121 protein-coding genes and 1 tRNA gene (2 of these 122 running past the window's edge) are annotated in these 114811 nt (G+C 36.3%); 70 read left to right on the top strand and 52 right to left on the bottom strand.

From position 1 onward, the window contains the following. The 6 genes from HBN50_RS13325 to HBN50_RS13300 form a co-directional block, all read left to right on the top strand. Positions 1-488 carry the end of a 30S ribosomal protein S1 gene (locus HBN50_RS13325; protein ID WP_273870766.1) on the top strand. Its footprint begins 1237 nt before the window's first position, so the window shows 488 of its 1725 coding nt (coding positions 1238-1725); its start codon lies beyond the left edge, outside the window; the stop codon is at positions 486-488. A 128-nt stretch (positions 489-616) separates the two neighbouring features. Continuing rightward, positions 617-1015: a response regulator gene (locus HBN50_RS13320; RefSeq protein ID WP_273870765.1), complete on the top strand. Its 399-nt coding sequence runs from the start codon at positions 617-619 to the stop codon at positions 1013-1015. A gap of 14 nt (positions 1016-1029) precedes the next feature. Further along, entirely contained in the window at positions 1030-1428 is a 399-nt protein-coding gene (locus HBN50_RS13315) for a response regulator (protein WP_273870764.1), read from the top strand. Positions 1429-1572: 144 nt separating this feature from the next. Beyond that, complete coding sequence (locus tag HBN50_RS13310; RefSeq protein WP_273870763.1) at positions 1573-4176, top strand: ATP-binding protein; 2604 nt, start codon at positions 1573-1575, stop codon at positions 4174-4176. Positions 4177-4304: 128 nt separating this feature from the next. After that, on the top strand, positions 4305-5177 hold the full coding sequence (locus tag HBN50_RS13305; RefSeq protein ID WP_273870761.1) for a trypsin-like serine peptidase: 873 nt from the start codon (positions 4305-4307) through the stop codon (positions 5175-5177). A 133-nt stretch (positions 5178-5310) separates the two neighbouring features. Beyond that, positions 5311-6030 (top strand): type II secretion system protein, encoded by a 720-nt coding sequence (locus HBN50_RS13300; RefSeq protein ID WP_273870759.1) that lies wholly within the window; start codon positions 5311-5313, stop codon positions 6028-6030. On the opposite strand, the gene HBN50_RS13295 is transcribed toward HBN50_RS13300, so the two are convergent. Then, the gene (locus HBN50_RS13295) at positions 6024-6338 is read right to left on the bottom strand and encodes a hypothetical protein (RefSeq protein ID WP_273870757.1); all 315 of its coding nucleotides are present in this window, start codon (positions 6336-6338) and stop codon (positions 6024-6026) included. The genes HBN50_RS13300 and HBN50_RS13295 overlap by 7 nt on opposite strands. Then, on the bottom strand, positions 6335-6625 hold the full coding sequence (locus tag HBN50_RS13290) for a hypothetical protein (RefSeq protein ID WP_273870754.1): 291 nt from the start codon (positions 6623-6625) through the stop codon (positions 6335-6337). Before HBN50_RS13290 ends, HBN50_RS13295 begins: the two co-directional genes overlap by 4 nt. A gap of 113 nt (positions 6626-6738) precedes the next feature. Here HBN50_RS13290 and HBN50_RS13285 point away from each other — a divergent pair, with 113 nt between their 5' ends. Next, positions 6739-7086 carry a hypothetical protein gene (locus HBN50_RS13285; RefSeq protein ID WP_273870753.1) on the top strand — a complete coding sequence of 116 codons (348 nt, stop codon included), beginning with the start codon at positions 6739-6741 and terminating at the stop codon, positions 7084-7086. A gap of 96 nt (positions 7087-7182) precedes the next feature. Here the strand turns inward: HBN50_RS13285 and HBN50_RS13280 are convergent, their stop codons facing one another. The 5 genes from HBN50_RS13280 to coaBC all read right to left on the bottom strand — a co-directional run bounded on the left by HBN50_RS13280 (position 7183) and on the right by coaBC (position 12484). Continuing rightward, on the bottom strand, positions 7183-7596 hold the full coding sequence (locus HBN50_RS13280) for a hypothetical protein (protein WP_273870752.1): 414 nt from the start codon (positions 7594-7596) through the stop codon (positions 7183-7185). Then, the gene (locus HBN50_RS13275) at positions 7593-8996 is read right to left on the bottom strand and encodes a hypothetical protein (protein WP_273870749.1); all 1404 of its coding nucleotides are present in this window, start codon (positions 8994-8996) and stop codon (positions 7593-7595) included. Before HBN50_RS13275 ends, HBN50_RS13280 begins: the two co-directional genes overlap by 4 nt. Positions 8997-9073: 77 nt before the next feature. Further along, positions 9074-10393: a GTPase HflX gene (hflX, locus tag HBN50_RS13270; protein WP_273870748.1), complete on the bottom strand. Its 1320-nt coding sequence runs from the start codon at positions 10391-10393 to the stop codon at positions 9074-9076. Further along, positions 10386-11252, bottom strand: coding sequence for a pantoate--beta-alanine ligase (panC, locus tag HBN50_RS13265; protein ID WP_273870745.1), 867 nt, complete (start codon positions 11250-11252; stop codon positions 10386-10388). Before panC ends, hflX begins: the two co-directional genes overlap by 8 nt. After that, positions 11249-12484 (bottom strand): bifunctional phosphopantothenoylcysteine decarboxylase/phosphopantothenate--cysteine ligase CoaBC, encoded by a 1236-nt coding sequence (gene coaBC / locus HBN50_RS13260; RefSeq protein ID WP_273870742.1) that lies wholly within the window; start codon positions 12482-12484, stop codon positions 11249-11251. The genes panC and coaBC overlap by 4 nt, the downstream gene beginning before the upstream one ends. A gap of 152 nt (positions 12485-12636) precedes the next feature. Between coaBC and HBN50_RS13255 the strand changes: the two genes are divergently transcribed. Beyond that, positions 12637-12858, top strand: coding sequence for a hypothetical protein (locus HBN50_RS13255; protein ID WP_273870741.1), 222 nt, complete (start codon positions 12637-12639; stop codon positions 12856-12858). Here HBN50_RS13255 and HBN50_RS13250 read toward each other — a convergent pair. The 3 genes from HBN50_RS13250 to HBN50_RS13240 are packed head-to-tail and all read right to left on the bottom strand — an operon-like array spanning position 12853 to position 15280. After that, complete coding sequence (locus HBN50_RS13250; protein ID WP_273870738.1) at positions 12853-13527, bottom strand: type III pantothenate kinase; 675 nt, start codon at positions 13525-13527, stop codon at positions 12853-12855. The two genes, HBN50_RS13255 and HBN50_RS13250, sit on opposite strands and share 6 nt — an antisense overlap. After that, positions 13527-14351 (bottom strand): 3-methyl-2-oxobutanoate hydroxymethyltransferase, encoded by an 825-nt coding sequence (gene panB, locus HBN50_RS13245; RefSeq protein WP_273870735.1) that lies wholly within the window; start codon positions 14349-14351, stop codon positions 13527-13529. The genes HBN50_RS13250 and panB overlap by 1 nt, the downstream gene beginning before the upstream one ends. Beyond that, the gene (locus HBN50_RS13240; RefSeq protein ID WP_273870733.1) at positions 14348-15280 is read right to left on the bottom strand and encodes an NAD(P)-binding domain-containing protein; all 933 of its coding nucleotides are present in this window, start codon (positions 15278-15280) and stop codon (positions 14348-14350) included. Before HBN50_RS13240 ends, panB begins: the two co-directional genes overlap by 4 nt. A gap of 97 nt (positions 15281-15377) precedes the next feature. On the opposite strand from HBN50_RS13240, the gene HBN50_RS13235 reads away from it, so the two are divergent. The 5 genes from HBN50_RS13235 to HBN50_RS13215 all read left to right on the top strand — a co-directional run bounded on the left by HBN50_RS13235 (position 15378) and on the right by HBN50_RS13215 (position 19164). Continuing rightward, positions 15378-16175: an aminotransferase class IV gene (locus HBN50_RS13235; protein WP_273870731.1), complete on the top strand. Its 798-nt coding sequence runs from the start codon at positions 15378-15380 to the stop codon at positions 16173-16175. A 3-nt stretch (positions 16176-16178) separates the two neighbouring features. Further along, positions 16179-16412 (top strand): DNA gyrase inhibitor YacG, encoded by a 234-nt coding sequence (locus HBN50_RS13230; protein WP_273870730.1) that lies wholly within the window; start codon positions 16179-16181, stop codon positions 16410-16412. After that, positions 16396-17241, top strand: coding sequence for an inositol monophosphatase family protein (locus HBN50_RS13225; protein ID WP_273870728.1), 846 nt, complete (start codon positions 16396-16398; stop codon positions 17239-17241). The genes HBN50_RS13230 and HBN50_RS13225 overlap by 17 nt, the downstream gene beginning before the upstream one ends. Before the next feature lie 110 nt (positions 17242-17351). Beyond that, a complete protein-coding gene (locus tag HBN50_RS13220; protein ID WP_273870726.1) occupies positions 17352-18386 on the top strand; it encodes a hypothetical protein in 1035 nt (344 codons plus the stop codon). Between the two features lie 16 nt (positions 18387-18402). Beyond that, the gene (locus HBN50_RS13215; RefSeq protein WP_273870724.1) at positions 18403-19164 is read left to right on the top strand and encodes a HEAT repeat domain-containing protein; all 762 of its coding nucleotides are present in this window, start codon (positions 18403-18405) and stop codon (positions 19162-19164) included. On the opposite strand, the gene HBN50_RS13210 is transcribed toward HBN50_RS13215, so the two are convergent. Then, on the bottom strand, positions 19161-19676 hold the full coding sequence (locus HBN50_RS13210) for a hypothetical protein (protein WP_273870722.1): 516 nt from the start codon (positions 19674-19676) through the stop codon (positions 19161-19163). The two genes, HBN50_RS13215 and HBN50_RS13210, sit on opposite strands and share 4 nt — an antisense overlap. 118 nt (positions 19677-19794) lie before the next feature. Between HBN50_RS13210 and HBN50_RS13205 the strand changes: the two genes are divergently transcribed. Beyond that, complete coding sequence (locus HBN50_RS13205; RefSeq protein ID WP_273870720.1) at positions 19795-20790, top strand: KpsF/GutQ family sugar-phosphate isomerase; 996 nt, start codon at positions 19795-19797, stop codon at positions 20788-20790. On the opposite strand, the gene lnt is transcribed toward HBN50_RS13205, so the two are convergent. Next, positions 20780-22405: an apolipoprotein N-acyltransferase gene (gene lnt, locus HBN50_RS13200; protein ID WP_273870719.1), complete on the bottom strand. Its 1626-nt coding sequence runs from the start codon at positions 22403-22405 to the stop codon at positions 20780-20782. The two genes, HBN50_RS13205 and lnt, sit on opposite strands and share 11 nt — an antisense overlap. A gap of 64 nt (positions 22406-22469) precedes the next feature. Here lnt and HBN50_RS13195 point away from each other — a divergent pair, with 64 nt between their 5' ends. Further along, a complete protein-coding gene (locus HBN50_RS13195) occupies positions 22470-23144 on the top strand; it encodes a hypothetical protein (RefSeq protein WP_273870717.1) in 675 nt (224 codons plus the stop codon). A gap of 3 nt (positions 23145-23147) precedes the next feature. Here the strand turns inward: HBN50_RS13195 and HBN50_RS13190 are convergent, their stop codons facing one another. Further along, positions 23148-24317 (bottom strand): S8 family peptidase, encoded by a 1170-nt coding sequence (locus HBN50_RS13190; protein WP_273870715.1) that lies wholly within the window; start codon positions 24315-24317, stop codon positions 23148-23150. A 329-nt stretch (positions 24318-24646) separates the two neighbouring features. Between HBN50_RS13190 and HBN50_RS13185 the strand changes: the two genes are divergently transcribed. The 8 genes from HBN50_RS13185 to HBN50_RS13150 all read left to right on the top strand — a co-directional run bounded on the left by HBN50_RS13185 (position 24647) and on the right by HBN50_RS13150 (position 29960). Next, positions 24647-25222, top strand: a complete 576-nt coding sequence (locus HBN50_RS13185) for a hypothetical protein (RefSeq protein ID WP_273870713.1) — start codon at positions 24647-24649, stop codon at positions 25220-25222. Beyond that, positions 25222-25863, top strand: coding sequence for a hypothetical protein (locus HBN50_RS13180; RefSeq protein WP_273870711.1), 642 nt, complete (start codon positions 25222-25224; stop codon positions 25861-25863). Before HBN50_RS13185 ends, HBN50_RS13180 begins: the two co-directional genes overlap by 1 nt. Continuing rightward, complete coding sequence (locus HBN50_RS13175; protein WP_273870710.1) at positions 25856-26911, top strand: hypothetical protein; 1056 nt, start codon at positions 25856-25858, stop codon at positions 26909-26911. Before HBN50_RS13180 ends, HBN50_RS13175 begins: the two co-directional genes overlap by 8 nt. A 9-nt stretch (positions 26912-26920) precedes the next feature. Further along, a complete protein-coding gene (locus HBN50_RS13170) occupies positions 26921-27796 on the top strand; it encodes a metal ABC transporter substrate-binding protein (protein WP_273870708.1) in 876 nt (291 codons plus the stop codon). Further along, the gene (locus HBN50_RS13165) at positions 27796-28374 is read left to right on the top strand and encodes an ATP-binding cassette domain-containing protein (RefSeq protein ID WP_273870706.1); all 579 of its coding nucleotides are present in this window, start codon (positions 27796-27798) and stop codon (positions 28372-28374) included. The genes HBN50_RS13170 and HBN50_RS13165 overlap by 1 nt, the downstream gene beginning before the upstream one ends. Continuing rightward, complete coding sequence (locus HBN50_RS13160) at positions 28371-29180, top strand: metal ABC transporter permease (RefSeq protein WP_273870705.1); 810 nt, start codon at positions 28371-28373, stop codon at positions 29178-29180. Before HBN50_RS13165 ends, HBN50_RS13160 begins: the two co-directional genes overlap by 4 nt. Then, positions 29173-29595 (top strand): Fur family transcriptional regulator, encoded by a 423-nt coding sequence (locus tag HBN50_RS13155; RefSeq protein WP_273870704.1) that lies wholly within the window; start codon positions 29173-29175, stop codon positions 29593-29595. Before HBN50_RS13160 ends, HBN50_RS13155 begins: the two co-directional genes overlap by 8 nt. A 155-nt stretch (positions 29596-29750) precedes the next feature. Then, on the top strand, positions 29751-29960 hold the full coding sequence (locus tag HBN50_RS13150; protein WP_273870703.1) for a hypothetical protein: 210 nt from the start codon (positions 29751-29753) through the stop codon (positions 29958-29960). A gap of 61 nt (positions 29961-30021) precedes the next feature. On the opposite strand, the gene HBN50_RS13145 is transcribed toward HBN50_RS13150, so the two are convergent. The 4 genes from HBN50_RS13145 to ruvX all read right to left on the bottom strand — a co-directional run bounded on the left by HBN50_RS13145 (position 30022) and on the right by ruvX (position 32996). Further along, the gene (locus tag HBN50_RS13145) at positions 30022-30393 is read right to left on the bottom strand and encodes a TraR/DksA family transcriptional regulator (RefSeq protein ID WP_273870701.1); all 372 of its coding nucleotides are present in this window, start codon (positions 30391-30393) and stop codon (positions 30022-30024) included. A 285-nt stretch (positions 30394-30678) separates the two neighbouring features. Next, positions 30679-31365 (bottom strand): ankyrin repeat domain-containing protein, encoded by a 687-nt coding sequence (locus HBN50_RS13140; RefSeq protein ID WP_273870700.1) that lies wholly within the window; start codon positions 31363-31365, stop codon positions 30679-30681. Positions 31366-31443: 78 nt separating this feature from the next. Continuing rightward, positions 31444-32487: an endolytic transglycosylase MltG gene (gene mltG / locus HBN50_RS13135; RefSeq protein ID WP_273870698.1), complete on the bottom strand. Its 1044-nt coding sequence runs from the start codon at positions 32485-32487 to the stop codon at positions 31444-31446. A 50-nt stretch (positions 32488-32537) separates the two neighbouring features. Next, positions 32538-32996 (bottom strand): Holliday junction resolvase RuvX, encoded by a 459-nt coding sequence (gene ruvX, locus HBN50_RS13130; protein ID WP_273870697.1) that lies wholly within the window; start codon positions 32994-32996, stop codon positions 32538-32540. Positions 32997-33291: 295 nt separating this feature from the next. On the opposite strand from ruvX, the gene rho reads away from it, so the two are divergent. The 7 genes from rho to HBN50_RS13095 all read left to right on the top strand — a co-directional run bounded on the left by rho (position 33292) and on the right by HBN50_RS13095 (position 40685). After that, positions 33292-34539, top strand: coding sequence for a transcription termination factor Rho (gene rho / locus HBN50_RS13125; protein WP_273870861.1), 1248 nt, complete (start codon positions 33292-33294; stop codon positions 34537-34539). 69 nt (positions 34540-34608) lie between these two features. Then, on the top strand, positions 34609-35676 hold the full coding sequence (gene prfA, locus HBN50_RS13120) for a peptide chain release factor 1 (RefSeq protein WP_273870695.1): 1068 nt from the start codon (positions 34609-34611) through the stop codon (positions 35674-35676). Beyond that, positions 35677-36585 carry a N5-glutamine methyltransferase family protein gene (locus tag HBN50_RS13115; RefSeq protein WP_273870694.1) on the top strand — a complete coding sequence of 303 codons (909 nt, stop codon included), beginning with the start codon at positions 35677-35679 and terminating at the stop codon, positions 36583-36585. Continuing rightward, positions 36573-37826 carry a UDP-N-acetylglucosamine 1-carboxyvinyltransferase gene (gene murA, locus HBN50_RS13110; RefSeq protein ID WP_273870693.1) on the top strand — a complete coding sequence of 418 codons (1254 nt, stop codon included), beginning with the start codon at positions 36573-36575 and terminating at the stop codon, positions 37824-37826. The genes HBN50_RS13115 and murA overlap by 13 nt, the downstream gene beginning before the upstream one ends. Positions 37827-37843: 17 nt before the next feature. Then, a complete protein-coding gene (locus tag HBN50_RS13105) occupies positions 37844-38191 on the top strand; it encodes a histidine triad nucleotide-binding protein (RefSeq protein WP_273870691.1) in 348 nt (115 codons plus the stop codon). 96 nt (positions 38192-38287) lie between these two features. Further along, complete coding sequence (locus HBN50_RS13100) at positions 38288-39499, top strand: hypothetical protein (RefSeq protein ID WP_273870689.1); 1212 nt, start codon at positions 38288-38290, stop codon at positions 39497-39499. A 106-nt stretch (positions 39500-39605) separates the two neighbouring features. Continuing rightward, positions 39606-40685, top strand: coding sequence for a hypothetical protein (locus tag HBN50_RS13095; RefSeq protein WP_273870687.1), 1080 nt, complete (start codon positions 39606-39608; stop codon positions 40683-40685). 28 nt (positions 40686-40713) lie between these two features. On the opposite strand, the gene HBN50_RS13090 is transcribed toward HBN50_RS13095, so the two are convergent. Continuing rightward, positions 40714-41466: a hypothetical protein gene (locus HBN50_RS13090; RefSeq protein WP_273870686.1), complete on the bottom strand. Its 753-nt coding sequence runs from the start codon at positions 41464-41466 to the stop codon at positions 40714-40716. 119 nt (positions 41467-41585) lie between these two features. On the opposite strand from HBN50_RS13090, the gene HBN50_RS13085 reads away from it, so the two are divergent. Further along, on the top strand, positions 41586-42233 hold the full coding sequence (locus HBN50_RS13085; protein WP_273870685.1) for a hypothetical protein: 648 nt from the start codon (positions 41586-41588) through the stop codon (positions 42231-42233). Here HBN50_RS13085 and HBN50_RS13080 read toward each other — a convergent pair. From HBN50_RS13080 to HBN50_RS13055, 6 genes are all read right to left on the bottom strand, one after another. After that, positions 42228-42650, bottom strand: a complete 423-nt coding sequence (locus tag HBN50_RS13080) for a hypothetical protein (protein ID WP_273870684.1) — start codon at positions 42648-42650, stop codon at positions 42228-42230. The genes HBN50_RS13085 and HBN50_RS13080 overlap by 6 nt on opposite strands. Before the next feature lie 74 nt (positions 42651-42724). Then, positions 42725-43564 carry a class II glutamine amidotransferase gene (locus tag HBN50_RS13075; protein ID WP_273870682.1) on the bottom strand — a complete coding sequence of 280 codons (840 nt, stop codon included), beginning with the start codon at positions 43562-43564 and terminating at the stop codon, positions 42725-42727. Positions 43565-43633: 69 nt separating this feature from the next. Further along, positions 43634-44260, bottom strand: coding sequence for a TetR family transcriptional regulator (locus HBN50_RS13070; RefSeq protein WP_273870681.1), 627 nt, complete (start codon positions 44258-44260; stop codon positions 43634-43636). Positions 44261-44281: 21 nt separating this feature from the next. Further along, a complete protein-coding gene (locus HBN50_RS13065; protein WP_273870680.1) occupies positions 44282-47485 on the bottom strand; it encodes an efflux RND transporter permease subunit in 3204 nt (1067 codons plus the stop codon). Positions 47486-47498: 13 nt separating this feature from the next. Beyond that, positions 47499-48935 (bottom strand): TolC family protein, encoded by a 1437-nt coding sequence (locus HBN50_RS13060; protein ID WP_273870679.1) that lies wholly within the window; start codon positions 48933-48935, stop codon positions 47499-47501. Between the two features lie 156 nt (positions 48936-49091). Beyond that, the gene (locus HBN50_RS13055) at positions 49092-51077 is read right to left on the bottom strand and encodes an ABC-F family ATP-binding cassette domain-containing protein (protein WP_273870678.1); all 1986 of its coding nucleotides are present in this window, start codon (positions 51075-51077) and stop codon (positions 49092-49094) included. A gap of 147 nt (positions 51078-51224) precedes the next feature. Between HBN50_RS13055 and HBN50_RS13050 the strand changes: the two genes are divergently transcribed. The 5 genes from HBN50_RS13050 to HBN50_RS13030 all read left to right on the top strand — a co-directional run bounded on the left by HBN50_RS13050 (position 51225) and on the right by HBN50_RS13030 (position 56081). Then, complete coding sequence (locus HBN50_RS13050; protein WP_273870677.1) at positions 51225-51902, top strand: YkgJ family cysteine cluster protein; 678 nt, start codon at positions 51225-51227, stop codon at positions 51900-51902. A gap of 12 nt (positions 51903-51914) precedes the next feature. Further along, positions 51915-52577 carry a class I SAM-dependent methyltransferase gene (locus HBN50_RS13045; protein ID WP_273870675.1) on the top strand — a complete coding sequence of 221 codons (663 nt, stop codon included), beginning with the start codon at positions 51915-51917 and terminating at the stop codon, positions 52575-52577. Next, positions 52577-52912: an arsenate reductase family protein gene (locus tag HBN50_RS13040; RefSeq protein WP_273870673.1), complete on the top strand. Its 336-nt coding sequence runs from the start codon at positions 52577-52579 to the stop codon at positions 52910-52912. Before HBN50_RS13045 ends, HBN50_RS13040 begins: the two co-directional genes overlap by 1 nt. Continuing rightward, positions 52860-53684 (top strand): tRNA-uridine aminocarboxypropyltransferase, encoded by an 825-nt coding sequence (locus HBN50_RS13035; protein ID WP_273870672.1) that lies wholly within the window; start codon positions 52860-52862, stop codon positions 53682-53684. The genes HBN50_RS13040 and HBN50_RS13035 overlap by 53 nt, the downstream gene beginning before the upstream one ends. 147 nt (positions 53685-53831) lie before the next feature. Then, positions 53832-56081: a hypothetical protein gene (locus HBN50_RS13030; RefSeq protein ID WP_273870670.1), complete on the top strand. Its 2250-nt coding sequence runs from the start codon at positions 53832-53834 to the stop codon at positions 56079-56081. 3 nt (positions 56082-56084) lie between these two features. On the opposite strand, the gene HBN50_RS13025 is transcribed toward HBN50_RS13030, so the two are convergent. After that, complete coding sequence (locus tag HBN50_RS13025; RefSeq protein WP_273870669.1) at positions 56085-56432, bottom strand: hypothetical protein; 348 nt, start codon at positions 56430-56432, stop codon at positions 56085-56087. A gap of 125 nt (positions 56433-56557) precedes the next feature. Between HBN50_RS13025 and HBN50_RS13020 the strand changes: the two genes are divergently transcribed. Then, positions 56558-57265, top strand: coding sequence for a DUF1223 domain-containing protein (locus HBN50_RS13020; RefSeq protein ID WP_273870668.1), 708 nt, complete (start codon positions 56558-56560; stop codon positions 57263-57265). A 29-nt stretch (positions 57266-57294) separates the two neighbouring features. On the opposite strand, the gene HBN50_RS13015 is transcribed toward HBN50_RS13020, so the two are convergent. Then, on the bottom strand, positions 57295-58647 hold the full coding sequence (locus HBN50_RS13015) for a hypothetical protein (RefSeq protein WP_273870666.1): 1353 nt from the start codon (positions 58645-58647) through the stop codon (positions 57295-57297). A 116-nt stretch (positions 58648-58763) separates the two neighbouring features. Between HBN50_RS13015 and HBN50_RS13010 the strand changes: the two genes are divergently transcribed. From HBN50_RS13010 to HBN50_RS12950, 13 genes are all read left to right on the top strand, one after another. Then, the gene (locus tag HBN50_RS13010; RefSeq protein WP_273870665.1) at positions 58764-59540 is read left to right on the top strand and encodes a hypothetical protein; all 777 of its coding nucleotides are present in this window, start codon (positions 58764-58766) and stop codon (positions 59538-59540) included. Then, positions 59537-60544, top strand: coding sequence for a hypothetical protein (locus HBN50_RS13005; RefSeq protein ID WP_273870663.1), 1008 nt, complete (start codon positions 59537-59539; stop codon positions 60542-60544). The genes HBN50_RS13010 and HBN50_RS13005 overlap by 4 nt, the downstream gene beginning before the upstream one ends. Before the next feature lie 147 nt (positions 60545-60691). Continuing rightward, the gene (locus HBN50_RS13000) at positions 60692-62377 is read left to right on the top strand and encodes a trypsin-like serine protease (protein ID WP_273870661.1); all 1686 of its coding nucleotides are present in this window, start codon (positions 60692-60694) and stop codon (positions 62375-62377) included. A 173-nt stretch (positions 62378-62550) separates the two neighbouring features. Beyond that, a complete protein-coding gene (locus HBN50_RS12995; protein ID WP_273870660.1) occupies positions 62551-63039 on the top strand; it encodes a hypothetical protein in 489 nt (162 codons plus the stop codon). Positions 63040-63202: 163 nt separating this feature from the next. Further along, entirely contained in the window at positions 63203-64033 is an 831-nt protein-coding gene (locus tag HBN50_RS12990; protein ID WP_273870658.1) for a TIGR02147 family protein, read from the top strand. Further along, the gene (locus tag HBN50_RS12985) at positions 64030-64380 is read left to right on the top strand and encodes a hypothetical protein (RefSeq protein ID WP_273870656.1); all 351 of its coding nucleotides are present in this window, start codon (positions 64030-64032) and stop codon (positions 64378-64380) included. Before HBN50_RS12990 ends, HBN50_RS12985 begins: the two co-directional genes overlap by 4 nt. A gap of 4 nt (positions 64381-64384) precedes the next feature. Next, complete coding sequence (locus tag HBN50_RS12980) at positions 64385-64735, top strand: hypothetical protein (protein ID WP_273870654.1); 351 nt, start codon at positions 64385-64387, stop codon at positions 64733-64735. 92 nt (positions 64736-64827) lie between these two features. Beyond that, positions 64828-66639, top strand: a complete 1812-nt coding sequence (locus tag HBN50_RS12975; RefSeq protein ID WP_273870652.1) for a PAS domain S-box protein — start codon at positions 64828-64830, stop codon at positions 66637-66639. Position 66640: 1 nt separating this feature from the next. Then, positions 66641-67051: a response regulator gene (locus tag HBN50_RS12970; RefSeq protein ID WP_273870651.1), complete on the top strand. Its 411-nt coding sequence runs from the start codon at positions 66641-66643 to the stop codon at positions 67049-67051. A 53-nt stretch (positions 67052-67104) separates the two neighbouring features. After that, entirely contained in the window at positions 67105-67818 is a 714-nt protein-coding gene (locus HBN50_RS12965; RefSeq protein WP_273870649.1) for a transporter substrate-binding domain-containing protein, read from the top strand. 59 nt (positions 67819-67877) lie between these two features. Continuing rightward, entirely contained in the window at positions 67878-68852 is a 975-nt protein-coding gene (locus tag HBN50_RS12960; protein WP_273870648.1) for an alpha/beta fold hydrolase, read from the top strand. A 139-nt stretch (positions 68853-68991) separates the two neighbouring features. Beyond that, positions 68992-71145, top strand: coding sequence for a catalase/peroxidase HPI (gene katG / locus HBN50_RS12955; RefSeq protein WP_273870646.1), 2154 nt, complete (start codon positions 68992-68994; stop codon positions 71143-71145). Positions 71146-71429: 284 nt separating this feature from the next. Further along, complete coding sequence (locus HBN50_RS12950) at positions 71430-73295, top strand: ATP-binding protein (protein WP_273870645.1); 1866 nt, start codon at positions 71430-71432, stop codon at positions 73293-73295. Here the strand turns inward: HBN50_RS12950 and HBN50_RS12945 are convergent. The 5 genes from HBN50_RS12945 to HBN50_RS12925 form a co-directional block, all read right to left on the bottom strand. Further along, complete coding sequence (locus HBN50_RS12945; RefSeq protein ID WP_273870644.1) at positions 73292-73606, bottom strand: hypothetical protein; 315 nt, start codon at positions 73604-73606, stop codon at positions 73292-73294. The genes HBN50_RS12950 and HBN50_RS12945 overlap by 4 nt on opposite strands. A 57-nt stretch (positions 73607-73663) precedes the next feature. Further along, a complete protein-coding gene (locus HBN50_RS12940; protein WP_273870643.1) occupies positions 73664-74092 on the bottom strand; it encodes a hypothetical protein in 429 nt (142 codons plus the stop codon). Between the two features lie 76 nt (positions 74093-74168). Then, complete coding sequence (locus HBN50_RS12935) at positions 74169-75218, bottom strand: hypothetical protein (protein ID WP_273870642.1); 1050 nt, start codon at positions 75216-75218, stop codon at positions 74169-74171. A gap of 102 nt (positions 75219-75320) precedes the next feature. After that, positions 75321-75524 carry a hypothetical protein gene (locus HBN50_RS12930; protein ID WP_273870641.1) on the bottom strand — a complete coding sequence of 68 codons (204 nt, stop codon included), beginning with the start codon at positions 75522-75524 and terminating at the stop codon, positions 75321-75323. Positions 75525-75610: 86 nt separating this feature from the next. After that, positions 75611-76525: an AraC family transcriptional regulator gene (locus tag HBN50_RS12925; protein WP_273870640.1), complete on the bottom strand. Its 915-nt coding sequence runs from the start codon at positions 76523-76525 to the stop codon at positions 75611-75613. A gap of 95 nt (positions 76526-76620) precedes the next feature. Between HBN50_RS12925 and dbpA the strand changes: the two genes are divergently transcribed. After that, positions 76621-77997, top strand: a complete 1377-nt coding sequence (gene dbpA / locus HBN50_RS12920; RefSeq protein ID WP_273870638.1) for an ATP-dependent RNA helicase DbpA — start codon at positions 76621-76623, stop codon at positions 77995-77997. Next, positions 77997-78449 carry a YaiI/YqxD family protein gene (locus tag HBN50_RS12915; RefSeq protein ID WP_273870635.1) on the top strand — a complete coding sequence of 151 codons (453 nt, stop codon included), beginning with the start codon at positions 77997-77999 and terminating at the stop codon, positions 78447-78449. Before dbpA ends, HBN50_RS12915 begins: the two co-directional genes overlap by 1 nt. A gap of 22 nt (positions 78450-78471) precedes the next feature. Here HBN50_RS12915 and HBN50_RS12910 read toward each other — a convergent pair whose 3' ends face one another. The 5 genes from HBN50_RS12910 to HBN50_RS12890 all read right to left on the bottom strand — a co-directional run bounded on the left by HBN50_RS12910 (position 78472) and on the right by HBN50_RS12890 (position 83022). Further along, entirely contained in the window at positions 78472-79017 is a 546-nt protein-coding gene (locus HBN50_RS12910) for a hypothetical protein (protein ID WP_273870634.1), read from the bottom strand. Between the two features lie 177 nt (positions 79018-79194). After that, on the bottom strand, positions 79195-81105 hold the full coding sequence (locus HBN50_RS12905; protein ID WP_273870633.1) for a methionine--tRNA ligase: 1911 nt from the start codon (positions 81103-81105) through the stop codon (positions 79195-79197). A 154-nt stretch (positions 81106-81259) separates the two neighbouring features. Continuing rightward, the gene (locus HBN50_RS12900; RefSeq protein ID WP_273870632.1) at positions 81260-82279 is read right to left on the bottom strand and encodes a hypothetical protein; all 1020 of its coding nucleotides are present in this window, start codon (positions 82277-82279) and stop codon (positions 81260-81262) included. Positions 82280-82290: 11 nt separating this feature from the next. Then, the gene (locus HBN50_RS12895) at positions 82291-82440 is read right to left on the bottom strand and encodes a hypothetical protein (protein WP_273870630.1); all 150 of its coding nucleotides are present in this window, start codon (positions 82438-82440) and stop codon (positions 82291-82293) included. 9 nt (positions 82441-82449) lie between these two features. Then, complete coding sequence (locus HBN50_RS12890; protein ID WP_273870628.1) at positions 82450-83022, bottom strand: hypothetical protein; 573 nt, start codon at positions 83020-83022, stop codon at positions 82450-82452. A gap of 235 nt (positions 83023-83257) precedes the next feature. Here HBN50_RS12890 and HBN50_RS12885 point away from each other — a divergent pair, with 235 nt between their 5' ends. Next, positions 83258-84505, top strand: coding sequence for an Hsp70 family protein (locus tag HBN50_RS12885; RefSeq protein WP_273870626.1), 1248 nt, complete (start codon positions 83258-83260; stop codon positions 84503-84505). Positions 84506-84507: 2 nt separating this feature from the next. On the opposite strand, the gene HBN50_RS12880 is transcribed toward HBN50_RS12885, so the two are convergent. Next, positions 84508-85617, bottom strand: coding sequence for a GNAT family N-acetyltransferase/peptidase C39 family protein (locus HBN50_RS12880; RefSeq protein WP_273870624.1), 1110 nt, complete (start codon positions 85615-85617; stop codon positions 84508-84510). 28 nt (positions 85618-85645) lie between these two features. On the opposite strand from HBN50_RS12880, the gene HBN50_RS12875 reads away from it, so the two are divergent. Continuing rightward, the gene (locus HBN50_RS12875; RefSeq protein WP_273870623.1) at positions 85646-87172 is read left to right on the top strand and encodes a RimK family protein; all 1527 of its coding nucleotides are present in this window, start codon (positions 85646-85648) and stop codon (positions 87170-87172) included. Between the two features lie 16 nt (positions 87173-87188). Here the strand turns inward: HBN50_RS12875 and HBN50_RS12870 are convergent, their stop codons facing one another. The 4 genes from HBN50_RS12870 to HBN50_RS12855 form a co-directional block, all read right to left on the bottom strand. Next, positions 87189-87773, bottom strand: coding sequence for a hypothetical protein (locus HBN50_RS12870; protein ID WP_273870621.1), 585 nt, complete (start codon positions 87771-87773; stop codon positions 87189-87191). A gap of 151 nt (positions 87774-87924) precedes the next feature. Continuing rightward, positions 87925-88434, bottom strand: coding sequence for a hypothetical protein (locus tag HBN50_RS12865; protein WP_273870619.1), 510 nt, complete (start codon positions 88432-88434; stop codon positions 87925-87927). Between the two features lie 109 nt (positions 88435-88543). Further along, entirely contained in the window at positions 88544-89911 is a 1368-nt protein-coding gene (locus HBN50_RS12860) for a hypothetical protein (protein ID WP_273870618.1), read from the bottom strand. After that, positions 89908-90732: a TIGR02147 family protein gene (locus HBN50_RS12855; protein WP_273870616.1), complete on the bottom strand. Its 825-nt coding sequence runs from the start codon at positions 90730-90732 to the stop codon at positions 89908-89910. The genes HBN50_RS12860 and HBN50_RS12855 overlap by 4 nt, the downstream gene beginning before the upstream one ends. 134 nt (positions 90733-90866) lie before the next feature. Between HBN50_RS12855 and HBN50_RS12850 the strand changes: the two genes are divergently transcribed. From HBN50_RS12850 to HBN50_RS12835, 4 genes are all read left to right on the top strand, one after another. Next, entirely contained in the window at positions 90867-92093 is a 1227-nt protein-coding gene (locus tag HBN50_RS12850) for an NADH:flavin oxidoreductase/NADH oxidase family protein (RefSeq protein ID WP_273870614.1), read from the top strand. A gap of 66 nt (positions 92094-92159) precedes the next feature. After that, positions 92160-93155 carry a hypothetical protein gene (locus HBN50_RS12845; protein WP_273870612.1) on the top strand — a complete coding sequence of 332 codons (996 nt, stop codon included), beginning with the start codon at positions 92160-92162 and terminating at the stop codon, positions 93153-93155. After that, the gene (locus HBN50_RS12840) at positions 93155-93733 is read left to right on the top strand and encodes a DNA-3-methyladenine glycosylase I (RefSeq protein ID WP_273870611.1); all 579 of its coding nucleotides are present in this window, start codon (positions 93155-93157) and stop codon (positions 93731-93733) included. The genes HBN50_RS12845 and HBN50_RS12840 overlap by 1 nt, the downstream gene beginning before the upstream one ends. 4 nt (positions 93734-93737) lie before the next feature. After that, positions 93738-94172 (top strand): MepB family protein, encoded by a 435-nt coding sequence (locus tag HBN50_RS12835; RefSeq protein WP_273870610.1) that lies wholly within the window; start codon positions 93738-93740, stop codon positions 94170-94172. 22 nt (positions 94173-94194) lie between these two features. Here HBN50_RS12835 and HBN50_RS12830 read toward each other — a convergent pair whose 3' ends face one another. Genes HBN50_RS12830 through HBN50_RS12820 form a run of 3 tightly spaced genes read right to left on the bottom strand, consistent with a single transcriptional unit; the run spans position 94195 to position 96262 of the window. Continuing rightward, positions 94195-94812 carry a hypothetical protein gene (locus HBN50_RS12830; RefSeq protein ID WP_273870609.1) on the bottom strand — a complete coding sequence of 206 codons (618 nt, stop codon included), beginning with the start codon at positions 94810-94812 and terminating at the stop codon, positions 94195-94197. A 2-nt stretch (positions 94813-94814) separates the two neighbouring features. Then, complete coding sequence (locus tag HBN50_RS12825; RefSeq protein WP_273870608.1) at positions 94815-95495, bottom strand: hypothetical protein; 681 nt, start codon at positions 95493-95495, stop codon at positions 94815-94817. Continuing rightward, positions 95492-96262 (bottom strand): TIGR02147 family protein, encoded by a 771-nt coding sequence (locus tag HBN50_RS12820; RefSeq protein WP_273870606.1) that lies wholly within the window; start codon positions 96260-96262, stop codon positions 95492-95494. The genes HBN50_RS12825 and HBN50_RS12820 overlap by 4 nt, the downstream gene beginning before the upstream one ends. Before the next feature lie 205 nt (positions 96263-96467). On the opposite strand from HBN50_RS12820, the gene HBN50_RS12815 reads away from it, so the two are divergent. The 5 genes from HBN50_RS12815 to HBN50_RS12795 all read left to right on the top strand — a co-directional run bounded on the left by HBN50_RS12815 (position 96468) and on the right by HBN50_RS12795 (position 101284). After that, positions 96468-97562, top strand: a complete 1095-nt coding sequence (locus tag HBN50_RS12815) for a S41 family peptidase (RefSeq protein ID WP_273870603.1) — start codon at positions 96468-96470, stop codon at positions 97560-97562. Between the two features lie 396 nt (positions 97563-97958). After that, a complete protein-coding gene (locus HBN50_RS12810) occupies positions 97959-98921 on the top strand; it encodes a hypothetical protein (protein WP_273870602.1) in 963 nt (320 codons plus the stop codon). A gap of 12 nt (positions 98922-98933) precedes the next feature. Further along, positions 98934-99548: a hypothetical protein gene (locus tag HBN50_RS12805; RefSeq protein ID WP_273870600.1), complete on the top strand. Its 615-nt coding sequence runs from the start codon at positions 98934-98936 to the stop codon at positions 99546-99548. Between the two features lie 24 nt (positions 99549-99572). Beyond that, positions 99573-100730 carry a hypothetical protein gene (locus HBN50_RS12800; RefSeq protein WP_273870597.1) on the top strand — a complete coding sequence of 386 codons (1158 nt, stop codon included), beginning with the start codon at positions 99573-99575 and terminating at the stop codon, positions 100728-100730. A 230-nt stretch (positions 100731-100960) separates the two neighbouring features. Further along, complete coding sequence (locus HBN50_RS12795) at positions 100961-101284, top strand: hypothetical protein (RefSeq protein ID WP_273870596.1); 324 nt, start codon at positions 100961-100963, stop codon at positions 101282-101284. Between the two features lie 23 nt (positions 101285-101307). On the opposite strand, the gene HBN50_RS12790 is transcribed toward HBN50_RS12795, so the two are convergent. Continuing rightward, positions 101308-102306 (bottom strand): DUF2726 domain-containing protein, encoded by a 999-nt coding sequence (locus HBN50_RS12790; protein ID WP_273870595.1) that lies wholly within the window; start codon positions 102304-102306, stop codon positions 101308-101310. Between the two features lie 394 nt (positions 102307-102700). Further along, a tRNA-Asp gene (locus HBN50_RS12785) sits at positions 102701-102777 on the bottom strand. Positions 102778-102992: 215 nt separating this feature from the next. Between HBN50_RS12785 and HBN50_RS12780 the strand changes: the two genes are divergently transcribed. From HBN50_RS12780 to HBN50_RS12770, 3 genes are all read left to right on the top strand, one after another. Then, positions 102993-104672 carry a hypothetical protein gene (locus tag HBN50_RS12780; RefSeq protein ID WP_273870593.1) on the top strand — a complete coding sequence of 560 codons (1680 nt, stop codon included), beginning with the start codon at positions 102993-102995 and terminating at the stop codon, positions 104670-104672. A 95-nt stretch (positions 104673-104767) separates the two neighbouring features. Then, positions 104768-105832, top strand: coding sequence for an SO_0444 family Cu/Zn efflux transporter (locus HBN50_RS12775; protein ID WP_273870592.1), 1065 nt, complete (start codon positions 104768-104770; stop codon positions 105830-105832). Next, positions 105833-106582 (top strand): SDR family NAD(P)-dependent oxidoreductase, encoded by a 750-nt coding sequence (locus tag HBN50_RS12770; RefSeq protein WP_273870591.1) that lies wholly within the window; start codon positions 105833-105835, stop codon positions 106580-106582. A gap of 7 nt (positions 106583-106589) precedes the next feature. Here the strand turns inward: HBN50_RS12770 and HBN50_RS12765 are convergent, their stop codons facing one another. The 3 genes from HBN50_RS12765 to def all read right to left on the bottom strand — a co-directional run bounded on the left by HBN50_RS12765 (position 106590) and on the right by def (position 110655). Continuing rightward, positions 106590-108734, bottom strand: coding sequence for a phospholipase D-like domain-containing protein (locus HBN50_RS12765; protein WP_273870590.1), 2145 nt, complete (start codon positions 108732-108734; stop codon positions 106590-106592). A gap of 12 nt (positions 108735-108746) precedes the next feature. After that, positions 108747-109997, bottom strand: coding sequence for a hypothetical protein (locus HBN50_RS12760; protein ID WP_273870589.1), 1251 nt, complete (start codon positions 109995-109997; stop codon positions 108747-108749). Between the two features lie 91 nt (positions 109998-110088). Further along, on the bottom strand, positions 110089-110655 hold the full coding sequence (def, locus tag HBN50_RS12755) for a peptide deformylase (RefSeq protein ID WP_273870588.1): 567 nt from the start codon (positions 110653-110655) through the stop codon (positions 110089-110091). 66 nt (positions 110656-110721) lie between these two features. Between def and HBN50_RS12750 the strand changes: the two genes are divergently transcribed. Genes HBN50_RS12750 through HBN50_RS12735 form a run of 4 tightly spaced genes read left to right on the top strand, consistent with a single transcriptional unit; the run spans position 110722 to position 112871 of the window. After that, on the top strand, positions 110722-111204 hold the full coding sequence (locus tag HBN50_RS12750) for a low molecular weight protein-tyrosine-phosphatase (RefSeq protein ID WP_273870587.1): 483 nt from the start codon (positions 110722-110724) through the stop codon (positions 111202-111204). Then, positions 111185-111688: a transcription elongation factor GreB gene (greB, locus tag HBN50_RS12745; protein WP_273870586.1), complete on the top strand. Its 504-nt coding sequence runs from the start codon at positions 111185-111187 to the stop codon at positions 111686-111688. The genes HBN50_RS12750 and greB overlap by 20 nt, the downstream gene beginning before the upstream one ends. Further along, the gene (locus HBN50_RS12740) at positions 111685-112065 is read left to right on the top strand and encodes a hypothetical protein (RefSeq protein ID WP_273870584.1); all 381 of its coding nucleotides are present in this window, start codon (positions 111685-111687) and stop codon (positions 112063-112065) included. Before greB ends, HBN50_RS12740 begins: the two co-directional genes overlap by 4 nt. Positions 112066-112076: 11 nt before the next feature. After that, complete coding sequence (locus tag HBN50_RS12735; protein ID WP_273870583.1) at positions 112077-112871, top strand: class I SAM-dependent methyltransferase; 795 nt, start codon at positions 112077-112079, stop codon at positions 112869-112871. On the opposite strand, the gene HBN50_RS12730 is transcribed toward HBN50_RS12735, so the two are convergent. The 3 genes in view from HBN50_RS12730 to nusB are tightly spaced (at most 59 nt apart) and all read right to left on the bottom strand, a layout consistent with a single transcriptional unit that may run on beyond the window. Further along, positions 112864-114309: a metallophosphoesterase gene (locus tag HBN50_RS12730; protein WP_273870582.1), complete on the bottom strand. Its 1446-nt coding sequence runs from the start codon at positions 114307-114309 to the stop codon at positions 112864-112866. The two genes, HBN50_RS12735 and HBN50_RS12730, sit on opposite strands and share 8 nt — an antisense overlap. 59 nt (positions 114310-114368) lie before the next feature. Then, complete coding sequence (locus tag HBN50_RS12725) at positions 114369-114740, bottom strand: hypothetical protein (protein WP_273870581.1); 372 nt, start codon at positions 114738-114740, stop codon at positions 114369-114371. After that, positions 114737-114811, bottom strand: the end of a protein-coding gene (gene nusB / locus HBN50_RS12720; RefSeq protein ID WP_273870580.1) for a transcription antitermination factor NusB. It continues 399 nt past the right edge of the window; the window shows 75 of its 474 coding nt (coding positions 400-474); the start codon falls outside the window, past its right edge; its stop codon occupies positions 114737-114739. Before nusB ends, HBN50_RS12725 begins: the two co-directional genes overlap by 4 nt.

Genomic DNA, 114811 nt, shown 5'->3' with positions numbered 1-114811 from the left:
TAATTCACGTTTCTGATATTTCTTGGACAAAGAAAAACGTTAATCTTAACGAAGAGTTCAAAGAAGGTCAGGACGTTGAAGCAATGGTTCTTTCTGTTGATAAAGATAACGCTAAATTCTGTCTTGGAATTAAGCAACTTCAAGAAGATCCATGGAAAAAGATCGAAACTAGACTTCCAGTTGGAACAGTTGTTGAAGCAGAAGTTGTTCGTGTAACTGACTTTGGTGCTTTCGTAGAACTAGAAACAGGAATCGAAGGTCTAATCCACATTTCTGAGCTTTCTGAAGAAAGAGTTGAAAAGCCAGAAGACGTTGTTAAGAGAGGAGACGCGGTTAAAGCTATGGTTATCTCTATTGATAAAGATGCCAAGAAAATCGCTCTTTCTATCAAGTCTGCTGCTACAGCTGCTGCTAACGGTTCATACTCACATGAGCCAGTTAAAACAGCAACTCTTGCTGACAAGCTTAAAGGTTTCTCTGTAGAATAAGAAATACCTTAAATTTTCTTAAATATGGGCCTCCCTTTCGGGAGGCCTTTTTTGTTTTTCTTAAGTCGTTGTCTTTCGGTGATGTGCTAAACTAAATAAAAAGCATTAGATAAGGACAGCGTGTTTTTATGGTTAAGTTTATAGGGATCGTCGATGACGATGCTGAAATATTGGAAGTCTATTCAGTAATGCTTCAGGGGCTATCATTGAAGTATGGCTATGAAGTTAAGACGTTTTTACGCTCTATGGACTTCATTAAGTTTGTTGAATCTCTAAGAGAAGAAGTTTCTGATGCTGTCTTGTTGGCCGATATCAATATGCCAGGAATGGATGGGTTATCTCTCTTAGATTACTGTCATAGTAATCACCCAAATATAAAAGTCATCATGCAAACGGGAATGAACGAGCCTAATTATGTACGTAAGGCCTTTCAATCTGGAGCCAGTGATTACTTTATTAAGCCAATTGATTTTCGAGCTCTCATATCAAGAATAGAAAATAAAATAGAAAAAGAATGTTTTCACTAGAGTGAGGCGTGATTATGGAAAATGTAGTTGCAATCATCGATGATGAAGAAGATATTTTAACCATCTACCAAGTAATGCTCGGTACGACAGCAACGAAACTCGGTATTAGGATTGAAACATTTTTATCCGCAAAAGAATTTATTAATTATCTATCATCAAATTATGATAAATTTGTCACCCTCATCATTCTCTCTGATATAAATATGCCTGAGATGGATGGCTTTTCACTTCTTCAGTATATGAATGAAAATTATCCTCAGTTTAAAATCATTATGCAATCAGCTTATACAGATGAATCTTATATTTCAAAAGCACTAGAAAAGGGAGCGAGTGACTACTTAACTAAGCCCATTGATTTTAATGCTCTTAAAGTTCGTTTAGAAGAAGAGTTTCGGCATGAGAATCATTCGTGATGCACTAATCATCATTGGACTTATCGCTTCGTTTTTTCCCTTCTTTGCGAAAGGGCTTTTTAGTAACATCAATGTTCTTTATACCTATTTTTCATTTTCCTTCTTTTTCATTGTCATTAGTAATTTTTTAGACCGAGGTGATCGATGATTTTTGCGCTGATCATCTCTCTTGCCCTTTACACTCTTATTCTTTGGGCGGTTGGAAAAACTCTTCCACGCTATATTGAGAAAGGAGTGAAGGGATTAAGTAGTGCCATTTATGTCTTGGGCTATGGAGCATATTGTACGACTTGGACATACTATGGTTCACTCGAAGGAGTGCAAAATAATGGACTTTTTTATTTTGCAGTGTATGTCGGCCCGATTTTATCTTCCTTTCTCTGGAAGACGATTCTCTATAGAATTGTAGAGTTAAAGAGAAGTTATGAGATCACGAATATAACGGATTTAATTAACGTCATTTATAGAAGAAGCGAAAAGACAGTTGTCTTTGTTACATGCTTTCTTTTTATCGGTATGCTGCCTTATATAAGTGTTCAAATGAAAGCAGTGAACTCTTCAATACGTTTTTTCTCAAATACTGAAGGGCCTCTTCTTTTTGGAATTGATTTATTTGTATTGTGTTCTTTCATTTTCTTTACCCTGTTTTTTGGAAATAAGAAATTAGCAGATAAGTCCGATCAATATGGACTTTCAACAATTATTGCAGTGGAAAGTCTAGTTAAGCTTATTGGAATGTGTTTAGTTGGTGTCGTTGTTCTTTATTTTCTCCTTTTTGATCAAGAAAAATCAGTCGTCATGGATCGTCTTTTTCATGATGACCCTGTTTTTGGTTCAGAGGTCTTTTTTAGTAAAACAAATAAATGGATCTATACTATCTTTGTTTCTGCCTTTGCTTTTCTCTTTCTTCCAAGGCAATTTCACGTCAGTATTCTCGAGTTAAAAAAGAAATCTGACATCGTTAAAGCTACTCAGTATGTCCCTTTATATTTGATTATTATGACTGTTTTTATTATTCCGATTAGTCTTTATGGTGCGAGCTTTTTGCAAAATGTCCAAGCGAGTAATTTTTCATTAGGGATACCTGAGTCTTTGGGACTTCATTGGCTTTCAATTATTATTTTCTTAGGAGGCTACTCTGCAGCTTCAGGAATGGTTGTTTTAGAGGTAACTTCACTTACATCCATGATTACAAATAATCTCATTATTCCTTTTGCTCAAAGAAAGAGAATGGAAGATATTTTTAAAAAGCTTTACTTTATAAAGCAAGTTACGGCCGTCGTCCTCATGATTTTGGCCTTTCTTTATTTTGAATTTGTCGCTAAAAATTTTCCAATTATTGCTACTGGTATGGTCTCATTCTGTTGTATCTTTCAACTTGCACCATCCTTTTTGGGCGGACTTTTTTGGAAGGGAGCCCATCGTTTAGGGATGAAAATTTCAATTTATTCTGGTGCGATACTATGGTTCTATACTCTTTTTCTTCCTGGGATTATCGAGTCATTTTCTCCTTCTTCACCTTTCATTCATCATGGTCCATTTGGAATTGAATTGTTAAAACCTTATGCTTTATTTGGGGTTGAAGAGTTCGATAAAATTGGTCACAACTTCTTTTGGACAATGGCAATCAATCTACCTTGCTTTTTTTATTTTTCTAAGCTTGGAAGAAGATTAGAGGAATCTAATTTCGTTGAACAAGAGATCATCTCTGAATCTCTTTCAACAGTTCGTTTTTTAGAACAGTATTCAAAATCTTTAAAAAGATTCTTAGATAAAGAGCAAGCGGGCATTAAAACAGAAGAGATTAAAAGAAAATTTGCAATTGAGGATAAAGTTGGAGTGGAGGACTTTTGCGACCTTGTTAGTTATTGTGAATCCTATTTAAGTCAATTAGTCGGTTCAATTTCGGCCGAAAGAGAAGTTCAAACAATCCTTTCTGAAAGACAGAAAACAGCGATGGAAAAGGCCAAAAGATATATGAATGATCGTAATGTCATGGCCAGAGAAAAGTTGTCTGGTCTAAGAGTTCTTGCATCAGGAATGGCCCATGAATTAAATAATCCAATCAATATACTCGATACTTCTACACAAGCGCTTCTTATGAAATTAGAAGAGTTAAAAAAGATGAAGGCTGAAGGCGTAGGAAAAAGTGAAATTTTTGACCTTATGGATGAATTGGAAGCTCTTTCAAGTGTTGTTCGAAATGGGAGTCGGCGAACGGCAGATGTCCTATCGACAATCCTCTCAAAAACAGAATGTTCAAATCTCATCGTCGAACAAGAGAATATTGAAAAGCTCATTAAATCAAGTTTTGAAGAGGCCAAAGAAAGAGAAAGGCTTACTATCAATGTGAATTTCACAATTCATTGTGCATTGTCTTCATTTATACCTTGCTCAAAGAGAGATTTAACCAAGGCCTTTGAAGAGATCTTTTCAAACTCCTTTTATGGAATTCTAGAAAAAGCAAAAGAAGATCCTATCTTCAAAGCAACAATTCATGTCTCCATCGATCAAGTCCGTTCTTTAGCTCGAATTGAGATTTCTGATAACGGGGTAGGGGTTAAGGAAGGGGAGCTTCCTATGATGGATTTACCATTCTTTACAAAGCGTCCTACAGGCAAGGGGAATGTCGGACTTGGTCTAACAATGGTTCATGATATTATTCATGCCCATTCAGGTGATATGAAAATAAAATCTAAAAGAGACGGAGGTCTTTCCGTCGTTTTAACCCTTCCATTAGTAAGATAAATCTCTTTCTTACATCTACTTACAAACCAATGTAACTTTTACATTCTCTCCTGACGGTTGAATGAAGATCTTACATATTACTCCTGTTCGCAAAAACTGTGAATTGTGAACAAGTAGAGGGAGGAAGAATGTTGAAAAAAGTTATTTTAGGAGCAGTGGCATTAACGACGGCCTTAAGTTCTTACGGAACAGGAAAAGTTATTTATGGCGAAGATGATCGTTATGACCTTTCTGAAATCCTAGATCAAAGAGTTGTAGATTTCGCTAAAGCAAGTGCAACTCAAATTGATAAAAGATATATGCTAAATGTTGGTGAGCAAACTAGGCTCATCTATGCCTCTCTTGAAAGAGTTATGGGCGTTTGTCCTGATGAGAGATTTGCTAAGCAAAACTCGATCGGTCGCTGTTCAGGTTTCCTTGTTGGTGATGATGTTCTTGTCACAGCAGGTCACTGTGTTCAGGGACTAGACTGTTCAACATACTCTTGGGTATTTGACTACGATAATGAAGAGGCCGCAGATAATACTGTTCCATCTTCAAGTGTATACAATTGTAAAGAAGTTCTCACATCTGTTCTTGAGCCACTTACTAAGAAAGACTATGCAGTTGTAAAATTGGATAGAAAAGTAACAGGAAGAACTCCGTTAAAGTTTAGAAAGACAGGAAAGCCAAGCAAGTTTGAGCCACTAACAATTATTGGTAGCCCAAGCGGTCTTTTAACGAAAGTTACAACTAATGCTTACGTTGTTGATAACTCTCACCCTGAGTTTTTTAGAACAAATGCTGATACTTTCGGTGGAAACTCTGGTTCGGCCGTTTTAAATACTCAAACAGGTCTTGTAGAGGGAATTCTGGTAAGAGGAGCTAAAGACTATGTTTGGGATCCAATCGCTCAGTGTCGCCGCGTGAACGTGTGTGACCAATTTAATCCGATGAACGGATGTTATGGAGAGAGCGTGTCTAGAATTCCTAACGTACGACTAAATCAATACCTTAAGTAATTTGGGGAAATTACTTGGGTACTATTTGAGCAACACCATACAACTTAAACCCTCCGGATGGAGGGTTTTCTTTTTTCTGCCTCTTTTAAAAAATCTCTGACTCCACTAAAATATTTCACCATGTGGAGGAATAATGAATAAGAAAGGATTTTCACTTATTGAAATGATGATGGTCTTAGGGATCATGGGCGTCGTTGCGACTGGCTTTATTACTTTCATGAAAACGCAAAATAAAGGTCAGCAAACTCTCGCGGCACAGGGTGAAAGTCATATTCTTGTTAGTGAAATGAGAACCTATTTAGGAAAGTACAATGTGTGCGCTAATACTTTGGTTGGAAAAACATTACGTAGTGAAGGACTTAAGATTCAGGAGATCCTTCGACCAAGTGGAAAAGTGAAATATAAAGTAGGTGATGTTCTTGCTCAGGGAAAATTAAAGATTAATGGGCTGTCATTAGAAAAATATGTAGAAGACACGGTGGACGGTCTTCAAGGTAGAGCGGCACTAATTGTTTCTATTGAGAGATTGGGTGATGTGTATGGAAATAAAGTCGTTCAAAAAGAGATTAATCTCGATATTGTTATTGATGCTAGTAGAAGAATAACTTCTTGTTACCCCGCCGCCCTCATTGCACAACCTGGAGCTATTAATAATATTGAATTAGGAAGTGATCAGAAAAAATTGATGGAGCAAGTTCTTGGGAACTCCCTTCCTACAGCAAATACTAAAGACGAGTCCCAGATCAATGATGGCGATGTAGAAAAAGAATTACAGCGTTTTAAAGGTCTCATGAATGGTCTTCAGGAGATGATTAAAAAACAGAATAAGCAACTCGAATCTGGGGATTACTGATCTTTATTTTCTTCTCTTAGGTAAGAAGGGATCAAGTCGATATCAAATTCCTTAGCGAGTTTTACCATTGCAGGAATGGTTACTGGGGCAAAAGGAAGGACTGCTAAGACTCCTAGGCCAATTGTTTTAAGAAAGCTTTTAAATTGAACATTGGCCTTGCTCATTTCTTCTTTACTTGCCTCTCCTTGTGAATAGCGCAAGTAGGTACGAATCATTTGAGAGTTTTCTTTTGTCTCATGCTGAAGAGCTCTTTTGATTAAACGCAAATAGCTTTTAATTTTTAATTCGAGCCTTTGTGGAATTTTCATTGCTCTAGATCTGTATCAGGTAGACAGACGGCACAACCCAAACCTTCTGTAATATCATGGCTTTTGATTTCGTCATCGATAGCCTTTTTAAGAGAGTCGATAGACTCTTTTGAAGCACTCAAAGCTGTCGCTAATGTTTCTGGGCAAGAGGGTGATTCAATTTTCACATCGATTCCCATGGCCTCCATTTGTTCAGCGTAGTCATAGGCCTTGTCTCTTTGCTCCATTGTGCATGAGAAAAGAACCTCTCCTGAAGTAATTTCAATAACTTTTACTGTTTGAGCCATTTTTCCACCTATTTTTTAATGATATACTGAATCCCACTAGCTTTTCCTAGTGAATTTGTGGGAAAAAGTATATTACTTAAATTGAAGGTTAACATTTTTGCTAGAGTGATAAAATGAAAAAAATCTATTTCATCGATCAAGAGAAATTTGTTCAAGATACAATTTCAAGCCTGTGTAAGAGGGCCGAAATTGAATGCTACAGCACAGATAATGGAGAAAATAGTCTCTATATTATTAGTGACTTTGCTCCTTCGGTTCTCGTTGTTTCACAATCGGCCGTCGAATCTCATAAAGATGAGTTTTTAAAAACGATGTTGGATGATTCTGTTTCGCAGATTCCTGTCGTAGTCATTCTTAATGAAGGAGAGCAGCTTGATAAGGATTTAGAAAAGCGATCTAGCAAAGTTCTGACGAGACCAATTGTCATTTCGACATTCTTAAAAGATATAGGGATTGAATAATGGATAAGGAATTACTCTTTATTCTTGGTGGCCTAGGTCTAACATTTATTGTTTTTGCTCTAGGTACTTATTTATCTTTAGCTGATATTCTTTAAGTTAGGGGAGCTTTATCGTCCAGATTTCATCGTAATTAGAATCTGAGACGTAGAGAATGTTCTCTTTTATTTGCCATTGTGGTTGCTCAAAACTCATTTTCATTACTGATCTATAGGCAAGGGGATAATCTCCCAAAAATTTCTTTGTTTTTGTATTGTAAACGATGGCCCTGATCATTGATATTGGTGCTGATGTCCCAGCTGTTCCTGCATTATAAATAAGTTTAACAATATCACCACGTAAGATTTCGACTTGTTGAAATTCTGGTCCTCCTCCTACATCTCTTAACTGATAATAATGTTCTTTATCTTCTTTGCTTGTAAGAAGAAAAAATCCATCTTTGTCTTGGATGTACCAATCGTTAGCGAGTGTCTGGAAACTAATAAGAAAACATAGAGTGAATAGTAATTTCATCTTGAAGCTCCTGACTTAATTTTATCAGCTCTTTCCTTATAAGGAGAGTAGGCAAAACCCCAACGAATATTTGCATAGAGGTTGTGGCGCTTACGCTTTCTCCCAACTGGATAATTGTCAACGCGAGCGAGGAAAGGTTTTTTTCCACGAGACCACTTGGCCCATGTTACATACTCTCTATGATAATGATAAACGTTATCAATTTGCGGGTCTGGAGAGTAGCGAGCATCTTGAAACTTAACGTAAGAGCGAATAGCTGCCTGTGTGTAAGGGTTTTTCGCAGATGCCGCAACAGCATCTCTCCACTGAGGTGCTCCCGGGTCATACATTGAAAATTGTGCTTTTTGTAAGGCCACATCTAAATCTGTTGCTTCTTCATGTCCCTTTTTTCTCGCATCATTTCTTCTATTTCTTATGACTTTCATAACGATCATCATTTCTTCATCGGGAGGAGTTAAAATTCCGGCCTCCCCAAAAGCCGTTAATGTCATGGCCGCAAATTCCTGTTCTTTTGGATTAAGTTTTAAAAACATATTTGTAAGAACCGAAACGCGTTTTGATTTTTTTAATTTTCTTCTATCATCGAGACCTGTGATGGCCTTTTTAATAGACTCTGAACATGTTGTTAATTCTTTCATGTCATCCAAAGAGAGGTCTTCTTTAGCTAAGCTCAAACATCCTGGCAGCCATTTCATTCCAAGATCGTCTTCGTCTTGTTTCTCTTCTTCAACAGGAACTTCTTCTTTGGCCTCAACAATATCTTGCTGCTCACATGACTTTAAAAAACTGGTTAGACTATCACTTGTAATAATCTCTTGAAGCTTATCTAGTCTTCGCGCTGTTTGTTTTACGATGTAATAATGTGAACCATCTGTATTTCTTTTAATAGGAACTCGGTAAGAGATATTTGGACCACCGGTATCGTTAGAAGTATCGAGAAGATATTCTCCGCTTTTGATCTTGTCCCAAATTTTGTCTTCACTTTCTTTATTACTTGATTGTTGTCCAATTTTTCTTAGATTATTCGTTTGTTTAAAAAAGTCGTGGAAGCCACGAGAAGATGGGTTAACATTATTTCCGTCTCTATCAAAGAGACTAAAGACTCTTCTTCTTTCACTTTTGTGATAATAGATCCAACCTGTTCTTCCCTTATTTGGGCCTGAAGTAATTTTGATTTTCATCCCAACACCACTTCGTTTATTGGTGTCAACTTCAAGAATATCGGCCCTAACTCCAGGAGTGAGATAACCAATGATATAGCTTTGCCCACCGAAGTAGCTCTTAGATCTCAATGTGACATTGCGATCGATTTTAAGTGAACGAGGAATTTGAAGAGTGCTCGCAAAGATACCCATGCTCAGTAGAGTCATACAAATCAATGGAAATAACCGTCTAAGCACTTTCGTAACCTTCGTTAAGAAAAGATTAATATTCTCCTTTTCTTATCGGTTATTTACGAAAGAACTTTACTGACTGCTTAAAGCTCTGAAGGCCTTTCATCTTCAGGCGCTAAAATGAAATCCTGAAGCCCTAAAGGGTTGAAAATAAAAGAAGGAACTCGGATTCTATAAAAGATTCCTCGCTCGTGGTTTACGCTGTTGATCAAGTTTGTCTTGCTGGCAACGATCGCGTGCGCTTCTCCTTTATCATAGGGAACGAAGAGATCGTAGTGATCTTGCTTTTCTAAAAAGAAGTTAACAATGTAGTTTCTTAGATTATCCATATCTGCTTTTTCAAAGCTTGAAACAAGAAAACTGTGTGGGTAATCTCGAAGAATCATTTTTTGTTTTAGGAAGTCATCGAGTTGGTCTTTTTTATTAAAGACAATAAACTTTTCTTTATCGCGAAGTCCAAGTTCTTCAAGAACTTCAAAAGTGACCTCTAATTGTTTTTTATAATGAGGATCAGATATATCACAAACAATAATCAAAAGATCTGCTTCAAGAGCTGATTCAAGTGTCGTCTTAAATCCATCAATTAATGTATTGGGAAGATTGGAAATAAATCCAACGGTATCGATGAGAATCATCGGTGGTTTTGTATCAGGGTTAAGCATTCTGTAGGTCGAATCAAGTGTTGCAAAGAGCTTATCTTCCTCTAGAACATCAACGCGACAGAGTCTGTTCATAAGAGAAGATTTCCCTGCGTTAGTATAACCAACGAGGGCAGCTGTTATGGCCTTATTCTGTCTTTTCTTTCTTTGTTGTTCACGAGATTTTGCAATTTCTTTAAGTTGTTTTTTAAAGAATTCGATTCTCTCACGAATGATCCTTCTATCGAGTTCGATTTGTTGTTCACCTTCCCCTCCTTTTACTCCAATACCACCTCGCTGACGGCCAAGGTGAGACCAGAAACCAGATAGCCTTGGTAAAATGTATTGCAGGCGAGAGATTTCAATCTGAATTTTTGCTTCATTCGTGCGGGCGTGCTCAGAGAAGATCTCAAGAATAACGTGACAACGATCGACAACAGAAAGTCCTGTTAACTTCTTAATGTTACGAATTTGACTAGAGGTTAACTCACAGTCAAAGACAAGAATTGAAGAACCTTCTTGTTTTGCTTGATCGGCAATCTCAGTAATCTTTCCCGATCCAAGAATTGTTGCTGGATCGACAGATTTTTTATTTTGAATATATTGTTCACCTGTTTCGATTCCTAGAGTTCTAAGAAGTTCTCTAAGTTCTGTGAGTGAGCGAAGAGTTTCTTGTTCTGTAGAGTGAGCAGGAAACTTTGGACAAATGAGAGAAACCATTGAGGCTTTACTCTCTCTAGAAATATGAAATTCGTTATCAAGCATAATTTATTTTTACTAACCTATTATCGATTAATCGAGTTTTGTTAACATAGTAAGCGCCAGCAAGAACAACTTCTTCTGTGTAGGGGCCAACTTCTGTTAAAGAGTTTGCATCGAGAACTTCTAAATAATCCCAGTTATCGCTATTTAGTTGCTCTTCTAAAAGAGCGTTAATCTTAACGAAACTCTCTGTCCATGTCATTTCTTTTAGAAGATTTTCAAGCTTGTCTAAAGTTTTTGGAAGATTGAGGGCCAAGGGATATTGCTGTTGAGTTAAGTATTGGTTTCTAGAGGAGAGGGCGAGTCCGTCTTCATTTCTAGAGATTGGGCAAACAATAATATCAATAGGTAAATCGAGATCTTGAACCATCTTTTTTATAACTAGAGTTTGTTGATAGTCTTTTTGACCAAAGTAGGCTTTATGAGCTTTTGAAAGTGAAAAGAGTTTATAAACAACTGTTGCGACACCTTCAAAATGTCCCGGACGTTTTTTGCCACACAATGAGTCAGTGATACCGCTAATCTGAATTGTTGTGGAAAAACCTTGTGGATAAATTTCTTTAGGATCTTTGGGAGCGAAAATTAAAAATGTCTTATTGTGAAACTTCTTACTGAGTGAAGTCACTTGTTCAATATCTTTTTCCAATGTCCTTGGATAACTATCGAAGTCTTCATTTGGACCAAATTGTGTTGGGTTCACAAAAATCGTTAGTATAACATGATCATTTTCTTTTGCTGCAGCTTCAAGAAGTGAGATGTGTCCACTGTGCAAATTACCCATGGTAGGGACAAGTCCTACACAACCTGAGAGCATTGATCTCTCTTTTTTAAAGTCATCAGTATTTTTGTGAATGATAATCATGATAAGACTCTTTCAATTAAATAGTGAGCGAGTTGTTCTTTTGTTAATTCGCCCTGAAAACTGATTTGGTTATTCTCATAAAAGGAGTAAGTGGCTTTTGTTGTTTGAAAGCCTTTTTGGGTCGAACCTTTAAGTCCACTGTGAACATGAGTTCCAACGAGAAGGTCGACTGGTTTTCTTTGCCACTTCTCCTCAAGCAATTGGAGAGTGACATCTGTTTCAGCAGCAAAGCCAATCGTTATAAAATTTTCATTTTGGACTTTACTTAAAACTTCTCTGAGAACATCTGGAGCTTTGTTATAGACCAAGGCATTCGTACTTTGCTGTTTTTTTATTTTTGAATCTTGATATTCAAATTCAAAATCACAAAGAGCTGCAGAAGAAATATAGGCATCAGCTTCTTTTATTTCTTGAAGAGCAAGATCACGCATTTGTGTTGTTGTCGTCACTCTTTTTATTTCAAAATTAGGGTGTGCACTTAAATAGTCCAACTTCTTTGTCGCATGTACTCCTGCCAAAACGACAACTTCTAGCCCCTTCTTAAGGGCCTCTTTTGCAAGATAGAACCCAGTGAGACCTGAAGAGGGATTTGTTAAGTATCGAACAGGGTCTAGTGGAGCAATAGTGGCTCCTGTTGTGATAACGACTTTTCTATTTGTTAACTCATTCTGATTAAAGAGATCGTAGGTTTCTAAAATCTTTTCCACATCGGGAAGCTTTCCTGCTCCCATATCTCCGCAAGCAAGGAGTCCATGTTCGGGAGGATAGATAGATGTATTAGGAGTGTCTTCTAGACGTTGCACTAGATTCAAATTTGCTTGAGTTAGTGGGTGCTCATACATCAAAGTATTCATCGCCGGAAAAAGTGTAACATTCTTTTCTTGAGAGTAAGCGAGATAGATCGAACTTAAGAGATCACTGGCCTTACCCATCGCAAGATTTGCAAGAGTATTAGCGGTGAGGGGAACGATCAGAAATTGATCGGCCCACTTGGCAAGTTCAATATGAAGAACAGTTCCCTTATCTTCTAAGGTCTTTGGATAATTAAAGTCTTCATCAAATGTGTAAACTTTTTCAACGCCGAGATAAGAATAAACGTTAGCAACGACAAATTGTGTTGCACCCTTTGTCAGGACAACACGAACAGAATGTCCTTTTTTGACTAAGCCTCTGGCTAGATCAATCGTTTTGTAAGCACTTATTGATCCGCAAACACCTAATAGAATATTCATTTATCCCTCTTTCAACTAGCTGAATTTTGGTTTGCGAAACTTTATCCTAGCTGTCGCTTTCTGGCAAAATAATGTCATTTTTACAACAGGTCTACCTACAAATTTCAGGAGCTTATAGACTGGCGACTCATCATTAATTTTAAGGAGCAAAGATGAAATTACAGAAATTCGTAATTATTAGTAATCGTGATGTTCAGGCCCTTGAAGATACTCACGAGACAATTCTTATGAATCTTGATCATATCGTGACACTTAAGCCGATTAATATCGTGGTTAATGGTGATGTTAAAGAAGGATTTTGGATTAGAATGTCTAATGGTAAAAAGTATCGCGCCCTTGATGTTCCCGATTGTTTAAAAGAAATTCTATCATAACGATTTAAAAATCTCATAAAGAGCATGGTGGATAAGTTCTTTGTCCGCCAATGTTTTTGCCCTCGTAAACTTTTCTAAAAAATGACTTTGACCGCCCGTTATAAGAATCAAATCTGGATTGACTCTTGTTTCTAGTTCTTTAACGATCGCCTCAAACTGTAAATGAAGTGCATTTTTGATTGCATCGGAGGTCGTGTGAGCAAGAGAGCTTGAAGTAATCTCATTTAAGTTATCAACAGAAGAAAGTTGAGCACCATTTTTGTAGAGATCATTACTAAGACGAAGTCCCGGAAAGATGTAGCCTCCTTCAAGGCCATTTTCTGTTACAAGATCAGCAGTAAAGAATGTTCCAATATCTAAGATGAGAACTCTTTGATTTGAATATTTTTTGAAAGCGTAATAAGAACAGGCCAACCGGTCTTGACCGAGAGTTTCACTGTAGTGAACTGGCATGGAGAGAAAGTGTTTTTCTTTAAAAAACTGGTTGATGTAGATACCATCGATTCTCTGGATTAATTCGCGTTTTCCAACAGACGAGATAACTTTTTTAAAATGATGATGATCGAGTTCTAAAAACTCATTAAGAGAAATTACTTTAGTTAACTGGTCGTTTGAAAAGAGACCAACGTGGGGATTTGTATTACCATGGTCAACTGTTGCAACGTTCATTATTGAAGAGGAAGTGGCGGCTGCTCTTCGATAAAAGGTGCAATTCTCGATTTCAAGTAATCTTGAATCAGTGATTTCTTAAGTTCAAAGAGATTGGCAACTGGTTGGCAAAACTTTGGCGGTCTTTCTGGACCTAAATGAAGAAGGTCGTTTATTACAAGAACTTGTCCATCTGTTAATTCGCCCGCTCCAATTCCGATTGTCGGGATATCTAGCATTTCAGTGATTTTAGTAGCTAAATCAGATGAAACGCACTCAAGAACAATAGAGAAACAACCTGCTTCTTGAAGAGCAATGGCCTCTTGAACAAGTTTCTTGGCAGACTTATCAGTCTTACCATGCATATAGTAACCACCAAGTTCGTAGACCGATTGTGGTGTTAGACCTAGATGACCCATAACAGGAATACCTGTTTGAGTAAGTCTTTGAATCAGTTCTAAGTGATGGGGATAAGCACCTTCCAGCTTAATTGCTTCTGCTTTAGAGTATTGAAAAAGCTCGATAGCATTCTTAATTCCATCATCAACTGTTGCATAAGTTCCAAAGGGAAGGTCTGCAACGATAAATTTATTTGGAGCACCTCTTTTGACGGCTGCACTAAAAATTTTCATTTCATCAATTGTAACTTGAACAGTTGTTTCATATCCAAGAACAACATTTCCAACAGAATCACCGACAAGAAGAAGATCGACGTCTGTTTCATTGAGCATGCGAGCTGTTTGGTAATCGTAGCACGTTAGCATTTGTAAAGGTGTCGCACCTTTTTTGATCTTATTCTTTCTAATCTTTAATGTATTGAGTGCTGATTGCTTCTTTGTCGTCATGGTATTAATTCGTCTTTTAGTTCTTCAAAAACAGAGCACAGTTCTTGGGAGCGCCATTGCTCTAAAACTTCCTCTCTAAGCTTTTGATGATTCGTGTTTTCACATTCTCTATAAAAGTCACCCGATTCAATATCGTGGAGAAGTGAATCTAATTTGTGACGGTACTCTTTGTCAAAGAGAACTTGGCGTGCTTTGTTGGCCCCGGCCAAGGCATTAGGGCTAATTAGTTGAAAAAACTCGATAGGTCCCATCTTGACCAAGGCGTCAGCAATGAGTTTCACCTCAAGCCAGCATTCCATAAAGGCAACTTCCTTACTTACTCCACTCTTTCTTAATGCATTGTAAGAGAGCAGTGCGCCATAAGGGAGAAGACTACAGAGTAGAGTTTGTTCAGAGAAAAGATCTGCCTTTGTTTCTTCTTCAAAAGTACTTTCGTAAGGACCAGCCGTGATTCCTAGATCTTTAGCAAGTTTAATAATAATTTCTTTTGCTTCATTTGGATTATGAGCATGCTTTGTACAAAAAGCTGCTCCTAATTTCCCCTTCGTTTCATATTGAAATCGAACTTCACTAGCAATGGCCTTGGGGGCGAGTAGTGTATGAGAAAAATTTGGAAAATCTTTCAAAACTCCACGAATAGGTGACCAGCCGTGGGCATAAACGAAAGTAGCCTGATTTTTAAATTTATGGCTATAGCTCTTAAGAAGATCGTATTGAATATGGTCTGGTGTGAGCATGACAATCAGATCAAATGAATTGAGCTCATCTTCAAATGATAAAGTCTTTAAACCCATGCTCCTCGCAAGCTCGTGAGATGGGCTTTTGTCCCTGAGGATAATGAAGACATCGCGTCCAGAATCTTTTAAGTTTAGGGCCCAAGCTTTTGCTTGTGAGCCAAGACCAATAATGGCAACTTGATCAGTGTTCATTGTCCTTTCCTTTGTCTTCATTCATCGTTAAGATGAGTTGACCGAGATATATTACCGATTGAATCTAACATTTCAAGTAACTTTGATGGATATAAGAATGATTAGGACTGATTTCATTCTCCTGGATGGAGAGGAAGCACAAAGTGGTGAACTCCTATTAAATAGGGCCTTTCTATTTGGAGAATCTCCCTTTACTACAACTCGTATTATTAAAGGAAAAGTTCTTTTCCAACAAGAGCACTTAGAAAGATTAATGCGCTCTTGGAATTATCTTTACGGTGATGATTTTAACTTCGAAGAATTGAGTTCTATTTTAGAAAAGCTACTTTTAGAACTTGAAACTGAAAAGCAGTACTATCTTCGTATCACTTTATTCAAAACATTGACGGGAAAGAATCATTCACTTGTGAGTGTAAAAGAGTTTTTAGAGCAACAAAAAGACCTTTCTCTTTGTTTGAGTGAGTCCCGTCGAGGGCACAGTATTTTGCCAAGTTTTTTGAAGTCAGGAAATTATCTGGAAACACTTAGAGAAATTGAGAGGGCCAATACTTTAGACTTTGATGATATTCTCTTTTTAAATACAGATGACTATATTTTAGAAGCGAGTTTTAGTAATGTCTTTATCGTAAAAGAGGGGCGAATTATTACTCCTCCTGAACAAAGTGGACTTCTCCTTGGAATTGTTCGAAATAAACTTATTCATTTTTTGAAGAAGAATTCATATGACTTTTCTCAAGAACAAATTCACGAAGAGGATCTCTATAATTGTGATGAAATTTGGTTAACGAATTCTCTTCGCTTTTTAAGATGTGCCAATCGATTCGAGGAGCATGAACTTTCAAATCGTTTATTTAAAGAAATTCAAAGACGTTTTTATCTAACATTAGGAATATAGAGAATGAGTAAGGTTCTTTCTGTTAAATGCCCACATTGTAAAAAAGAATTTGATTATTATTCGAGTGAGTTTAGACCATTTTGTTGTGAAAGATGTAAAATGGTCGATCTTGGATTATGGATGAGTGAAAGTTATACTGTACCAATAAAGAAAACTCCTGAAGAACTAGAGTTTGATGAATTTGAAATCCCGCAAGAGGATTTAAACTTTTTTAGAGAAGATGATGAAGAACACTGAGTTAAAAAAGACCTTAGATATTGTTGCTAAAATTAGTATTGAAACTGGTGCAAAACTTATGAAGTACCAGAAAAAACTTAATCGATTAAATATCACTTCTAAAGAGGCTCAAGGAGTCTTCTCTGAGGCAGATGTTGAAGCTGAAAAACATATCATAAAAAGTTTAAAGCGTGATTTTCCTACGATTCCTATTCTCGGGGAGGAATCAGCTTTTCAAGACTATCAAGGGAAAAAAGAAGCCTACCAAAAGTATGCACAAATGGATTATGCATGGGTTGTCGATCCTCTTGATGGAACGAATAACTTTTTAAATGGAATGGACTACTTTGCCGTATGTATCTCTCTTGTTAAAAAAGGTCAGCCAATTCTTGGCGTCGTTCATAGACCTACGAGTGCCCATACATTTATGGCCTACCAAAATGGTGGATCATTTTTTAAAGTTGGAGCCAAGAGAGCGAAGAAAATATTCAATAATAGGTTGAGTAAAAAACTCAATGAATCAATGCTTGTTACAGGCTTTATAACTGAAAAAGGTAAGCCTAATCAAAAAGAATTTGATCTCTTTTGGCATATGATGGGAACTTGTCGAGGAATCCGTCGCATGGGTTCTGCTGCTCTTGATTTATGCTACGTGGCCGAAGGGACCTTCGATGGGTTTTGGGAGAGGGGATTGGCTCCTTGGGACATGGCCGCAGCTGCGATTATTTGCCAGGAAGCTGGTGTTAAAGTAACTGACTATAATGCTAAGAAGTTTTCTCCCTTTGGAGAAACGATTTTAGCGGCGAGATCTCCAGTTCATGCACAAATGAAAAAGCTCATTAATTCCTGAGTAAAACAGTTTTATTAGTAGGGAATTATTGACAAAAATTTTGCCCTATCCCTATAATTTTATTGGCCTTATAATAAGAATGAAATTGAATTTTTCCAAGGATGGATAAAGTGTCAGAGATCTTAAAAAGATTTACTAGAGATATGATGGAAATACAAAATGAGACACTCATTATCTCTATTGTTTTTCTCGTTTTTATAGCAGTTCTGCTTATCGTGTATTGGTTTTATAATAGAAGAAAATTTCAAGAACTTCGTCATGAAATTCCAGCACATGTTGTAAAGAATTACCTTGATTCAATTATTCAAAATTCTAATTCTTTAAAGTCTTCTCTTTTTAGAGGAGGGGGATTAGATGTTTCTGAAGGTATTCCATCAGTTGTTCCCGTTTCAGATCTGCCACAGAGTGGTGTTCAAGTTGGTGGTGCAAGTACTGAAGAGCTAAATCAAAAGAACGCGCAAATCGCTAAGCTCAATGAAGATCTCGCGGCTAAGCAACATTTAATCAATGATCTTGAAAAAAGGTTAGCTGATCTTGCTAATGCTAGTGGTGCAGGTGAAGAAGTTGCCATTCTACAAAGTGAGATTTCAAATCTTCAAGCTAGACTTGCAGATAAAGATAAGCAACTTGCTGAGGCTTCTGCCAATGCTGGTGGTGGAGAAGATGCAGCATTAAAACAACAATTAGCAGAAGTTACAGAAGAAAGAGATCGTTTAAAAGAACAACTTCAAGAGTACTCAATTATTGAAGATGATCTCGCCAATGTAAAAAAACTACAGCAAGAAAATGAACAACTTAAAAAAGAATTAGAAGCTCTTAAGGCCGGTGGAGCAGCTCCTGCGCCTGTTGCTGAACCAGTACCTGAACCAGCACCGGAACCAGAGCCAACTCCTGAACCAGAACCTGAGCCACAAGCTGTTGCTGAGCCAACACCTGCTCCTGCTGAAGAAGCTATTCCTGATGAAGTTGCTGATAGTGAAATTGATCTTGAAGCTGAAATGGCCAAAGCTATTGAAGATTCTCAAGGTGGAGGGGAAGCTGAGGAAGCTGCTGGCGATGATGAGCCAGATGTTCCTGCCATGGACGATTCAGACAAGAAGTCTGCAGAAGAATTACTTTCAGAATTTGAAAAGATGCTTGGATAAAAGCAAAGGATTTGCAATGAAGAAGACTTTTATAGGAATGCTTGTTCTTACAAGTTTGTGTAGTTATGCAAAGATTGAATCAGTTCAAGGTTCTAGCAATTCACCTCTTCTTGCAAAATATCGAATTCAATACAAGTCGAATAAAGAAATCGAAAAACTTAAAAAGGAAACGTTGGCCTTAAATTCTAAGGCCGTTCCTAGTCTTATTAAAATCATGAAAGATGGGTCTTTCCCTGATAAGAATAGATGGGTCGCTACTTTCTTACTTGGCCGTATTATGGGGAAAAAGTCAGCACCTTTTATCTCTAAATTTACTGAGCATCCAAGCTGGGTCATGAGAATGGCAAGTCTCAAAACACTCTTGGCCTTAAAAGATCAACGCTACTCTGAAACTTATATTAAACTTTTAAAAGATAAGTCGATGTTAGTAAGAACTCAGGCCCTAAGTAATATCAACGAACTGGCAATTACAAAAGCTGCTCCTCATGTTTGGTCAATGTTGTATGATAAAAGAAATTATCATGAAAATATGAAGGGGAAGAAGTCTCTTAAGAGAATGCACATCGTAAAGAAAGTGATTCGTACAGTTGGAGATCTGAAGTTTAAAAAGGCAACAAAGCCGTTACTTACAATGATTCAAAAGAAGAAATATGAAGATATCTTTGAAGAAGTCAATTATGCTCTTTCTAAGATTGAAGGTTTAAAAGCTCCAACAGGAAATAAGAAATCTATTCGACGTTTTTGGAAAAAGAAATCAATTTCTCTTGTTTCGATTTAGAAGCTTGCTTCTTCTTCTCTCGCTTTCTTCTCTTCGATCTCTTTTAATTTCTTCTCAAGAGAGATCACTCGTCCAATACGATAGAGGATTGTCTTTTCTTGGATGCCGTCACTTCTTATTACTTTCCAGCCTTGAAGAAAGTCTTTCTCAATCATTTGTCTCTTGTAAATAGTTACTTTAGAAACTTCTCTGGTTCCTTTGTATCCTTTTACGACATTGATAATGAGTTTAAACTTCGCTGCTTTTACAGCATCTCCTACGCTAAATGAATCACTAAAATTCATTTGCATTGTATTATCTTCCCATCTCGTTTTTAAAACGCCCGTTTCCTGACTCTTCGTTGCGAGGTCGTAACTTGACATAATTTTTATTACGGCTTGCCAAGTCAAATTGTAATCGGAGTCAAAAACCTGGGTAGGCATCTCGTATTCTTCAACAATATATTGAAATTGCTCATAAGATGAACATGAGTGAAAGAGAATTAGAAAGCTTAGTAAAAAAAGTTTTTTCATAATCTTAACGTGGTCAATTCTGCTAATTTTTAATAAAATAATAATACTGTTAAAGTATATCATGAGCTTTGATTGGTTTATACTGATTATTCAGAATGTAAAATAGTCCCGGTTGAGTATGAAAAATAATGTAGAAGTATTAAAAAATGTCTTAGAACTTGAAGCGCAAGCACTGACTCTTGCAGCGAGTAGAATTAAAGAATCTGAAGTTTCCAAAGTTGAGGAATTATTTCTTTCTTTGAGAAACACTGGTGCTTCACTTATTTTCTGCGGAGTAGGAAAGTCTGGGTTAATTGGGCAGAAACTGGCCTCAACATTCTCTTCTCTTGGACTTTCATCATTCTTTCTTCATCCAACTGAAGCCTTACACGGAGACCTTGGTCGCGTTAGAGCACAAGATGCAATTGTTTTCTTATCTAAATCGGGAACAACTGAAGAAATCACAAAACTTTTACCTTACTTACAAAATCGTGAAGATCAATTTATTGGTCTACTAGGAAATATCAATTCACCAATTGCTAAAAAATGTGGAATCGTTTTTGATTGCTCTGTTGAAAAAGAGGCTTGTCTCAATAATCAAGCACCGACGACAAGTTCAACATTGGCCCTGGCAATGGGTGATGCCCTTGCTGTTTTCTTTGAAAAAATTGTTGGTCTAACTAAAGAAGGCTTTGCTGAAAATCATCCTGGTGGTCTTCTTGGAAAGTCTCTTAGAATGAAGGTAACAGATTTAATGTGGCCTGCGAGTAAATGTCCAGTCATTAAAGAAAATGAAACATTGAAAGACGTCATTATTCAAATGACAAATAATCCAATCGGAGGATGTGCCGTTTGTGATGATGAGGAACGTTTCTGTGGAATTGTTGTCGAAGGTGATATTAGAAGAACTCTAGCTAAAAATGACAAAGGATTAACTGTCAAAGTCAAAGATATCGTCAATAAAAACCCTGTCTCGATAAGTTCTCATGAGCTAGCCTTTTCTGCGCTAAAACTTATGGAAGAGAGACAAAGAGAAATTAGTATCCTTCCTGTTTTAGATAAGGGTAAATTTCAAGGTTTTATTCGCTTACACGATCTTTTAAAAGAAGGATTCACTCTCAGTTCTAAGAACTAGTTTTTCTTTTTCTGATTAGTACCAAAAAAGCAAAGAGACCGATCCAAATCATAAACATTCCATAAAAGCCTACTATTTGGAAAAAGGTCTTTTCCTTAGTCTCTCTTATAGGAAGAGTTATATCGAGTGTTCCCTTCGTGTGATACTCAAGTCTCTCACTTTCACTTCCATCTTCATGAAGAACTGAAGTAATTCCAGTATTTGTTACACGAACAACAGGAGTATCAAATTCTAAGGCCCTCCAGTGAGAGAGAAAGAGATGTTGAAGAGGTTCAGATGTATTTCCATACCAAGAATCATTTGTAATATTGATGATGAAATCAGGAAGTTCTTCATTGGCATTGAAATAACTTCTAATAAAATTTGAAAAAAGAATCTCATAGCAGATTGCTGTATTGAAGTTGTGACCGTTCTTTGTCGAAAATAGAGGAAAGCGCTCGCCTCTAGCAAAGAAAGAAATATTTTGTATCATTTTTGCTAGCGTTTGATTTAGGGGTCCAAAAGGGAGAGATTCACCAAAAGGAATGAGAATTCTCTTTCTGTAAACATCAGCTAGTTCCATCTTTGAGTTAAAGAAAAAGGCTGCATTGTACTGGGTCTCAAAGTAGAAGTCATTTCTTCTATCAGAGAGATCATATCCTCCAACATATAATTCACTATTTGTTTGATGAATGATGCTTTTAAATTCATAAGGAGTAGAGCTTGGCATTTCTTTTAGACTCTTACTTCTAAGAAGTCTTGGATAAGATGTTTCAGGCCAAATTGTTAGATCTGCTTCGAAGCCATTTTCTTTTTTACTAAGACCTGAATATATTTGTACAACTTCACTCAGTGCCAGTTGTAATCCTTGCTCTGAATGAATTTTAAGATCATTTCCAATATTTCCTTGAACAAGACGTAATTTGATTGATTCACCACTATCAGAAGATGTTTTAGAAAGTGGAAAGAAAAATCCTAAAACAAGAGTAACGGAGAAAACAATAAGTGGAAGTTTTGTAACTCTCTTTGTCTGCATGAAAAAAGCAATGAATAATGCCAGAGCAAAAGAGACAAATGAATATAGAGGTGCTCCAAAGAACTTTACTGGACCAAGATAGGGCGCAAGCCAAAGCCAAGGGTGGGCCATGTGGGCCGGAAATTGTTGGGGGATAATATATTCTAAAATAGTAAGAAGAATCGCAAAACTTAATAGCCGTTTTTCATCGTTAGCTAAAATAGTGGCTCGTTTAAGAGAGAGTTTTGTAATTAATCTCTTTAGTAAAACGAAGAAAATTAAATGTGGTGTAATAATAAGAGTAAACATCCATCCGACCATATAATTAAAAGGTGCATGGAGACCTCCAAAAACTTTTAGAAGCTCTGGAATCCAATAGTAGCCCAAGAGATTATAGCCAAGAGAGAAGGCAAGAACAGAGAGGATTTCCCCTTTAAGAGTTCTTTTATCATGTTCAGAAGAATGAAAAGTAAGAGTAGAAAGAAGAAGACCCATTCCTATGATGGCCCCTAAAGCGAAGGAAGGCATACCTTTTATAGGAAAGGCACTGGCATAGAGTAGGCCACCTAAAAAAGGGAAGAGGTAAAGGGGGATCCAATTGTGCTTAAATATACTTTTCATAACTTAAATCTTAGTCCTCATAATCTCATTTGCCAATTACATAGGTCGTGGTTATCATTGAATTATGGAATTAGAAAATCGTTTAAATTCACCAGAGTCAAACCCATTTAAAGTTTCTAAAGAGGCATATAAATCATGTCCTAAGTGCGATTCTTACTTCTTAACGGAAACAGCATGTGAAGCTTGTGGCTACCAATTAGATTTTGAAAAATTAGGTGAGCCGCTAGGTGATAAGAGTTTTTATTCCATGCGAGAGTTTTATTGGTCTCAGCTTTCTTCTATTGAAAAGGCGAATCACTTCCAGCTAGAGAATAAATCAAGTGAGAAGGCCAAGCGCTATATTGGTCGTATTCTCATGCGATATAATGACCTTCTCGAGTTCTTTTATTCTGAAAATGCTCGTTCTAACCCGCATTTCAATATATTCTTTTTAGAGCTTAAAGACCTTGTTCTTGAGCTTATGAAATACGATATTCCTGAAAAAGAGATTTGGAAAAGAGTTACTGACACTGAATCTGATGGTGAAGATTTTGAAATAAGTCTTTATCAAAGAATTGCATATGCAATTGAGACAGGAAAGCAGGATAGGGCCAAGGCAAAACCTTCACTCCAATCACTGCTTTCATATCGCTTGGGGGGAGTTGTAAATATTGTTAATCTGTTTTTTATCTTTTTAACTTTTATTGCTCTCGTCTATGGAGCGATTTCTGCTTATCACTATTATAATTATTTTAAGTAACCATTACTTAATTCTGTAGATGATTTTACCTTGGTCATTGTTGCTCTTACTAGCAAGCTTTCTCTTTTGATTCATCATCGTGAATTGTGCTGCTACTTGCTGAGCTTTCGTTGCATCTAGCCTTCCACCTGAAGCACATTTTACTGCAAGAGTGATTTCTTTTTTCGCTGATTGATTAATCGCTGAAATTATCTTTTGCGTTGATAGTTCTGGAAATTGAGCTTTAATCATTGCTGCAACACCTGTTACAAATGCTGTTGCCTGACTCGTTCCCGTAAGTTGTCCAACTCTTCCTCTTGGAGAAGAAGAACCGATTTTATATCCAGGTGCTGCGATATCTACATTCGATTTTCCATAATTAGAAGAAGAAAGTACGCGTAGGTTTTGATCGTGAGCAGTAACTGTAATAATGTTGTTTAAAGGGTAGCTTGCTGGGTAGTAAGCATTGTCCTTTTGATCAATATTTGATTTCTCGTTTCCTGCTGCTGCAACAACGAGGATTCCTCTTGCTTCAGCTTTCTTTAGAATTTCTAATTCCTGTGAATCAGGCTGTGGTCCACCACCAGAATAGTTGATGATATCTACATTTTGCTCAACAGCGTAACGAAGAGCATCGATAGTAGACTTAAGGTTTGCCTTACCATCTGCTTTTCTGTCGTAATACTTAAGAGCTAAGATTTTAACTTTTGGAAATACACTTTTGATAATTCCTGAAACGTGAGTACCGTGTCCATGATCATCAAAAGGTCTCGTTGCACTTTTTCTATTTTTAGAAAAATCAACACCGTAATTTGTTAATGGGCTCACTGTTCCTTTTGGAACATAGAGATTATCCTTAAGGAATGGGTGATATGGATCAATTCCTGTATCAATAACAGCAACGACAATTTCTTTTTTCTGCTTAAAGTTCATCCAAGCTTTTGGAAGATTAATTGATGACTTCGTATTAGAAGGATCAACCCCCCAACTTGCAAAGCTAGACTTTAAAAGAGCGATGTCTAGAGCACTTGATTGCTTTCTTTCTTTTCCTACACTTTTTACTGAAACGGGCTTTATTCTTTCAGTTCCTACACTTTTTACTGAAACAGGATTCTTTGCAAAAGAGCTTGGCCCTATAAGAAGTGATCCAGCAAGAACAAATGATTTTAAAGGTGTCAGAATTTTAAAAGACATTCATGGCTCCAAATGTATTAAACTCGTTGAACTTGTCTAAACTGAGAGTTGCCTCTCGTGCTTTATATAAAGCAAAGACCTTGCCAAAAATCTAATTGTAATTACAGCAGATTAGCGATGATGTTTAAACCTTTATCGAAAAAATGATAGAGGGCCGTCTAAACTTGTGACAGTTCTGAAATAAAGTAAATGAAGTGAGTTTTCAAAGTACGCAGTATGTTTTTATGCTAAGTTCTCGAAATATTGATTTAATTGCTATTTTTTGCAAGTGACTTGCAAAAATAGGTTGTGTAAACTATGATCACCGAAAATCTAATAGGAGGAAATAGATGAAAAGTCTTATTGCAGCAATCGCTATATCAGTAATTTCAATCCCTTGTAGTGCAAATATCTTTGACAGTCTTATGTTTCAATCAAGAGAAGCCGCTTATTCTCAAGCTCTTTTTGAAGTTGATTCTATTTCGGCCTTCCAAGTTATTAATGGAAAGCACGAAGTTGAGGTTTCTATTCTTTCAGAAGATGGTGTTCAAATTGATTATGGCTGTCATGTCCATGGTAATCATACTGATTGTCACGAAGAAGGGCATAAGAGTAATGAGCTTGAATCAGACCTTCTTCTAGGAGAAAGAGCTGCACTTGCAAAAATTGAAACGACACTATCGCGTCGTGGGTTTTCTTCTGATGCTATTGAGTCTTATAAAGTATGGTCTGAAAAAGAGGACCATGATCATGACCATGAAGCTGATCATCATCATGGAGAAAATATTTGGTCTAAATTTTCATTGAACCTAAAAGGAAAAAAGATGGTTCGTTATGTTCTTTGCCATGAGCATGGAGTTGGAGAAGGTTTTGTTTGTCACTTCTCATTAACAGGAAAGGATGAGCCTAGCTTTGGAGAAGAATAATGAAAGTTCTTTCATTAGTATTCTCTCTTTTTCTATTAGTTAGTTGCGGCGAACTTACAGGAAAGTCTACAGGTGCAAACATTGTAGAAACTGAAACCCTTAAAGTTGGCGGACTTGAAGCACTAGAAATTAGTTCAAATACGTATCGTCTCAGTGGAAGTGCCTCAAATGGTGGAAACATTGGACATCGATTTGATTTCTCTTTGAATTTAGAAGTTGGTCAAAGTATAGAACTTGTTTTCTTTGCTAATACAAAGCTTCAAGGTGGCGCTAGTTTAAAATTTAAAAGAGAAGCCGATTCTTATAAAGTAATGCTCTCTTTAAATGGCGTATCCCTTACTCATACTCTTGAAAATCTTAATGATTTAGAGAGTCCTTCTTTTGTTATGGACTTTCATAATGATCATGAAGATGCACATATCCTTTTATGGGAAGAAAGTGCTGGAAGGGGAACATCTATGGACTGCTCTTATTCTGTAGCTAATGGTGGTGATGGAAGCTGCCTTTTAAACTCAGAAGACTTTGCTTTTGATCAATGGCTTTCTCCAGGAAAAGCAAAAGGAACTTTTTGGGGAATCATAGGAATTAAGGAAAGAGTAAAAGCCGTCGAAGGACCTATGGAGGCTGTTACAGATGTTTAAATATCTTATCGTACTCGTTGCATTCGTTTCTCAATCTCAAGCCTTTGATGCAACAGGTTTGAAAATATCTGTTGCTGGAGATCTTGTATATGATCAAGGCTTAAATAGTCAGAGTGAAGCAGATGAAAATTTTAAAGTAAGAGGAGCTGAGATAAGTCTTTATGCTCCTGTTGATCATCTTTTTGAAGCTCGTTTAAGTGCCGCTGCCCACGATGAGGAGGGCGAGACTGTATTTGAAGTTCATGAATTATATCTGCAAACGTCAAAACTTATTCCTAGGTCTCGATTAAAGGTAGGACAATTTTTTTTAGGGATTGGACGACTTAATCGTTTTCACCAACATGATTGGCCATTTACAATGGCTCCTCTCATTCATGAGTCGATTCTTGGCGATGAAGGTGTATTTGATACGGGTGCTGAATTTTCAACACTTCTCCCTCTTCCATTTTATTTGGATCTAACAGTCGGAATAACATCTGGTCATAAGTTTGGTCATGCTCATAGTGAAGGGGAGAAACCAAAGGCTCCTACTCATTACACGAGAGCTTCTAGCTTTGTTGATTTTGGATCTCAAAGAGGCCTTGAATATGGGTTAAGTTATCTTGGAAGAACTTCAGGTGATGGTGATGAACTGTCGTTACTAGGATTTGATTTAACATTCAAAAAGAGAGTTCTTAAAAAAATTGATTGGCTTGTTCAAACAGAGACATGGTATCGAAAAAATAAAACAGAGAGTGAAACTGAAAGCCGACTTATTGGTAGCTACCTCTTTGTTGATAAAAACGTAAGTCATTTTAGTTCTCTAGGATTACGAGTTGATATGACGAAAGATCTAACAAAGAAGAATTCTCTTACAGGTAAGAAAGTTAACAATATCAGTTATGGAATTACTCCACAGTTAACTTATAAAAGCAGTGAGTTCTTTACCTTTCGTCTAAGTGCTTCTCATGAGTTTGAAAGAGAAGAGGGAGATACGTTGAGTAAAGATACTAAAATTCTGTCTCAATTTGTTTTTATTCTGGGTGCCCATCCTGCCCATGAATTTTAGGAGTAAGTCGTGAAATATCTTTTATTTTTTCTAGTAGCATTTTCAAGCCATGCCAAAGTGAATGTCTTAACGACGACTCCAGAGCTTGCGTACGCTGCTAAAGTGATTGGAGGAGACAAAGCTTCTGTTGAATCTCTTTTAACTGGAAATGAAGATCCACATTACGTAGATGCTATGCCACGCTATGTTTTTAAAGCGGCAAATGCCGATATCATTTGTTCTGTTGGTCTTGGCCTTGAACTTGGTTGGCTACCAAAAGTGTTACAAAAATCTGGAAACGTCAAAGTTCAAAAAGGCGGAAAAGGTTTTTGTGAAACTGGATCAAAAGTAAGTGCCCTAGATAAGAAAGAAGGTAATATTGATCGCTCTCTAGGAGATGTTCACCCAGAGGGGAATCCTCATTTTCACTTTTCTCCTAAGGCCTATCTCGAAGCTAGTGAAGCTATTTTGGATTCCTATCTGGCAACAGATAGTGAAAATGCCCAGACTTATTTGAAAAACTTTGAATTATTAAAAAAAGAAGTTATTGAGTTAGAAAAAGAAGCTGTGCCTTTTATTGAAAAGATTAAGGGGCAGCCTTTCATGGAATATCACAAAAGTTTTTCATATTTCTTTAATCACTTTAAATTAAATAATATTGGATCTGTTGAAACGGTATCAGGGGTACCTCCTTCTGCTGGTCAACTTGTTCGATCTGCGATGCGAGCAAAAGATAAGAAGGTTACGGCCGTAATTGCTTCTCATGTTGCGCCCTCAGATGTCTTGAAAAAGTTTAGAGAATTTTCTAAAGTTAAAGTTATCAAAGTTCCCCTAGGAATGAAAAAATCATCAGGTAAAACCTATAAAGAGTTTTATCTGAGTTTTTTAAAAGAGATAACAAAGTAGTGAATCTATTAAGTGTAAATGATCTTTCAATAGGCTATAAAAGAAAAAAAATTCAAAGTTCCCTTTCATTCGATTTAAATGAAGGGGAGCTTTTGTGGATTAAAGGGGACAATGGTTCCGGTAAATCAACTCTAGTCAAAACTCTCTTAGGTCAAATAAAACCCATTTCAGGACGCTTTAAGTGGAATCTTCCACACAAAGAAATTGGCTTTCTTCCTCAGACACTTGAGCAACAACTATCGATTCCTCTAACAATTGGAGAAGTTTTAAGTTCATACGAGAACGAGACTTTTAGTGATATTCAATTAATAGATGAGTCAAAGATGAATATACCTTTCAATAAGGCGAGTGGGGGAGAGAAGCAAAGAACACTTATTAGTTTAGAGGTTTTAAAAGGCAAGAGAGTATTAGTTCTCGATGAGCCTTTGAACCACTTAGATCAAACTTCAAGAAGAGCTGTTTGGGAACTTGTAATGAAGTTGATGAAAGATAAGCTTGTTAGTGGCTTTGTTATTATCTCTCATATAAAACCTGAAACGGATCATGTCTTTAATTTGAAAGAGGTTACATTATCATGATGGAACTCTACTCTTTTTATTCGGGATCGTTCATTGTTGGCGCTTTAGTCGCTATTTGCCTGACTCTTGCTGGAAGCCAGATTGCACCGAGAAAGATGTCTCTTGAAACTCTCTATCTCGCTCAGGCCATCATTTTTAGCTCATTACTTGGGAAGTTATTTTTTCATGACTCTCACTTTGGCGCACTACTTTTTAGCATCGCTTTTATCAGTGTATTGCGATTTTGGGTATTGAGTATTAAAGGGAATTTTAAAAGAAACTTGAGCGATTTCTTTATTGCTCTTTTTCTCGTTTTTTTAAGTTTAAGCTATGGGATCATTTCTTACTTTCCAAATCTTGAGGCCCATATGGGACAGAGTTTCTTTGGTGATCTCGTCACTGTATCTACACATGAGCAGTACTATCTAGGTATAATTTCAATTTTTTATATTCTCTATTTTTTCATCCAATATAAAACAATTAAAAGAGAAACATTTGAGCATTCCCTAGGAATTACAAAGAAGAATATCTCTCCCTTCATTATTTTTACTTTTGTTTTATTAGTAAGTTCTCTCTTTTCAATGGGACTTATTTATTCCCTATGCTTTTTGCTCATACCTGTTACGATACTCAGTAGTAGTGCAAACTCTCTAAAGTCACTATTATTACAGACTTCTCTCATTGCCCTCGTTTCTCCATTGGCTGGATTGGGCCTGAGTATAAAATATGAAAGGCTTTCAACTGTTCCATTAATTGTTATCTTTGTGCTATTGTTATCACTATTAGCGAGATTGATTGAACGATTAAAGGAGAGAAAGGTTGGCTAAAAAAAGTAGTCATGACATTCTTAAAGATTTAAAGCTCTCTGTGACAGATGTTCGCATTGCTTTAATTGAAACATTTTTAAAATCTAAAAAGCCTTTAACGATTGTAGATATTAAAGAGCGATTAGATGTAGATGTTAATGAATCGACTCTTTATCGCAATCTTCAAAAACTTGTTGAAAAACAATTTCTACAAATGCCTCCATCACTTGATGGGTTCACTCGTTACGAAAAACTTCAAGGTCATTCGCATCACCATCACCATATTATTTGTCTTAAATGTAATACAACGAGCTGTCTCGATAGTTGTGTTGTTAACAGTATGTTTAAAGATGAAGTCGAAAAAAAAGGCTTCAGGCTAGTTTCTCATTCTCTTGAGCTTTTTGGTCTATGTGAGAAGTGCCAAAAGGCCTCCTAGTAAAAAACTCTGTCAAAATAGTGTCATTAAGGAACAGACAATTTGACTCCGAGGTGTGTTAAGTCATTAAATTTCTATTATCAAATCTTGGCATTGCCTTTGCTTTAATAAAAGTAACTCACTTTTGAACACATAGTGGGTGTAGGGAGGACACGATGTCACAAATTACATTTGGAAGTTTCTTTATCTTAGCCGTTTTATTTCTTGTTGTTTCTTGTTCATCAGTTCAAAGACAACCGGCAACAGTTAAAATTAGAGGACTCAATGGAAAATGGACGGCCCATCACTTAAGAGTAAAGGCGTTATTAGCTAAAACGGATAATTTAGGTAAGAGTGTTCAAGTAAAGAAATACGATATTTACTAAAAAAGAAGAAAGGCCCATAGAGATGGGCCTTTTATATAATACAGAGCGATTAATCGATTTCTTATCCGATTCTTTTAAATCTTTGCTCTTCTCTTTCACGCTCTTCTGCGTGAGTGATGCAAAGATCTGCCCATGGCTGGTGCTCAAGTCTTTTCTTTCCAATGGCCTCGTCACACTCTTCACAGTGACCGTAAGTACCATCTTCAATTCTTTCAAGAGCAACTTCGATTGCACGAAGTTTCGCAAATTCACGATTTCTCATGTTGAAAGTAACTTGTTGGTTAATAACGTTGTTGGCCAGATCTGCTTCATCAGCTAAGTCATCTGTTGAAACTTGAAGATCTTCTCTTGAATTAAGAACACCACTATTGATAATGTCTGATTTCATCTTTAGTAGGAGTTCCTTAAACTTCTTTAGCTCTGCCTTTTCCATAATTCCTCCTTGAAGTGCACGGTCATCGTTATGCCCTTGTGCATGGGTCAGGCTTTCTTAAATTTTACCCTTGCCCAGTGAGTCGGGACAAGCAAAATCGTAACCTTACCCTGAAGCATACAGCGTTCACTTCATTCGCATTGTTGACCACTTTTGTTTTTTACAAATGTGGTGTCCCAACTTAACGGTCTATTTTAGCAGTAACTTTAATTCTTTTTGACGATTTTTCAGGGTTTTAGATAGTTATAACTGTAAGAATAAGAGAAACTTATTGAGTGAGATTGTCTATCTGGCAATTAAATCTTGTACTTTATCATCGCCAATCTCTTGGGCATAGTCGAGTACCGTTTTTCCGCTCGAATCTGATAGGGATTTATCTGCCCCTTTTTTCAAAAGAAAGCGGATATTATCGTATCTCTTATTTTGAACGGCATGTATGAGAGCCGTTTTTCCTGCACTATCTGTCGCATTTATATCCATTCCCATACGAATCATATGTCTTAGAGTTTCAGGTGTGGCCTTAGATGCAGACCTCATAAATGAACTTGTTGTTGGACGAAGGTCTACATCCAGATATCTTTTAATCGTTAATATGGATGATGATTTCTTAGGGACATTGATCGAAGCAGGTGATCGCATTTTATCACCTTCGATACTTGTTGCTCCAAGTTGAGTATTCTCTAAGATAAATTCTTGCAAGTCTTTGTCTGAAATCTCTGAGACCATAACTTTCTTAGGTTGCTCTTCTTTTTTTGGTTCAGACTTAGCGATCGCCTTATTTGTTTCACTTTGTTTATTTGAACTCTTTTCTTTCACTACGACTTTATCTAATGAGTCTTCATTTTTCATGAGTAGTGCGATGAAGTTCTCATCTTCTGCACGAGTGCTCGTACTGACCTGTATTCTCTTTGTTGAAGAAGAGCAAGAAGCAAAGAAAAATAAAATTGATAGTAAACATAAAACCTTTTTCACGATTCACCTCGATACTATTATCGGATGAATCATGAAAAAGTTGAGTGAAAAGCTTTGGTATTTCGTGATTTTTAGATCTTACTGATCTTTATTGAGGTCTCTCCAAGAGCGACCTTTACGATTTGATTGAGTTTTTTGCCATTTATTTACAGCATTTACATGGTCTTTATAAGATTTTGAAAAAATATGTGTTCCGTCATTTTTACTAACGAAATAGAGGTACTCATGTTTTTGAGGATTGAGAACGGCCTTGATGGATTCAAGTCCAGGGTTACTGATCGGTCCAATAGGGAGGCCAGGAATCTTGTAAGTGTTGTAAGGAGTTTTTTCAAGTAGATGTTTCTTTCTTAAATTTCCGTTGAAGTTTTCATAGATTCCATAGATCGTTGTTGGATCTGATTGAAGTCTCATTCTTTTTTTCAAACGGTTGTGAAAAACTCCGGCAATAACAGGTCTTTCAAAACTTGCACCTGTTTCTTTTTCAACCATTGAGGCGAGAATAATCACCTTATGCTTACTAAAAGGAGCATTAGAAAAATCTAAGTCAGATGTTCTCTTTTTGAAGAGATCAACCATCGTTTTAATAACTTGTTTTTCAGGCATGGCCTCATTGAAATGATATGTATCTGGATAGAGGTATCCTTCAATTCTATTTGCAGGAATTCCAAGAGATTGAACAAATTCTTGATCCTTAGAAAGGCGAATGAATTCTTTTGCATTTTTAATGACTTTATTTTGTTCTAATATCTCAGCGATCTCAAAAAGGTTTTTACCTTCGGGGACTGTGACTTCAGCGGCAATCGCCTTACCGTTAATGAGTGTTTCAAAAACGTCGAGCATATTGGAGTCTTTAGCAATTTCAAATTTACCGGCCTTAATCTTTGTCATGAGATCATTTATTTTAGCGTAGCGATAAAAGATCTTAGAACTAGAGATGAGCTCTTGCTTCTTTAGACGGTAGTTAACACTGGAAAAGCTTTCACCTGGTTTAACTTCGAAAACAGTACTCGGACCGTCATAGCGCCACCAATTGATTTGATCATAAATTCGAACTCCAACTGCAAGAAATGCAAGACCTGGAGCGAGGACTAAAAAAATAAAGATAAGATGTTTTTTGTTCATAAGCCTAGAATAATGTTAAATGTAAAGTTCATCAAGAATTTAGAGATTCCTCAATCTTTTTTTATAAAATCTTCTAAAATGATCGATGCAGCAAGTTCATCAATCTTTTTAACGTCTACTTTGAAATTGTATCGAGGAGAATTTTTCATGCGCTCTTGCGCTTCGTAGGTCGTGAGAGTCTCATCTTGATAATAGACCTCAAGATTAGAGTAGCTCTTCTTTAACTGTTCACCAAAGGCCTCGACTTTTTCTGTCATTTCAGAGCGATTACCATCTAGATGAAGTGGGATACCTAAAACTAAAACTTCAACGCACTCATCATCAATGAATTCTTTGAGATCTTCTAAAATTTGCTGATCGCTCTTGTAGACAATTCTATTGAATGGAAGTGGATAGGGATCGCGACCTGGAGTATAGATGCCTAGACCTGTAACTTTAGTGCCGTAGTCTATTGCGAGAATCGTTTTACCTAAGAACCTTTCATAGTTTTTATAATTCGAAAATTCCATGGGCATCAATATATATCAAATGGACGGCCAAGACCAATTGTTGTTATGGAGCATGTTTTTTTGAAAGAAATAGTGGTAACTTACTGTAATTATATATTCTGTGACCAATATCTCCTTGGCTGTCGCTTGACAATCACCTTTAAGTGGGGATACTTAAAGTATTCACTATCCGTGAAAACCAGCCCTTATTATAAATCCCGTCAGAAATGGTAGAGGAACTAAAGGTTAACAATTGCGTTTAACCTTCAAAAATCAAAAATTATAAAATCAACTATATTGTCAGGAGACTATGCTAATGCATCTTAATGATCTTAGAACAGAGGACATTAAAGAACTAAACAAGAAAGCTGAAGAGCTTAAGATTGAAAACTATAGTGGTATGAAAAGACATGAGCTTATTTTTGCTCTTCTTAAAACATCTGCTAAAAATAAAGAAGACATCTTCGGTGGTGGAGTTCTTGAAATTCTTCCGGACGGATTTGGATTTTTAAGATCTCCTGGTTACAACTACCTTCCAGGTGCCGATGATATTTATGTTTCACCTTCTCAGATTAGACGTTTTGGTCTTAGAAAAGGTGATACAGTAGAAGGTCAAATTAGACCTCCTAAAGATAGCGAAAGATACTTCGCACTTTTAAAGGTTAATACGATCAACGGACAAGATCCTGTTGCTCACAAAAAGACTGTTCTTTTTGATAACCTCACTCCTCTTTATCCAGAAAAGAAAATCAATCTTGAATCAAAGCCAACAAATTATTCGACTCGTATGATTGATATGTTTGTTCCTCAAGGTTTTGGTCAGAGATGTCTCATCGTTGCTCCACCAAAAGCAGGTAAGACAGTTCTACTTCAAGAAGTAGCAAACTCAATTTCTGATAACCACCCAGATGCAAAACTTATCGTTCTTCTTATTGATGAAAGACCAGAAGAAGTAACTGATATGAAACGTAACGTTGAAGCTGAAGTTGTTTCATCTACATTTGATGAGCCAGCGAATCGTCACGTACAGGTTGCTGAGATGGTTCTTGAAAAGGCGAAGCGTTTAACTGAAGCAGGTGAAGATGTTGTTATTCTTCTCGATTCAATTACTCGTCTTGCACGTGCTTATAACACAGTTGTTCCTCCGTCAGGTAAGATCCTATCAGGTGGGGTTGACTCAAATGCTCTTCACAGACCAAAGAGATTTTTTGGTGCTGCAAGAAATATTGAAAACGGTGGTTCTCTTACGATCATCGCAACTGCTCTTATTGATACTGGTTCAAGAATGGACGAAGTTATTTTCGAAGAATTCAAAGGAACTGGTAACTCAGAGATTCAACTTGATAGAAAACTTCTAGAGAAGAGAATTTTCCCTGCTCTAGATATTAATAAGTCTTCAACTCGTAAAGAAGACCTTCTTATGAATCCAGCAGATCTTCAAAGAACTTATGTTCTTAGAAAAGTTCTTCACCCAATGAATACAATCGACGCTATGGAATTTATGCTCGGTCGTATGACGAAGACGAAAACAAATGCTGAATTTATGGAAAGCATGAATAAGTAGACCATTAAATTGATTTAAAAATAGGGCCGACCTTTGGGTTGGCCCTTTTGGTTTTATAAAGGAATATATATGTTTGATAAGTTAGATGCTGTTGTTGATCGTTATGAAGAATTGACAGAAAAACTAGCTGACCCAACAATTTATGATCGTCAGGATGAGTTCAAAAAGATTTCTTCTGAAAGAGCAAATCTTGAAGAGATTGTTCAAGTCTTTAGAGAATATAAGCAAATCAAAGAAGACATTGAGGAAGCGAAAGAAATTCTAAAAAATGAAAAAGACGAAGATATGCGTGAAATGGCAAAAGAAGTTCTTTCTGAAAATGAAGGACAGATTGCACCATATGAAGAGCGCTTAACGATTCTTCTTCTTCCAAAAGATCCGCTCGATGATAAAAACGTTATCGTTGAAATCAGAGCTGGAGCTGGTGGTGATGAAGCTTCGATCTTTGTTGGAGATGTTTTTAGAATGTATCAAAACTATATTCGCGATAACGGATGGAAGCACGAACTCATTTCAATCTCTGAAGGTGATGAAGGGATTAAAGAAGTTATTTTCTCTGTAACTGGGGATAAAGTTTATTCTAAACTAAAATATGAATCTGGTGTTCATAGAGTTCAGCGAGTTCCTAAAACGGAATCTCAGGGGCGTGTTCACACATCTACAATTACTGTAGCTATTCTTCCTGAAGCTGATGAAGTAGATTTCAAACTTGATCTTAACGAAGTTCGTATTGATGTTTACCGCTCAAGTGGTGCTGGTGGACAGTCGGTTAACACAACTGACTCTGCTGTTCGTGTAACACACGAGCCTACAAACACAGTTGTCGCTTGTCAGGATGAAAGATCACAGCTTAAAAACAAAGAGAAGGCCCTAAAGATTCTTGCTGCTCGTATCTATGATGAAATCATGAGAAAGAAGCACGAAGTGGAAGCGGCCGAAAGAAAAGGTCTTGTTGGAACAGGAGATCGTTCTGAGCGTATTAGAACATACAACTTTCCACAGGGAAGGCTTTCTGATCACAGAATAGGCTTAACTCTATATTCTCTTGATAAAATTATTGAAGGTGATCTTGCTCCTGTTGTGGATGCTCTTATCGCGCACAATCAAGCTGAGCTACTAAAGGGTCAGGAAGAGTAAATGAAGGGAAAATCTTTTGGAGAGTATACGGAGGACTTTTATAGAGAGCATAAAGATATGCTTTTAAGAAGTTATCCTGGTTTAGCTCCAAGAAGATTAAAGCAAGAGCTTGAAAGTTTCTGCCTTCATTATCAAATCAATGTAGACGACTTATTTGAAAGTCGATTTATTCCTACATTGAATTCTCCCATTTCTAGGTTTTTTGAATATCTAAAGCGCGGGTATCCTCTTGAGTATATCCGCTTGCGTTCTTATTTTTATAAGTCTGAATTTTTCGTTACACCTGATGTCTTAATTCCAAGGGATGAGACTGAGATTCTTGTCGAGTGCACAGTTAGTGAGATGAAAGAATGGATAAAAAAGACGGATGAGAATTTAAGGATTTGCGATATTGGAACGGGAAGTGGAGCGATTGTTTTATCGGCGGTACAAGAAATTCAACGCCCAGTAAATGCAATTGCTACTGATATCTCAAAGAAGGCCCTTATTGTGGCCAAAAGAAATTACTACAATTTAAGATTTAAAATATTAAAAGAGTCTTCGGTTCATTTTATTCAGACTGATCGTTTGAAAGATATTGACGAAAAATTTCATGTGATTGTTAGCAATCCTCCTTATATTATGGAGTCAATTGATCGCAATCAAGTTCACGATCAAGTTGATCAATATGAACCTCATTTAGCGCTCTATTTAAATGATGAAACATACTTTGAATGGTTTGAAAAACTCTTTGCCCAAGCCTATGACTCTCTTCTTGAAGAGGGTGTCTTTTTAATGGAAGGTCATGAAGATCATCTGCAAAAACTTGCTGACATTGCAAAGAAAATTGGCTTCACTAATGTTGAAGTTAAAGAGGATTACACTTCAAGGGATCGTTTTTTAATTGCGAGGAAAAAATGGATAAATTAATTATAGAAGGGCCAGTAAAGTTAAATGGTGAAGTTGAAATATCTAGAGCTAAGAATGCTTATCTTCCGATTTTAGCGGCCGTACTTTTAAATGATAAACCAATTCACTTGAAGAACTTACCAGAGCTTAGAGATATTAAGACAATGATCAAGTTACTCTCTAATCTTGGTGTTGAAGTAACGACAAATGGAAATGTGACAACTTTCAATGCGAAAAACTTAAATTCTCATGAAGCGACATATGACCTCGTTAAAACAATGAGGGCCTCTATTTTTACACTAGGACCTCTTTTAACAAGGCTCAAAAAAGCTAAGGTTTCGCTTCCTGGTGGTTGTGCTATTGGAACAAGACCAATTGATCTTCACCTTTCTAACCTAGAAAAACTAGGTGCAAAGATTAATCTCGAAGCTGGTTATGTTGAAGCAACTTGTGAAGGTGGGTTAGAAGGAAATATTCTCGCACTTGCTTTCCCATCTGTTGGTGCTACTGAGAACCTTATGATGGCCGCCGTTTTTGCTAATGGTAAAACAATTATTGAAAATGCTGCAAAAGAGCCTGAGATTGATGATCTTGCAAACTTTCTAAATGCTATGGGTGCTAAAATTACAGGAATTGGTACTTCTAGTATTATCGTAGAAGGTGTTGATGAACTTCATGAAGTCGAATACGAAGCCATTGGTGATCGTATTGAAGCGGCCACATATATTATGGCCGGGCTTATGACTCAATCAGAGTTGAAAGTAAGTAAGTTTAATCCACATCATCTAGACTTTGTTATCGAAATCCTAAAAGACATGGGGGCGAAGTTTGAAGTAGGAGAAGACTATGTGAAGACTCTTCCTTGCGAGTTAACTGCTGCAAAAATTGATACGGCACCATTTCCAGGTTTCCCAACTGATGCTCAAGCTCAAATGATCGCACTTATGACACAGGCAAAAGGTGTGTCGATTGTTGCTGAACATATTTTTGAAAACCGCTTTATGCACGTACCTGAACTCAACCGTTTAGGTGCTAAGATTAGTCTACAAGGTAATACTGCTGTTATTGAGGGGGGAACACCTCTTAAAGCTGCACCTGTTATGTGTACTGATTTAAGAGCTTCTGCTGCGCTTGTTCTCGCAGCTCTTTGCGCCGAAGGAAAAACGACTATTGATCGTGTTTACCACTTAGAGAGAGGCTATGAGAAATTAGCAGAAAAGCTTTCTAAGTTAGATGTGAAAATCGAGAAAGTTAATTCTTAATTTTTTGGAGGTTTAATATGGATGATTGCCTTTTTTGTAAAATATTTAAAGGGGAAATCCCAAGTACAAAAGTTTACGAAGATGAAAATGTTATCGGGTTTCAGGACTTGTATCCTCAAGCAAAGATTCATTTACTTTTTATTCATAAAGAACACTCTAAAAATGTTAATGAAATGATGGGGAATGATCCCAAGCAAGTTGCTGATGTATTCTCTGCTATTAAAAATTACTCTGAAAAAGAGGGGTTGGAAAAAGATGGTGGCTTTAGGGTTGTAACGAACTTAGGAAGCCTTGCGGGTCAAACTGTTTTTCATACTCACTTTCACGTTCTCTCTGGAGAACAGTTAGGTAGATTCGGCTCTTAATAATCTATTTCAAAAACGAAAAAATCGAATACTCATTTTAAATTTATATGACCATCTCCAGTTCTCGTTTTAAGTAAGAAGAACTGGAGGTATCTTATGTTCAAATATTCACTACACGCTTTTTTTTTGTTAACTTTATTTTCTTGTGGCAAGGAAAATCAGCTAAAAGAAATGCCACAACTTGCTTCAATTAATAATGAACAAGCAGAAAAGATCGATTTAAAAGTTATTTCTCTTTCTCATCGAAAAAATAAAGTAGATCGTCATATTGTTGAGACGCTCGTTAAAAGTGCTACTTTCGAGAATAATGGTCAGTTGGGAGAGAGAGATGAGTTTTTGGAAAGAAGGGGACAATTTAAGCTTTTATTCGATTATCTCGATGAAATGCCAAATTACTTAGACTTTAAAATAGAATTCAATCGAAAATTATCAGATGAATCATTTTCACTATTCGTTGTTGATACAAAGCATGAGAGTTTTTTAATAGATAAGAATATAGTTTTCTTTCCTCTTGGTGGAAAAAAATATCGTTTCGTTTACAAATTACCTGAGCAATACAGTGGCATGAGGATTCTACTAAAGTCAGAGTCCCTCTCATTTAATAAAAATTCAATGGGAAAGATTCAAAAAAAAGCGAATGAAAAAATACACCGTTTAGGCCATAAATCAGGTCTTCGAGGAGACTCTCTCATCCAATTTGAGTCGTCTTCAAAGGACCTATCATTTATTTTGCCATTCTACATGTTGAATCAATCTCTCAAAAAGAATACCTATTTTAGTGAGGCAAGTGAGGTTGAACTTGGAAGAGTCTGTCAGCAAAATCATATGAAACTCCACCTTGGCGCGCTATTTGAAAAACTACCCATCTTTGAAACGTCTAGAAGCGAAGTTATTCTCAAAAATGGAGTGGCCGATACAACTGAAAGAGTAGAAAGTAGAAATCGAAGATTTCTGGGATATAAGAAACAGAGGATAGAGGACTCTCTTAAGGAGTTTGTCATTGTTGATGAGAAAGGAAAATCTCTTGCCATCACTCGTTTGCATCATAAATCTAAACTCTACTCTTTTGATCACCCATTCTTCTCTAGCTGTCCATCAGTTAGGATTAAACTCAAAAAGTCCTCTTGGATTGAAAATGTCGAGGTTGGAACGATTTGGACAAAAGACAATAGGGTGGATCTAAATACGGGACTTATCAGTGAAGTCTCTCATAGGAATTTCATTGAGGTTGCTAGCGGACTTATAAAAAAAGAACTTATGTCTGTAGAGCATGAAAAATCACTCTTTGGATATGTGGAACTATATTAAGATAGGAATGTTAGGAAAGGCCATTATTGCCCAGGATTTAGAATTATAAAGAAGATATAAATTATTTAAGACAGTTCTCGATAGGTTTTATCGAATGAGGAGCTTTATGAAATTTTTTATCATTCTATGTACGATTCTTTCTTTAAATAGTTTTTCGCAAACTCAAAAGTCGAGAACACGTATTCATTCTATGTCCAATAAAGCCTTAGTTAATTCTTTTGATAGCTATTTTTATGAAAAATTTGTTTTGAAAGTCGCGGCTTATAATAAATCGAATAAGAATCCTTCAAAGCTTCTCGATGGAATAAAGTCAAAAGATCTAAGAAAGAAAATGAGTGATTATCTTAAGAATAAAAAAATAGATTCACTCCCAAAGATTGAGCTTAAAGAGCAGACTGCCTATGTGAATCTTGGTCGAACAAAGATTCAATTTAATACGGATACTCTTTTTAATAAGTTTATACTCATTAATGGTGTGAAGTTTTATTTAAATAAAACGAGTATTAAAGATTATGAAATGGCAATGAAGGCCCTATTAAATTACAGAGCTAAGACGACTTTGATTGATTTCTTTATATCTCCCGTTTACGCCGATGATGAAAACTTTGAAGATCTAACTCTTGCAACAGTTATTCTCCTAGGGGAGAATTTCAAAGAGCACTCTTGGTGTGTCTTTTGTGATGATGAGATGAATGAAGCGACAAAGAGTAACTTTAGTAAGGTTATGGATGAAATCGCTCAAAAGGCCAGAGAGTGTGAAACAGGTGAGGATGAACAAGAGTATTTTTCTTTTAAAATGGAAGACCTTCTCAATTATGCTTCATCGAGAACAGATTTAGCAGAGAAGGTTAAGACTTACTTTCCTTCCTATGCGAGTAGTGACTTTAATTGTGAATCGATGCTGAGTTCTATTTATAAGGAAGAGATTAAGGCAATGAAAAGGAAAACAGGTTTTTATGTCGATTCTCTTCGCATAAAAGAAGTTAATGAGTACAACGAAAAAATTTATAGAGCATATGTTAAAAAGCAGTGTCAGCCTTATACCGATCTTCGTAATTGTATGATTGATAAGAATTATGATGCAAAGATGATTTATAATATGGAACGAAAGAAGCGCGGAAAGAAAAAAGTTAAAAGTTCAAGTGATCTTCCAGATACATATCAACCAGACTCATCTGGAAGGTAATATAAAAGGGCCAATTGATGGCCCTTTTTTATTCTCTAGAAAGCCCTGTAAATAAGGTCTTTAAAACTGATTGTTGTATTCTCGAAACATCGTAAACTTTTGCCATGATAAGAACTGGACTCTTCTTAATTGTTGCAGCAATAACTAGCTCGCCCTTGTGGGCATCATATTCAACGACATTAAAACTCTGATTGAACTCTTCTTCATAGTGACCCATTACCTTGTCTTCAAATTCTCCACCAGAGAATGGGTGAGGGAGTTTCTTTCCTTCAATACGGGCCTTAATGAGTTTATTCTTCTCATTTTCTTTTTTGCCCATTTCAATATCGTTAAAAATAATCTTAAGCTCTTTAGCTCCTAAGTTATTTTTTAGAATGAACCATAACTCTTCAAAGAATGTTGTTCTGTCGTTTGGCCAAATAGCATTGAGATGGTCGATAACAGGGAAGAGTTCCTCTAAAAGAGTTATATTATTTTGGAGAACCCAACTCGAACTGATTTTTTCAAAGATAGATCTCATTTTTCCCATTTCTACATTGGAAAACTCATCGCTATTCATTCCCGTTTCTGAACTAGAGCGAATTGGGAGGAATTTTGATTGCTCCTGAAGAAAAAGCTTAACTTGCTCACTCTCATAGAGTTCATCATCATAAAAAAGGCCTTGAACTTCTAAATCATCTAGCTCCTCTAGGTCCATGACTTTAAAATCTTCGTTCTTTTGACTAAAAACTCTGTAGATGAGTTGATTTTCCGACTTGATATGGGCCAGTGAAAAGTCCATTTTTTCCTCTTTTATGCATAGTTTAGCGAAATTGTTGGTCTTTAACTTTATCTCACTTTCTATGGTCTGTGAACTCCTGCCCCCTTACTAAAAGAGGGGATTGTCCCTAGAATATAGATATGGCAAAGCGCGCAATTATCCTTTTTTTAACACTTTTCCTATGGACTCATTCTTGGGCACAAGATGAGCTGGTTTTTCGTTCTCTTTTCACGGGTGAAGTTCTTAAAGAAAATGAAGGGGTAAAAGTTGAGTTAAAGCATCAGTACCTCGCAAGATCGCCTCTCTATCTTGTTGATCTCAATGGTAATGATCGTCGAGAAGGTCTCAACTTTATTTATAAGGATGGTACCTATTGGTTTGAACTCTACGACTTCAAAAGGGAAAAATTATTTGAATACAAGTTTCAATCTCTTGGTGCCAAAGCTCAAGTTCATCGCATTCGATTAGTTGAGATATCAAAAAATATCAAAGCATTAGTTTTCTACTTCTTTGAGGGAGTTACTTCTTATGTGGAATCAACAGCGACAGGTCGACTCTATATTCTTTCATTTGAAAATGGTGAACTTAAAGATTTAAAGATGAATAGAGGAGCCCCATATTGGTATGAGAAAAAAGATCACCTAGGAAGGTATCAGAGAAGACGTTACGAGATGAATGTCGTTGATATTGACGAAGATAATGTGAAAGAAGTGATTACGAGTTCTGGAAAGATAAATCACATCATGCGGTATGTAGGGAAAGGTGTTTGGAAGTATTCTAACCTATGATGCTTTTGGAAAATTCATATCATCATGATCATTGTGATCTTCGACTTCTGGATCAACTTCAGCTTTCGCATTTTTAGAAACTTCTGAATTATTTGTTTTAACACCCATCATGATTCCAAACCAAAATGCAAAAGGGACAGCTGCGATAATAACTAGAAAAAGAAGTCCACCGGCCGTTGAGCCTGTTTCTGTCTTTTCTGAACTAATTGTGCGGATTTTTGAATTTGTTGTTTTAGATTTGACTGCTTCGGCTTTGCTTTCTTTATTGAAATCGAAGCCTTTAACATTTTCTTTTGGGGCATTGTATTCTTCAACTACAATTGTTCCAACAGGCTCTACGGCCGGTTTTCTGGCCCATGAACTGGACATTGCTGTAATTAAAATAAGGCAAACTAGTAGGACGATGTTCTTTTGCATAAAACCCCCATCAATATTTATCTTATCGTAGATTAGGGAGTTAATTTTAGAGGGAAATAAACGCCATTAAAGCTTTAGTAGCGACGAAGTTTCATGTCGTTATCGACACCAATGATTTCTCCTGGAGAGAGCGGATGCCAAATGTTATCGCCTGAAAGAGGCTCACTAGAAAAGATGAGGTGATTTACGTATCCGGTCTCTGTCGGTGCTTCACACTCTGGTGCAAAACTTGGGCATGTGTCACGGTCTCCACAGCGATTTTTGTAAGTAGAGTAGAATAAGTTCTTACCACCATGATGGGCGAGCATCGTTTGGCCATTGGTGAGTATAAAAGTCAGGTATGTTTCAGTATTTCCGGCATCATCGATTTCAGAGTAAGGACCAATGATTTTAATGAGGGCCTGCACTGATTCTTTGACTGATTCTGCAAGGACATCAATATTACAGTCTTTGTCATAAAGGTTAACCTTTCCAGAAAGGTGGGAAAGAATAAAGTAGAAGACAACTTCTGAATCTGTATTACCGAGAATAAAGCGACGAAGATGAGGGAGTATTCGACTCATAATCTCTTCTTTCTTGTCGGCAAACCCTTTGATATTTCCGTTGTGAGCAAAGACCCAATTACCAAATTGAAATGGGTGGGTATTGAGTATATTGACCTGCCCTAGAGTCGCATTTCTAATGTGAGCAAGGACTGTTTGAGATGAAACAATACCAGAGATTTTTTTGAATATAGCATCATCAACCGCAGTTTTTTCTGACTTAATAATATGAGGAGCTCCACCTACAAAATAGGCGACACCCCATCCATCAGGATGTTTATTACTTTGGAGTTCAAGGGCATTATCAGCTCTTACGAGCGATTCGTGGACTTGACTCTGAATAACTGATCTAAAACCAAAAAGACGGCACATAAAATAAAAAACCCCTATTGCTAGGGGTTATCTTATCATTGTTTTAGTTTTTTTTTAGGCCGGACCTTCTTACTCTTTCCAATTTTCAGGGTGGCGCTCTTGAAATTCAAGAACTGAGTCTATAAGAAGGGCCAGACTTCGCTTGAAGTACTCCGGGCTCAGGTCAGAACTTTCTAAACACTTTTTCTTAATATACTCAGTATTTGTAATCATTGTAACGTGAACAATTTGATTGAAGATAACTCTTGTGATCCAGAGCTTTGTGGCCTCTGGAGTTGAAGCTGGAAGTTGTTTATCTAGGACATTTAGAAGTCCAGAAAAGCCTGGAGGGCCAAATTTTCTCGAATCTTTAGCATCGTAGTAATCTTCTGGAATTGCACAATCTGAGTTGAGAATAATCTTAAATGTGTTGATTAGGGCCTTAGATCTTGGTTGAAACATATCGAAGACGCCAAGGGCGAATTCTTTACAAGAAGTACAATCTTTAAACTTTTCTTCAATGAGATTATTGAATTCTTCTTTATGGAATTCAATAACTTCAAAGTAGAGATTTTGTTTATTTTGAAAGTAGTAGTTGATTGAGGCAACATTGACATCGGCCTGGTTGGCGATATCGCGAATAGAGGTTCCGGAGAACCCCTTAAGCGCGAATAGCTCATTTGCTACATCAATTATTTTTCTTTTTGTCTCATTCATTTCTTTACACCTTGATCCTGACTAAGCTGGATTTTCCTCAAGTGAGTCATCTCCAGATGGTCTCGACGGAGTCTCTGGCAATTCTTCTGTATTATCTCTTTTCAGGAGTCGATTAACAAGACTCAAGAAGTCTTCGAGAATCGCATATGAACAAGGGATAAAAATCAGTGTAAGAATTGTCCCAGCTGTTAGCCCCCATGCCATTGCAAGAGTCATTGGCACGAGCATCGCATCTGTCCCACCAATACCATATGCAGTAGGAATCAGACCACTAATAGTCGTAAGAGACGTAACAAGAACTGCTCTAAGTCTCATTCCTGAGGCCTTAACAAGAATCTCGTGGAGTGAAAGTTTCCCTTCTTCTCTCATCTGGTCAATGAAGCTAATTAAGACAATACCACTGTTAACAATAATACCTGCCAGACCAATAATACCGATCAGGGCGAGGAATGAAATTGGTCTCGAGCGGTCTGCATAACCAGAAAGAACTGGTAGGTAGAAAGCAATTGAGAAACCAAGAAGTCCTAGAGGGATTGTCATCATAATGATGAGTGGTCTTAGGTAACTTCTAAAGAGAAAAACGAGGATGGCAAAAATACCAATCGCTGCAAGAAGACCTGCACTTGCAAGTGACTCCATTGACTCTTTTGTACTCTCTGCTGCTCCACCAAATTCAAGAGATACACCTGGGTAATCTGCTTTATATTTGTTGAAAATCTTTGTTAAGTGCTGGTTTGCGATAACAGAAGTGATAATCTCTTCGTCTACAGAACCCAAAAGAGTTTTCGATCTTTTGAAATCATAACGTTTAATTTGAGGCGCACCATTTTTAACATCAAATTCTGCGATACTTCCTAGAGGAACAAGGTTTCCTCTGTTGTCCATAATTTTAATAAGCTTAAGATCGTCAACATTAGTTCTTTGTTGTTCATTAAGTCTTACATAGAGGTCTACGTCTTTGTTATTAAGGGTAACTGTCGAGGCAATTTTACCTGAAACAGCAACTCTAACAGCATCTCCAATTGCATTTACATTAAGTCCAAGTTGATCGGCCTTCTTGTAATCGATATGGATGTAAACTTCATCATCTCCAATAACATCATCAACTTTAAGGTCGAGAATACCGTTTACCTTAGAGAGGTCTGTTTTAATTTTAGCGATAAGTTCGTCAATTTTTTCAACATGATTTGATCTAAATGTCGCTTCAATTGGTTCACCAACTGGAGGTCCATTGATTTGTGCCTCAAATGAAACTTCTTTTACATAATCAGCTTTCACATTATTTCTAAGTCGTCCAAGAATCTCAGTATGACTCATGTTAAACTTAGCATCGTCATCAACATAGATGAAAACAATACCAACGTTATTACCATCTTCTGCTTTCGGGTCAGTTAGTTGAACTTTCGATTCACCTGCTCTTGTAATTAGGTGTTCAGCGTGAGAACCAAGTTCTTTTTTGATATCTTGGCTTAGTCTTTCTGCTGCTAGGAGTGTTTTTTCAACTCTTGTCCCATTGTCCATTTTAAAACGAGCAATATAGATTTCCGTTTGATCAGCTGGAAAGAGGATGAATTTGTTAGCGACACCGATCATGAAAAGAGATAGGATAATCAGTCCTGTAAAACCAGCTGCAACAATGTAGCGGTAGCGAACAACTTTATCCATAAGCTTTTCAAAGAGATTTTCAAATTTTGTAAACCAGTCAGAGTTTTTCTCTTCTTTGTTTTTCTTTTTATTACTTTTAGTAATTGAATCACCGGCCCAAGTTAATCTCATTGGTAGAAAGAAAAATGATTCTACAAGTGAGAGAAGAAGTGAGATCGATACGATAATTGGAATATATTTAATAAACTGTCCCATGACTCCTTTAGTAACAAGCATCGGCATAAAAGCTGCGATTGTCGTGAAAGCCGTTGCTGTAATAGGTAGCCATAGTTGTCCAACTGAATTTACGGCAGCTTCTTTAGAGCTGTATCCCTCTTGTTTTAGTCTTGTGAAGTTCTCTGAGATAACAACCGAATTATCTACAAGCATCCCAAGGGCAATAACTAGGGCCAGGATCGTAATGGAGTTGAGGTTCATATCCATATTTGGCATCATCCCTAGGGTTGCCATAACCGCAAGAGGAAGAGAGATTGAAGCCGCAATACCGATCTTTCCTGGAAGGAAGAGGAAAAGAAAGATAACAACTAGAAGAAGACCCGAAATAGCGTTATTCGCTAAAACCTCAAGCTTGTTCTTAACTTTGAGGGCCTCGTTTTGAAAAACGAAGAAGTCAGCTTTTCCTTTATAGATCGTTCTAAATTCTTCAAGCTTGTGATTAACGTCTTCTACGAGTTCAAGAGTATCTGAACCAGCTTTCTTTGAAACTGTAATAAGAGTTGCTGGCACACCATTGTAGCTAGCTCTAACTTTGATTTCTTCTTCACCATCGACGATTTTAGCGATGTCCTTTAAGAAGATTGATTTTCCTGAAAAGTTCGAGCGAATGAGAACATTTTCTAAGTCTTTGGCCGATTGAACTTTTGCTTCTAGGCGAAGTAGTTTTTGATTCTCTTGCGCTTTTAGTGATCCACCTGGGATGTTAACATTTCTCGTTCCAACTTTTGCCATAACTTCTTCAATTCCAATATGTTCTTGGAGAAGCTTTTGGTTATCGAGAATGATTTGGAAGCGTCTTTGTGCATATCCAGCGAGGATAACACTTTTAACCTTTTTATTATCTTCTAATACTTCTTTAAGTTCATCAGCAATTTTATCTCTCTGTCTATTTTCATTTGTACCAGTAACGGCGATTTGAAATACAGGAAACTCTTCTGATTTAATTTCTGTAAACTTTGGAGGATCGTTAAGGTCTTGCGGAAGTCCAGTTGCTCTATCGATTGCCTTTTGAACGTCACTCATAACGTCATCGACACTATCGACATTGTCCATATCAACTTGAACAAAGATTGAACTAAGACCAGCTTGTGAAATAGAGCGAACATCTTTTAGTCCTGATACCGTTCTAATTTCGTCTTCAAGTGGTTTTGTAATTTTTGTTTCGATGTCATCGGCTGAAGCTCCTTGATAAACTGTAATGACTGTCGCCATTGCCAGGTTTACGTTTGGATAACTTTCAGCATTCATTTTCCCGAGACCCATCAGTCCGTAGATTCCAAGGAATACAGAGAGGACGATTGTCAGTTTCGAGTTGTCTATGAAAAATTTAGCCATTCTTTTCATTATCTATCCCATTTTAATTATTAAGTGCACAAGGTGTTTCTGTGTAAACCGCGAGGTAATCAAGGAGTGTTGCGATTACATTATATTTTGTATCAATTTCACTAAGGTTACTTTGTAAAAGAGAGTCTTGATCTGTAATGAGCTCTCTTACTGAAATACGTGCTTGATTATATTTCTTTTCAGCAACTTTAAGACTGTGAGCAAGTTTAATCGAGTTGATCTGTTGCTCTTTTACGATCTCTTGAAGGTAAGTGATGTTTTTAACAACTTGAGTGTGGTAGGCTTCAAGTTTTGCATTAATTTCATCTTGTTTTGCAATAAATCTCTTCTTATCTACGAGTCTTTGAACTTCTTCAGTTGTTGTCTTCTTTCCATCAATTGGAATATTGATTGAAAGACCTACTGCAACGCTATTTCCTGGATCATCTGAAATTTGATCGACAGAGTTTGAGAGGCTGAAGTCTTTACCAACTCTTTTGATTTCAGAGTTAAGCTTCACATCGATTGAGTTATAAGAATCAGTTACTTTCTTCTGTGACTCATATTGAAGTTTAACATTTTGAAGAACTTCATCATATTTTGTATTTTCAACAGGAATTGCATTATAAGATGCAATCTTTGATGTACAGGCGAGAACAGTGGCAACTGTTTGCTCTAGATTATAAGGCTTAAGTTGAATTTCATCTTGAGCAACTGAAGGAATCAATTCTTTTAAAGATTGAACGAGAGCTTCTTTTTGGTATTGAAGAGCAATGATGTTTGCTTTTCTCGCAGCAACTTGAGATTCATAACGAGCAACTTCACCACTATCAGCGACATTGTTTTTTAAACGTTTTTTCGCTTCAACAACTTGAAGTTTTGAGCTTTTAAGAAGTTCTTTTGAAAGGTTTAATTGCTCATTGTTGGCAACTAACTTCCAATAGAGTTTTCTAAGCTCTTGGTAGAAGGCCTTCGTTTGAATATCTTGTTCAAGGCTTCCAGCTTTTCTTGCAGTCTTAAGGGCGTTGAGTTGCTCTTTTGTAAGTCCTCCGAGGAAATCTTTAAAGAGGTCCATTTCAACTTGGAAGCTAACACCCGAAGTCGTTCCTTTGTGAACATAGTTGTTGCTAAATTGTTCTGCAAAAGAGCTTACTTTTACCGCTACTCCGTATTGAGTTGCTCTTTGTACGCCAAGGCTAGCAGACTTAACGGGAGAGGTGACAGGTGAGAAAGTTGAAAAAGGCTTCTCAGAAGTTTTTAGGTAACTTGCTTCACCTGTCAGCTGATATGAAAATTTGTCCAGAACACTGTTTTCTTGCAATTTGAGAGAGAGAAAATTTGCTTGAATGTTCTGAACAGTAGGGACATTTTCTGCGAGAGCTTCTTTTAAAAAAGCTTCGTCGATAGCTGTTACTTTTGCTTGTGCACCTACTGTGAGGGCCAAGCTGGCAAAAGGGATAATCCACTTCATTTTGTATATCTCCAATGGTAATCATTAAGAAAAATTAATTAAACGTTTGTTTAATTTAAACGTTTGTTTAAGAAAATAGGCTAGAAATAACCCTAATTCAACTTAAAATTAAGATGCGTTTTAAACAAATGTTTAAATGTCTGTAATTTCAGTCGTTTATAGTCTAGATTCGAGCTCTTCAAGCTCTTCGTAGAGCTCGAGAATTTTGCCTTCAATCATCTCTTGTCGCCCAGATAGTGCCGAAAATTCCTGACTTTTCTGCTCATCCATGGAAGAAAAGTCAAAATTTCCAATCGACTTCTCCACATTGTCCAGCTCTCTTTCGAGGATATCTATGTGAGTGGGGATCTCTTTGAGGCGCTCTTTCTCTTTATTGCTAAGAGGGATTTTCTCGCTTTTTGACTTTTCTGCTTTGGCGAGCTCTTGGACTTTCTCTTCAAGTTCTTCCTCATTATAGTCATCTTTGTGCTCATCGAGAATGTGGTCCATGTAAAGAGCTTCTAGGTAAGGCTCAACCTGTTCGTATCCAGCTTCAAAGACTTCGACATTTTTCTGGTCGAGGTGCCACACTTTCGTCGTGACGTTGGCAAGAAAAGAGCGATCGTGACTGATGAGGATTAATGATCCTGGAAATTCTCTAAGTTTTGTTTCGAGAATATTTAACGTTTCGAGGTCTAAGTCGTTTGTAGGCTCATCAAAAATCCAAATGTCTCCATCTTTCATCAAGTTCATGGCCATTTGAAGTCTGTTTCTCTCTCCACCTGAGAATGTTTTTAGTGGTCTTCTAATTTCATCTTTATTAAAGAGAAAACTTTCAAAGTAGGCATTGACGTGCATTTTCCTGTCTCCTGGTAGAAAGACAGTGTCAGTTCCGTCTCCGAGGAGTTCAAAAGGGGTCTTATTAGGATCGAGCTCATTTCTATTTTGAGAAAAGTACTGAATTTGTAAATCGTCGGCTTGTTTTACTGAGCCTGATGTTGGTGTTAGTTCTTTTCTTAGAAGGTGGAGCAGTGTTGATTTTCCAACACCGTTACGGCCAATGAGCCCAATCTTATCTCCTTTGCAGATGTTTACGGAAACATCTTTAAAGAGTTCCTTATTGTCGTAAGAAAAACTGATTTCTTTCGTTTCAACGAGAATCTTTGTTTTTCTATTAGAATTATGAAGTTGAAGTTGAACTTCTCTTTTTGTTTTATCTTTTAGATCACTAATCGACTTTTTCAGATCGTGATAATTTTCAACTCTCTTTTTACTTCTCGTTCCTCTGGCCTTGATACCTTGTCTCATCCATTCCGTTTCTCTTCGAAGTGAGTTGGAAAGACGTTGGAGTTGTTTCATTCTTGCTTCTTCATTCTCTGAGAGAAATGTAATGTAATCTTCGTAACTTCCCTTGAACGTTTCAATCTTTCCACGATTAATATGAAAGATACGGCTACAGAGCTTAGAAAGTAGGTAACGGTCGTGGGAGATCATGAGAAATGTTTTATTTGTATTCATCAACTCTTCTTCAAAGACCTTAATTGTCTCTAAGTCGAGATGGTTTGTTGGCTCATCCCAAAGAACTAAGTTTTTTGGAGTTGAAAGACCAAGGCTAAGGAGGACTTTCTTTTGCTCTCCACCACTTAGGTCTCTCATAAGCTTTTCATGATCATTAAGACCAAAGAACTTTAGATAGGATTCGTAGTTTTGAATAAGTGTCCAGGCATCGAGATGGTCATATTTTTCAAGGAGGTCTTTTTGTCTCGAGATGATTTTCTCATCTGTAGAGCCCTCATTGATTTTTTCGTTAATAGATTCAAGCTCTCTGTGAAGAACTTCCACTTCAGGATAGAAAGTAAAAATGAAGTCTTTGATCGTTGGGTTTTCATTGTCTTTAAAGATGATTTCCTGAGGGACAAGAAAGACACTGAATGCCTTTGAAGGATCTCCATCTCCCTTTGCCTTATCAAATTGAAAAGGTGGGATTGAATTATCGGGCTTTACTGACTCTGTTAGTACTTTAAAGAGCGATGATTTTCCCTTTCCATTTAGTCCTAATAAACCAATGCGATCTCCAAATGAAATGTTGAAAGAGGCATCTTCGAAGAGAGTTTTATTAGCGAAAGAGAGGTGTAAGTTTTTAATAGTACAGAGTATGCTCAAAAGTATTCCTTTGTCAGCGGCAGATATTTCCACCTTGCTCTAGAAAATTATTTCAATTGCTATAATTAAAATTGTTGAGAGAAAAAGAAGGATACCCCAAGGAGGTCCTCAATAAACTTTCCAGCAGTCGCATATTCAACTTTCAAAATGTTTAAAGACCATCCGGTTCTTTCTTTTGTGTATTCGACATTGGTCAAAAGACTAAAGCAATGTGAATCTCCTATACAAAGAGCTAAGTTAGCACACAAAGAAATCGATCGCTACAACCAAGAAGTTTTAGATAACGAAGTCGTGCAAAAATATATGAGCTGTAAAAAAGGATGTGCTGCTTGCTGTCATACTCAGGTGAGTGTTACGAGTGATGAGGCCGAACTTTTAACAGACCTTTACTTAAAAGGTGAAGTCGACATTGATTTAAAGAAGCTTTATTTGCAAAGTGAAGCTCGTAACGATGTTTCAAAGTGGTACAACATTCCTTATGATATTCGTCGCTGTCTTTTTTTAGATGAAAATAATGCCTGTAAGATTTATGAGAATAGGCCGGCCGTGTGTCGAACAAATATGGTTCTTTCCGATCCTAAAACCTGCTCAACAATTGATGGTAAAGTCCATGAACAGAGACTTGTGAATACTCACAAGGCCGATATGATAATCATGGCAAGCTACACTGTAACTAAGAGTGCTGGAACTTTACCTTATATGATTTGGAAAGCGCTTAATAAAAAGAAAGCGAAGGCGGGAAGTCCTGTCGAACAGCCAATGGATACGGTGCGCAAAAGAGTGCGCAAGGCCAAGATTACCGTTTCCAAACTCCTTTCAATGTAATACAAAGGGGCCATGGAATTAACACAATGCCCACTTTGCAAACACGAACAAACAACTTTATTTGAGGACTTAACTAAAGAGCACGATCAGCGTCTCTATTATCACTGTGAGAACTGCGATCTCGTCTTTGCAGACCCTAAGTCTTGGCTTGTCCCTGAAGAGGAGAAAAAGCGCTACGAGATTCACCAGAATGACTCTGATGATGAACGTTATCGTGCCTTTCTCGATAAGCTTCTTGTGCCACTATCAAAGAAAATAACTGAGAGTTCTCGCGGTCTCGACTTTGGCTGTGGACCTGGTCCAACGATCTCTGTAATGATGAGTGAGCGTGGACACGATATGAAAAATTACGATCCATTTTTTTGTGATGATAAGAGTGTTTTCAATGAAACATTTCATTTTATTACCTGCACGGAAGTATTAGAACATATGTTTCGTCCAATGGTTGAATTGAAGTTAATGGTAAGTCTTTTAGAACAAGAGGGAGCTCTTGGTTTAATGACTGAGTTTCGTGAAGACGTCGACTTTAAAACTTGGTGGTATAAGAATGATCCAACCCACATTTGTTTCTATTCAAAGAAAACATTCAAGTGGATTGCTGATCAATTGAATTGTCTTGTGGAATTTCACGGCAGTTCTGTGGCCATATTAAGTGACTTTAGGAGTATTGAATAATGATTAAAATGTATGCCATTAAAAATTGCGACACTGTTAAAAAGGCCATGAAGCATCTCGAAGCGAAAGGTCTAGAATTTGATTTTTTTGACTTTAAAAAAGAGGTTCCTACGAAAGAAGATATTCTTCGTTGGAAAGACTTTTTTAGCGACTGGCCAGTTAATACGAGAGGGAGAACATTTCGTCTTTTTAAAGATGATTTTGAATCTGCCACAGACGCAAAAAAAATAGCCCTCATTCAAGAGAATCTCTCTGCTGTTAAAAGACCAGTTCTCGAAGTGAATGGAAAAGTCGTGGCCATGGGTTACGATAAAGAAGCTTACGAAGGTCTATAGACAAATGAAAGCGGCCGACTACCTCCAAAAGAAGAAAGAACTCCTTTCTAAGCTCAATGAGAGACCAGAAAGAGATAAGTGTTACACGTGCTATCGTCCAAAACATATTTGCTTATGTGACGCAATTGATCCATTTGAAACACAAGCTCACTTTGTTCTTCTTATGCATATTAAAGAAGCGAAGAAAGAAAAACTCGGAACAGGTAGAATGACGGTCGCGACTCTCAAGAGCTCTGAGATTATCGTTGGAGTTGATTTTACTAACGATAAAAGAGTCAATGAACTTCTGGCAGATCCAACTTACTATCCGATGGTACTCTATCCTGGAGAGAAGGCCTTTAATGTCTCTGAAGATGATATTGGAGAGTTGAATTTACCAGAGGGGAAAAAGCTCCTTGTTTTTGTTATCGATGGAACTTGGCCTTGTGCTAAAAAGATGATGACGGTTAGTGAAAACATTAGGCCTCTTCCAAGGCTTTGTTTTACGCCAAATAAGAAGAGTAATTTTCTTATCAAGCATCAACCTGATAAGTACTGTCTTTCAACATTAGAGTCCATTCACTTTCTACTAGAGGAAATGGATCGAGCTGGACTTGAAAGTCTCAATGGTAAACAAGATGCTCTTTTAAAGGTTTTTAAAAAGCATGTGGATTTTCAACTGTTCTGTTCGACTGATCCCTCTGTTCCAAGCAATAGGGGTGTTAAAAGGCCGAGTAGGCCTAAAGAGATGAAGATCATTCCAAAGAAGAACAGAAAAATCATCATTGATTAATGCCAACTTCTTTTCTCAGGTAATTTTCTGAACTAGAAAAAGCTAACTCGTTGAAAATAAAAGAAAGTAGGGACTATCTACCTGATTCTATGTGATCCTGTTGCGTTGTATCATAAAATAAGAAACAACCATTAGGAAACGAATCTTATGAAAAAACTAGTCTATCTACTAAGCGCCCTTTCTCTGTTCCACCTACAACTGACCTTTTCAGTTGATAGTCTAAAAGTTGAGGCGATTCGAAGTGCTTATGCACAGGAAAGTTCGAACACCACAAACTCTGAGGAACCTCAAGCGAGAACTAAAACTAAAGATGCTCAGTTAAGTGAAGTCGATACAGATAGTGAGAATTTTCTCAATCTCATTACGATGATGGCGATTGGTTATATTGTTTCAAGACAGATCATTCTTTGTAAGCCAAACCCAACGGATACTCTTGTTGCCGCTGCTGCGGGGATTGCCTATGTTGCTGGGGAGATTTATTCAACGACTCAGTATAAGAAATTAAAAGATGAACAATTGAAATATGTTATCAGTGACGATGGTTCTACTAATGAAAAGCAGGTAGAGCTCTTACAGCAACAGAAAAAAGGTTATCAAGATGTCATAAAAACAGCACAGACGAAGAAAACTATTCAAATGGCCGCGACAGCTGGACTTGGGATAGCTTCAGCTATGGCAGCTTTTTCAGGAATTCAAGACATTACGGCAACCGCCGGTTGTGCGCACTGTGGTCCTGGTACTGCCGCTGTTGCAATTAAAAAGGGTGCGATTGTAAAAGCCCCTGTTAGCTCTACTGCTAAAAAGGCTAAACTTATAGCGATTTCTGTTGCGATGAATTCGACATGTGCTGCAGAAGCTACGGCTTCAATGGGAACGACTTCAGCTGCAGTTGTTGCATGTACTACTGAAAAAGCATTCGAAGCATATTTCAATACAGCCTGTGCACCAACAACAGCATATAGTAATCCAAATTCATTAGAAGAAAAATATATTGCGAGTCTTTTTAAGAGTGAATCTTTTATTGAAGAAATAAAAGACGAATTCATGGCGATTCAAAACTCAAAAGAGAGTGTTAATATTGATCGTTTTGGAATTCCTAAATTAATAGACAAAAACTTTCCTGCAGTTAAAAAGTTCGAGGGTAATATCATTTCAAGAAATGATTACTTTGCCTATCGTGATCAACTACGTTTTAACAATGGGGAGCTCAAGACCTCATCATTGAAGGACTATGAAAATTTTAATAAGAACTTGAATTATGTTAGTACAAAAGAAGAGCAAGGTCTTCTATCGTATGCTGTTGAAAAAGGTTTCGATTTAGTTTTTCCAAAGGCACATGCTGGAGCATTTGGACTTATAGGTGCCGCAGCTGCTGTTTTTATGGGAGTTACAATGACTCAAGGTCAAGCTCTTGATCTTTGGCTTGCTCACCCTGAGGGACGTGCAATTTCTTATGCCGGAATGGCCGTTCTCTCTCTTCTCGCTTCTAAGACAACTGATAAGATTATTAAGACATCCGAAGATAATATTGAAAAGATTGATAAGATTATTGAAAGAATGAATCGTTACGCTACAGGGGATAATGATCCAGGGAAATATGAGAGACTTGCAAATGGTAAATTTGTAAAACTAGCAAAGGGTAGAAAGATTAATATCACAAATGGTTCAGATAAACTCTCTTGTATTGCTGAAGGGTCTGAAGCTGGTAAGTGTGCTAGTGTTGAAAAAATGCTAGAGAAATCTAAATATCTTTCTCAATTTCCTGCTGGATTAACAAGTGCAGGAGCTCTTTCAACTAAAGTTGCAGATAGTCTGCAGGGAAGTTCAAGTTTAAGTGGTGCAAGCCTTGATGCCGTTAATGAACTTGCAGGTAAGAATGGCGCCATCAAAAATTTAAATAATAAGATTAGAAAGAAATTGGCAGAAGCACAAAAGAAAGCGGGAATTGATGATCGCGACTTTAATACATTAACTGATAAGTTTACAAACGATATGAGAAACGCTGTAAGTCGTGCATTAAAAAGAAATGGTCAAACACCATCAAGTTTCTTAGCTAGTGCAGGGATATCTGCTCCTGTATCTGGAGATGATGCAGCTAAAAAGGCTCTTGCTGATAAGAAGTTACAAGAAGAACTTAAAAAGAATTTGGCGAAGAGAACGGGAGCGACAAAACTTGGAACAGGAAAAGGTTCTGGGGGATTCTCTCTTGATTTAGAAGAAGATGATAAAGAAAAACAAATTGCGATGAATGCAAAAAAAGTTGCAGAACTTAATGAGAATAGAGAAGTTAAAGAGGATATCATTAAAGATAAAGGTGTCTCTCTTTTTAAAGTCATTAGTGTTCGTTATTTAAAGTCAGGTTATCCTAGACTCTTAGAAGAAGTTGAAGAGAAATAAGAATTAATTGGAGCGGAGCTGCTTGAGTCTAGAACTTAGAGAAGCATCTGCTCCTTTATTGTCAGGACAATTTGTATCCTTATATTTGAAGATCGGCGTGTCGTGAAAAATTGTTCGATCTTTCTTTCCTTGATAATACCAATCATTACCGTGCCACACTGATACGATGAGACCATCGTCGTGAATCTTTTCTAATTTGTAGACGGTTTTTCCAAGACTCGCGATATTTCTGTATTTGATATTTGTCTCTTCAATACATGCCTCTTCCGAGTAACCAACTCTTGGAAGAGAGGAATTACAAGAAGCTAGTGTGAAAAGAGAAAAATAGAATACAGCTTTTATCGAATACATGATGTCCCTTTTGATGTTGCTACTTATCGGTTTTATCACCTTGTTCTTTAGATATAAGATCGAAAAAAGAGTAACAAAATACTACCCTAAAACACTTAGTAGTAGGGGAGAAAAGGAGAATTAAGATGAGTAAAATAATAATCATTTTCCTTTTTATGATTAATCAATCACTTGCTCTAAAATTGAATTCTAAAGCGAATAAAAAATATTTGCTTGAACTTTATACGTCAGAAAGTTGTTCAAGTTGTCCAGCTGCTGAAAAGTGGTTGAATTCTTTTCGAGAGTCTGACTTACTTTGGAAGAAAGTTATCCCGTTGGAATTTCATGTGGACTATTGGAATCATCTTAATTGGAAAGACCCTTTTTCAAAGCGAGTCTTTACGCAAAGACAATACAATTACAATAAAGTTTTAAAATCTGGTGTTTACACACCTCAGATCATTAGCAATGGAAATAATAATCGATACTGGCGCTTTAGGAAGCCTAGATTCGATGAAGAAGACTCTTCTTACGTACTTATTGTTGATTTTGATGAAGTAAAAGGCGTAGCTAAGGTTCAAATTAATAAAGGTGAGGATTTGACTTGCTATGGTGCTTTAATGAAGAACACTGAGGTCAGAAATATTACAAGTGGTGAAAATTCGGGCCGAAAACTTATTCATGAATTTGTCGTCATAAACTTGCGATCAAGTAAGATGGAAAGTGATCGCTCCTTAAACACATGCCAATTACAATTTGACAAAAAAACATTAGAAAAATCTAAGAGCTTTGCTTTTTGGGTGTCTGATTCTAAGACACTTAAAGTTCTTCAAGCCGTTGGTGCAGATTTTTAAATTTATTTGACAGCAATGATTGTTGTCAATTACCAATGACCTTTAGTCGTACCTTCCGAGTTGATAAATTGGTAGGTTCCAAAAGCTACAGAAGACCAAAATGCTGTTTTAAAGTTAAAGACTTTTCCCATTAACTTAAAACATTTTGATTTTTCTTTTCCTTCTAGAGTCTTTTCTGTCTTAGTGAATTTAATTTTAGAATACGGCTTCCAGTTTTCATCAACATTTGAAAATAGATCTTGGTATTGAGCGTACTCACTGTGAAGTTCGCCGATATGCTTTTGAATCTTTTCATTGAGTTTAGAAATTTTCTTTTGATCTTTAGTTCCACTCGCAGCATAGAGGAGAATCTTAAGCTTATCAATCTTTGCTCCATAGTTACCAATATTCCATTGAAGCTTGAAATAATTTGATTTGCTCATTTTATGTTTCTTTTTAATAATTTTTCCATTTTCTAGTAAGAGAAGATATGTGAAGTTGTAATATTCCATTAGTCGATCTGTGTACCACATTTTCTCCATTGGAGAGAGTGTTCTAAGGGCAACACTAACTTCTGAAAGAAGATCTACATGCTCTAGTGATTGATTTGATCCTTTAAAGGCCTTAGGAAATTTTTGTAGAGCGAGATAGCCAGGCTCTAATTTTCTCATTTTCGACTCAATTGTTTGCCAGAATGTTAATGATTTCTTGTCTTCTTCATCTAGCGTATTGGCAGCGTGAAAGAGAGTTGTCTCCCATTTCGTTTTATACATTCTTCTATACTTAATTCGACTGTAGAGAGCTTTGATTTTTGTTGAAGGTCCAATATTCGTATCAAAAGGCCAAAGAAGTGTTCCTGTTGTTTTGATTTTATCTGAAATGGCCCTTGATAAGAAAGCGATGAACTTACATAGAGGAACTGGACTAATGTTGTGATCGATAATTTCACCAATAGTTGAAACGATAATGTAAGTGATTCCATAGCGTTTAAAACCTGCAACTTCTGTCCAAAGCATATCAGAGAGAATGTGACCGATCTCAGGTAGAAAAGTGACAACCTTTTTAATCATGGATGGAAGACGCTTTTTATTTTCTTTTTTAAGTTCTGTGATATCACATTCACAATACTCACGAATTGTTTCCTCATAGGCTTCAAGTTGTGTCTTAACTAAATCTGCAACAACTGTTTCTGGCAAAGAGAATGAACTCTCTCCAACTTTGATCACAACTTTTTGAATCTCGTCATCAATTGCTTTACCTTTAAGAGGTGATGAAACCTCGAGGGACTGAAAGAGATCACGGTAGGCCTGAAGAAGCTCATCTTTATCGTGGCCATGGTGACCATGAGCTAAGGATTGTGCGGTTAGAGCAATATAAGTAAATAAAATTATAAACATTTTCATAGGGAAAATATCTTTGAACTGAGTTCTTTGTGCAATAAAAGAAGACGGTGTATATAAAAATTATATTAAGTGAATAAAAGTTTGAGCGTTAAAACTTTATGTCTTAATCTCAGCTTATGAAAAAAACAGCACTCTTATTATTACTTATTTCAAGTACTACTTTTGCTACGGGCTTTGTTCCTAAAATTGATATCTCTCTTGAGAGTGAATCTGATCGAAACGATGAGAGACAAGTCAGTTCTTATGGTACTGAATTAAATATTGAAAGTCTTTTTATCGAGATTGGACCACTAAGTTTTGGGGCCTTTTCTAAATTTACTCATGAAGTAGAAAGAGAAGAGGGGCCGGCAACTCGCTTTAATAGTTTTGGTCCTAAGTTTTCTTTAGCAGGTGATTTAACGAGTTCTCTAACTGGTGAATTAAGCTATAGCTACCACTTTGTTAAAGACAGAGACTTAAATGAGCGAGATCTTGTTGATTCTTATCACACTGCTGGTTTAAATTTGACTCAAAGTTTTTTCCAAAATTTTGAATTATCTCTTTTTGGAGAAGTCATTCACTATATGGGAGATCTTCCTGATCTCTATGATTCACCTCATAATGAACTTACTGCTGGACTTGATCTATCTTATGCCAAAGATAGTTATTCTATCGGTACTTCAGTCGAGTGGAGGCAAGAATCGATTTATAGACAACGCAATGGACATAAAAATGTCGTTTATGATCGCGTCGTTGTTATTCCACATGTCTCAAAAGAATTTGAAAGTTTTAATGCTGAACTGTTTGCGGTCCTTTCTCCATTTAGAAGGGAGTATAACAACGTCATTGCAAACGATACGATTAAAGAAGTTAATTTTGGTTTTAATTTATCAACATCATTGGAGTGGAAATGATTCGCTATATTTTAATAGTCTGTGCCCTAATTACAGGTTGTGGAAGAAAGAAAAATGACGTTCAAAAAGAACAAGATCTAACGAACCTTAGTAAAGTTCAAAGTTATACGTCATATGACTGGAAAAACTATAGAAATAGTTATCTTGCAAAGAGAATAAAAGACGTTTCTTTTGCTATTAAAGATCAAGACTATACACAATTAATTACTGTTGAAGTGACTCCTCTTTGTCATGAAAGACCTCTTCAATTCGTTGGTTTCAAGCCAAATGGGCCTTACACTAGTGAATTAGAGCTAGTTAGAGGATCAACGAATATCAACGTCAATCTCATTTGTACAAATAGTGATTGTAGTGACTTTATTATCGATGTTCGTGAGGACAGAGAAGGTGAGAGAGGGATTTATCCAGTCGTTGTTGAAAGTAAAAATGAACTTCCTGTTAAGACATGGAGTCCTAATAAGAAGAACTATGATTCAAATCGTGACTTAAACGGAGAGAATCTTTGTCTTCAAAGCGAAGTCTCTCTAGAAAAAACAATTAATCTCTTTGTCGATTTTGACGATGCTGATGATAATCTTGGTTTCATTGAAAAATATGAATTTGAACCACAAGAAAAAGCTGCAAGAGCAAGATTATATGAAGTTTGTGAAAATGAACTTCAAGGTAGCGTTGTAACAGATAGTCTGGGAACTATTGTTAATTCTGGGATTCAATCATTGAGATGGAATTTAGGAACATACCAATTTGAGTACGACGACTTTGTTATCGGTCAGTGTAAGATTAATCACGAAGTAGAATATAAGGCCAATCACTATATTGATGTTTTTGAAAAAGGTGTCACTAAAGAGAGTGCCTATAGAAAGGCCCTTAAACACTGTGTTGACACTGTTAAGGGAACTCCATCATCTAGCTATGCTAGAGACGTTCAACAACAAGATCTGCATAATTGGGTCGCTAAAGTTCGTTGTGAACTCCTGCGTGGGGAAGAAGCATTTAATTTGTAATATATAGGGGGGATTATACCCCCCTTTTAAGTTTAAGTTATTGGATTTATTAATCCGTTCATTCTCTAGACAACTAAGTTTATTTTTCACGATTTCCCATTAAAATTCTTTTCTACGCTATCCTCTCTTTATTCCTAGGAGGATACTTTGATTCAAAAAATGGTTATCCTATTACTCCTTACAACGACATTTTTATTAGGATGTTCTAAGGAGTCTTCGACACCCTCGACGTTTCAGGCCCATCTTGGCTCGATTGTAAATGGAACGAAGGTTATCAATGATTTAAAAAACGTCGTGGCGATCACTTATCATAAAAATGTTCTGTGCACTGGAACTCTTATTGATGAACAAACAGTTCTTACAGCAGCTCATTGTGTTTTACCTGTTGAAGTTCCTGGTAAATTTGAAGACTACTTTAAACAAGCAAGGGTCTATATTGGAGATGGAGAGGATAATGTAGAAATTGAGGGAGAGTATTCTATTAAGAGTGCTGCAACTCATCCGCTTTATAGGAATCATTATAAAGGCCGAAATGATATTGCTATTTTAAAACTTGATCGTGCAGTCAAAAATGTCACTCCAATGAAAATTCTAACGGATATTAATCTCTTAAAGGAGAGAGTACAAAATGGAGAAGAAGTTCAAATTGTAGGATTTGGTCATCAAGTTAATGTTCTTGGTACATTTGGAAGTGAAAGCATTATTGGATCAAAAAATAAAACATCGATGACGATTCAAGAAAATTATGCAAATGAGATCATTCTCAATGGTGATAAAACAGGTGCATGCTCAGGAGATAGCGGAGGGCCTGCTCTTGTATATAATAAGGGGATTCCTCATCTCTTAGGTGTTGCAAGTCGAGTAAAAGGAGAATGTGGAGCTAGTGATGGTGAAAACTATTACGGCCTTGTTTCAGATCATATTTGCTGGCTTAAAAATTTTGTTGATGTTGATTTTGGTCCTATCAGTTCACTCTGTGAGAAATTAAATAGAAGTGAAAAGAGAAGCTTCATAGAAATCTGTGAAAAACCATCTTCAACACAGTCTTTAACAATTGATGCATTAAGAAGGACTCTTGGTAATAAGAATTGTCGTGAGCTAGATGCACTCCGTTCAACGATTAGTGATCTCGATTTAAGAAATCAAAAAATCAATGATCTCTCCATTCTTAAATACTTTTCCAACTTAAAAAAAATTAATATTTCAGATAATAAAATTGAGTCAATTACCTCACTGACCAAGCTAGAAGGTCTTAAAAAAGTTATACTCGATGGAAACAATATTCCGCTAGAGCAGATAGATCTCGCTCATTATGAAGTTGTAGGAAAAGAGCAGCAAGTACATAATCACTATAAAACACCGTTCTACCTTGCTTGTAGAAAAGGGGAGCAAGCTTCTGCTAATGACCAGCTTATCGTAGAAGAAGTTCTATTTAAAACGAATACGAAAGATTGCACTATTGCCCATGTGATGCTGAAGGATCTTATTGATCTAACTCTTTCGGATCTTGATCTCGACTCTGTTAAAATACTTAAAGACTACACAAATTTTAGAATGCTCTATCTTGATGGAAATAGATTAACGAATTTAGAAGGTCTAGAGAATATGCATGAACTAGAGACTCTTTATGTTTATGATAACCTTCTTGCTAATTTAGATCCGCTTGTTCATTTATCAAAGCTAAATTTTGTTCACGCTGAGGGCAATCCACTTCATAGTCTTGAACAATTTCAAGCGAGAGAAAACTACCTCATTCTAAGAGTTGATTCTAAAAACCAAGACCTCTTAGACCAATGTAATTCGAATAAATTCTTAGATTGCCAGACACAATAATCTTGCCCTCTCATATCTAGAGAGGGCCTCTTTAGGTGTACACATTTGTTAACACTAAATTCACAAAAAATGTGAAAACGATTTACACAAAAACTCCAACTCGATAAAACCGTCTCACCAAATCAAAATGTCGCTGAAGAGCACCTTCGGCTAAAACATCAATAGGAGAGACTATGAAACTACTAACAGCAACAATTATCCTTCTTTCTTCAGTTGTTTCTTTTGCAGGTAGAGGTATGCCAGGACAAAAGAAATATGAAACTTCTGTTAACACAATCGTTATGGGCCCTGGAGTTCTAACGTATGATAAAGTTTGTCTAAATGACCTTGGACAACTTCAAACTAAAAAAGCATATGACACTTGTGTTAAGACGAAGAGAGTTAAAGTAAGCGGTGATTGGGAAAATGTTTGTACTAAAACTGAGAAGCAATTTTTTGCTAGAGATTTAGAATATACTAAGTCTGTTTGTGTTCGCTACAAAGGTGGAGACGATAAAGGTAGAGAATGTGCTAAGTATGAAAATCAAACAGCATACCTAAAAACAACGTATTCAAAAACAGTACGTCAATATACTTGGACAGGATCGAGAAGAGATGGTGATTGGTCACTTCCAGGTAAGGTTGTATCTCAAGAAACATTCTCTGTGCCAGCTTGTAAGTAATTTCAGTTGGTTGTTGTGAAAAGGCCCTCTTTTTGAGGGCCGTTTTTTTATTTAGAGTGTACACAAATGTCTACGGAAAAATGAGCATTTTTTTCACAAGAGTTGTGAAACTAAATAAGAAAAGATAAGTTGCATTGGGTTTTATTAAAATGAGGTTATAAACGTGATTCCAAGTGTTGTCGATTATTTAGATTATCGAGAGTATTTGAAGGACTTCTACGAAGCAAAGAAGGCCATGAAAAGTGATTATAGTTATCGCGTTTTTACTAATAGAGGCGATTTGAAGTCTCCTTCCCATCTGAAAATGATTATTGATGGAAAAAGAAACCTTACAACTAAAACAATACCTAAATATGTAAAGGCCCTCGGTCTAACTTCAAAAAAAGAGACTAAATTCTTCGAACTTCTCGTTCAATACACTCAAGAAAAAGATATGAGTGAGAAGAAAGAACTCTTTTGTCACTTGATGGATGAGAAAAAGAAAAAGGGTCTAACACTCATTGAAAATGCGCAATTTCAATTCTTTGCCAATTGGTACAATGTCGTTATTTACGTTCTACTTGATATCGCTGACTTTGAAGGTGCTAACGAAAATTTGCTAAAGCTCTTTAAGGGTGAAGTATCCATGAAGATGGCAAAAGAATCATTCACAATACTTCGAACGCTCGGTTTGATCGAAAGAAATAATGAGGGATACTGGAAGCAGAGCAAGGGAGCTCTCTCAACATCTGAAGATATTCGTGACATGGCCCTCTTAGAGTATCACAGTACTATGATTAAACTTGGTCTTACTTCTTTAAGAAGGGATGCTATGAGTGAGAGAGAATTTAATGGTGCAACACTACAGATTAATAAAGAAAATCTTCCCGAAGTTAAAAAGATGATTCGTGATTTTCGAAAGGAAATTAATCAATACACAAGTTCACTAGATAACTGCGATCAAGTTTACCAACTAAATATTCAATTCTTCCCATTAACGGAGCAGATAATATGAAGAGGGCCTTAAGTGTTATTCTACTTTTCTTTTCTTATTTTACTCTTGCCGGCGGAGTTGATGTTGGAAACGCTGGTTCATCAAGAGTGATTTCATTTGTTCTCGATAAAAATTTTACTTCGGAACAGGAACTAACGAATTATTTATTAGAAACGAAAGAATTAATAAGAAAGGGAGAGGTGTTGAATCTCAACATTCTTCGAAATCAATATAATTGTGATCGTGCTATACGAATTGGCGATATGGAAGTTTTAGAGAGTTATCCATTTCTTAATGGGCAACTTCAAAAGAAGACCTACAAAGGAAAGCTTGATCTTAAATTAGATAATTGCAAAGGACTTAGGTAAGTTTATGAAAGTAAATATGGTAATTTTCATTTGTTGTTTTGTATCTGTTGGCGTTCAAGCTCGCATTGCGAAGTATGCTTCTTCTTACGATATTACAGCTCCTACAGAGGAGGAGGTTATAGAGAAAGTTGAGCGCATTCTTCCTGATCTTCAGTATATGCGAATTAAGAAGGTTATCTCTGTTGGACGTTCGAAGTATTGCCGATTTAGGGCCAATTATAAAAATGATCCTTATACCTTCAAAATCACTGGCGTTGATATTGATAAAATGTACCGCTTAACTAAGAATGAACAAGTTGAGCCGTATTATAGAGCTAAAATAGGCTACTTCTTTTTTAAGTGCAGAAGGGACTGAGTTTATTTCACAGTTCGCCTATTTGCTTTTTGTTTACTAAAAACAATTTCTTTACATATAATAGGCCTTAGAATTTGTAACTAGGGCCTACAATGGAAAAACTCGAAAACCAATTATTTAAAGTTGCCTACCTCAATTCACCTATTGCTAAAATTATTGTTAATAGCAACGGTCGGATCACTAATATCAATAACAAAGTCGCGGAACTTTTCAAGTATGAGAGAAACGAGCTTATTAATGCTCCTGTCGAAATCTTATTACCAATTGATCTTCGATATAAGCACTTGGATTACGTAAAAGAGTTTTTTAAAAATCCAAAATCTCGCTTAATGGGTGAGGGAAGAAACCTATTTGGAATTGATAAGTTTGGAAAACAGATTCCAATTGAAATTGGACTGACTCCAATTGAGCATGAAGGCGAATCTTATGCCATGGCCTCTATTTTCGATATTAGTAAGAGAATTAAAATGGAACTACGATTTCAAATGGCGATCGAGGCAGCGCCTATTGCCATGGTGATGATCGATAAGAATGGGAAAATTGTTTTAACGAATAAACAGCTCGAAAGTCTATTTGGCTACACTGAGCAAGAGCTTAAAAAACAACCTATCGAAATACTTGTTCCGAATGCTTCAAAAGATAAGCATCCCGATCTTGTTCAAAAATATATGAAAGAGCCTATTCCACGAAAAATGGGGCAGGGTATGCATTTATTTGGACTTAATAAAAATGGAGAGCAAATTCCTATTGAAGTTGGTTTGAGCCCTGTAGTTATTGATGATGAAACTTATGTTATGAGTTCTATTTTGGATATCAGTCATCGATTAGAGCAGGAAAATAAATTTAAGAATGTTGTAGAAGCAGCCCCTAATGCCATTGTTATGATTGATGAATTTGGTAAAATCTCTTTGGTAAATAAACAGTGTGAAGAATTATTTCAGTATTCGAGTAAAGAGCTACTTGGAGAAAGCATTGAAAAACTCGTCCCTAATAATATTAGAGATAAGCATCCTACATATGTTTCACGCTACGTTAAGAATCCAGAGACTCGCGCTATGGGCTCTGGAAGAGATCTCTTTGGACAAAAGAAAGATGGAACACTCTTTCCTGTTGAAGTCGGTTTAAGACCTTTTTATCACAAAGGAAAAGTTTCTGTTATCAGCTCGATTGTGGATATTAGTGAGCGTGTAAAAGATAAAAATAAAATTTTAGAGAGAAATGAAGAGTTACAACAATTTTCTTATAGGGCCTCTCATGATTTAAGAGCACCTTTGAACACGATTTCTTCTCTTGCTCAGTTTATTGAAAGTGATGTTGCAGATGGAAATTTTGATGAGATTATAACCAATTCAAAGAAAATTGTTTCCGTCTCAAAAGCATTAAATACTTATGTTTCAGATATTTTAAACTTAACGAAAAGTGAAAATGAAATTGTACCAAATGAGGAAATTAATTTAAAAACCTCGCTTGTGGAAATTGAAGAGAAGTTATCTCTCATTTCAAGAGATAGTAATGTTGAAATCGTAAAGCAATTGAATCACAGCGAGAAGCTTGTCGCCCAGAAAACTCGAGTTCTTCAAGTTTTAGAGAATCTCATCTCTAATGCCATTAAGTATTGCGATCCAAATAAAGAACAGCGTTTTGTAAAAGTGACAACTTTTAATGATGATATGAGCTTCTACATTAATATAGAAGATAATGGACTTGGTATTCCTGAGACAAATCACGAAAAAGTATTCGCTATGTTTGCTAGATTTCATAAGGATTACTCTGAAGGAACAGGATTGGGCCTTTATTTAGTAAAAAAGCATATTGAGAAATTAAATGGAAGTATTCGCTTTAAAAGTTCTGGCGATGGAACCGTTTTTTATTTAAAATTTCCTAATAGTACAAAGGACGAGTAGAATGGAAGATATGCAACGAGAAGTCAGACCTATATTTATGGTGGATGATAATCTTAACGAATTTTATATAGCGGAGCGATGCTATAAAATGTCTGGTTTGCATCATCCATTTAGACATATCACTTCGGGTGTTGATTTAATTCAATTTCTTCAAGACGCTGATCCATCACATTTACCACACGTTGTTTTGATGGATATTAATATGCCAGGTATCAACGGTATTGAAGCAACGAGGAAGATTCGCTCTATTGCTGAGTTTGAAAAGTCTATTTACATCATTATTTTGACAAATTCAGATAATCCTAGGGATTATTTTGATGCTAAAGAAGCTGGCGCCAATGAAGTAATGACAAAGCCTGATAGTATTGAGGAATATAGGGATTTCTTCACTCGATTGAAAACAATAAATTAAAAAAAATGCAGATAATTTTTTGATTATTGAAAGAATTAAGGGACAATAGAAGAATGAGTGGTCCTTTAAAAAGATCTTCCCTATTTATCGCATTTTTATTCAATTTTTTACTAAATGTCAGTTCGCACGCCTTTAAGTGCACCATGGCCATGGGATATCCTCCTTTTCAATATCTAAAAGAAGGTGTTCCAAGTGGTATCGATCCCGATATTGTAAAACTCTTTAATCAATATAATCCTGATAAAAAGATAGAAATTTACCCAATGGAATGGAGTGATGCCATCGGAGAGGTCTATTTTGGTAACCTCTATGACTGTGTTATTGGGATAGAGAAGACAAAGGAAAGACTTGAGAAGTTTCATTTTACTAATGCTATTTATTATCGCTTTTCTACGCTCTTTGTTTTAAGTGACAGTGAGACCGAGTTGAGTGAATTAGTCTCGAAACGGGTCGCTGCAGATGAGGGCTCATATGTTGATCATCTTCTAAGAAAGAAGAGTCGACTCGTGCGATTTAATTCAAAAAGAGAGTCCTTTCTCTCACTCAAACAAGGTCATGTTAAAGCAGCGATAGCACCTTTAAGAGTGGGGAAGTATTTAGCAAAAGAGCTCAATTTGAAAGTCTCTATTTTGCTCTCTGATAAAGAGGGGGTGCCAGTCTCTATTGCAACTCGAAAACGAGAAATTCGGGACCAAATTGCACAGGGACTTAAGAAAATACCTAAACATAAATTAGAGAGCTCTTCAAAAAAGATGACAAAGAACTGACATTAGAATTCTTGAAATGCCTTTCAAAATTCATAAAATGAAAAGAAAAAGGAAAAACTATGAGAATACTAATTCTATTGCTACTTGTTTCATGTAGTGCAATTCAACATCAAAACACAGAGACTTACGACAAAGAGTTAACGGGTTATCAATATCCTTTCAAGGTAGATTTTTTTAACTTTCAATCTCAAAATCAAGACTTGAAGATGGCCTATATGGATTTAAATTCTACATCTGATAAAGCGATTGTTCTTCTTCATGGAAAAAACTTTGCAGGTTTTTATTGGGAGAGAATTGCAAGTGATCTTGTTGAGAAAGGTTATCGTGTAATCATTCCCGATCAAATTGGATTTGGAAAAAGTTCAAAACCAAATTCCTATCAATTTAGTTTTTATAATTTAGCACTTAATACAAAAAAACTTTTAGAGAAATTAAAGATTGAAAAATCAATTATTGTTGGTCACTCAATGGGGGGGATGTTAGCAACTCATTTCACTTATCTCTATCCTCAAGCAGTAAAGAAACTTGTGATGATCAACCCAATTGGACTGGAACCTTATTTAAAGTATGTTGAGTTTAAAGACCCTAGCTTCTTTTATAGAAATGAGTTGAAGAAAACTCCAGAGAAGGCAAAGGCCTATCAAAGAAAGAACTACTACGATGGAAAATGGAAGAGTGAATACGATAAGCTTCTCTATCCTTATAACAAACAGATGCAAAGTGAGGATTGGCCAAAAGTGGCATGGAGTAATGCTCTAACTTACGGTCCTATTTTTTCAGAAGATATAACGACAAAGTTTAAAGATATTAAAAATGAAGTGATCCTTGTCATTGGAACTAGAGATAAGACGGGACCAGGTCGCAACTGGAAAAAAGATGGAGTCACTAGAAAGCTTGGAGAGTATCATAAACTTGGTAAAAAGGCCCATAAGTCATTTGAAAATTCAAAGCTCTATGAATTGAAAGGGCTAGGTCACATGCCTCAATTTGAAGATTATGAACGTTTTAGTCGTGTATTTTTCAAAGATCTTTAAATAACATCAATAGCTTCGCATAGAATTCATTTCTATGCGAAGACTTCTCTTATGCCCATTCTTTAGTTTAAATTGAGATAAACTCAACTCTGCTCCTGATATCATATTGGAAACAATATTTTATTGAAAAGGAGTTCCTATGTTTAAACCGAAAACGGGTAAGCATTCTGCTGGTGGCGGAACAAATAATTCTGACTGGTGGCCTAATCGATTGAAGCTCAATATTTTGAGACAGCACGCTCAAAAAACAAATCCAATGGATAAAAACTTTAACTATAAAGAAGAGTTTTTAAAATTAGATCTCGGTGAAGTAAAAAAAGAAATCGAAAAAGTTATGACAACATCTCAGGACTGGTGGCCAGCAGACTACGGTCACTATGGACCTCTTTTTATTAGAATGGCATGGCATAGTGCTGGTACTTATCGCACAGGCGATGGACGTGGAGGTGGAGGAACGGGTTCTCAACGTTTTGCTCCTCTTAATAGCTGGCCTGACAATGTGAATCTCGATAAAGCGAGACTTCTTCTTTGGCCTGTGAAGCAAAAGTATGGGAATAAACTTTCTTGGGCCGACTTAATGATTCTTGCTGGAAACTGTGCTCTCGAATCTATGGGCTTTAAAACTGTTGGCTTTGCTGGTGGTCGTGAAGATATTTGGGAGCCTGAGCAAGATATTTATTGGGGATTAGAAGCTGAGTGGTTGGCCGACAAGAGATATAGTGGTGAAAGAGATCTTGAAAATCCTCTTGCCGCAGTTCAGATGGGTCTAATTTATGTTAACCCAGAGGGACCTAATGGAAACCCTGACCCACTTAAGGCAGCAATTGATATAAGAGAGACATTTGCAAGAATGGCGATGAATGACGAAGAAACAGTTGCACTCATTGCTGGAGGACATACATTTGGTAAATGTCACGGAGCAGGTGATCCTGCAAACGTTGGACCTGAGCCAGAGGGGTCTTCACTAGAAGAGCAATCACTTGGATGGAAAAATAAAATGGGCTCTGGAAAAGGAGTTGATACAATTTCAAGTGGACTTGAAGGTGCGTGGACAAAAAATCCTATTAAGTGGGATAATAACTACTTTGAAAATCTCTTTGAATATGAATGGGAACAGTACAAAAGCCCTGCGGGTGCTATTCAGTGGCGTCCAAAAAATGGAGAAGCTTCAGATAGTGTTCCTGATGCCCATGATCCGAAGAAAAGACATGCTCCAATGATGGCAACGACTGACTTAGCACTAAGATTCGATCCTGCTTATGAAAAGATCTCAAGAAGATTTTATGAAAACCCTAAAGAGTTAGCAGAAGCCTTTGCAAAAGCATGGTTCAAATTAACTCATAGAGATATGGGACCTAAAGCAAGATACCTTGGAAGTGAAGTGCCAAGTGAAAATTTCATATGGCAAGATCCTATTCCTGCAGGGACAACGGATAAACTCTCTGAGAGTGATCTCAATGAAATTAAAGATCTCATTAAGCAATCAGGTCTTAGCGTATCTGATTTAGTTTCTACAGCTTGGGCATCCGCTTCAACGTTTAGAGGGTCTGATATGAGAGGAGGAGCTAATGGAGCACGAATTCAATTAGAGCCACAGAGAAGTTGGGAAGTGAATAGACCAAATGATTTATCTTCGATTTTAAAGAAGTATGAAGAGATTCGTTCAAAGAGTTCGAAATCAATTTCGATGGCCGACTTAATTGTCCTTGCAGGTGGTGTCGGAATTGAGATGGCAGCAGAAAAAGCAGGACAAAAAGTAAGTGTTCCTTTTGTTGCTGGAAGAGGAGATGCTACTCAAGAGCAAACGGATATTGATTCAATTAACTTCTTAGAGCCAATTGCTGATGGTTTTAGAAATTATGAAAAATCAAAATTCTCCGTCTCTGCAGAAGAACTTCTCATTGATAAAGCGCAACTTTTAAATCTCTCTATTCCTGAATTAACAGTTCTTCTTGGAGGACTTCGCGTTCTAAATATCAATCATGGAAAAAGTGAACATGGTGTTTTTACTGATCAAAAAGAAGTATTAACGAATGACTTTTTTAGAAATCTTCTCGATATGAATATTGAGTGGAATGTTGATTCTGCTAAGGATGGAACATACGCCGGTGTCGAACGTTTTAGTGGAAAGCCGAAATGGAGTGCGACAAGAGTTGATCTTGCTTTTGGATCAAACTCTGAGTTAAGAGCTGTTTGTGAAGTTTATGCCTGCGATGATAGCAAAGAAAAGTTTACGAATGACTTTATCAATGCATGGGTAAAAGTAATGAATCTCGATCGTTTCGATCTTTAATAGGAAGGTCACGATTTGAAGTAAATTATAATATCCCGGCTAGATTTAAATCTAGCTGGGACTTATTGGGAGTGACTAAAACTTGGGAGATGCAAAGGATTTCGCTATAAACGATAGGAAAAAACGGCCATGAATGAGGAGTCTCTTCATATTGCATGGAGAAAAGCTTAGTGAAATTAATGCGTTGTATGTCTTGCTGCTACCACTAAGATTTTACTTTTTCTTGAAAAACTAGTTAGTGATAAAATAGGTAGAGAGCTCTAATAAATATTCGTGGTGACCTAATGAAAATCCGTACTAAGATTTATACAATTACTTTCCTTGCTGTTTTCTATCTTCTTTTTTCATTTTATCAATTTTCCAAGTTCTCACTGCAGCATTCAAAAAATATTGATTCCATCATTGTAAATCAGAATCGAACATTAAAGGCCAAAGAGGTCATTTGGTTAGATGAAGTTCTCACTCAATCAACAAGAAATTACATTTTTACAAAAGACCTCTCATGGAAAAAACGCTACGACCACTACGGTGAGCTTCTTGATGAACTTATTAAAGACATTAAAAAGTCGGATGATCTCTTTATTAAGGAAACATTTAAGAAGCAAGATGAAGCTAATTTAAAATTAGTTGATTTGGAATTAAAGGCGCACGATCTTGTGTTAAAAGGAAGATCAGAAGAAGCTTTAAAACTTCTAAACTCATTAGAGTATTTAAAGTGGAAGGAAATATATAATCAAACAATTCTCTCTTTTTTAAATTATTCAACTGAATCTCTCAATGCAATTAATAAAGATAGTCAAAAACAAAGTGATGAAGTCTTTTCTTCTATTATTACAATTACAATTGTTCTAACTATTCTATTTTTCTTTTTTTCAATGAAGATTTCTAGTTCTATCATTAAAAATCTTACAATCTTAAAAGAAGGAGTAAAGTATTTAAGCAAAGGAAGATTCGATCATAAATTTCAGATCCAAAGCGGTGATGAATTTGAGGATATTTCTAGTCTTTTCAATTTTATGTCAGACAAAGTTTCGCGCTTAATTCGAGATGTCGAGAAATCGAATCGAGCAAAGGATGATTTTCTTTCTAATATGTCTCATGAACTTAGAACTCCTATTAATGCGATAAATGGACTTATTGAGAACTTAAAAGATTCAGCTAAGGGGCAAGAAAATCAACTGATTTTAAGAGATCTTGAAACATCATGTTCTTCTATTAAAAATCTCGTCAATAGAGTTCTAGATTACTCGAAACTTTTAAAAGGTGAATTTGAACTAAAAGATTCTCGATTTGAATTATATAGCTCCATGAATAGTTTACTACGATCGTATGAAGGTTTTTTTAAAGAAAAAAATATAGAATATACATTATCAATAAAAGTAGATAAAAAATCTTCTTTTACTGGAGACTGGCAAAGAATACAGCAGATCATAGAAAGTTTACTCGATAATGCCAGGAAGTTTACTCATGAAGGTTTTGTCGCTGTCGATGTTTATGTTAAGAAACTTAATGATCAGCAACAAAACCTTATTGTTTCTATTTCTGACACAGGCATTGGAATGAGTGAGGATAGTCTTAAAAATCTTGATCGCACCTTTTTTCAAGTTGATTCTGGCATGAGTAGAGAGGGCTCTGGAACGGGAATTGGTCTAACTCTTTCTCGAGAGTTTTTAAAACTTATGAACGGAACAATGAATGTTGAAAGTGAATTTGGTAAGGGAAGTGTATTCAAATTGGAGATTCCACTTCATAAGTCTGATCGTCATGAAAAGAAATTAGTGTATGAACATCTTTCAATTCTTCTTGTCGAAGACAATTTAATTAATCAAAAAGTTGCGAAGCATTTGTTTGATAAATTCGCTGTTGATATTGAAGTTGCTAATAATGGTCAAGAGGCGATCAAGTTTCTCAAAAAGAAGTCATTTGATTATGTTTTTATGGACCTTCAAATGCCTGTCATGGACGGATTGAGTGCAACGAGGGAAATCATCGAAAAAGAAATATGGCTACGAAAAAGACCTAAGATTTTTGCTTTGACGGCCAATATATTGCAGTCAGATAGAGAGAATTGCGAAAAAGTGGGAATGGATGGCTTTTTTGAAAAGCCTCTCTCTTATGATCAGGTTGTGAAATTGTTTGAAAGTCACTAACTAGATTCATCTAGCTGAATCTGATTGTTCTCATCAATAATTCCCTCCATCCTGGCCAGGTTAACGATTGCGCTTGAAATGAAGTGCTCAAGATTAATTGATGTTGCTTTCAACCATTCATGAGTATGTTGATCGTGTGGTTTTTCAATGAGGCAATCATCCTGATACTTCGTAAATTCTTTTGCTGTTTTCAAGAGCTCAATAAGATGTCTGGGACATTCGCAACTTGTTACAGAGCTCGCTTTTTCTAACATGTTGATAGCATCAAGACTTAGAATTCCTTTTTCATCATAGAACTTTATATTTTTCATGATACATGATCTCCTTAATATGAGTTTCAATTCTTAAAGTCGAAATATGACATTTCATCATGTCTGGTAAATTCCATTTTTTGCATTGATAAAATTAACTTCAACATTTGTTTTGTTAATAATTTTTTTAACAAGTCCAACTCCTAAACGACGGTGCACTTTACTTCGAACGACACTTCCTGGCAGTATTTCAAATTGTCTTGGATTCACCAAACACACTCGTCCAACCCTCTCGTCTAAATAGAGAAGGGTATCTTTCTTTAATTTTATATAATCGTTTAAGTTTAGTTTCGTTATTGTCCTATAGTAGTTAATATTTTCTGTTCTATATTGATCTTTGGGATCAAATAATAAAATAGCTTGAAATTGCGTTAATATAAAGTCCGATGGGAATTCATCGAAATAGAAGAGTTTATAATAGTTGTAAACTTCGTAGTCGATGTCTAATTCACTTGGAAAATTGATAAGAGCAATCTTATTTCTCATAAGATGATTATACGATTGTTTTGATCAAGCTAGTGCTAGATGAGTATTAGACAGAAGATTTCTTGAGAATCAAAACTTAAATACTGTAATCAGCGAGCTTTGCTTCATCGTAATCAAATTCTATGAATAAATCTTCATCATTATAACTAATCTTTTGAGATGTGTAGAAGCCGAGATCTTGAAAAACAGTACTTAGGTTGTGGGCTATTTCTATGCCTTTAACTTCTATTCTAACGGTTTCACCATCTTTGAGATCAAAATGGAAGTCGAGTTTAGAGGAGATTACATTACAGTATTCCATGGCCTTGATAATGAGGTAGATTGTTGGAGTCATGGGAAAGAGAAAACTCTCTTTAATATTATTTTCTACATTAATCTTAATAATTTTATCGAATCTCGCTCCAATTAGTGCCGTAAGGTTTTTAGTGAATTCATGTTCACAAAATGAGTTTTTTTCCTGATGAACCTCTGTTAATAATCTTCCAACTCTATTATCAATACCATCAATTCCAAAGAGCGTTTTATTCATACAGCTCATAGCAATGAGCTTGATGAAACATAAAATTGTATAATCCTCGGGCTTTAAATCATCAAAAGTTCCTTCATTTGCACTATTAATAAAAAGAAAACCAGAGGCTAGATTTGATAAATTTAGTGGGATTGTAATTCCGCTTTTTACTCCCATTGCTTTTAATTTGGAAAGTGAGCGTTGTATTGGGGCACCGTAATAGCGATCTACAATGTCATCAATATTTGAGTAAATTCTTATATTAGAGTTTTTAGTCTTAAAAACAGAGCTACTATTACTTACAAAGCAACTATAGCCAGGGCTCATTCTATTATCTTTGAGATTCGATGTATTTGCAGATGATAAAACGGAAATCTTAGATGCACCTGGATGGGTTAATGAAAGACAAACTCTATCTATATTTTTGAAGGCATTACTATTATTTATGACTTCTAGTAGAGTATTGGCAAAGTCTTTGAGTTTAAGATTATTACATTCCATCTCACTTTCAATGTGCATTAGTGTTGATATGAGAAAACTGTAGTTCTCATCAAGAAGAGCTTTCGTTGATCTTAAAATATTAAATGCATAAATATTCTCGTTTTTGAATTTATCCATCTTATCCTCTATACGTTAGTGCTGTTTGATTATTATCGGGGTGAATTGATAAGTATTGAGAATAAGATTTTCTAAAGAGGTTAGACAAAATTGGGACAGAAGCTATTCATTGGAATATGTGTCAACAAATTTTTTAATATCATCCATGTGCTCAAGAAGATATTTGGCCTTTGTAATACCAAAACTTATAATCGTGCCATATTTCTCTAGTTCATTTCCTTGATCATCAACTTTATAGATTTTAAAGATTTTATTTCCCTTGTACTCTTCAACAGTAACTTCATGGGGCGCAAGATTTGAGCTCATTATTTATCCTTATTAATGTTTGATTAAATTTTACGCAAAAAGAACTCTAAGAGGCAAGAGGTGGAACTGGGTCCACCTCTTATTTTTTATTTCAAGAGAAACTGAGTTTCTAATTCAATGTCAGCTTCAGGGTTGTCTTTATCAACAACGAGGTATCTTTCTATTAAAGGGAAATCGCCTGGCTCATTTCCACTTTCACTAAACCAGCTCTTATAAATTTCGAGATAGAATTGGAGTAGTTTTTCTTTCGAACCCTTGTAATGAAAACAAGCATATTTTCCATTTGGAAAAACTGTACTTTCAAGGTGATTTGGAATGACTTCGTTCTCATTCACTTCAATACAGGCATCGTAACGACATTTTTCTAGAGGAGTAACTTGGGGATTATCATGTCCAATTCCGTATTTCTCCATTGTCTCTAGATCTTTTCCCATTGTACTTGCTGTTTGCATAAGGCTTTGCCATGTCTGCATAATCGACTCACTTACATAGCCATTCTTACTCGACATATAAGCGACCTTTCTTGTTGGGAAATCTTTAATTGTAGCCTTCATCTTTACCTCCTTTATATGAAGATCATCTTTTAATTCTTCATTAGGATAGAGGGATTCTAAATGAAATTCTTTTCCATACTTGCTTTTGATATTTCCAATTTTGCTGTTTTTTGGCGTTTTTTCATTGAGTACTTCACCTGGAGTGATTCCAAAGTATTTTTTGAAGGCCTTTGAGAAATTTGCTTGTGATGAATAGCCACATTCTAGAGCGAGATCAGCCAAGATGATCTCTTCTCTTGAGTAGGCAAGCCTCGATATGGCCTTTTCTAAGCGCTTTCTCACTAGAAAGTCCCTTGGGGTCTCACCTGTTTGAGAGGAAAAAATGCGGTGGAAATGGTAGCCACTAATAGCACATTGTTTAGCGATATCAGGCCAAGTAAGGCCTTTATCTAGATTTTCAATGATAAGTTTCTGTGCCATTTTAATTTTTTCGATATATTTGCTCATAACATTAGAGTATAAGTTATTTTTAAAGCTAAAAGTAGTTGTATTCCGATAAGATAGGTGAATATAGCAAGATTGGACAATTGGGAGAGTACTGGATGAGTGACAGTTTTAGTCGTTTGAATATTGATGATCGTCTCTTAACGAATTTAGAAGACTTAGGGTTTAAGAGAATGACACCTATTCAAAAAGAAGCACTTCCTATTGTTGTTGAAGGAAGAGATGTTATTGCTCAAGCTAAAACGGGATCTGGTAAAACCGTTGCATTTGGACTTGGGATTCTTAATATCATCGATGTTAAGCAAACCCGAGCACAGTCTCTTATTCTTTGTCCTACAAGAGAGCTCGCAGAGCAGGTAGCGAAAGAACTTAGAATGCTCGCTAGAAAAATACCAAATATCAAAATTTTGACTATTACAGGTGGAAAATCAGAATATCAACAAGAACGCTCGCTTTCTCACGGCGCTCATATTGTTGTTGGAACTCCTGGAAGAATGATTAAACTTTTAAAAAGAAAGATCCTCAATCTTGAGCATGTTAAAAGTTATGTATTAGATGAAGCCGATAGAATGCTTGATATGGGATTTATCGATGATATCTCTCGTATTTCAACATATGTTCCTAAAGAGAGACAAACACTTCTTTTTTCGGCAACGTTTCCTGAAGATATTGAAAAACTTTGTGAGAGACTGCAAAGAGATGCTCTAAGAGTGAGTGTTGATGTCAATCACGAGGGCTCAATTATTAAAGAGGTGTTTGTTGAGCTTTCATCACACAAAGATAAAATGCAAACACTCTTAAATGTCTTGGCCCATTATCAAGCCAAGCGATTTATAGTCTTTTGTAAAACAAAGAGGATTTCAGATAGTGTCGCTGATGATCTCTATAAGAAGGGAATTATTGTTTCTTCTATTCATGGCGATCTTGAGCAAAATGAAAGAACCTCTGTCCTAACGATGTTTTCGAATAAAAGCCTTCTCGGTATTGTTGCAACAGACGTCGCTGCGAGAGGAATTGATATTAAGGATCTTGATTTAGTCGTTAACTTTGATCTGCCAAATGATCCAGAAGTTTATGTCCATCGAATTGGTCGTACAGGGAGAGCTGGTAGTGAGGGGAATGCAGTAAGTTTTCTCGTTGAGCAAGAAAAAGAAAATTTTCAAAAGATACTCGATTATCAAAAGAGCGCACATCAATTGGAAACGAGTGAGTTTTTTGAAGACGGTGAATATAAAATCGAGCCCGAAATGGCGACATTCTATATTCGTGGCGGAAAGAAAGATAAACTTAGACCTGGAGATATTGTGGGGGCCATTGTTGGTGAAGCAGGAATCGATTTCAAAGAAATTGGTGATATCTCAATTACAAATATTATGAGCTACGTAGCTGTTAGTGCTAATCAAATTGATCATGTTGTGAGTTGTCTTAATAAAGGTAAAATAAAAAATCGCAAATTTAAGATAGGAAAACTATAGTGAAAATATGGATTGATGCTGATGCTTGCCCTAAAGTAGTTAAGGAAGTTCTTTTTAAAACGGCAATACGTTTAAAAATTCCTCTTTGCTTAGTGGCCAACTCTTATATGCAAATTCCTCATCATGAACTTATCTCTTTTGTAAAAGTGGATAGTGGAGCAGATGTCGCTGATATGTATATTGCAGATCATTTAGATGAAGTTGATCTCGTTATCACGGCCGACATTCCTCTTGCCGGTGAAGTCGTCAAAAAAAGGGCCCTTGCGATCAATCCAAGAGGTGAACTCTATGATGAAGAAACAATCTGTGAGCGCCTTTCAATGAGAGATTTCATGCAAGAACTACGAGATAACGGCCTCGTTACTGGTGGACCGGATGCCTTTGGTCCTAAAGACAAAGAGAAATTTACTAATTCTCTCAATCGCATTCTAACGAAAAAAGGGTTTCGCTAAAGAAACCCTTTTTTTATTCTTTCTATTGCTTCTTACAATTTACAAAATCAACTTTTACATAGGCCTTTGCTTTAGTTAGAAGTCCTTTTCCATAAAGAAAATTATAGGAAGCTGTCTCTTCATAGGGATTATATGAAACTGTAAGGTAATCTGTTGTCTTAAGCCCCTGATAGAGTTTTCCAATTAATTTTAATTTCGAACTTCTTTCAAGATAATCTGAGTCGGCTTCAACAATTGTCGATTCGTCGTAATAGTTGTTGTACTTTGTTAAAAGCCTAACCGTGACGGCTTTATCTCCATCTTTTAGTCCTGGCTTTGAGATATTGCCAAAGAGTTGCTTGTCGTAGATACAAAGTTTTGCATCACTAAGGTCTGATTGTGATACCCATCCTTCACTATAAAAGGCCTTGATTTTAGCTTCAACTGGAAGATCACAAATTACTTTCGCTTTATATACTTTTGAGTCTGCTAGTTGGTAATCGCAGTTGAATTGATTCTCTGAAATTGAATCTGCCATAACTGGAGTTGTTGTGATGAGTGCCGCTAAACTAAGTAATACCTTCTTCATTTTCTTCTCCTTTAAAAAGAAATTAGTCTGTTGGATTTTTCTTATAAAAGAGCTTTAGTAAATAATATTGAATTGAAGAAAGTTCATAGCTATTTGGAAAAGAAGTGCGGCAAATTTGGGGAAGGAACTTGAAAAGTTAAGAGGTTAGTGAAGATGCTCCCCGAAGGGAGCATTGTTTTATTCTTCTTGTTGTGGTGGAAAGTATTCCGTTTGCTCTCCAATTTTATGGTCGGCCGGAAATTCATTTTGTAGTTCATCAAGTGAATAGACACTCTCTGGAAGATTTAATGACTTTCTCAGTTTCTCCATTGTCTCTGGGGCAAAAGGAGAGAGCATGATGAGAATATTTCTCAAAATATAGAAACTTGAATAGAGCGCATCAGTTCTCTCTTCTAAATCAAAGCGATCATCGTGAGGCTTATGCTGATTAAAAAGTCCGTTAATGATACGAGCGTAATTTTCAAGTGCACCAAGAGCTTTTGGATATTCTGCTCTTTCCATGAACTTCGTGTATTGCTGAACAATTTTTAACGTTTCCTTTTCTGTCTTACCAATCAATTTCCCTTTAGGGACAACGCCATCAAACTTTGAATGACAGGCTGAAATTGGTTTTTCAAAGGCCGCGTTTAAAGGTCCGGCAAGAAAGTGGTTCTTACTCTTAAATACTTCAAAATCAAAGTTTGAGGCCTTTTCAGAAAGACTGAGTGAGGCGAGAAAGTAGCGAACTTGATCAGAAGAGAATCCCATTTCATCAATTAGCTGATCACCAGTGTAAAAGTTCCCAACTGACTTACTCATTTTCTCACCATTGATTTGTAGGTGAAAGTTACTGAAGACATCCGTTTGTTGAAACTCGCCAGGTAGAGCCTGTCTCATAGGATCTTTTTGAACTCCAAACCACATTGATCCCTGCATAAGGACGTAGAAGAAAACGTTATCAGTTCCAAGGAATTGATAAACATTTGCCTCAGGATCACACCAGTAGTCTTTATAAGTTTCAGTATCGAGACCCTTTTGTTTTAGGGCTACTTTAGTAAATGAAATAGGGGCGATAAGAGACTCTGGCCACACGTAAAGTGATTTTCCTTCCATACCTTCTTGAATATCTGTTGGAACTGGAATTCCCCATTTTACATCTCTTGTAATTGATCTGTGTGCCCAGCCATCGTCGAGCTCACATTCAATTCCTTTCTGCTCAAGAAGCTTTCTTCCTTCTTCAAGATCTTTAAGGTTCTCAAATTGAACAAGTACTTTTTTTCCTGGAGCATAACGACTTTTATGCTTAGGAAGAGTTTCTTTAATTTCTTTGTAATCAGGCTCTGATTTATTTGTGAAAGTTACACTTGGGAAAACCGTTCCAAGAACTTCTTGAATAATCGACTTTCTCCAAGTCCTCTGTTTTGTATTAAGCCATTCAATAAGTTGGTCAGTGACTTTCCACATATTGAGGTACCAGTGCTCAGTGTCTCTTAATTCTGGAGTCGCACTACTAACTGTGCTTACTGGATCGATGAGCTCACTTGGATCGTATTGAGAACCACAAGCATCACATTCGTCGCTATAGGCCTTTGTGTTAGTACAGTTTTCATTTGGGCATTTTCCGTTCACAAACCTGTCTGGTAGAAACATTTCCATTTCTGGGTCGTACCATTGTTTACTTGATTTTCTATCGAGCATTCCATTGGCATGCATCTTTCTTAGAAAGTCTTGGCAAAGGTCTTTATGAGCTTCGTAATTTTCTTTTCGTGAAGTTCCTGTATAGACATCAAGTCCAATATTGTAGCGCTTCATTGTATTGTGCTGCTTAGTATGAACTTCATCAATAAATTGATCCGTTGTCTTTCCCTGTTTCTTTGCAGCAACTTCACTGTTTGAGCCATGGTCATCTGTTCCACATACAAAGAGAACATTGTCATTACCTATGAGAAGTCTCATCCAGCGAGAATAGATATCTGCTGGCACGTGTGCTCCTGCTAGGTGACCAATGTGAACTGGTCCATTGGCGTAGGGCATCCCCGCTGTAACAACAGCTTTTTTTGGTCTCTTTACGCGAGAAAGGATTGTTGGAATGTCCTGTTTAGGACTCATTTTTTTATTATCTTTTTTATTTTCACTCATAGAGTTCAATTTATCAGTGACAGCAAAATTAGTCTATAACGAGGTAAATTTATGCTCTATTTTAAGAAGGGAATTGTGCGGTGAGAAATAGGTCTTACCCCTTAAGAGGCAAGACCTATTCGTATTATAGAGAAACGCTTTTTAATGATGAGAGAGTCCAAGTGCTTGTCGTTCCACCAATTGTTAATGAACCTGGGGCATCAATAGCACTACAACCAGTTGTTGTCGTTTCATTGCTCATATCGATACATTCAACAGCAACTGTTGTTCCGCCTGCTGAAGTGAGACTACCAAAATTATTTGGAGCAGTTGTCAAAGCAGACCCAGATGTATCTGTTGTGTTGAGATAGGCGATTTGCGCCTTTCCGTTAGTTACTCCATTGACCGCAACAAGATAATCTACGACACCGCCGCCACCTGAAAGGCCGAGGTAGGCCGAATAAATTTTGTAATTTTGTCCATCTGTCGTTACAAATTGAGTTGGAATGAGAATATCTGTTCCTCCTCCCGTTTGTGTCTTAATATACATATCTAAATTGACGGCACCGGTCGTCGTATTTTGTTGAAAATAACCTTCGTAAACAACGCTGTATTCTGTGAAGTTGAGTTTCACGTAACCTGTTTGGAGGGCACTGTCATCGTGACATTTCAATTCTACAGTGACTGTGACTGAGGCATTTCCTGAAACTGTCATATTCTTATCCATAGCGTCGCCACCATTGGTTGTATAATATGAAGGAACCGATTTTGTTGCACTTCCAAAAGTTAAATTAAGTGTACCTACTTGAGGTGATGTTCCTGAGGCCGTTCCCGATGAAGGAATTGTATCGCAACTTGTGTAGCCAGCAGAGTAGAGAATTCCGCCAACACCATTCTCTCCTAAGATATTGTTAAAAAGATTGAGATGGGGATCGGCCAAGTTTGTCGTATCGTAATTGTCGGGATAGCCATTAACTGAGTAATAGAGACTTTTAATGTATTGAGCTCTATCGGCAGTCGTCGTTCCTGATTTATTGGAAAATTTATTATAGGCGTGCTCTTTCTTTGTTTGAGCATACTTTTGAAAACTTTCAAAGTTCATGGCAAAAGTTTGCGATTGAATCAACAGTAAGGCGAGGGGGATTTTAAATAGTGTTTTGTACATGGGACCTCTTTTTAAATACACGGTTCATCATTGCAATTTGCATTTACTTGTTGGATCGTAGAGCCTGAACCACCAGGTGAAATGGCCGCACCGTCTTGTCCACAAGATGTGATAGATAAAATGATTGTTATAAAGGCACCTAGAATAATTATTTTTTTCATATCAGACTCCTAAAGAAGAATAGAAAGATAAATTCCAAATTTATTGAATTCAAGTTCGTTGTTAGATGTAGAGAGGTCTACTTCTGTCGATCCATTTTCGTATTTACTATATTTTTCAAGTTCATAAAAAACACCAACTCTTGTTAAAGGAAAGACTGGAAAGCTGAGCCAAAAAGAGTGACCAGAAACGTCAGTGTAAGTAAGCTTCTCTCCACTTGAAGTTTCATTATCAAGTTCATAATCTCCAAAGGCCTGGTAGTAGTACTTGAAAAAAGCAGGGCCAAGCTTGAGTCCTAAAGTCGGATGAATTGCTAGTCGTTTTCCTGTTCTATTTCCATATGGAGATTTCACATCAGACATCTGAGAGTAAAGACGGTAGTCTGCACTTAAGCCTGCAGAAAGCATTGGTATAAGAGAGAAAAGTACAGATGCACCAACTCCGTGAGCGAACATCTTTGGACTTTCACTTTCGTTAGGATGAGTTGCTTCACCGTAACTAGTAAAGATATAAGGTTCAAAGAGAATGGCCCTTGCTTCTATGACTTGGAAGCTGAGGATCAGGCAAAGAATAAGTTTTTTCATTTAATACCACCTAACTTTAAGTTAAAGTTAAATTATGGAGAAATTACGCTCAGGACTAAAGTTGAAGAAAAATTGTTTTAACGCGAAAGGTCTTGAGGTTTTTAGTTAAAATGTTCTTGTAATTATTCCAATGCTGAAAGTCGGCTTTGGTCTCCTTATTTATTTAAAGTATTTTATAAATGAGACCAGAAGAAACTTATGGATCATTTAATAAAAGTCTAGTTTAGGAATTTATATGTGGTATGCAATCGACTTTGGAACTTCCAATTCACTTCTCTCTTTCGTCGAAAAAGGAGAGTCATCTAAGCTTATTAATTTAGAAAATAATGCTCCCGTGTTGCGTTCAATTATCTTTACCCCCAGTAAGGGAGAGTATTTCTTTGGAGCTGAGGCCATTGATGAGTACCAAGACCTTGGTGGAGAGGGACGTTTCTTTCGCTCCTTAAAAAAGTTTTTACCTGAGCCAAGCTTCAAAGGAACCGAAGTCTTTGGTAAGCGAATGAAGATTGAAGAACTCATTGCTGTCTTTTTGCGTGAACTGAAAACGAGGGCCGATAAAGAAACGGGACATCAAGTAACTAATGTTGTTCTTGGAAGGCCAGCTCTTTATTCTCTCGATCTTGAAAAAGATCAATTAGCTGAGGATCGCATGAGAAGCGCCGCTGAGTTAGCAGGGTTTAAGCGTATTGAATTTTGTGCAGAACCAATTGCTGCTGGACTAAGCGGAGGGAAAGATATTCAAGAGAAGTTGATTCTCGTGTGCGACTTTGGAGGGGGAACATCCGATTTTACACTTTTAAAAGTAGGAAAAGATCAGTTTTCTAAAGATGATGTTCAAGGGCTCTCCGGAGTTTTTGTCGCAGGAGATGCAATTGATGGTCGCGTAATGAGAAATTTTGTCTCAACTCATTTTGGAAAAGACATCCAATATAAGACACCCATAGGAAACAATACTCTAGGTTTTCCAAGAAGACTTTTAGGAAAACTTTCAAATCCCGCGCATATTTCTTTTTTAAAGGAAAGAGACACTTGGGAATTTCTAAAAGAAATTGAACAATGGACAATGCAAGGAGAAGATCAACGCTATATCTCTCAGCTCTTTTGTCTTGTGGAAGAAGATTTGGGATATCCTGTTTATGCAAAAATTGAAAAGTCTAAAATAGAACTTGGAAAGAATGAGCAAAGTGTTTATCAATTTTCTCATCCAGGTATTAAGATTGAAATGCCAATTTCAAAAGTTCAATTTGAAGAGTCAGTAGAGGGAGAACTCTCAGATATCTTTAAAGCAATGGAAAAAGTCTTTTCTCAATCAGGACTTGAATATAGCAATGTTGATCAAGTTCGCATTACAGGTGGAACAGGACAAATGCCCCTTATTCAAGATTATCTTATCAAGATATTTGGTCGAGATAAAATTGTTATGAGTGAGGCCTTTCAATCTGTTGCTCTTGGACTTGGAAAGTATGCTGAGGGGTTAGATTAAAATTAATTTCCCTTTTTTCTTAGAACAACGATAGATTGTAGCGCCGAAGAGCCATACTTACATACCTTGTTGAACTCATCTTTACGAATCGGAATATGCTCATTCTCTAAACTAGAATGACCTTCATCTAAATCTGGATCATGAAAATAGATGAAATGATCATCGGCACCAGAGATGACAATCCAATGTGGAGTCTTTGTTCCGGTTAGCAGATAAGATGAAATTAAAACGAGAGGGATTCCACCATCTTTGATGATCTTTGAGACGAGATCAAAGCTTACCTTCTTTGTTTTCACTGAAACGTCATATTGTTTGAGTTGCTCATCAAAGTCATTTTGAACGAGTTTCATGACCTCTCTTTTCTTTTCACTTCGAACGCTATTGATAAAGAGATAGTCTTTCGTGCTGATAAAAATATCGACTTCAAAGCCTCGCTTTGCTGCCGCTAGAGCAAGACCTCTTGGTCCGCAGCCACCGTGGCCACTAAGCATAAAAATTGTCGTTGCCTCTCTCCATAGCTGAAGCTCTAGGCGCTGGCTTAATTTAAGAGTACTATCAAAAGTACTCATGGCCATCATTAAAGAGGATGGTCCGCAAGTGAACTCTGTAGTTTGAGGGTAGTATTGAACATCTCGAAGTTCCCTATTTGGAGAAGAAGTTAACTTTTTCTCAAAGCATAGAGCGTCGTCATTGGATTCATAATATCCTTTTTTAATATTAAAAAGATAATAACCCATCTTTTGATATAGTCCTTGTGCCGCGAGGTTTTTCGAGGCTACCTCCAGTCTCATATAGGCAGCCTTTCTTTTTCTTGCACAAGTTTCAATAAAATCGAGAAGTTGTTTACCTATTCCTAGGCCCGAATGATTGGGAGAAATGGCAATAGAGTAGAGACGAGCTAAAGAGGAGCCTTTCTTATATAAAGTTAGTGCATAGCCAAGAATCGAATTGTCTGACTCAACAACAATAAGATCGTCTTTGGAATTCTTTATGAAGGATAAAAAGCTTTTTCTAGAGAGACGGTCTCCAGTAAAGCACATTTCTTCTAAACGTATGAGTTCATCAAGATCATGCTGTTTAGCCTTGCGGAAAATTAGCTTTGGATCTATCATATCTTGTTCTCCGCCGGATAAGGGGCCTATGAAAGAAAACGAATCAACTCAGCTTTTTATTATATTAGATGATTTAAGCAAATGGAATCCATATTATCCTACTGACCAGGTTATTTCTGCACAGGATTATCTCTTTTCTAAGAAATACCGAGACTTGAAAAAGGCCCAGGTCATTAATCTTTGTATTGATTCCAGTTATCTTTCTCTTGGCCACTATTGTTCTATGATCGCAGAGGCCAGAGGACACAAATCACTACCTTCAATTAAAACAATGAATGATCTTAGTGTGAAATCTCTCTATATTGGAGATGTTGATCATTTATCCCATAGAGTTGATAACGCTTTAAAAGAACTTGTTTCTGATGGAACAAAGTCATTTAATCTTTTGTCTGTCTTTGGTCAGGTTGAAAATAAGAAGCTTAATTCAATAACAAAAGAGATTTTTCAAATTTTTCCAGTTCCTCTGCTAGAAATTGAATTCGAGTTTAATGAGATGAGCTGGGCGATTCAATCTTTGAAAATTGTTTCTTTAAATAAGCTTGATCCTAAGATGGAAGACTTCTTCGCATCAAAAATTGATCACTTTAGTAATAAACTTTGGCGTACTCCAAAGAGTAGAAAGAAATATGTTTGCGATCTTGGAATTCTCATTACTAAAGATGAACAATTGCCACCATCTGATGAAAAGGCCTTAAAGAAATTTGAGAAGGCCTGCAAAAAGCTTGATGTTTTTTGTGAGTTTATCACAGAAGAGGATCTCCCTCGAATAAATGAATTCGATGCTCTCTTTGTTAGAACAACAACTTCTATTAGTAATTTTACTTATAATTTCGTAAAGAATGCAGAAATTGAAGGGCTTGTCACAATAGATGATTCGGATTCTATTGTTAAATGTACAAATAAAATTTTCATCAATAATAGTCTCGAGAAAAAGAAAATTAAAACGATTCCTGGTTCTTATATCATCAAAGATAAAGAGGAGGAATTACAAGAGATTATCGATAACTACGGTTTTCCTCTCATTTGTAAAATTCCTGATGGCTCTTTTTCTTTAGGTGTAAAAAAAGCTGATAATAAAGAACAGTTAGAAGATATCTTAAATGAAATGTTCTCTCATTCCTCTTTAGTTCTGGTTCAGAAATTTATGAAGACAATTTACGATTGGAGAATTGGCGTTTTAAATAATGAACCAATATATGCTTGTAAGTATTATATGAGTCAGGGACACTGGCAGATTTACAATCATAGTAAGGGAATAAACAATCGAAGTTTTTCAGGGAAGTCGGAAACTCTTCCACTTTATGAAGTTCCTAGAGAGGTCATTAAAGCCGCCCTCGATTCAACGAGCATAATAGGAAATGGACTTTATGGAGTCGATTTAAAAGAAGATGCTGATGGAAATGTCTATATCGTAGAGATTAATGACAACCCAAATATTGATTCAGGAATCGAAGATAAGGTAGAGAAAGATCTTCTCTATGAGAAGATCATTCAGACATTTATTAATCGAGTATGTGATGATAAATTTAAGAGATCAAATACTCGTTTAGTTTAGATTGACTCACCTTAGATTAAAATGGCTCACCATGAGTTGTTGTGCATGCTGGATTTTCTTTAGCAAGATAGGCAAGATGATTAAACGCTCTTTGCATTCTCGCTAACATCTCTTTCTCATGAGATTGAGAATTATCAAGCTTTACAGAGAACTTGATGAGTTCTCCCCAACTTCTCTTTGTATCCCAGAAGTATTCTCCTTCAGCTCTCGACTCTTCTACAATTCTAGCTTTTTTGAAGTCGGACTTTATGAGAAGAACTTTGATCCCTTTGTCATGTCCTTTACCCCATAAATCGAGTTCATCGAAGTCGACATAATTAAAACGAGCTTCTGTTTTAAATTCTTCATAGTACTCTTTTGAAAATTTATCGTGTTCTGTATTTACAATTAACTCACATTCTTCAAACTGGAATTCAACTTTATGATAAATGAATCGTGCATAATTTCTTTCCATCGAAAACTTTCTCTCAAAAGTTCTGGAAGAAAAATAATCTAATTTACTTGTGAGCCAATCAATTGTTTCTTGCTTTGTTGGACTATTTGCAGAAACACTTGATTGAAATGTAAAAAATAGTGCAACCATTAAAGATAATGATTTCATCGTGAACCTCTCTGTCGCTTGTCATTTAAAGGGAATCTATCTAGGAATTTAATTGAGGTCAATGATAATTCAAAAGGGGCTTGAGAATACTTGCTTGTATTAAGAAAATTTAAGTTTGCGAGTATAACTGATTTATACTCGCAAAGATTGATTATTTTGTTGTTTCAGTTTCAAAGACTGGAAGGTAGCTATTTAAAATTTCAAAAGCATTTTTAAATTCTAAATACGCTCTTTCATAGGCATCGCTACTTTTTTCAATGTCACCACACTTTTTGTCAGCATACAAAGATGATTTGATAAATTGATTAAAACTTTCTGTAAATTCATTGTGATCTTCATCTGTAAGATCAATCTTTTTCAAAGCTTCTTTCGAGTCTTCAAAAGAACTAAGTAACATAATGAGGTTAGCGGCAACTGAGGATTGAATAATTCCACAGTTCTGAGCTTTCAGTTTTCTTTTTTTATTGAAGCTAAATCTACCAAGACTGTTATAGTACTCCTCAATTTTCTGAACTTTTTTTACATTGTCTTGGAGAATTTCCATTTGACTCTCTGATATGATCTTAAGCGTCCAAAGGCTTGCTTTTTCATCAAGAGTTAGCTCACTTGCTTGAGCAAAGATTGAAGATAGAAGTGCAAAGAATAGAATCAATTTTTTCATGTTGTCTCTCCCGAGTTTGTTGTTTTGTTGGTGGAAAACTAGCACAAGAAAAAATGTGGGAAAGGGCCAAGTCTTTAAAAGCGTTACATGATTTGCGAAGGGGAATTATTTACAAGTCCTTGAGATGTTGAGGGACTTTCAGTTTAAAGGCCTTGAAAACCTGTAGGGTATATTCTTGAATCGTTAATTCATTTCGGTTAAATTGGCGATCAAGCTCATTCATTTTATCTACGGCCTTGTTCTTATTTGCTGGAATAATATACCAGTATTTTTTTTGAATATGGATCTTTATTAAGCCTACTTTAGTTCTAGCTTTAACTCTATAGATTGAAGATTCCGATTTTATGAATTCTATTTTGTCATATGTTGTAAATGACTCGTTTAATATATGCTTTTCCCATTGCATAAGAAGGTATCTTTCAAGTTCTCCAACATTCATTGCTAATCTTCTTTTCACGTAGAGGTGAATCTGTTTAAGCATGAAATCAATTCTATCTTCAATGTCGCTAGAATAAACAATGTTATTTAACATCGTGTGGTCATACATTAACTGATGAGCTTGTAGGTCACTTTCAATGTCTTGTATCTTTGTGATGAAACTCTCAATTGACTCCAAAGAAGTCTTTTTTCGATCTTCTATTTCTGTGAAAAGGTCAGAGTCGTTGATGCTAAAACCTAATTGGTTAAGATAGGACATAATCTCTTCTTCACTAGAATCTTCAAATGATAGTGAGTGAAGAAAGTGATTCACATCTCGAATATCACTTGATGAATGCAAATAATCCCATAGCCACTCATGAACAAGAATCCACGATAATTGTTCATCTTCCATCATTTCAAAAACTTCTTGATTATAAAAAAAGATTTTTCTCTTTGTTGTAAAACGAACAACTGCTTGAATGAGAGAACATTCACGTGGAAGCGTTGTCATGAGCTCTTCATCATTGATGTTTATTAGCTCTTTTTCTGGAGACCAAAAGGTGTGATCACTAAAGCTCTTTCGATTTTTAAAGTTGTTAATGAAATACTCAAGGGACTTTCCAAGACTTGGAATTGTTCTTTTGAGTTTAAATACAATCGATTCCAATGAGGCGGTGGAACTTATTTTTAAAGCGTTTTGATTATAATGTCTCGCTCTAAAACTATCGAGAACTTCTACTTTATTGTCGCAAAGAAGCACATCACCACCGTTACCAACACGTGATCCACCGGACGAACTCATCTGTTGCTTAAATAATTCAATACTTTTATTTTCACTATTTAAAAAGAAGTTCTTCTCTTTTGTGTTTCTTAGAAATCCATCTTTATCTTCTAGAATTTTGATCGCACTTTCAGGATTCTCTTTTTTCTTATAGATAATCGTTGATAGATCGATATTGTACTTTTTTTCAAGGTTCTTCAGATCATCGATTAGCTCGTTGGAAAGTGCATGTGATGCCATAAAGAAAAGTGTTGATATTAAAATCATCTTGATCATTTTTCTACCTTTGTTAAAGGGAAAAATTGAAGATTCATTTGATAAACACAATCTGGGTTATCTTCAACAAACATTTCTAGAATTTCATTTTCAACTTTTTGAACAAAAGTTTTCAACTTATCTAAATTTTTAGAATTTACTGGTATCGTTAAGGCCGAAACATAGCGTTTTGAAACATCAATTTCATCTATTGCACGATGAGCATTATCGAGCATTTGATGATGAAATTCTCTTATTGAACTCGATGGCATCTCGTCATACGTATTAAGTCCATGGGTACAATTAGATAGGGTTCCATCGATATCTCTTTGTATGAGTCCCAACTCAATGAGTTCATCAATTGCTTGTTCCACATCTTCAATTTGAACATCGAAGACGAATTTATTTGTGATCCATTTTGGGTCAGATTGAAAGTCTTTTAAGAGAATCATTTCTCTAATGGCAAAGTAGTACCATTTGCATATTCTAGAGAAGACTTCTTCAGTAAGAAGATTAAATTGAACATTATTTTTTGATTTGATTTTTCTAAGAATTCCCAAATGAAGGGCGATATCTTTGCCTTCAGATTTTTTTAATTGAATGAGGTCTTGAAAATACTCAGATTGATCTTGATTAAAAGAAAAGTAGCGATCGAAGCTTGATGATATTTGCTTTCCAGGATGACGATCTCCATTAACGATCATGGTAAGACTTGCTGTTGTTTTTAAACCGAGCTGTCTTGACCACATACCGAAGCTAAAGTCTGCACGAGACTTCTGCTTAGAAACAAAGAAGTCTTTTAGAAACTCTTTGTAATCAATGTAGTTATAGAGATCGATCATAAAGATTATTTATGCATGAATTATGCCATTTTAGTTCCAAGATATCAGGTGCTTAGACAATGTTTTGCAGTTATCATCGTCTAGACTTTAGACAACAATCATATTCATGTATATGGTTACCTTAGGAGACTATTATGACGTTATCACTAAATTCTACTTTGAAATTACCTAATGGGATCATCTTGAAAAATCGAATTGCCAAGTCTGCAATGAGTGAGAATATGGCCTCTAAAAATCACTGTGCTAATTCTAGATTTGCAACTCTCTATAGGCGTTGGGCCAATGGAGGGGCCGGTCTTCTTATTAGTGGTAATATCATGATCGATTCACGCTACCTTGGAGAGCCTAATAACATTGTCTTAGAAAAGGGCAGATCAAATGAAGCTATTCGTGAGTGGACGAGAGCGGGAACTGAAAATGGTACACATCTATGGGCCCAGCTCAATCATCCTGGGAAGCAATCTCCAAAGTTTCTTTCAAAAGAGCCTGTGGCCCCCTCTGCGATTGCTTTAAAAGCACCTCTCGATCGCATGTTTAATACACCTCGTGAACTAACAAACGAAGAGATCGAGGAGATTATTGAACGATTTGCCACTGCTGCAAAGCTGGCAAAAGATCTAGGTTTTACTGGTGTCCAAATTCATGGCGCTCACGGATATCTTGTCAGTCAATTTCTCTCTCCGCATCATAATAGAAGAAGTGATAAGTGGGGTGGGAGCTTAGAAAATCGTATGCGATTTGTTGTTTCAATCTATAAGGCGATTCGAGATGCTGTTGGTTTAGAGTTTCCAATAGCTATTAAGATAAATTCTGCTGACTTCCAAAAGGGAGGATTCTCACAAGAGGACTCTATGGAAGTAGTAAAAGTTCTTTCTGAGCTTGGAATGGACTTAATTGAGATCTCTGGTGGAAGCTATGAATCCCAAGAGATGATGGGAACAACCAAGAAAGAATCAACAAGAAAAAGAGAGGCCTACTTTGCAGATTATTGTGAACAAGTTCGAAAGATTGTGAAAACTCCTATCATGTTAACTGGTGGTTTTAGAAGTCTTAAGGGGATGAATGAGGCCCTTGAGCAAGAAGCTTGTGATCTTGTGGGGCTAGGGCGTTCTCTCGTTTTAAATCCTGAGTTTCCCAATCAATTAATGGCCGGTGAGGATGTAAAAAGTGAAGTCCACTTTTTAACAACCGGCTGGAAGATAATGGATAATATTTTTCCCCTTGAGATCACATGGTACACCCAACAAATTCATCGCATGGGCAAAGGACTTGATCCAAAACCAAAGATGAGTGTTAAGGCCTCAGTTCTGTACACCCTCATTTCCATGGGAGTGGATGGTCTAAAAAGAGTACGAGGATAAAATAGTTCTTGAGATGGATGTTTAAGCAGGTGTAAAATTTGTTTATAACTTTAAAAAGCTGGGCCTATGAAAATTCTATCTCTTGTTCTTTTTCTTTTGTGTCTAATGAGTTGTTCGAATTCTAAAGATGAACTCGGCGCCTTTGACTCCAATTCTCCAATAGAAATGGGTGATGTCTTGGATGAGGATAATCCTGTTAGTGTTCCTGATCAGAAGCCGGATAACGAATTAATTAATGCTGCTAAACCCGATAATGATTTAGTTGAAGTTGAAGTTGAACGCCCACAAAATAAGTCTCAATTTTTGGTACGCTTTTTAAATTGGGATCGAGAGAATCTCTATATTGGAACAATGAGTTTTCAATTGAATCTTATTGATGATAAAACAGCTTATTTTTCAAATCTCTATCTTGAGAATTATTACAAGATCGAAGATAAAAAAAATATAGCTGTAATTTCTAAAAGGCAAGGAGTTTCAATTCTTACAAAGTTTGATGAAGCTAAGAACTCACTTGTTCTCTCAAATTCAAAATCGAGATTCTTTAGTCTAAATCTCGATTTCAAAAATCACGAACTATTAAATGATGTTGAAAAAGCAGGGATGATTCTATCAGAAGATATGAAGATAATGATAGGAAGTGATAACACGAGCTTCTTTTTTATTGGTCAAAAACAAGATGATCAAACTCAAATTGTAAAAGGTGAACTCAAAGGTAAGTGGGATGCTTCACTTTTTGATGTAGATGAAAACGGAATCATTACAAAATACTCTGGTCCTGAAGTTCAGGTCTTAAGTGTCCCTAATTCTAAAACGCGCTACAGTTTTAAAAGTAAAATCGATAGTAATGAAAGAGAGTATGGTGTAATTGAAAATTTAAATGAGAATATTCAATTCTATCATTACTCAAATACTGATAAATTTATGCAAGGAAATAAGGTTAATAATATTATAATTAACGATGAAAACCGCGATGGTCTTTTTATTCTTTCTCCCGATGGAAAATACATTTTAGGTGTAGATATCAATTCATCGCGATTCATTTCTGGAAAGGTTAGAAATTAATGATTACAACAATAAAGTGTGAAGATGGAAAGAAGCGCTGTAAGTGGTGTGTTGCTTCAGAAGATTACATTGACTATCACGACAACGAGTGGGGCTTTCCTGTCTACGATGATCAAAGACTCTTTGAAAAGATTTGTCTAGAGGGATTTCAATCAGGACTAAGTTGGAGAACAATTCTAACTAAGCGAGAGAATTTTCGAAAAGCGTTCAAGAAATTTGATTTCAATAAAGTTTCAAAGTACACAGAAAAAGACGTTGAAAAGCTCTTAGAAAACGAAGGGATCATAAGACATAGAGGGAAGATCGAAGCAACCATTAATAACGCGAAAATGGCAAAGCTCATCGTTAAAGAATTTGGCTCTCTTTCTGATTACTTTTGGACTTTCAAACCAAAGAAAGCTCGAAAAGGCTTTGAAGTGATAGCAACCTCAGATGAGTCTATTGCTCTTTCAAAAGATCTCAAAAAGCGTGGCTGGAAGTTTGTCGGTCCAACAACTATGTATGCTTTCATGCAGGCCATGGGGCTTGTTAATGATCATGGTAAAGACTGCTATGTTAGAAAGCTTGTAAAAGCTTAGTTGTATGAATCTTAGAAATATAAGTCGAAACAACATCAAAAACCTACAATTCAATCCTGAAGCTATTGAATACAAAGGTTGCTCCTATGTTTTTAAGAGTCTTTCAATCATTCAAAGAGAGGGAAAACTCACTCCCAAAAAAATAGGTCACTTTGTCACATTGTGGAAGAGAAATGAAAGTGGTGTTACATGTCCACTAGATGCCAGTGATGATCTGGATTTTCTCGTTATTATTTGTGAGTCAAAAAATAAGCAAGGCCACTTCTTTTTCCCAAAAGAAGTCTTGCTAGAAAAAGGCTATCTGAAATCAAAGCGACATGCTGGAAAAAGAGGATTTCGAGTTTATCCCGCTTGGGATAACCCCTCATCAAAGCAAGCTCTAAAAACTCAGAACTGGCAATTGGAGTACTTTAAAAGTGAGTTAGTCTTAGAACTATAAATCCAGCTTCTTCGAATCATTACTACCTATAAATGGGGATTTGCTTTGATTGTAGAAGAGTTTTGTACTTAGAGGGAAGAGGTTTTTTACTCCCAATATGAGAAATTAGAGCGTTCATATATCTTGCTTTCTTCGAATCTTTTTCTCCTAAATAAAGAAAATGCTCATAGATTATTTCATGTAATATTAATCCTGCTTTATTATTGCTATCCAATTTATCCCAAAGATCTTTACTTACAAGAAAAAGCTTTCCATTCTTCTCTTGGTTTCTCCTGATGGCAATTTGTTCAAGTTTGCAACCTTTGGGAAGAGCCTCATGATTAGAGTCTGGAATATCTGTCAGGGTTATTGAGGCTCTAAAGTCTATTTGATTTTCAATTTCTTGTAGTCGCTTTTGATATTGATTGGCCAGCTTCTTATCGATCTTTAAAAACTCATCAAAAATATCCGTTAAGACTTCTCTATAATCTTTACTTTTCTCTAGTGGTGGTATCGAAAAATCAAAGTCTTTGGCCTCATAATAGTCCAAAAGTGTCACGCTCTCATTGCAAACGATTACATCGCCACCATTTCCGACTTCATTGCCAGCAAATGAAGGAGTCAGAATTAAGAAAAATACGATAGAAATGAAAACTTTCATAATTATGCCTTTGTACTCGTTGACTTGATTTTTACTTTGTACTTTGCTTTTTTTCCATCAAGATATTCAACATCAAAGTAGACTTCTGAAGGAATATCTCCGCGATTTATTTGTAGCAAGACCCATCTGTTTGTGTAAAGTCCTGCGGGTACTGAGAATGATTGATAGAGGTGTGTTCTTGGAAATAGTTTGGCCCTTTCTAAGTCATTGACTTTATCGATGACACTATTTGCAACTAAAATTCCTGAAGCAAGTGCATAGGTACTTGCACCAGCATATATTAGGCTTGAGTTTGAACTACTTCCACTGGCGGTTACTGCTCCAACTAATGCGATAGAGCCCCAAATGACTTCTTTATTCCATTGATCGATTTCCACTTTGTGTCTAATTGCCTCTGCCCAAGTTACAATGTCTTGGCCAACAACAATATTTGCCTTATTGTTGAGTTCTTTATTATTGAAATCAAGGCGAACTTTTTTGATTCTTAGCCATTGCTTAGAATCATTTCCAAAGCTGAAGTTAATAACGGCATAGTGTTTTGTTGTTAAAGTTGAATCAAGCTTTCCTGTTATTGGAGCATCCGATGGGTGATCACCTGAAACAATATCAGCATAACTTCCAGATTGATAAGAGGCACAACCAAAGTTCACTAATAACATGACTAATAATAGTAATCGATTCATAGTTTCTTTCCTTTTTCTGTTAGTGGAAATAGTTGAATGGCCAAAGTGTAGACATCCGTTTTTTCTCCATCTTCCAAAAATTCCATGAGTTTTCTTTTAAATTCTCTTATTAAGGTCTTTGCTTCTTTTATTTTTTTCGGGTTTGTGGCCATTGTCACAGTTGTATATTCTCTTTTTGAAACTTCTACTGATTCTAGTTTTTGCATTGCAAGCTCTAGGTTTTGATAATGGCTCCTCTGAATAGATTCACTCTTAATATCATTTGTCGTCGTTAGAGGTGCTGATACTTGTCTAAACTGAGAGTTCTTGATTTCAATTATCCCAAGTCTTAGCAGTCGATCTCTGGCATCAGCAGCAACATTCATCGGTATATTCAATCTTTTGGCAATCCATCTTGCATCTGAAGAATTGTTCTGAACTTCTGATAATGATAGAATTGCGAAGTGTTCCCAATCGCAAATGAGTCTAAATTCATCTTCTTTGAGTTTTTTCCTTTTCTCATCACTTAGGCGAGTTTTCTTTTTACTGACAAAGTCTGGGTCGACAGCTTGAAGAAAGGTCTCACTTTCAATTGGAGAAAGTTTTAGGGCCCTAACTATTTTCTTCGCCGTAGTTATTGTGAGCGGTCTTTTTCCTGAGATAATTTGACTTAGTTGAGCCGGAGATATTCCCAGATTTCGTGCAAAAGCACGTAGGCTAAAAAGAGAGTTTTTCTTTTTCCTATTATCTAGTTCCGCTTGTAAATATTCTTTAAAATCTTCAATCATAGATAATAAATTATCTTTGAGAATAAGCATTATCAAGAATATTTTGAAACAGTGTTTCAGGGGCTGAAACAATGGAGTTGTTTTAATTGTTTACGATGAAATTTGAAGGTTGAAGTGGAGTGGTTTCAAAATTGGAATGATCTAAATGGCGGGAGCGCAAAGACTCGATTCCGAGAAGTAATATTAGTATGTTACAATGTGTTGTATGAAAAATATATTAGTTCTACTTTTGTTATTTCTTATTGTTTCATGTCATCAAAAGACAGTGACATTTTCTTCACCTAAAGATGTTGATTTTCTCATTAATCAACTTGAGTTAGCTTACATTGGAAAAGGCTTCTTACCAGATAATGAATTTGAGGTTGCAATAGAAAAACTGAAAAGAATTCGAGATGTGAAGTTTAGTGATGCTAAACACTTCTGTATTAAAATAGGCACAATTTTAAATGATGTAAGTGATGGACATTTAAATGTGAGAGGAATTGAGGGATATTGTACTAGCAAACTTAAGCTTGAAGGTAAGGTTGGTAAAAATATTATGCCAAGTGAAACCAAGGGGGCTTATTATATCAAACATATTTCTCATCCAAAAAATATCTCTATAGTTGGAATTACACATTTTCATTCTCCTCAGGATTCGAGGTGGAACGGTATAAAGCCTGCTATCTCCAAATCGATGCAATCAGAGGTTATCATTTTTGATTTAAGAGGTAATAGTGGAGGAAACTCTTCTATGATTAAGAATATCTCTAGGTGGCTTCTTAATAATTCAGTAAAGCATAGTAAGAAGAAAGTCTATCGCATGAATACGATTGAATCATGGATTGCGTACCGAAATAATATTAAAACAATTGAAGAACGTGTGAAAAGAAGCGGTAATGATGTATCTCACTTTAAAGAAGATTATGACTTTATTAATGAATCGATTACTAAGGCAAAAAATAAAAACTCACCTCGACTTTTAGTGAAGGAATTTAAAAGGCCTGAGCTTGGGAAGCTAAACTTCGAGGGAGATATTTATATTTTAACTGATCGAAGGTGTGGCTCATCTTGTGAGCATGCAGTAGAGCTTTTAACATTTCATCCAAAGGCCAAAACCGTTGGTGATAATACGGCGGGGTTAATTCACTTTGGTCAAATGGCCTCGGTGACACTTCCTGACAGTGGAATCACTGTTAATCTATCGACTCAATACTTTGAAGGCTTTGAAGAAGGATTCTTTGAGCTAAAAGGTTATGATCCAGACATTCGTGTCCCTGATGGAGTCGATGCTTTAGACTATCTTTTGAATAAACTATAAAAATGTTCGTGAGGTTGCTAAGTTGGTTCTTCTGAACTCCCTTCTTAGTCGGTCATGAGTTGTTTAGCATCAAATTTCCACACTAGCATTTGCTGCTTACAAAAAAAGCCGAGAACTTCAGGCCGTAGCTACTTTGAAAAAAAGGCAAAAAAAAAGCCATCTCGATGGATGACTGAATCTTTTGTTGGAATTTAAAATGGCGGGAGCGTCTCCACTTGAACCCCTTAATTTTCATACTAAATAATTGATATTAGGAGGGCCATCTTCGCCCACCATCCTACAAGATTGGTCAGAAAATCCGATTAAACTAATTGGGTTTTGATCCGATAAGTAATCTAAATTACTAAGTAAAATTGAAAACAAGCTCATGAACATACATGAGAGCGAGAATGAACTATGTTGAAGTATCACAATAATAAATTTGTGCAGCTTGCCGAATCTGACCTTAAAACAAATGGCTTATTAGAAAGATTTAATCTTCAAGAAGCTATAGTTCAAAGTTGGGAAGCCTTCACTAAAGAAATTAAAGTTCCAGAATTAATATATGTAGGTAACGAAGTTGTTCCAGATGAAAGAATAATGGGAAGGATTGATATTCTTGCATTCGACCCTAATGATAATGTCCCAGTTGTTATTGAATTAAAGCGTGATAGAGATAAATACCAGCTTTTACAAGGTATCTCATATGCAGCAATGGTATCCAACTGGTCTGCAGAGCAATTTTTGCAAGAAGCAAAAAATCAAAATCCAGATAATTTCTCAGACCTAGAGGAAGCATTATCTGGAGCGGAAATTGATAGCAATATTAGAATCATATTAATTGCAGAAAAATTTGATCCAGAAGTAATAATATCTACTGACTGGTTAATGCAGAATTATAGTTTAGACATAACAGCGATATCTTTGGATATCTTCAAGAAAGATGAAGAATTGTATTTTAACTTTGAACAGAAGTACCCACTACCTGAACTTAATGAAACATATGAATTACGCTCAAAAAAACGATCTAAGTCATCATCTAGAGTAGTAGAGAGAAGTTGGGATGATGTTAAAGCATCTTTAACTTACGATTGGGGGCCAGAGTTTCTTGATAAATGTTTGAAAGAAGCAAATGGAGACTCAAATAGAGCGAGGTTTATCCACTTACGTAAGAATGTAGATGGGCTTAAAGCTATTTCATTCTTCTTTAGAAAGAAATATTTGAACGTGTATATTCTTGGCAAACTTGATGAACCCCATGAGTTATTTGGAAATGTATTTTCCTCAAATTATGAGCTTAATGAATGGAGAAATGGTTATTCAATTCAGTTAACTACAAAGAAAGAATATGATGAGCTTTGTAAGTGGTTAAATTTTTAACTAAGGTAATATATGACAGATGATCAGGTAAATATACTCATAGGTGCTGGTATAGGATTCTTTACTTCAATACTAACTACATATTTATTTTCAGTGTTCTCGAATGAGAAAAGGTCAAGAGTATTGATGTCATCAATTAGAGGAGAAATAAGCTGTCTATGGGATCGATATTACAATTCTGTAGGAAATGATCTTGAAAAATTAAAAAATTCAAAAAAAACAGAACTTATGTCTGAATTTTATGCCTCTAGAGATTACTTTTCAATTTATGATAGCGTAGCTCATGAACTGCCTATTATTAAAGACAAAGACTCGATATCAAAAATAATTAGGGTTTATACAGAAATGAGAGGGCATTTAGATTCCTGGGCTCAATATAATTCCTTATTTTTGAGGTGGCAGGAAAATATTAAAAACTCTTATACGAGTGAACAAAATGATCTTTCTAGGGTTTACTTTCAAGGTGTTGATAGAAATTTGGTAGATGTTCTCAATCTATATAAAAATGATGTTCTTTTCAAAGAGTTGACCCAAATTAAGGGTGATATTAATGAGCTAAAAGATTCCTTGGACAAGAAATTAGAGGAAAACTTCTTTTTTGCTGTTCTTTGTCGACCATTTAAGTAGCAAAAGCTTTCTCGCAGGAACTTTATGAATAAACCTATAAAAATCATAATAGAAACAAATGCATTACGCTCAATGGGGCTGGGTTCTCAAAGGTTTCATGAGCTTTTACTTCTCATTAGTGAAGACTTAGTCAAAGTTTATTTACCTCAGTTTGTGTATCAAGAATTTGTTAAATTTAAATATAAAGAAGCTCTTGATGTTCAAGGCAGTGCAAAGTCTTCAATTAAGAGATATGAAAGACATTTAAAGAATTTGGAAATTGATAAAAAAATCGAGTCAGGATCACTTTTCGATGAAAACTATATTTTGCAAGAAGTGAGGAGATTTCTGGATAATAGGTTTAAGAACTTCATAATATTCGATAAGCCGAGCGACGTTCAATTTTATGATAAGTGTTTTAGCGAATACTTCACCTTTAAAGGGTTGTTTGAGGGTGTAGAAAACGGAAAAGAGCACCTGTTGGACACTTTGATATTTCATGAGATTTCAAATAAATGCAACTCAATGCCTTTTGATTTTTTTATTGGCAATGACAAACATCTAAACAATAGATTGTCTTCAGAGATACAAAATTTACAACAAGTAGACACCATAGAAAGTTTTTTAAATTTGGAATATGTAAAATCTGAAGTTGATAGAATTAAAAATAAGATTGAAGGTCGTGAGCATTTTGATGAATTAATAGAGCTGCTCTTATTTGATAATTTACTAATTGACGAAAATTTGATTTGGGAATTCCACTCAGAGCTTGAAAGACATAATGACACTGAAGATTATAGATATGATGATGTCACTCTATTGAGTGACACCGTCGAAATTGATAAAGGATCATCGAAATATTTCGGGAATGGTACTTTCACAATCAAAGGAAGCATAAAAGCAAATGCTTATTACCAGTATGTTGAAATGCATGATGGTGATGAGTATGAAACAAGCGACTCGTACGGCCTTGAGTGTGAATTTGAAATAGAATTTAACTTTGATGATAAAATATTATTCGAGAAGGACTTTAGCCAGAAATTAAAACAATGGAAAAAGCTTCTAGAAGATAATAAAAATAAAAATATGTATGCTGTAGCAAAAGGACGTGAAGAGTTTTTTGATATACGTTCTGAAATAAACTTAGAGGTTGAATACTCGGAAATTTATGTAATGGATTGTGTACCTAATATTTTTCCTTAAATTAAAAGCCTCGATATTCCCGTCGTCTGTCGAATCACCTTTTTATTGCACCATTTTTTCGATCTGATACCGTTGAGATGCGAAATAGGAGGCAATATGTCTAAAAAAATACTTATTGAAATTGATGAAGAGCGATTCAATCGAATACTTATTGAACTCAATAGTAGTAGAGAGCAATTGCGGCTCTTCTCGGTAGAGAGTGGATAGCACCAATCGATGAAGTTCATTCTGTGTTTCGATCGCTAAGAGAAACTTACTCAGAAATAATAACCGCATTTAATGATATTTCAACAGAGCTTTCTTTTTCAGAGCCACAATTTAGAAAAACTTTTGTGAGAAGAAATTATATCCCTTTTATCGAATTAATGTCAGGTAAGAAAGGTCAATTAAGAATATTAAGAAAATTTAGTAAGCAATTAAAAAGAGATAATTTATTGTGGAGGAAAGGTGATTTAGATCCTTTCAGACCTATAGCAATTAAAAACTCTGGTATCTTGAATTTGAAGTTTGTTATTGTATTTTTTAAATTGAGAGAGTTTTATAAATCATCATAATTACTTAATGTTTGTGTGGATAGTTATAAGTGATCTCTGTTCAATTTTTGTAAAATTTTTCTTTTGATTGTCTGTTCACTCTGTTTATCAGAGTGTTTGATAATAAGTAGGTGTATTCCATTTTCACGACAAAGAGCTTCTTTTAATTTGTCTCGTTGGATATTTTTTTGAAAAGCCTTTTCACCACCAAAATATTCAACAGGCTGGAAGTGCTGCTGCCCATGATATTCAATTGCTAGGCTTAGGGATGGAATATATATGTCTAAACGTTGGCGGCCTAGCCATTTTGGAGAAGCTTCTCGGATGACCTCATATTGATCGCCCAAAATATGGCATACTGTCTTATAAAGCTCTGTTTCTCCAACCCATCCTTCTCCAATTTTTGGGAATCCAATTTCTTCCCTTATTTCATTTTCTGCTTCTCTTTCGCTAATATCCTTTTCAATACTTGTACGCATTATATATGGGCCGTACTTTACTTTAATACTACTCCCATACATAGAACTACAGTAAGTAAGGTTTGATGGAGTATTTGTACAGAGATGGCAAATAGCTTCTCTATACTGTGCATCTTTGGCCCACTCTAAGCTCATTGCTGTTGGCCAGCCATTCTTCTCGTATGACTTGATGTGATCTTTTGGCTGACTTAGCTTCCAGTTATTATCGATTTCTATTTGTTTCTCGAAGGCTTTTTTAAAGCATTGACATAAATACTTTTGCCCGCATTTTGAGCATATGAATTGAAGATGCCAGTCCCAAGAACCTGAAATATAAGGATGAAGTTCTGAGGTAAGGCAGTCACAATTCTGAGAAATAGTATTATGCAAATTGGCTAAAATACTTTTGGGAACTGTCAGTTTGAGAAATTCGATATTGTGTAAGTTTTGAGTTTTTTGTTCGGTTAATTTGAATTTGAAATATTTTTGAACTCCACCACCGTAGGTAAAGGATTCCCATTTTAAATTTGTGGGAGAACAAATATTTTTTTCGGTTAATTTGATGTCTTTCGATGTGATAATCACAACTTTAAGGTACCAAAAGACATAACCTTTCTGTGTTGCTTGTTTTAGTGAGCTTATTCCTTTCTGAGGATAGGAATATGGTTTTATTCTGAAATTTTTAATTAGTCCTTTTTCTTGAAGTTCTTCAAGAGATGAGGATAGGTCCTTAACTAGAGCAGAGTTCATTGCTTCGTGAAAACTACTTTCTTCTTTTAATGCATTCTTTAGATTTTCACTAAATCGTTTTATATCAATGTCAGCTGTAAGTTTGAAGGTTGGAGTTTTCCTTTGCATCTTGTGTATCAACTCCGTGGTATCGGGTTTGTACTACCCCAGAAATGAAAAAGCCCGAAACAATGTTCGGGCTTTTTTCAATGAGTTCATTATCTTAGGAGTAGAAACTCGGTATCGATAATGGCGGGGACGAAGGGACTCGAACCCTCGGCCTTCTGCGTGACAGGCAGACGTTATAACCAACTTAACTACGCCCCCGCTTTGGTGAAATAGAATATAAGTGATTGAAGTTGTAACGTCAATAGCATTTTTGAAAAAAAATAAGAAATTCTTAAAAGTACGAGTTTTCAGTATCTTACAGTGGTTTTCTAATATGTAAGTCCTTGGAAGTAAAGAATATTTGCTTATGCTAAGAGTGTTTTCTTACTTCTTGCATGTTCACCTTTCATAATGTGAAGTGGGAAGGTGAAACCATGAGCACGACAAAGAAACAATTGGCCCTTTTTTCAGACGATCCGCTCTACGTGGCAAGGATCAGAAAGCAAATTGCGATATTTGCTGGAGATCAATTTGAAGTCGTGGTCTTTAGTCGTGATGAGAATATTCGCGATGTAAAATTGACTTCATTCTTTCCGGCACTCATTGAGAAGAAATTCTTTTCTTTGATCATGATTGATTTCGATGGGAATGAGCGCTTCAAAAAAGATATTTTAAAAATTATTAATAAGTATGCCTTCGTAAAAGACATTCCTAAAGTTGGAATTTTTGGCGAAGAACATCACCTCACGGAGTTACAAGAAATTTACTCTCACGGAGTTGTGCTTTGTGATTATAAAAGAGAAGACCTTGAAGACTTTATCTATAATTTAAAGTTTCTCATCTCTAAAGACACTTCTGGCGCTCCTAAGTACGCCATGGCCGAAGGTCATAGTGAAGTTCTATGGGCGAAGTTTCTTTGTAGCATGACGGAAATAACACCTGAGCTTATTAAGTCGATTACTAAATTTGATAAAATTGATCCCGATAAAAAGTGGCTCGAAGAATTTCTTCCAAACTTCAGTGCTCCACGCTCTTTTGTACAGGAGACGCCTGAGTTGCAAAGAAAATATAAATGGCTCGAGGATATTAATACATTGAATATTAGTTCTCATCTGCCCGAAGGTCTTGGATGTGAACAAGTTAATGTTAAAGAAATAGCTAAATTTGAACACGACTTACGTTTTAATTCCCTTACATGTGAAAAGAGATTAAACATCAAGAATAAGGGCTCTTTCGATAAAGTTGCTCAAAATACAATAAGTGATCTTAAAAACAACCCCCTTCGTGACCTGCCAAGAGTAATGATTATCGATAAAAGAGTCCGTTTGTTAGAGATGATAGAATCTTCGTATGAAACAAAAGGATTCAACCTATTTAACTATCCGTATTTCTCAAACGATTTTAAAATCCTTAAAAAAATCATGCCGGAGATTCTCATCGTCCAACAAGATGCCTTTGAGATTATCGAAGAAGATGGATCAGTTGTTCAATCATCGACAAAAAATAAAATTCAAAGACTCATCAGCTTTTTAGAAGAAGAATTTGAAACGCCACCAATTCTTTTGATTTTTAATCGAAAGCTTCCAATTGAAGCTAAACTCGAATACAAATTAAATTTTGAAGGCGAGATCAGCTTAGATATAATTGAACGTTTATTAGAAGTTTATAAGAGAAAATCAAAATCAGAATGGAAAGAGCAACTTCGCTGTAAAGAAAATGCAAATGTTATTACTAGTGATGATATTGATTTGATTGGTATTAAAAGAGAGTTTCTTGTTGAGATCCCCGTTATTCTTAGTCATCTTAGTGAACATATTGTGGAGATCAAAACACCAATGGAAGTTAAAGATGGAAGCGTTCTCTTTATCGATGGCGAACATCCTTTTTATATTACGCTCTTTCACGATATGTCGGAGAAGGGAAAGCTAAAAGGAATCGTTAATGGAATTGATGAAACATTTAAAATGAAAGTCAGAAGATTTGTAAATTATCTAATTCAACTTCCTAAAATGAAAGAGGAAGAGATTGAAAAACAAAAATATTTTCAAAATAATGTCGATTCTATGATTAAGAGAATGCGCGACAAGGCCATACCAAAAGATGAAATTGTCTAATCTAATATTGTTTAAAATAGTCTAAATTCTTTTTTAATGACCTCTTTTGTGAAATACTAAGATTACGAATGTAACCTTATCACATATAGGATTCTATGGTTTTTATACAAGCATTTTGGAAGTATCTTCTTATTTCTGCTCCTTATTTAATCTTTGGTCTTCTCCTGTCTGGATTCATTTACGCCTTTATTTCTGTTGAGAGAATTAAGAAGGCCATGGGCGGGGAGAGTATTGGTTCTGTTTTTAAGGCGGCCCTTTTTGGCATACCACTTCCTCTTTGTAGTTGTTCAGTTATTCCTACTGCTGCAACTCTTAAAAAAAATGGAGCCTCAAACGGCGCGACATCTTCATTTCTAATTTCTACGCCAGAGTCCGGAGTTGATTCTATTGCCGTGACCTATGCCATGATGGATCTTCCTATGACGATCCTAAGACCTGTGGCCGCTTTTTTATCGGCCCTTGTCGCAGGGATTCTTCAATTTCTTTTTAATAAAGATGGTGGAGAAAAAATAGAAGAAGTAAAATCATGTTGTTCAAAATCAAAAGATGAAGCGAAGACTGAAAGAACAAGCTTTGGCTCTAAAGTTGCTAAAATGTTCTCTTATGCCTTTAATGATCTTCTTGATGATATGGCCTTATGGCTTACCTTCGGTTTAATCGCTGGTGCTGTTATCGAAGTTCTCGTTCCTGCAAACTTTTTTGAAACGATGGGACTTACGGGACAAAAATTAGCGATTCTTGCAGTTGGAATTCCTCTTTATATCTGCGCCTCTGCAACAACACCAATAGCTGCTAGTTTAGTACTAAAAGGAATGAGTCCTGGAACGGCTCTTCTTATTTTACTCGTTGGACCGGCCACAAATATTTCAAATATTCTTGTGATGCAGAAATATATAGGAAAGAAGGGGATTGTTATCAATGTGCTTGTTATTGCACTTGTGGCCCTAGGGATGAGTTATTTTACAGACTATCTTTATAGTGCGTATAGTTTTCCAATAGATTTTAAAGTTTCTTTGCATGAGCATGGAGAAGGTAGTGCTTGGTGGGAGATTGCTCTTGCTGTTGTTTTATCAGTTAGTCTTTTAAAAGGGCTGATTGTTAATTCTTCTGTACGTTCATTTTTTAATGGTTTTTTTAAGAAAGACTGTTGTGGTGGTTAAATGAAAGTTTTTATAACAGGTGGAACAACTGGAATTGGTTTAGAGCTTGCTCTTAATTATTTAAAGACAGGTGATGAAGTCGGTGTTTGTGGAAGAGATCTATCTAAACTTCCTGAAGGTCTCCTAGATCAATATCCTAACTTGAAGACCTACAAAGTTGATGTGACCAATCGTGATGAAATGATTGCAGCAGTCAGTGATTTTTCACAGGGAAGTCTTGATTTAATTATAGCGAATGCCGGAAGAAGTGTAGGGCATAAGACGAAGATGCCTAACTTTGAAGCTTCAAGAGATGTCATTGCGACAAATGTCTTTGGTGTTTTAAATGCCTTTGAAGCAGCTCTTCCTACAATGTTTGAGCAAGGGAGAGGTCATATTGCAGCTGTTTCAAGTGTCGCCGGAATGGTTGGACTTCCTGGAGCTTCTAGCTACTCCGCTTCTAAAGCTGCTGTTTTAAAGTTGTGTGAGTCTTATAGTCTCGATTTAAAGAGATGGAATATTGATGTCACTTGTATCTGCCCGGGCTTTATTGATACACCATTAACAAAGAAGAATAATCACTCGATGCCATGGCTTATGCCAGCAAGTAAAGGTGCAGCTAAAATTAGAAGGGCCCTTGATAGGAAGACAGCGCTTTTTGTCTTTCCTTGGCAAATGAAAACTGTGATGTATTTTTTAGATAGAATGCCCCGATGTTTATATCGAGGCCTAATGGGAATTAAATTATTTAATTATTCAAAAGATAAGTGAGAGACGTTTAATAACGTCTCTCTATTTTATCTTTATTTCTATAGAGTGTTGAACCTAGGCCATTGATAAGTTCCGAAAGATCAACAGGTAGAGCTTTTCCACCTATAGTCGCTTGGAAATTTTCAATATCAAGACTCATTGTCATCTCTTTGTTATTCCAATCTTTTTCAAATTTCTTTTCAAAGTCTGCAATAACTTTTTTGTCGAAAATCTGTGCTCCAAACTCTCTGAAACTTCCTTGAAGTGTATCAGGATTTAAGTTAGAAGAGCCTCCGAGCAAGTACTTACCATCAACAGAAGTGATCTTTCTGTGATTTTCTTGGTGATATTCTTGCTCGTGTCCATTTGGAAAAATAAACTTCTTTCCAAATGTTTTTCGAGCACGAATCTCAATGTCATATCCCATCATTTCTTTCATAAAGAGAGTGTTTGGAAGACCATTCATTCCGAAGTTTCCATTGTGATCGGCTAAAATCTTAATCTTTAGATCTGGATTTTGAATCTTTCTCTTGATCAAAGCATCATTGATATAAGGATCATAAACAAAGAGCTGTTCCATATAGATATATTTCTCGGCCTTAGAGATCATATCAATAAGAATGTTTCTAACATTTTTAATCGTTCCATCAACATCAGCTTCTGCAATTCTCATTGGCTGATTTCCAATTACAGGGTAATTTTCTTTTTTAACTTTGAACCAATCAAGAATTTCTTTTTTCTTTGAAAGATATCTCGTGTTATCAAAACCTTTTTCTTTGAACCAAAAGCATTCTAGCTCTTTTTTATCATCTGTTAGAGCAGCTTCAATATCTCTATAATAGGATGCTTGAACGAGTGCCGCGGCTGGACCGTGAACATAGATGGCATCATCGTAGTAATAACCACCCGAGTGGTCTGTCCAGTTTTTAGAGCCAAAGTAGGCCTTAGGATTGTCTGTATTGGCATCAATGACGATAACTTTTGAGTGATCGATTTTTGATTCGTAATACGTACTTTTAGACTCCATAAACTTACAAGTCTCGCGATTCTTTGGAATAATATTTGTTATTCCAAAAGGGATTCCTGGCGGGTGTCTTTGAATATTGGCCTGCATGAGCATAACCGTTTCTCTAACGACAGGCTCTGTATCGATTCTCTTTTTGATATACTCAAAAATAGGCATCATTTCACCGAGCATATTGTAATTTGTAGCATAGTCGTGAAGAAGGAGAACCTTAAAATTTGGGTTGGCCTTTTTCTTTTTTATCGCCTCATCGATGAGGTATTCACTTAATGTTGCACCAAGTGTTCCACCAAAGAGAAAGATGTCGATAAATACTGAATCTTTCGCCTCATCAATCATTTCGCGGATTCTCATATAAATGGGGTCTTCTTTAAAGACAATATGACCGGAAGGATCTTCTTTCGTTGGCATTTTTATATAAGGGGAGTTGAAATCAAGGCTTCCCCCATTAAAGATGACTCGATCATTAAACCAGTCAATTCGTTTTTCATCACGCTGATTTTCACTGACAACTTCAACTTTATTCCCTGGGACAATTCCTATGTAGGAGAGTGTGTAGGGGCTAATATCAGGAATCTTCTCTCTAAAGTCTTGAACAAATGGATCTTTTGTAAATGCACTAGCAAATTCTTTAGAGGAAAGACTTGCTAACTCCTTTGCCTTCTTTTTAAAAAGAGGAATGAGTTTAGTTGAAATATTGTTGGTCGTAATTCCTTCGCTACCATAGCTATTTAAAAGATTGATTGCGGACATCTTGTGGGACTTCTTTGTTGTTGGATCATCAATATAATCCCTTAAAGAGAGCGCCTTATAGACGAGGTAGTAGGAAATAACTTCTTCAAGCTTTTCCTTATCTTTTTTAACTAGAGACCAATAGGCCAGAGGTCGTAGAATCTTCTCTGGAACTTTATTATCGAGGGCCTTAATAAATTCGAGTACCTCTTTTTTCTTTGATTGACTTTCAATAGATCGAATCAAATCGACAAAGTCCTCACTTCTTGCATAGAGAGGATTTCCAAAGACACTTTTATAGACATCAAGGTAGAAAGACTGCGCTTTAATTCTATCTTGAACATTGATTGAACCAGCTGCAAAAACATTTGCTTGGGCAATCAGAGTACTAAGAGTAATTAGCTTTTTATAATTCATTTTGATTCCTTCTTAAAATTTAGTGTGTAATTCTTCAAGGTGGAGTTGCTCAATAAGCTTAGTGCGAGATTGTTTAATCAGCTCTGTGCGAACTCTATTTTTGAAACTCATCTCCTTTGATGTGTTATCAAAAGATCCTGGAATCTCAATGTTGACCTTTGAAGAGTAAGTAAATTCAGAATCATTAAAGTCATAAACTAACTTTTCAATTGTTGCTTTATATTCTCTCCCTCTATATTTACCGTAGAGATCAAGATCTGCCGTTTCCTTATCCTCGCTTGAGAAAAATCCCGAAAAGCGATCCCAGAGATTTCTCTTTTGCATAGGCAGATCTTTGATCTTTCCAAAAGAAACTTCCATGCGATCAAGCTTTGGCAAAGGGTTTTTTAAATTAAACGTCTTATAGAGATCAGCAGTAACATAACGCTCTTTTGCTTTTCCATCCTTTTTAAAGTGGACCATATCCGCTTGGAAATTCTCCCTTCTAAAAGCTACTTTTAGCATCCCTCTTTCGTTAACACGATAGTACTTTCTAAAGAGGACATGTCCTTTAAGAATATTTTTCGTCGGCCTTGGGATTTTAAAGACTAAGTTTGTATCAGCTAATTCTAAGTTGATTGAAATGGCTCCACCTGAGAATTGATAGATTTCACCATTATTTGGTAGAGGGTTATTTTCCATCGTTTCAGGAATTGTTCTGTCTTTATCAGTAAGCTTTTTATAGAGATCTCCACGCATATCGTGGTGAACGAGTTGGTTTGTTCTCATTTCTTCTTTAAGTTCGAGTGAATTGACTTCTTTTGGAGTGAAAATAAAGTCGATCTGGAAGTTTCCATCTAGGATCTTATAAAAGCGTAAGCGTTTTACAAATTTATCCATAAAACTTGAAATAGCATTTTCTTTTAAGAGGGCAAGCATCTGCTCACTAGGGCGCTCTCCTGCATTGATTTGAGAAAATGTTTGAGAAAAGGCCTCGTGAAGTGCGAGCTTTGCATTTCTTCTCATGTAGCTTTTATCTTTATCTGTAGAAAAGCGTATGCTCACATCGTAATCAATGAAATTGTCATACCTATCGGGAAGAAAAAAATCTCGGTAATAACTAGGATCGATAGATAAATCAAAACTAGCAGGTGCTCGCTCCATAGTTTTTTCACCCCAATAAGGGTTTGGAACTTGATTTTGCTCAACCATATAGTGAGTACTGAGCGCAATTGCGACGACACTAGCAGCACTAAAGAGCACATTTTTAACCGGTTTTTCCACTCTTAACCTCCAAAATAGATTACTCTACTTTATCGGTCGGTTATTTAAAGCTCTAAAGTAAAAAAGACATGTTTGGCCTTTTTCTAGGGGTTTATTCCTCTTGCTGGTTTTCTATATTCTGAGCATCATTGGCCCAAAATTGAACGAATTCCTCATTGTAGCTGAGCTTACTTGGATCGCTGACCTTATCAATATAGAGGTGGCCAAAGAGGTGGTCTAATTCGTGTTGATAAACTGTTGCAAGAAAGTCCTCGGCGATAATTGTCTGCTCTTTTGCTTCAAGGTCTAAGTAGTCGATTTGCACTTTGCGTGGTCTCTTAACAAATCCTCTAAGGCCTGGAACCGAGAGACATCCCTCCCAAAAACCTTGAAGTTCATCATCTAATATCGTTATCTTTGGATTGATAACGACATTGAGTCCAGAAGGACTAGAGCCTGGATAGCGTGGGCTATTATCGGGTACACAAATGATGGCCACTTGCTTACTGATATTGATCTGTGGGGCCGCAATTCCAATTCCGTCTTCGACTTCCATTGTGTCAATGAGATCTTGTACAAGATCTCTTGTCCCATCACTTAGAATTTCTTCTTTACTAAGAGATTTAGCTTTTAGTCGTAATGTCGGATGACCCATGCGAATGACTCTTTTTGCGCCCATAATAGTCCTTTAAAAATTGCATCATGAAGTTCTATAATAAACCAAGTTAGAGAGAAGGAAAATAAAATGAAAACAAAAGTGTTATTTGTTTGTCTTGGCAATATCTGTCGTTCTCCGGCAGCTGAAGGGGTTTTTTTAGATCTCATTAGGAAAAAGCAAATAAGTGACCAGTTTCATGTTGATTCTGCTGGTACAAGTGGATTCCATGCTGGTGAGAAGGCCGATCGACGTATGCGTGATAAGGCCAAGGAAAGAGGAATCTCGTTGGAGTCTCTTTCTAGGAAATTTCTCGAATCCGATTTTGAAGATTTTGATTTTATTATTTGTATGGACGGTCAAAACTTTAAAAATGTGAAACGTCTCGATCCATCTGGACACTATGGGCACAAAGTTTTCATGATGGTTGAATTTTGTAGCCGTTTTAAAGTTCATGAAGTTCCAGATCCTTACTATGGTAGTGAAGATGGTTTTAATCACGTCTTAGATATCGTTGAAGATGCAAGTGAAGGCCTTTTAAAATATATAATCGATGAAAATAGAAAAAAATAATTACATTACTCCCACTGGATATAAAAAGCTCTATGATGAATTTGAGCTTTTAACGAAAGTTGAAAGACCTAAGACTGTCGAAGTTGTTGCTTGGGCCGCTTCTCTTGGTGATCGCTCTGAAAATGCAGACTATATTTATGGGAAAAAAAGACTTCGAGAGATCGATCGAAGATTACGCTTTCTTGGAAAGAGAATTGATAAGGCCAATATTATTGATCCGCTCGATGTGAAATCTTCGAAAGTTCAGTTCGGCGCAACTGTCGTGGTCTGCGATGAGAATGGAATAGAAAAGACGTTTTGCATTGTTGGAGAAGATGAAAGTAATGCACAAAGAGGGCTTATCAGTTGGAAATCTCCAGTCGCCCGCGCTCTTCTAACTAAGGAAGAAGGGGATGATGTCATTGTGCGAGCTCCCAAAGGTAATGTGGAGTATGAGATTATAGAAATACGCTATGAAGCAATTGATTTTGGAGAGTCATCATGATTATTGAATGTCCCGTATCACTAGGTGAGTTAGTTGATAAAATCTCAATTTTAAGAATCAAGCAAAAGAATATTTCGGACGAGTCTAAGTTGGAGCTTGTTTCGCATGAGGAAAAGTTATTGAGTGGAAAACTCTTTTCTCTTAATTTAGATGGGGTCGATATTTTCCTAGAAAAGCTAGTTGAAATTAACTCGCTCTTATGGAAAATTGAAGATGATATCCGTGAAAAAGAGCGTGCTAGAGAGTTTGATCAAGAATTTATTGATCTAGCTCGCAGTGTTTATATGACGAATGATAAACGCTATGAGATAAAGAATGAGCTAAATTTGAAATTCGGCTCAAATGTGAAAGAAGTTAAATCATATGAAAAATATTGAGGGAGCGATCCATGCCTAAATTATCACTCGAAGACAAGTATAGACTTTACGAATCTTCTGTTCAAAATCATGAAGTTGATATTGATTTCGTTAACAAAGAATTCAAGAAGACATTCAAGAGAAAACCATTAACTTTTAGAGAGGACTTTGGTGGAACTGCGGCCATGGCCTGTGATTGGGTAAAGCAATCACCAGAGCACAGAGCATGGGGAATCGACCTCGATAGTGAGCCAATCTCTTACGGACTTGAAAATCATTATTCAAAACTTTCTGATGAGCAGAAAGAACGAATGAAATATATTGAAGGAAATGTTCTAGACAACCAAGAATTCAAAACAGATGTCATTGTTGCCTTTAACTTTTCTTATTTTATCTTTAAAAAACGCAATGACCTTCTTAACTACTTTAAAAAAGTAAGAGAAGGATTAAATGACGAAGGTTGTTTTTTCGTTGATATTTTTGGTGGAACAGAAGCTCGTCAACCAATGGTTGAAGAGACTGAGCATGATGATCATTCTTATTTTTGGGATTGTGAAGATTATAATCCACTAACGAATGAAGTTCTTTATTACATTCATTTCAAAAAGCATGATAACGGAATTAAGTACGAAAATGTTTTTACTTACGATTGGAGAATGTGGTCGATCAAAGAAATTATCGATGTCATGGAAGATGCAGGCTTTTCAAAAGTTCAAACTTACTGGGAAGGTGAAGACGGAGATGGTGGTGGAGATGGTAATTTCTATCGCACTGATAAAGCAGAAAATTGTGAGTCTTGGGTGACTTATATTTGCGCCGTTAAATAGAATCTTTCTTTAAAAATATTTTCATAATTTTAGTACAGGGGTCTTTTAAGCGTTGTTCAAATGCTTCAACAAGGCCCCTTTCTGCTAGATCTAATGCCGACTCTTTTAAATATTGTGTCGTAAATTTTCGACCTTTTCCTTCTACTTTTAGAGCAAGAAGATCATCACTATTCTCAAAGCGTCCAATAATTCTATGCCCATCTCTTGTTTTCATCCCAATTGGATTCATTGTCTCATTCACATTGGAATGAACAATTAATTTCGACCCTTCTTTATTTTCGGTTTCAATATAGACATCTTCACCTTGGATGATAATTTTTGAAGCATGATCTGTAGAACTGAATGAACTGTCAGCAAGTACGACTTCAAAATTAGGTTTTCTAAGAAGAATGGGATAGTCTCCCGTTGGTGTGTGACCTACAATAATTCGATGGATTCCAGCGCTTTGAAGCTTTTTAATAAGCTTTCGACGTGGGGAGTGAGGGTTACCCTCTTCATCAGAATAGCGTCCATAGATAACACTTTGTTCGTTTTGAATCGTTCCTTTTTTAGGGGCATGATAGACAAGAAGATCTGCACCTTTGGAAGAATCTTTAAACCAGTCATTAATCTCACTTTTGGCCCATTGATTAAGCTTTGATATCCATTCACGAGGATCTTTAAAGTGAAAAAAATTACCTGGAACATAGCCAATATTATTGTCAGTGACTGCTCCGTGAACAAAGAGATTTCCATCGATTATTTTTGCAAGTTGTCCTAGTTTTAAATACTCCCTTAAAATTCCACCTTCTTCATAGTCATTTAAAAAAGAGGCAAAGACAAAGTTATCGTCAATTGTTCTCGTTGGAACGAGAATCTTTAATTCTTCTTTTCTATACTCAAAAGCTTTCGGAGCATTCATTCCTGCCAAAAAGGCCTTAAAGCGAAGAAGAGGTGTATCATAGCGTTGAACAAACTTTTGAACACCCTTCGTATTTAGATGCTTTGGAATTTTAAATCCATAGTCTTTTTCAAAAACTTCTTTGTACCAAGGAAGAACAATTTCAGGTACAGGCTTATTTAAAAACTTGTCCATAAGAGACATAATTTTTAATTTATTAATATCGCGGTTTCCAAGGATGATCGTTACTTGGTTTGGATATTTCTTTTTTAGATGAATGAGATCGTTCATAATTCGAAGAGAACCAGGACCTCGATCCATGACATCACCAAGAAAGACAAATTTTTTGTCTCCAATAAGATTGAGCTTTCCGTCTTCTGAGCGATAGAGGGTGTCAGTTTTATTAATGAAGTCTTCAAAGCGATTGAGATTTCCCTCTAGATCACCTAGCACAGCAATCTTGCTCTCCTTGAAAGAGGAGGGCATACGAAAATTGATGACATTATGATGGCCACAACTTTGTAGAATAAATAGAAAAATAACGATTACTAAGCGCACGACAATATTATCGGCTAAAAAGACCGACTTTTTTAGTTTTTCTTTTTAAGTAGTCAAAATTACAAGGTGATTTGTCGAAGTCTTTTTTTTGAAAAATTGAACTTAAGACCTTCTGGATTGAAGATAAGGATGTCCCCCTCTTTAGGAAAGAGTGAGGCAAGATTGTTGATTTGATTTTCAATTTCTTTGTTCTCGCCATGTACATGAGCAAGAGAAAAATTCTCACCAAATGATTCAGTCGAGAAGAAGGTGCAAGAGCTCGATTGCTCTTCATTTCCTTGTTCTTCAAATCTTGTAAGAAGGCCATCAAAGAAATAGTCGAGTTCTTTATGGCCGGCCGGTCTTTTCGTTAGAGGGAGTTCTGTTACCCAGATAAGTCCGGCCACGCCTGGCATGAGTTCTGTTTGAAGCTTTGAGAAAACTTGGTTCATAGTTCCTTACTAACTTTATCGAGGATTGCATTAACAAAGCGAGCTGCTTCTGCTGTTCCATATTTCTTGGC

This window comes from Halobacteriovorax sp. GB3 (assembly GCF_028649655.1).
Taxonomy (GTDB): domain Bacteria; phylum Bdellovibrionota; class Bacteriovoracia; order Bacteriovoracales; family Bacteriovoracaceae; genus BSW11-IV.
This window is presented reverse-complemented; position numbering and strand designations above follow the sequence as displayed.

Coding starts and splice junctions, on each gene's coding strand:
- HBN50_RS13145 (WP_273870701.1), bottom strand. CDS start 30,393: ATGGAAAAGGCAGAGCTAAAGAAGTTTAAGGAACTCCTACTAAAGATG.
- HBN50_RS13040 (WP_273870673.1), top strand. CDS start 52,577: ATGATTAAAATGTATGCCATTAAAAATTGCGACACTGTTAAAAAGGCC.
- HBN50_RS12800 (WP_273870597.1), top strand. CDS start 99,573: ATGAATAAACCTATAAAAATCATAATAGAAACAAATGCATTACGCTCA.
- HBN50_RS13020 (WP_273870668.1), top strand. CDS start 56,558: ATGAGTAAAATAATAATCATTTTCCTTTTTATGATTAATCAATCACTT.
- HBN50_RS12850 (WP_273870614.1), top strand. CDS start 90,867: ATGACGTTATCACTAAATTCTACTTTGAAATTACCTAATGGGATCATC.
- HBN50_RS12910 (WP_273870634.1), bottom strand. CDS start 79,017: ATGAAGAAGGTATTACTTAGTTTAGCGGCACTCATCACAACAACTCCA.
- HBN50_RS12740 (WP_273870584.1), top strand. CDS start 111,685: ATGATTATTGAATGTCCCGTATCACTAGGTGAGTTAGTTGATAAAATC.
- HBN50_RS13080 (WP_273870684.1), bottom strand. CDS start 42,650: ATGCAAAAGAACATCGTCCTACTAGTTTGCCTTATTTTAATTACAGCA.
- HBN50_RS13320 (WP_273870765.1), top strand. CDS start 617: ATGGTTAAGTTTATAGGGATCGTCGATGACGATGCTGAAATATTGGAA.
- HBN50_RS12805 (WP_273870600.1), top strand. CDS start 98,934: ATGACAGATGATCAGGTAAATATACTCATAGGTGCTGGTATAGGATTC.
- HBN50_RS12860 (WP_273870618.1), bottom strand. CDS start 89,911: ATGATCAAGATGATTTTAATATCAACACTTTTCTTTATGGCATCACAT.
- HBN50_RS13025 (WP_273870669.1), bottom strand. CDS start 56,432: ATGTATTCGATAAAAGCTGTATTCTATTTTTCTCTTTTCACACTAGCT.
- HBN50_RS13180 (WP_273870711.1), top strand. CDS start 25,222: ATGAAAGTTCTTTCATTAGTATTCTCTCTTTTTCTATTAGTTAGTTGC.
- HBN50_RS12930 (WP_273870641.1), bottom strand. CDS start 75,524: ATGAGCTCAAATCTTGCGCCCCATGAAGTTACTGTTGAAGAGTACAAG.
- HBN50_RS13190 (WP_273870715.1), bottom strand. CDS start 24,317: ATGTCTTTTAAAATTCTGACACCTTTAAAATCATTTGTTCTTGCTGGA.
- HBN50_RS13215 (WP_273870724.1), top strand. CDS start 18,403: ATGAAGAAGACTTTTATAGGAATGCTTGTTCTTACAAGTTTGTGTAGT.
- HBN50_RS12980 (WP_273870654.1), top strand. CDS start 64,385: ATGAAAGTAAATATGGTAATTTTCATTTGTTGTTTTGTATCTGTTGGC.
- HBN50_RS12780 (WP_273870593.1), top strand. CDS start 102,993: ATGAGCACGACAAAGAAACAATTGGCCCTTTTTTCAGACGATCCGCTC.
- HBN50_RS12890 (WP_273870628.1), bottom strand. CDS start 83,022: ATGAAAAAACTTATTCTTTGCCTGATCCTCAGCTTCCAAGTCATAGAA.
- HBN50_RS12830 (WP_273870609.1), bottom strand. CDS start 94,812: ATGAAAGTTTTCATTTCTATCGTATTTTTCTTAATTCTGACTCCTTCA.
- HBN50_RS13065 (WP_273870680.1), bottom strand. CDS start 47,485: ATGAAAAGAATGGCTAAATTTTTCATAGACAACTCGAAACTGACAATC.
- HBN50_RS13090 (WP_273870686.1), bottom strand. CDS start 41,466: ATGGACTTTTCACTGGCCCATATCAAGTCGGAAAATCAACTCATCTAC.
- HBN50_RS12970 (WP_273870651.1), top strand. CDS start 66,641: ATGGAAGATATGCAACGAGAAGTCAGACCTATATTTATGGTGGATGAT.
- murA (WP_273870693.1), top strand. CDS start 36,573: ATGGATAAATTAATTATAGAAGGGCCAGTAAAGTTAAATGGTGAAGTT.
- HBN50_RS12995 (WP_273870660.1), top strand. CDS start 62,551: ATGAAACTACTAACAGCAACAATTATCCTTCTTTCTTCAGTTGTTTCT.
- HBN50_RS12895 (WP_273870630.1), bottom strand. CDS start 82,440: ATGAAAAAAATAATTATTCTAGGTGCCTTTATAACAATCATTTTATCT.
- HBN50_RS13030 (WP_273870670.1), top strand. CDS start 53,832: ATGAAAAAACTAGTCTATCTACTAAGCGCCCTTTCTCTGTTCCACCTA.
- greB (WP_273870586.1), top strand. CDS start 111,185: ATGAAAATAGAAAAAAATAATTACATTACTCCCACTGGATATAAAAAG.
- prfA (WP_273870695.1), top strand. CDS start 34,609: ATGTTTGATAAGTTAGATGCTGTTGTTGATCGTTATGAAGAATTGACA.
- HBN50_RS13310 (WP_273870763.1), top strand. CDS start 1,573: ATGATTTTTGCGCTGATCATCTCTCTTGCCCTTTACACTCTTATTCTT.
- HBN50_RS12945 (WP_273870644.1), bottom strand. CDS start 73,606: ATGAAAAATATAAAGTTCTATGATGAAAAAGGAATTCTAAGTCTTGAT.
- HBN50_RS13115 (WP_273870694.1), top strand. CDS start 35,677: ATGAAGGGAAAATCTTTTGGAGAGTATACGGAGGACTTTTATAGAGAG.
- coaBC (WP_273870742.1), bottom strand. CDS start 12,484: ATGAATATTCTATTAGGTGTTTGCGGATCAATAAGTGCTTACAAAACG.
- HBN50_RS12820 (WP_273870606.1), bottom strand. CDS start 96,262: ATGATTGAAGATTTTAAAGAATATTTACAAGCGGAACTAGATAATAGG.
- HBN50_RS13075 (WP_273870682.1), bottom strand. CDS start 43,564: ATGTGCCGTCTTTTTGGTTTTAGATCAGTTATTCAGAGTCAAGTCCAC.
- lnt (WP_273870719.1), bottom strand. CDS start 22,405: ATGAAAAGTATATTTAAGCACAATTGGATCCCCCTTTACCTCTTCCCT.
- panB (WP_273870735.1), bottom strand. CDS start 14,351: ATGACGACAAAGAAGCAATCAGCACTCAATACATTAAAGATTAGAAAG.
- HBN50_RS13230 (WP_273870730.1), top strand. CDS start 16,179: ATGAGTAAGGTTCTTTCTGTTAAATGCCCACATTGTAAAAAAGAATTT.
- HBN50_RS12775 (WP_273870592.1), top strand. CDS start 104,768: ATGGTTTTTATACAAGCATTTTGGAAGTATCTTCTTATTTCTGCTCCT.
- HBN50_RS12880 (WP_273870624.1), bottom strand. CDS start 85,617: ATGATAGATCCAAAGCTAATTTTCCGCAAGGCTAAACAGCATGATCTT.
- HBN50_RS13185 (WP_273870713.1), top strand. CDS start 24,647: ATGAAAAGTCTTATTGCAGCAATCGCTATATCAGTAATTTCAATCCCT.
- HBN50_RS12815 (WP_273870603.1), top strand. CDS start 96,468: ATGAAAAATATATTAGTTCTACTTTTGTTATTTCTTATTGTTTCATGT.
- HBN50_RS13280 (WP_273870752.1), bottom strand. CDS start 7,596: ATGAAATTACTATTCACTCTATGTTTTCTTATTAGTTTCCAGACACTC.
- HBN50_RS12965 (WP_273870649.1), top strand. CDS start 67,105: ATGAGTGGTCCTTTAAAAAGATCTTCCCTATTTATCGCATTTTTATTC.
- HBN50_RS12845 (WP_273870612.1), top strand. CDS start 92,160: ATGAAAATTCTATCTCTTGTTCTTTTTCTTTTGTGTCTAATGAGTTGT.
- HBN50_RS12985 (WP_273870656.1), top strand. CDS start 64,030: ATGAAGAGGGCCTTAAGTGTTATTCTACTTTTCTTTTCTTATTTTACT.
- HBN50_RS13205 (WP_273870720.1), top strand. CDS start 19,795: ATGAAAAATAATGTAGAAGTATTAAAAAATGTCTTAGAACTTGAAGCG.
- HBN50_RS12950 (WP_273870645.1), top strand. CDS start 71,430: ATGAAAATCCGTACTAAGATTTATACAATTACTTTCCTTGCTGTTTTC.
- HBN50_RS13005 (WP_273870663.1), top strand. CDS start 59,537: ATGATTCGCTATATTTTAATAGTCTGTGCCCTAATTACAGGTTGTGGA.
- HBN50_RS13150 (WP_273870703.1), top strand. CDS start 29,751: ATGTCACAAATTACATTTGGAAGTTTCTTTATCTTAGCCGTTTTATTT.
- HBN50_RS13050 (WP_273870677.1), top strand. CDS start 51,225: ATGTTTAAAGACCATCCGGTTCTTTCTTTTGTGTATTCGACATTGGTC.
- HBN50_RS13300 (WP_273870759.1), top strand. CDS start 5,311: ATGAATAAGAAAGGATTTTCACTTATTGAAATGATGATGGTCTTAGGG.
- HBN50_RS12835 (WP_273870610.1), top strand. CDS start 93,738: ATGAATCTTAGAAATATAAGTCGAAACAACATCAAAAACCTACAATTC.
- HBN50_RS13105 (WP_273870691.1), top strand. CDS start 37,844: ATGGATGATTGCCTTTTTTGTAAAATATTTAAAGGGGAAATCCCAAGT.
- HBN50_RS12825 (WP_273870608.1), bottom strand. CDS start 95,495: ATGAATCGATTACTATTATTAGTCATGTTATTAGTGAACTTTGGTTGT.
- HBN50_RS12925 (WP_273870640.1), bottom strand. CDS start 76,525: ATGAGCAAATATATCGAAAAAATTAAAATGGCACAGAAACTTATCATT.
- HBN50_RS13100 (WP_273870689.1), top strand. CDS start 38,288: ATGTTCAAATATTCACTACACGCTTTTTTTTTGTTAACTTTATTTTCT.
- HBN50_RS13315 (WP_273870764.1), top strand. CDS start 1,030: ATGGAAAATGTAGTTGCAATCATCGATGATGAAGAAGATATTTTAACC.
- HBN50_RS12810 (WP_273870602.1), top strand. CDS start 97,959: ATGTTGAAGTATCACAATAATAAATTTGTGCAGCTTGCCGAATCTGAC.
- HBN50_RS13240 (WP_273870733.1), bottom strand. CDS start 15,280: ATGAACACTGATCAAGTTGCCATTATTGGTCTTGGCTCACAAGCAAAA.
- dbpA (WP_273870638.1), top strand. CDS start 76,621: ATGAGTGACAGTTTTAGTCGTTTGAATATTGATGATCGTCTCTTAACG.
- HBN50_RS12900 (WP_273870632.1), bottom strand. CDS start 82,279: ATGTACAAAACACTATTTAAAATCCCCCTCGCCTTACTGTTGATTCAA.
- HBN50_RS12975 (WP_273870652.1), top strand. CDS start 64,828: ATGGAAAAACTCGAAAACCAATTATTTAAAGTTGCCTACCTCAATTCA.
- HBN50_RS13290 (WP_273870754.1), bottom strand. CDS start 6,625: ATGGCTCAAACAGTAAAAGTTATTGAAATTACTTCAGGAGAGGTTCTT.
- def (WP_273870588.1), bottom strand. CDS start 110,655: ATGGGCGCAAAAAGAGTCATTCGCATGGGTCATCCGACATTACGACTA.
- HBN50_RS13305 (WP_273870761.1), top strand. CDS start 4,305: ATGTTGAAAAAAGTTATTTTAGGAGCAGTGGCATTAACGACGGCCTTA.
- ruvX (WP_273870697.1), bottom strand. CDS start 32,996: ATGGAATTTTCGAATTATAAAAACTATGAAAGGTTCTTAGGTAAAACG.
- panC (WP_273870745.1), bottom strand. CDS start 11,252: ATGATTATCATTCACAAAAATACTGATGACTTTAAAAAAGAGAGATCA.
- HBN50_RS12765 (WP_273870590.1), bottom strand. CDS start 108,734: ATGAATTATAAAAAGCTAATTACTCTTAGTACTCTGATTGCCCAAGCA.
- HBN50_RS12935 (WP_273870642.1), bottom strand. CDS start 75,218: ATGGATAAATTCAAAAACGAGAATATTTATGCATTTAATATTTTAAGA.
- HBN50_RS13285 (WP_273870753.1), top strand. CDS start 6,739: ATGAAAAAAATCTATTTCATCGATCAAGAGAAATTTGTTCAAGATACA.
- HBN50_RS12870 (WP_273870621.1), bottom strand. CDS start 87,773: ATGAAATCATTATCTTTAATGGTTGCACTATTTTTTACATTTCAATCA.
- HBN50_RS12905 (WP_273870633.1), bottom strand. CDS start 81,105: ATGAGTCCTAAACAGGACATTCCAACAATCCTTTCTCGCGTAAAGAGA.
- HBN50_RS13095 (WP_273870687.1), top strand. CDS start 39,606: ATGAAATTTTTTATCATTCTATGTACGATTCTTTCTTTAAATAGTTTT.
- HBN50_RS13035 (WP_273870672.1), top strand. CDS start 52,860: ATGGAAAAGTCGTGGCCATGGGTTACGATAAAGAAGCTTACGAAGGTC.
- HBN50_RS12960 (WP_273870648.1), top strand. CDS start 67,878: ATGAGAATACTAATTCTATTGCTACTTGTTTCATGTAGTGCAATTCAA.
- HBN50_RS13250 (WP_273870738.1), bottom strand. CDS start 13,527: ATGAACGTTGCAACAGTTGACCATGGTAATACAAATCCCCACGTTGGT.
- hflX (WP_273870748.1), bottom strand. CDS start 10,393: ATGCTTGATAACGAATTTCATATTTCTAGAGAGAGTAAAGCCTCAATG.
- HBN50_RS13225 (WP_273870728.1), top strand. CDS start 16,396: ATGATGAAGAACACTGAGTTAAAAAAGACCTTAGATATTGTTGCTAAA.
- HBN50_RS13255 (WP_273870741.1), top strand. CDS start 12,637: ATGAAATTACAGAAATTCGTAATTATTAGTAATCGTGATGTTCAGGCC.
- HBN50_RS13060 (WP_273870679.1), bottom strand. CDS start 48,935: ATGAAGTGGATTATCCCTTTTGCCAGCTTGGCCCTCACAGTAGGTGCA.
- katG (WP_273870646.1), top strand. CDS start 68,992: ATGTTTAAACCGAAAACGGGTAAGCATTCTGCTGGTGGCGGAACAAAT.
- HBN50_RS13160 (WP_273870705.1), top strand. CDS start 28,371: ATGATGGAACTCTACTCTTTTTATTCGGGATCGTTCATTGTTGGCGCT.
- HBN50_RS13010 (WP_273870665.1), top strand. CDS start 58,764: ATGAAAAAAACAGCACTCTTATTATTACTTATTTCAAGTACTACTTTT.
- HBN50_RS13085 (WP_273870685.1), top strand. CDS start 41,586: ATGGCAAAGCGCGCAATTATCCTTTTTTTAACACTTTTCCTATGGACT.
- HBN50_RS13045 (WP_273870675.1), top strand. CDS start 51,915: ATGGAATTAACACAATGCCCACTTTGCAAACACGAACAAACAACTTTA.
- HBN50_RS12865 (WP_273870619.1), bottom strand. CDS start 88,434: ATGAAAAAATTGATTCTATTCTTTGCACTTCTATCTTCAATCTTTGCT.
- HBN50_RS12840 (WP_273870611.1), top strand. CDS start 93,155: ATGATTACAACAATAAAGTGTGAAGATGGAAAGAAGCGCTGTAAGTGG.
- HBN50_RS12885 (WP_273870626.1), top strand. CDS start 83,258: ATGTGGTATGCAATCGACTTTGGAACTTCCAATTCACTTCTCTCTTTC.
- HBN50_RS12770 (WP_273870591.1), top strand. CDS start 105,833: ATGAAAGTTTTTATAACAGGTGGAACAACTGGAATTGGTTTAGAGCTT.
- rho (WP_273870861.1), top strand. CDS start 33,292: ATGCATCTTAATGATCTTAGAACAGAGGACATTAAAGAACTAAACAAG.
- HBN50_RS13175 (WP_273870710.1), top strand. CDS start 25,856: ATGTTTAAATATCTTATCGTACTCGTTGCATTCGTTTCTCAATCTCAA.
- HBN50_RS12875 (WP_273870623.1), top strand. CDS start 85,646: ATGAAAGAAAACGAATCAACTCAGCTTTTTATTATATTAGATGATTTA.
- HBN50_RS13195 (WP_273870717.1), top strand. CDS start 22,470: ATGGAATTAGAAAATCGTTTAAATTCACCAGAGTCAAACCCATTTAAA.
- HBN50_RS13210 (WP_273870722.1), bottom strand. CDS start 19,676: ATGAAAAAACTTTTTTTACTAAGCTTTCTAATTCTCTTTCACTCATGT.
- mltG (WP_273870698.1), bottom strand. CDS start 32,487: ATGAACAAAAAACATCTTATCTTTATTTTTTTAGTCCTCGCTCCAGGT.
- HBN50_RS13295 (WP_273870757.1), bottom strand. CDS start 6,338: ATGAAAATTCCACAAAGGCTCGAATTAAAAATTAAAAGCTATTTGCGT.
- HBN50_RS12735 (WP_273870583.1), top strand. CDS start 112,077: ATGCCTAAATTATCACTCGAAGACAAGTATAGACTTTACGAATCTTCT.
- HBN50_RS12750 (WP_273870587.1), top strand. CDS start 110,722: ATGAAAACAAAAGTGTTATTTGTTTGTCTTGGCAATATCTGTCGTTCT.
- HBN50_RS12940 (WP_273870643.1), bottom strand. CDS start 74,092: ATGAGAAATAAGATTGCTCTTATCAATTTTCCAAGTGAATTAGACATC.
- HBN50_RS13070 (WP_273870681.1), bottom strand. CDS start 44,260: ATGAATGAGACAAAAAGAAAAATAATTGATGTAGCAAATGAGCTATTC.
- HBN50_RS13235 (WP_273870731.1), top strand. CDS start 15,378: ATGATTAGGACTGATTTCATTCTCCTGGATGGAGAGGAAGCACAAAGT.
- HBN50_RS13015 (WP_273870666.1), bottom strand. CDS start 58,647: ATGAAAATGTTTATAATTTTATTTACTTATATTGCTCTAACCGCACAA.
- HBN50_RS12725 (WP_273870581.1), bottom strand. CDS start 114,740: ATGAACCAAGTTTTCTCAAAGCTTCAAACAGAACTCATGCCAGGCGTG.
- HBN50_RS12855 (WP_273870616.1), bottom strand. CDS start 90,732: ATGATCGATCTCTATAACTACATTGATTACAAAGAGTTTCTAAAAGAC.